We start from the raw sequence: 111,973 nt of genomic DNA on the forward strand, positions 1-111,973 counted from the left end.
AGTGTCCGCGGACAGGAGTTCGCCCGGAGCACTTGATTCCACATGCCTTTCCCGAAAGCACGGGTTCAGCTTCTCCAGGAAGGCGGCTTGCTCAGGGGTGATCTCGATCGCTTGCGCTGCGTTTTGTCGTTCCAGGGCCAACCAGCGCTCGATCTTGGTGCCGAGGCCGTGCTCGTGCAGGATCTTCTGGATCGTGATCGACGACACGCGTGTCCCTTCCAGCGCCAGCCTCGCCTCGTGCCGGTTGCAGCCATAGGCCGGGTGCTCGAGCGCCAAAGCCTTGATCCGCTCCACCACCTCGGGAGGCGTCGTCTGCGGGTGGCTCTTGTGGATCGGCGGCAGGTCCTTCAGGCCCTCGAAGCCCTGGGTCTGAAACCGGCGCTTCCATTCGTAGAAACTGGTCCGGTCCATGTCCCGCTGGCGGCACGCCTCGGCAACGTTGCCGAGTTCCCTTGCCAGCTCCAGAACGCTCAGGCGCTGCTGAGCAAGCTTGGTGGCGGTATCACGCGGCGCAGCTTTCTTTGCTGTCGATGATCGCCCCATGGGTGGTTCCTCCTTCCCGAAAATAGCACGGAAAGAAGGTTAAGTGGGCATTTGCGCAACAGGGGGTGTTTGGTTACAGGGATGCCGCGGCACGACTGGCCTGGTCGTAGTGGCCCGAAAGTGCGCGCAGATTGCGGGCGAGGTCGCGCATCTCGGGACCGGAAATATCGGTAGAGGCCAGGCCGTCCAGAAGGCATTGGCGCCGTATGTCGCGATATGCCTCACAAAGTGCGACCCCCTCGGGGGAGGTGCGATAGAACACTTCCTTGCCGCGCTTCTCCGATGCCAACAACCCGGCCTTGAGAAGCTTGCGCAGGGCATAGTTCACGGTGTGGCTGTCTTCGATATTCAGGAGGAAGCAGATGTCCGACAGGCGCTTGTCGCGTGAACGGTGATTGACATTGTGCAGAATCAGGATGTCGAGCGGGCTGAGATCGGGTTGGCCCGAGGCGGACATGCAGCGCATCATCCAGCGTGAAAAGGCATTGAAGACGATGATCATTCCGAATTCCAGCTCGGACAGTTCCCATCCGTCACCTTCGGCCAGGTGACGGGAGGAGACTATCCGCCGTGCATCTTTCGCGTTTGCCGTCATTTTCCACACCTTTTCAAATACAAAACGTAAGTGTTTTACCAGTGTTATGGCCTTGACGGCCGAGTTTCAACGCTCCTGGTTCTGGTTTTGAGCCCGCCGGGGTGTGCGCAGGGAAATTATACCCCGCGTGAGTAATGGGATGGGGCTCAATATAACAATACGTTGACAATTTGTAAGCGTTATGTATGAAAATGGTCAATACAGCTTTTCACGGGAGGACTGAAATGTTTGTATCGCGTTATCTGGGCGGTCCGATTGCCGCCCTTGTCGGGCTTGCGATTCAGGTTCAGGCAGAGACATGGGATATGCCGACTCCTTACCCGGATGCGACATTCCACACTGTCAACATCCATGAGTTTGCCAAGGATGTGGCTGCCGCCACCGATGGCGGCCTCGAGATCAAGGTTCATTCGGCGGGGTCGTTGTTCAAACATCCCGAGATCAGCAAAGCCGTGCGCAGCGGTCAGGTTCCTGCGGGGGAGTTCTTTCTTTCGCTGCTGGCCAACGACAATGCCGCGTTCGGGATCGATTCGATGCCCTTTCTGGCCACCAATTACGAAGACGCCCAGCGTCTTTGGGCGGCCCAGAAGGGCGTGATCGAGGCGCTTCTGGAAGATCAGGGGGTAATGGCGCTCTACGCGGTGCCCTGGCCGCCGCAGGGTCTTTACACGAATAAGGAAATAACTTCGGTCGACGATCTCGCGGGGCTGAAGTTTCGCACTTACAACGCGACCCTTGAGGAATTCGCGAATCTGGCCGGTGCCGCGCCCACACAGGTCGAAGTGCCGGACATTCCGCAGGCTTTCAGTACCGGGCGCGTCGAGGCGATGATCACCTCACCCTCGACCGGCGTGAACTCCAAGGCATGGGATTTCGTTTCCCACTACACCGATATCCAGGCCTGGATTCCCAAGAATATCGTCGTGGTGAACAAGCGGGCTTTCCAGCGCCTGGACGAGGCAACGCAAGCCGCCATACTTGAGGCCGCCGCCGCCGCCGAAGCGCGCGGCTGGGAAATGAGCCGCGCCGAGACCGCGACCCAGACCGCCGCGTTGAAGGAAAACGGGATCGTCGTTGTGGAGCCGTCCGAAGAACTGATGGCCGGTCTGCGTGCGATCGGTGTGCAAATGCTGGAAACCTGGAAGGCTGAAGCGGGGGACGCCGGCGCAGCCTTGCTGGGCGCTTATCAGCAATAATCCAGATCGTCGGCGCCAGGCGCGACACCGCGCCTGGCATGATTTCGGGGGGCGGACATGCGGCGCAGTCTTGACCATGTTTATCGTGCGGCCGGGGGGCTCGCGGCGATCTTTATCCTGGCCATCGTGATTTTGGTTTTTGCCCAAGTTTGCCTGAACCTCGCGGACAAGATCTCGATCCGGGTCGTGGGCAAGGGGATCGGGCTGACCATTCCGTCCTATTCCGATTTCACCGGGTTTTTCCTGGCGGCGTCTTCGTTTCTCGCCCTTGCCTATACGCTGCGCCAGGGGGGCCACATCCGGGTGACGCTGCTGACAGGTCGCCTGCCGGTCGGACTTCGCCGGATCTTCGATGTGAGCATCGTTCTGCTCGCACTTGTGATGAGCGCCTACGCAACCTGGTACATGATTGAGCTTGTCCGGGAATCCGTCGAATTCGGCGATCGCAGTTCCGGCATGGTGTCCGTGCCGCTGTGGCTGCCTCAGCTTCCTGTCGCTCTGGGTCTGGCCGTTCTGACCCTTGCCCTGGCGGATGACCTGGTCGGACTCCTGCGCGGTCGCGCGGCCTCCTGGGAAGGCAAGGACGAAAGTCTGCTGAGCGAATAGGGGGGTGACATGTCGATCGCTGTACTTTCCATCGTCCTGCTGATCTTGCTGTTTGGTTTTCTTGGCGCGGGCCTTTGGGTGGCCTTCTCGCTTCTGGGGGTCGGAATCGCCGCAATGGCGCTGTTTTCGGATGCGCCGCTGGGGCTGGTCATGGCCACGACGATATGGGGGCACAGCAATTCCTGGGCGCTGGCGGCACTGCCGCTTTTCATCTGGATGGGGGAGATCCTGTTTCGCTCGAAGCTGAGCGAGGACATGTTCGCAGGTCTTTCGCCCTGGATGAACCGCCTGCCGGGCCAGCTTTTGCATGTCAACATCTTCGCGTGCGGGATTTTCGCAGCGGTTTCGGGGTCGTCGGCGGCCACGGCGGCCACGATCGGCAAGATGTCGATCCCCGAATTGTCGCGTCGTGGATATCCCGAAAGGATGGTCATCGGCACGCTGGCCGGCTCCGCTACGCTGGGCCTGCTGATTCCGCCCTCGATCATCCTGATCGTCTATGGCGTGGCCACCGAGCAATCCATCGCAAGGCTGTTCATTGCCGGGATCTTGCCGGGTCTTCTGCTGGTCGCGCTGTTCGTCGGATATGTCGCGATCTGGGCGGCGATGAACCGTCATAAGTTGCCGGTGGAGGATTTCAAGGCCACCTTCAGGGGAAAACTGCACGGGTCGCGCCGGTTGTTGCCCGTGATCCTGCTGATCGGGGGGGTCATCGGTTCGATCTATACGGGCATCGCCTCCCCCACCGATGCCGCCGCGGTGGGCGTGGTCCTTGCGCTGGTGCTGTCATGGGCCTCGGGAACGCTGACACGCAAAACCTTTGTCGACGGGCTGATGGGGGCGACTGTCACCTCCTGCATGATCGCCTTCATCCTTGCCGGGGCCTCGTTCCTGACCGTTGCCATGGGCTTTACCGGCATTCCCCGTATCCTGGCGGAAGCGATCGGTTCCCTGGGTCTTTCGACGGTCACCCTGCTCGCGGCGCTGACGGTTTTCTTTGTGATTTTGGGGTGTTTTCTTGATGGAATTTCCGTCGTGGTTCTGACCGCTTCGGTGATCATGCCAATGGTGTTGCAAGCCGGTATCGACCCGCTTTGGTTCGGTATCTTTCTGGTGATCGTGGTCGAGATGTCACAGATCACACCACCGGTGGGGTTCAACCTTTTCGTGCTGCAATCCCTCACGGGGCGCGATATCCTCACGGTGGCGCGCGCCGCGCTGCCATTCTTTTTCCTGATGATCGTGGCGCTTGTCCTCATCATGGTTTTCCCCGTCATCGTCACTTACTTGCCGGATCGGATGTGACTGAGACAGGGGATCTTCCGGGCCGGTTTCCCGTGGTCAGAAGCGCCGGAGTCGATGGCCTTCTGGTCAGCTTTGCCGACGGGTTGAGCGAACCCGCAAACCGCGCCGCCCTTGCCTTTCGAGGGGCATTGGAGGCCCAGGACTGGGATGGCATGGAGGAAACGTCTTCCTCCCTTGTTTCCGCATATCTGCGGTTCGATCCGCTTCGGGTCAGCCATGAGACGATCTCCGGGCAGGTGCGCGCGCTTCTGGCAGCGCAGGATTGGTATGCCGCCCAATTGCCAGGGCGGCGGCGGTTCTGGCGCATCCCCACGGTTTTCGGCACAGCCCTTGCCCCGCAACTGGCGCAGGCGGCCGCCGCAGCGGGGATGAGCGAAACGCAAGCCATCGCATCTTTGTCCACTGCGCGAGTCCGGGTGCAGACCATCGGTTTCGCCCCCGGTCAGCCCTATCTGGGTGAATTGCCCGCGGCCTGGGATATTCCGCGCCAGAGTCAGTTGACCGAACGCATCCCCGAAGGCGCCTTGGCGGTGGCGATCCGGCAGCTGGTGCTGTTTTCGGTCACAACGCCCACGGGCTGGCAACATGTGGGCCAGACTGCGATCCGGTTGTTTCAGCCCGAAGCGGCGGAGCCGTTCCTGTTGCGGGCGGGGGATGAAGTGCAGTTCGTTCCGATTGGTCCGGAGGCTCTTGAGACCCTGCGCCGCGATCCGCGGGGCGGAGCGACCTGTGAGACGGCAGGATGAGCCGGTCGCTTCTGATCCACCGGGCCGGGCCGGGCCTGACGCTTCAGGACCTGGGGCGCAGCGGGTACCTGGATGTGGGGTTGTCGCGGGGGGGGGCGGCGGACCGGCTGGCGCTTTTTGAGGGCGCGGCCCTGCTCGGGCAGGAGGCGGGAGCCGTGGTCGTCGAGATGGCCGCGATGGGGGGAGAGTTCGAAGCGACGCAGGATATCCGCATTGCCCTGACCGGGGCGCCGATGCGGGCGAAACTGGATGGGGCGCCACTGGTCTGGAATGCGTCCCATCTTTTGCCGGCGGGTGCACGGTTGTCGATCGGTCCGGTTCTGCACGGTTGCTATGGCTATCTGCATGTCGGCGGGGGTATTGAAGGCAACCGCCTGATGGGGGCGCAATCGGCGCATTTGTCGGCGGGGGTAGGCGGTGTGCTGGCGGCGGGCGACAGGCTGGAAATCGGACCCGATGGCGGCACGGAAACCGGCATGACGCTTGACCGGGATGACCGCTTCACCGGGGGGGCCGTGCGCATCGTTGCCAGCTTCCAAACCCATCTTTTTGCCGCCGCAGACCTGGAGCGGTTCTGTTCGGCGCCCCTGCGCCGGGATGCACGGGCCAACCGCATGGGGGTGCGTCTGACCCCCGAGGGGGTCGGGTTCCATGTCGAGGGCGGGCGCAATGTGCTGTCCGAGGTCATAATTCCGGGAGATATTCAGATCACGGGGGATGGCACGCCCTTTGTGCTGATGTCCGAATGCCAAACCACCGGCGGCTATCCAAGGATCGGAACCGTAGTGCCCTGCGATCTGCCCCGGATGGCACAGGCGCCAGCCGGGGCAGAGGTGTGGTTTCGCTTTGTCGGGCAGGATGAGGCGGTTGCCCTTGAACAGGCTGCCGCCGGGGCGCGGGCCGCGCTGCGCCGCCGTCTCCGCCCGCTCATCCGTGACCCGCGCCGGATGGCCGACCTGCTTTCCTTTCAACTGATCAGTGGTGTCGTCTCCGGTGGCGAGCCCGACACCTGAGGAGGAGTTCATGACGCAAACCGTGGATCTTAATGCCGACATGGGGGAAAGCTACGGCGCCTGGACCATGGGCGACGATGCGGCGCTGCTGAATATCGTCACTTCGGCCAATGTCGCGTGTGGCTTTCATGCGGGGGACTGGAACGTTATGGCGGCCACCATGCGTGCGGCGGTGGCCAATGGGGTGGGGATCGGGGCGCATCCGGGTTTCCCTGACCTGCATGGCTTTGGCCGCCAGCGGATGAATATGCCGCTCGCGTCTTTGCAAAACCTCGTACGCTATCAGATCGGTGCGGCACAGGCGATGGCCATGGCGGCGGGCGGCAGAATACGCCACGTGAAACTGCACGGGGCCTTGGCCAACATGGCATCCGAGGACCAGGAACTTGCAACCGCCTGTTATCGGGCCGCCTTGTCGGTTGCGCCGGACATTGTCCTCATGGTTCTGGCGGGCACGGCACAACAGCGTGCGGCGCAGGCCCTTGGTGCGCCCACGGCATGCGAGATCTTCGCGGACCGCGCCTACAACGACGATGCCAGCCTGGTCGATCGAAGCCGACCCGGCGCCGTCATTCACGATCCTGGCCTTGCGGGCCAGCGGGTATCCCGGATGGTTCGTGAGGGTGCGATCATCACCGAAAGCGGGAACCGGGTTCCCACCCGGATCGACACCATCTGCCTGCATGGCGACACACCTGCCGCCGTCCGCATCGCCGCCGAGGTGCGCCGGTGCCTGAAGGCGGACGGGGTTGAACTGGCGCTATTCGGCGGCGAACCGGTTTGAAGGCCTGCGGGTCCCGCGGATGCGCCCTGGCGCGACGCCCGCCGGGGGCAAGCTTCAGACCGAAACCGGGGCAGGGCCGGTTCCGGTCGCGCCAATCCAGGGCGTATCGGCGGCTCCAATGCCGAAGTGGCGGATAAAACGAGTTTTGGCACATGTGGAGCGCGCGCGGTGGGGCCCGGCGCAGATACCCTTAAAGCGTTCGCGCATCAAACCTGGGACGGGGCATGTCTCTGCGACGGCTTTTCCAGCCCGCCGATCTCTTGAATATGCGTCACAACGGCCCCCACGCCCTTGCGTTGCCGCAGGCAGGTGAAGACGAAGGGGCGACCGGAGCGCATCCTTTCGGCATCGCGTTCCATGACTGACAGGTCGGCCCCGACATGCGGGGCCAGATCGCATTTGTTGATCAGAAGAAGGTCGGACCGGGTGATTGCGGGGCCTCCTTTGCGCGGGATTTCTTCGCCGGCGGCCACGTCGATCACGTAGATCGTCATGTCGGCCAGTTCCGGGCTGAACGTGGCCGAGAGGTTGTCTCCGCCGCTTTCGATCAGGACGATTTCCACGTCCGGGTGGCGCGCCTGTATCTCGGCGACCGCGGCCAGATTGATGGAGGCGTCCTCCCGGATGGCGGTATGTGGGCACCCCCCGGTTTCAACGCCAATGATCCGGTCCAGGGAAAGCACCTGCATGCGCATCAGGGCCTCGGCGTCCTCCCTGGTGTAGATGTCATTGGTGATCACCCCGATGGAATGATCCGCGCGCAACGCTTCGCAAAGCGCGGCGGTCAGGGTTGTCTTGCCGGCGCCGACCGGCCCGCCGATGCCGATACGGAGTGGACCGTTGAATTTTGTCATGTGCGGAAGATCCTCGAATGCTGGGTTTCGTGTCTCAGCGCGGCGATATCGGCCAGAAAGGCCGTGCCTGAGAGTGTCTCCAGGTCGCCAGGGGCGGTGGTTTCGGCGACAGTCCGGCAAAGCGGTGCGACATCGCGGATGACCCGCTGGCCTTCGGTTTGGCCAATGGGAATCAGTCGCATGCCAACGGAGGCAAGGGTGCTGGCAAAGGCATGCAGATACATTGATGCGGTTGCGATCTGTGGCAGGCCAAATAAGGACGCGGCGTGGCCCACAGCGACGGGATAGGCCAGATTGCCAAGCCGTTTCCCCCAGACCTGCTCGGTCACCCGGCAAAATGCGGCGCCCTGGAGTTCCGTCTCCAGGAGCCGTTCCCGGCCGGGCGCGAAGGCGCGGCAGGCGGCATCGATCCCCGCGAGGCGCCGAGTATCCCTTGCGCGATAGGCTGCGGCAAGAAACACGGCGTCGGATTTGCCTGTTCCATGAAGCAGGATATCAGAAATCCAGGTACGCAAGGTTGCCGCATCTGCCACATCGCCCGCGTCGATCGCCCATTCCAGCCCATGGGAATAGCTGAAGGCGCCAATGGGGCAGGCCGGGGAAAACCACTGCGCAAGGGTCAGGAGTTCTGTGTCAGTGGTTGTGGCCATGGGTGCGTCCGTAGCCATAGGCACCGCCTTCGGGCAGGAAGGGTTCGAATATCTCCGCAACGGATGCGTCCAGACGTTCCAGCATTTCGCGGATCACATGGTCTTGCTGGATGACGAGCCGGTCGGGGCCAATCTGACACGGGGTGTGCCGGTTGCCGATATGCCAGGCCAGCCGGGTCAGATCCTGACCGGTCACACTGAACAGGGGTTCTTTGGCGGCGGTTATCCCGATATAACGCCCGTCGGTCAGTTCGAAGGCGTCTCCGGGATTGAGCGATACGGTATGTTTCAGATCGACAAGGACCGTCCCGCCATTCACGGTTCGTACGACCTTGCGCCGCAAAAACCTGTCATCATAGGTCAGGACGCAGTGTTCGAAGCCGGTGTGCCAATCGCCTGCGCGCCGGATATTTTGTGCGATATAGTTTGTCATCAGAACAGGAAATACCTTTGCGTCATGGGAAGAGTACCGGCAGGCTGGCAGGTCAGAAGTTCACCGTCGGCCCGCACCTCGTAGGTTTCCGGGTCCACCTCGATCTGCGGCGTCGCATCGTTGAGGACGAGGTCGGATTTACCGATGTCGCGCGTGTTGGCGACGGCCAGTGTCGTCTTGGACAGCCCGAGTTCATGGCCGATCCCGGCCTCTTGCGCGGCCGCGGAAACGAAGGTGACGGCGGAGTGTTCCACCGATCGCCCATAGGCACCGAACATGGGCCGGGAACTGACCGGCTGAGGTGTCGGGATCGAGGCGTTCGGATCCCCCATCTGTGCCATGACGATCGTGCCGCCCAGCAGGACCATATCCGGCTTCACGCCGAAGAAGGCCGGAGTCCACAGGACAAGATCGGCGCGTTTCCCTTCCGTGATGCTGCCGATTTCATGCCCGATTCCGTGGGCGATGGCGGGGTTGATCGTGTATTTCGCAATATAGCGGCGGACGCGGAAATTATCGTTGGAGCCGGTTTCCTCCGGTAACCGCCCGCGCTGTCTTTTCATTTTGTCGGCGGTCTGCCAGGTGCGGATCAGGACTTCGCCAACACGGCCCATCGCCTGGCTGTCGCTCGCGATGATCGAGAATGCTCCCATGTCGTGCAGGATATCCTCGGCGGCGATGGTTTCGCGACGGATGCGGCTTTCGGCAAAGGCCACGTCCTCGGGGATCGACTTGTCGAGGTGATGACAGACCATGAGCATGTCGAGATGTTCCTCGACCGTGTTCACGGTGAAGGGGCGGGTGGGGTTGGTCGAGGACGGCAGCACATTGGAGGCGCCGCAGATCCTGATGATGTCCGGCGCGTGGCCGCCGCCTGCGCCCTCGGTGTGAAAGGCGTGGATGGTCCGCCCTTTCATGGCGGCCATCGTGTTCTCCACGAAGCCGCTTTCGTTCAGCGTGTCGGTATGAATCATCACCTGCACGTCCATGTCATCGGCCACCGACAGGCAGCAGTCGATGGCGGCGGGCGTGGTGCCCCAATCCTCGTGCAGTTTCAGAGCACAGGCCCCGGCCCTGACCTGTTCTTCCAGCGCGGCGGGCAGGCTGGCGTTGCCTTTGCCCGCAAAGGCAAGGTTCATCGGAAAGGCATCCGCCGCCTGCAACATCCGGCCGATATGCCACGGCCCCGGTGTGCAGGTGGTTGCCAGCGTGCCATGGGCCGGGCCGGTGCCGCCCCCCAGCATGGTTGTCAGCCCGGAATGCAGCGCATGCTCGATCTGTTGTGGGCAGATGAAATGAATGTGGCTGTCGAAACCGCCCGCGGTCAGGATACGCCCCTCACCGGCGATCACTTCGGTTCCGGGACCGATCACGATATCCACGCCGGGTTGCGTGTCCGGGTTCCCGGCCTTGCCGATCCTGGCTATGCGTCCGTCTCGCAGCCCGATATCGGCCTTGTAGATTCCGGTATGATCCACGATCAGCCCGTTGGTGATGACAGTGTCCACGGCCCCGTCGGCCCGCGTGGCCTGGGACTGCCCCATGCCGTCGCGGATTACCTTGCCGCCGCCGAACTTGACCTCTTCGCCATAGGTGGTGAGATCGTGTTCGACCTCGATGATCAGATCCGTGTCGGCCAGCCGCACCTTGTCGCCCGTGGTGGGCCCGAACATCGAGGCGTAATCGCCGCGCTTGATTTTGGCCGGCATCACAGATTTCCCATTACGTGCCGATTGAACCCGTAAACCCGCCGCGCTCCGGAGAGAGGGATCAGGGGGACTTCGCGCCGCTGCCCTGGTTCGAAACGGATGGCGGTTCCGGCGGGAATGTCGAGCCGCATCCCCCGCGCCGTGTCGCGGTCGAAGTCGAGGGCGCTGTTGGCCTCGGCAAAATGATAATGGCTGCCCACCTGGACCGGGCGGTCGCCGGTATTGGCGACCATCAGCGTCGTCACCTCCGCCCCCTCGTTGAGCGTGAGGCTGCCCCCGGCCGGGAAAATTTCTCCGGGGATCATTTGCGCACCGCCAATATGACGGCTCCGGCAAGCGCCAGGAACGAGAGCAATATCCAGGTTTCACTGCCATGGGGGTGAAGATGACCCCCATCATGCGCAAGAACCGGTGACGCCAGAATGGAAAACGGCAGAACGTATCGCATTGAAGGTCTCCTTGTCAGCGGATCGGGTTGTGGACGGTGACCAGTTTGGTGCCGTCGGGAAAGGTAGCCTCAACCTGTACTTCGGGGATCATGTCGGGCACCCCGTCCATGCAGTCCTCACGGGTCAGCACGGTGGCGCCGGCTTCCATCATTTCGGCGACCGAACGACCGTCGCGAGCCCCTTCGACCACCGCATCGGTAATCAAGGCGATGGCTTCGGGGTGGTTCAGCTTGACCCCGCGGGCGCGCCGCCTGCGGGCGATCTCGGCGGCCATCGCCACCAGAAGCTTGTCTGTTTCTCTTGGAGTCAGGCGCATCTCATATCATCCATGGTCTGGGGAGGTCGGAGCTGCTCAGGCGTATCAGAAGCGGCACCAGCGCAAGGCGCAGCGCGTGGCTGTCGGGGGCCAGAAGCCGCAGGAACAGCACATCGCTTCGGAGCAGACTGGCGCCCGCGGTTTCGGGCAGGGCCGCACGAATGCGAGGCAATTGCGTCTCGGCATCGGGCGCGCTGTAGAGAAGCGTCGCCATCGCGCCGGCGCCATCGGCGATTGCGGCGCGGGCCAGCCGTGCAGCGATATCGCCTTCGAGCATCATTGCGTCCAGAAACAGAAGGTTTCCGTTGCGCCGCAGCTCGATCCGGTCGCTGAAATTTCCACATGTCAGGCGCTCCCCCATTGCGGCGCGCCCAAAGACAAGCGGTTCTGCCATCACGAGCGTCGCGTCCTCCGCCATCTCGATGCACAGTCGCCGCCTTATGGCGCAGCCCCGGAACAGGATCGTTTCCTGCGGCAGCCAGTTGATCCGTGCGCCATGCTCTATGGCCAGGCGATTGCAAATCCGGCCGGTCTCGCCGGATTTGGCGCGATAGGCGCGTTCGCAAGCTTGCGTGGTCAGGGTGAGGGTCGTGCCTGCCGCGGCACAGGCGTCAAGCGCAAAGCTGTCGCCCCCCGTCACTCCGCCGGCCGTGTTCACGATCATCGCTTGCATTCCGGGGCCCGGAGCCTTCGGGAAAAGACATTTCAGGGAGCCGGACTGGTAGAGCCGGTCCAGAACGCTGCGGCCGCCGCTGTGTTTCGAGGAAAGCACAACCCGGCCCTGCGCACGGGGCTGAACCGGGCAAACAGAAGCAGACAAGGGGTGTGCGGTACGTGTTATGGCGCGGTCCTCGGTGTGTTTCGTGGTGTCACCGTTTTGGCAGGGCCGCCGATCCGCACCAGAGAAAAGCGTGGGCAGCCATGATCGGCACACCGTGCTGCCCGAAAAACGGGCGTTTGCCCGTGCAGATGGTCATTCTTTTGGCGATTTGGCCGAATCCACGACCTGTCCGATGTTTCGCAATGGACCGGATTGCTGCGATGCGGCCCCAATACGGTTGCCTGACCGGCCCTGGAAACTGGCTGAAAGGGTGTGTGACGACCGGAAGAAGTTGTGCTCTGACCCGGCCGCCACACGGTTGCAACACGAAGCTGCAGGGAAGTGGTATGGAATTCGATCGCCTCAGGCAAGGAATTCGCCCTTTCCCGATGAGGATGTACAAATGAAAGTTCTGAATTCCATGTTTGCCGCCACCGTTGCGGCTTCGGCCTTCGCCATGCCGGCCTTCGCCGCCGATTGCCCGATCAGGGTGGGTGTGTTGCATTCGTTGTCGGGCACCATGGCGATTTCCGAAACCACGCTGAAAGACACCCTGCTGATGCTGGTCGAGGAACAGAATGCCAAAGGCGGTGTTCTGGGCTGCGAGCTTGAGGCCGTTGTCGTGGATCCGGCATCGGATTGGCCGCTGTTCGCGGAAAAGGCGCGTGAGCTTCTGACCGTACACGAGGTCGACGTGATCTTCGGCAACTGGACCAGCGTAAGCCGCAAGTCAGTTCTGCCGGTGATCGAGGAGTTGAACGGGCTGCTCTTCTACCCTGTTCAGTACGAGGGGGAGGAATCGTCCCGGAACGTGTTCTATACCGGTGCCGCACCGAACCAGCAGGCGATCCCGGCCACGGATTACTTCCTTGAAGAGCTGGGCGTGGAAAAGTTTGCCCTTCTGGGCACCGATTACGTCTACCCGCGGACCACCAACAACATTTTGCAAGCCTATCTTCAGGACAAGGGCATCGCGGCAGAGGATATCTTCGTCAATTACACGCCTTTCGGACACAGCGACTGGTCCAAGATCGTTGCCGATGTGGTGGCATTGGGCGCGGATGGCAAGAAAGTCGGGGTGATCTCGACCATCAACGGCGATGCGAACATAGGTTTTTACAAGGAACTTGCCGCCGCCGGAATTTCCGCCGACGACATTCCCGTCGTGGCCTTCTCCGTCGGGGAAGAGGAACTTTCGGGGCTCGACACCTCGAATCTCGTCGGCCATCTGGCGGCGTGGAACTATTTCCAGTCGGCCGGGGGCGAGGCGAACGAAGCCTTTATCGCCGCATGGAAGGCCAGAATGGGGGAAGATCGTGTCACCAATGACCCGATGGAGGCCCATTACATTGGTTTCAACATGTGGGTGAATGCGGCCACCGCTGCCGGAAGTACCGATGTGGATGCCGTCCGGGCGGCGATGTACGGGCAGGAGTTTCCGAACCTGACCGGCGGCACCGCGGTCATGCTGCCCAATCACCATCTGTCCAAGCCGGTTCTGATTGGCGAGATCCAGGAGGACGGGCAGTTCGATGTCATCTACCAGACCGCCGAAGTGCCCGGCGACGCCTGGACCGATCACCTGCCGGAATCGGCCGTGCTGAAATCCGACTGGCAGACACTTGGGTGCGGGATGTACAACACCCAGACCCAGACCTGTGTTCAGACGCTGTCAAACTACTGATCGCGCGGCAACAGTGTGAGGTGCCCCGTGCACCTCACCAGTCATGGGAACCGGACATGGTACGCATTTTTCTGGCGGCGCTGGTTGTTGCCGCCCTCTCTTTCGCCGCGCCGGCGCGGGCACAGGACGCGCCCATGCAGGCGGTTTTGCAAGCCCATGCAGAGCTGATCGTGAAGAGTTCGCGCAAGGCGATCGGTCCGGCCATCGACGCGGTCGCCGACAGCGGCCTGGCCCAGACCCAGGATGTACTCCAGACATGGCAAGCCAAGCGGATGTGGCAGCGCAAGGCTGACGGGGTATTCTTTCGCGGCGAAGAGATCGACGCGAAGACCAGCCGCCTGTACGATTTCGATACCGGCGCGGATGTTGGCATCTTTGCCAATTCCGACTTGAAACAGGTCAAGCCGAACAGTGGCGTCCGCGCCATGCTGGGGGCGGCGCTGGTGCGGTTCCAGTTGCGCGATCCCGACCCGAGCCGCCGCGCAGAGGCATTGGCGGCGATCGAACGCGCCCCGTCCCGGCAGGCGCTGGCCCCGTTGCGCGCCGCCATCGGCGATGAGACGGACCCGGCCCTGAAAGCCCGCAAGGTCCGTGCGGAACGGTTGCTCACGATCGCTTTCGATGACGATGACGCGATACGTGTTGCCGCGATCCGCGACATGGGGGGAGATCTTGGTGTCGATTTGCGTGCCACGCTGAATCCGCTTGTGGCAACCGATCTTCGTGTGTTCGCGGGGGGGGACCTGCCCGGCGGACTGAATATCGCCAGGCATGTTGCCCCCGGCGACGAAACGCTTCCGCGGGATACCGCCTATGACATGCTGGTTGCCGCGTCGCTGGCGCCGGCACGAATTACGGCAGAGGAAATCCGGGCCTCGCTGGCGCGCCATATCGACGGCGGCTACGTGGCCGGAGTGCCCGTGGCGCAACTGAACGCCGACGCCGCCCGGCTGCGGGCCTATGACGGACTGGTCGCTCAGGGGCTTGTCCCGGCCCGAGTCAATGACGCCGATATCGACGGGGCGCTGGCATCGCATCGGTTCGCGGAGGTTTTTGCCGAACCCTCCCCCGCCGTGACCGGCGCCGCGCGCGCCGCCCTTGGCCAGATCGAAACCAGGGTCTCTGCAAACCAGATTCTGGACCTGACGCTGGACGCTTTGTCACTGGCCTCGATCTATTTTCTCGCCGCCATCGGACTGGCCATCACTTTCGGTGTGATGGGTGTGATCAACATGGCCCATGGGGAGTTCATCATGATGGGCGCCTATACCGGATTTGTCGTTCAGCAGATGATCCCGAACCATACGGTTTCGATCCTGGTCGCGATTCCGCTGGCTTTCGCGGTGACTTTTGCGGCAGGGGTGGTCATGGAGCGGTTGGTGATACGCTGGCTCTACAACCGCCCGCTGGAAACCCTTCTGGCGACCTTCGGCATTTCCATCGCCCTGCAACAACTGGCAAAAAACATTTTCGGGACGCAGGCCCGGCCACTGACCGCGCCCGCCTGGCTCGACGGGGCATGGGTGCTGAACGATATCGTTTCGATCAGCTATATCAGGATCGCGATCGCCGTTCTGGCACTGATATTCCTGGGGGTCTTCCTGATCGTCATAAAGCGCACCCGCCTGGGTCTGGAAATCCGTGCGGTGACGCAGAACCGGCGCATGGCGGCCAGCATGGGAATCAATCCCGACCGGGTCAACGTGCTGACATTCGGCCTGGGTTCGGGGATCGCGGGTGTCGCGGGTGTTGCCATCGGGCTTTTTGCCAAGGTCACGTCGGAACTCGGCGGCGACTATATCGTGCAAAGCTTCATGACCGTCGTTGTCGGGGGGGTCGGAAATATCTGGGGCACGCTTGCCGGAGCGACCATGATCGGGTTCCTGCAAAAAGGGATCGAATGGTTCAACCCGTCCAACACGCTGGCCGCCCAGACCTACATGATCGCCTTCATCATTCTCTTCATCCAGTTCCGGCCCCGCGGCATTGTCGCGCTCAGGGGCCGTGCCGCAGGGGACTGAACCCATGAGCTTTGCCGCACGAAACCCATCGGTCCTGATCTTTCTGTCCGTTCTGGCGCTGTTCACGTTACTTGTGACGGTCATGTCGGAGGCCATCGGGACGGGTCTGGTTTCGACATCTTTCGTCAAGATATTGGGCAAGACACTGTGTCTGGCGCTGGTTGCGGTCGCGATGGACCTGGTCTGGGGCTATACGGGGATCCTCAGCCTCGGGCATTTCGCCTTTTTCGGACTGGGCGGTTACATGATCGGCATGTGGCTCATGTATGAGCGCACGCACGAGATCGCGGCAGCGGCCTTGGCCGAAGGCCCCATCCCCCCCACCGAGGCCGAGATTACCGCCGCCATCGGCAACCAGATTTTCGGCGTTGTCGGTTCAAGCGACTTTCCCCCCGTCTGGGCCTTTGCCGACAGCCTGACACTACAACTGGCGCTGGTCGTGATGGCGCCGGGGCTGCTGGCGCTGATCTTCGGGTGGCTGGCTTTTCGCAGCCGTGTCACCGGGGTTTACCTGTCGATCCTGACACAGGCGATGACACTGGCCCTGGCGCTGTACCTGTTCCAGAACGACAGCGGTCTGCGGGGCAACAACGGGCTTAGCGGGTTGCAGAACCTTCCTGGCGTCGACGCCCCGCAATCGCATGTCTCGCTTTGGTTTTTCTGGGCCTCCGCGCTGGCGCTGGGGGTGGGATACGTGTTCGCGGCGTGGCTGGTCGGCGGCAAGTTCGGCTCGGTCATGCGCGGCATCCGGGATAACGAGGCGCGCGTGCGTTTCCTTGGGTATTCGGTCGAAAGTTACAAGCTGGTCGTCTTTACCCTGACGGCGATGATCGCCGGCATTGCCGGTGCGCTCTATTATCCGCAGGCGGGCATCATCAACCCGGCCGAGATCGCCCCGATCGCCTCGATCTACCTTGCGGTCTGGGTCGCGATCGGGGGGCGGGGGCGGCTCTACGGCGCGGTCATTGGCGCGGTGTTCGTCAGTCTTGTTTCCAGTTGGTTTACCGGCGGGCAGGCCCCGGATGTACCCCTTGGGTTTTATACCGTCAAATGGGTCGACTGGTGGCTTGTCGTGCTGGGTCTGTCGTTTGTCCTGGTTACACTTTTCGCCCCCAGGGGAATCGGCGGGCTGTTCGACCTGGTCACCGAACGCCAACCCCCCGAGCGTCACGGAGCGAATCTTGGCCCCGATGCGGGCAGCCTGCGTGAAAAGGAGGCCAGTCAATGAGCACCCTGCTGGAAGTCTCGGGTGTGTCTGTCACCTTCGACGGGTTCAAGGCGATCAATAACCTGTCCTTCAGTATTGGCCATGCAGAGCTGCGCGCGATCATCGGACCCAACGGTGCGGGAAAGACCACTTTCATGGACATCGTCACCGGGAAAACCAGGCCCGACGAGGGCCGCATTGTCTGGGGCGGCAAAAGCCGGTCTCTTCTGAACATGTCCGAGGCGCGGATCGCCTGCGAAGGGATCGGCCGCAAGTTTCAGAAACCGACAGTGTTCGAGGACCAGAGCGTGCAGGAAAACCTTCTGATGGCGCTTAAGAAGGACCGTGGGCCGTTGGCGGTTTTGTTTTACCGTCCGCAGGCCGCGGATCTGGAGCGTGTCCGGGCCCTTGCGGAGGAAATCGGCCTTGCGGATCAGTTGTACCGTAAATCCGGAGAGCTCAGCCACGGAGAAAAACAATGGCTGGAAATCGGCATGCTGCTGGCACAGGAGCCACGGCTGTTGCTGGTCGATGAACCGGCGGCCGGGATGACTTCATCGGAGCGTGAGCACACGACCGCCCTTCTGATCGAGGCGGCAAAAACCCGTGCTGTTGTGGTGGTCGAACATGACATGGAATTCATCCGCCGGCTGAATTGTCGTGTGACGGTACTTCATGAGGGGGCGGTCCTGGCGGAAGGGTCCCTGGACCACGTGACCAGGAACCAGGATGTAATCGACGTTTATCTGGGACGGTGAGATGTTGAAGGTAACAGACCTGACCTTGCATTATGGGCATTCGCGGATATTGCACGGGATCTCCATGGAGGCTCGTGCCGGGCGGGTGACCTGTGTCATGGGGACAAACGGTGTCGGAAAGACCAGCCTGATGAAGGCGATTTCGGGGACCCATCCGCGCTCGGGCGGGGGCGTGTCGCTGCAAGGCGAAGACCTTCCCCCGGTGCCCGCGCACCTGCTGGCCCGGCGCGGCATCGCGTATGTGCCCCAGGGGCGTGAGATATTTCCCCTTTTGACCGTGCGCGAAAACCTGGAAACCGCCTTCAGTTGCCTGCCGCGTTCCGAGAGGTTCGTGCCCGACGAAATCTATCGCCTGTTCCCGGTCCTGCGCCAGATGCAGTCCCGCCGGGGGGGCGATTTATCCGGCGGGCAGCAGCAGCAACTGGCCATCGCCCGCGCTCTGATGACCCGGCCGAAACTGCTCTTGCTGGATGAGCCGACGGAGGGTATCCAGCCCAATATCATTCAGCAGATCGGTGAGGTGATCGACCAGCTTCGGGTGCGTGGCGATATGGCGATCATTCTTGTCGAGCAGTTCTTCGAGTTCGCTTATGGCCTGGGCGACGATTTCGTCGTTCTGCGCCGGGGCGAGGTCACGCTGTCCGGGGCAAAAGCCGATGTGGCGAAGGCCGACCTGTTGCGGGGCGTGACGGTTTGAAACCGTGAAGAAAATGCGAAAGGCTGCCGGAAGGCAGCCTTTGATGCCGATGCAGCGGCGGATTCAGGCGTAAGCCGCCTCTTTGCCGAAATGCTTGACCAACATGTAATAGACGACGACACGGTACTTGTTCCGCTCTGACCGGCCATAGGTGTCGATGACCTTGTTGATGGCCTGCATCAATTCGGGTCCGTCGCGCAGGCCGAGCTTCTTGATAAGGAAGTTGTTCTTGACCGTTTCCAGTTCGCTGGGCTGGGTGGCGGCGACGGTGGCGGCGTCGGCGTTGTAGATCGAGGGCCCGCAGCCGATGGTGACCTTGGTCAGTAGTTCCATGTCCGGCTGCATGCCGCACTTGGTTTTCAGATCGCTGGCATATTGCGCGATAAGATCGTCACGTTTTCCCATTCCCCGTCTCCCTTTGGTGATGTCACAACACTGCCCGCCGGTGGCGGGAAAAGTGAAAAACAGGTTAACGGGCTGGCAGGGGCGGGCAAGCAGTTTTTTGTCCGTGCCGGACATGTAAAACCGCCCCGGAGAACCGGGGCGGCGCGCGAAACGCTCAGTAGCGGTAATGTTCCGGCTTGAAGGGGCCTTCGGGCGAAACGCCGATATAGGCGGCCTGTTCCTCGGAAAGGGTGGTCAGCCTGACGCCGATACGGCCCAGGTGCAGGCGTGCAACCTTTTCATCCAGATGCTTGGGCAGGATGTAGACGTCGTTTTCATAGGCATCGCCGCGGGTGAACAGCTCGATCTGGGCCAGAACCTGGTTGGTAAAGCTGGCCGACATCACGAAGCTGGGATGGCCGGTGGCATTGCCAAGGTTCAACAGGCGGCCTTCGGACAGCAGGATGATCCGGGCGCCGCCGGGCATCTCGATCATGTCCACCTGATCCTTGATGTTCGTCCATTTGTGGTTTTTCAGCGCGGCGACCTGAATTTCATTGTCGAAATGGCCAATGTTGCCGACGATGGCCATGTCCTTCATCTCGCGCATATGCTCGATGCGGATCACATCCTTGTTGCCGGTGGTGGTGATGAAGATGTCGGCGCTGTCGATCACGTCTTCCAGCACCACGACCTCAAACCCGTCCATGGCGGCCTGAAGGGCGCAGATCGGATCGACTTCGGTCACCTTCACGCGGGCGCCCGCGCCCCGCAGCGACGCGGCCGATCCCTTACCCACATCGCCGTAGCCGCAGACAACGGCGACCTTGCCCGCCATCATGACATCGGTGGCGCGGCGAATCCCGTCCACCAGGCTCTCCTTGCAGCCGTACTTGTTGTCGAATTTCGACTTGGTGACGCTGTCGTTGACGTTGATCGCAGGGAAGGGCAGCAGGCCTTTTTTCTTCAGTTCGTACAGGCGGTGAACCCCGGTGGTGGTCTCTTCGCTGACACCCTGAATCATGTCGCGCTGCCGGGTAAACCAGCCCGGTGTTTGCGCCATGCGCTTGCGGATCTGCGCAAACAGCGCCTCTTCCTCCTCGCTGGCGGGGGTGGCGATCAGGCTGTCCTCTCCGTTTTCAACGCGAGCGCCCAGCAGGATGTAAAGCGTTGCATCGCCGCCATCGTCGAGGATCATGTTCGCGCCGCCCTCGGGAAACTGGAAGATGCGGTCAGCGTAATCCCAGTATTCCTCCAGCGTTTCGCCCTTGATGGCAAAGACCGGCGTGCCCCCCGCAGCGATCGCGGCAGCGGCGTGATCCTGGGTGGAGAAGATATTGCACGAAGCCCAGCGCACATCCGCCCCCAGATGGACCAGCGTCTCGATCAGAACGGCGGTCTGGATGGTCATGTGCAGACTTCCGGCAATGCGTGCGCCCTTGAGCGGCTTGCTGTCGCCGTATTCCTGGCGCAAGGCCATGAGGCCGGGCATTTCGGTCTCGGCGATGTCCAGTTCCTTGCGACCGAACCCGGCCAGAGAAATATCCTTGACGATGTAATCCTGCGCCATTGCGCATTCTCCTGCTGATTTCGTTGCGGTGGACATAGCATTGCCCGTGCGGCTCGACAATGTGTGCGGGCTGTGGCAACCGGAAACGCAAGGGAGAGTCGCCATGAAACACCCCCGTGCCTGGCAAAGGATGCTTTCGGGCCGCCGGCTGGATCTGCTGGATCCGACGCCCGTGGACATCGAAGTCGAGGATATCGCGCATGGTCTGGCCTTTGTTGCCCGCTGGAACGGTCAGACAGAGGGCGATTACCCGTATTCCGTTGCCGAGCACTCCCTGTTGGTGGAGCAGATCTTTGCCCGGATCGTGCCGCAGGCGCCGGCGAAATGGCGACTGGCGGCGCTGCTGCATGACGCGCCGGAATACGTGATCGGGGACATGATTTCACCGGTGAAAGCGGCGGTGGGGCCGGAGTACGGGGCCCTCGACGCACGTCTGGCCGCAGCGATCCATATCCGGTTCGGGTTGCCCGCCACGGTGCCCGTGCGGATCAAGCGGCAGATCAAGCGGGCCGACCGGGTGTCCGCCCGGCTGGAGGCAACCCAGATTGCCGGGTTCTCCGCGACCGAGGCGAACCGTTTCTTCGGGAAGCCGGACCCGGACCTGTCCGCGGGCCTGTGCCTGCACCTGCGTCCACCCGTCGAGGTGCGCGCGGCCTATACCGCGCGTCACGCAGAATTGCTTTCGCAAATGGGCTGAGATCGCTCCGGGCGGGCGGGCAAGGCCAGGGGGGCCATGGAGTCGGCCCCCGGCGGCAGCGGCCCGGCCAGCGCGGCGGCGCGCGCATGGGTAACGAGGTGTTCCAGAAACGCCTCGGCCACAACGGAAAGATGTTTGCCCCGCGGGTAGGCGACCTGCCATTGGCGCAACAGCGGAAACCCCTTCACGTTCAGCGGTTTCAGCAACCCGAAGCGCCCTTCCAGCGCCAGGGTGTCACGGGACAGAATCGCAAGGCCCAGCCCGCCGATGACCGCCTGCTTGATGGCCTCGTTGCTGCCCAGTTCCATCCGCATCTTCAGGCGCAGCCCCCGTGCGGCAAAGAACCTCTCCGCCGCGAGCCGGGTGCCGGAGCCGGGCTCACGCAGGATGAACGGCTCTTCTGCGATGCGTTGGGGTGAGATTTCGTCCGCCTGTAGCAGCGGGTGGTCATGCCGGGCGAGAATTGCCAGCGGGTTGTCGGCGATGGCGGTGGCAACCACGTCCAGCCCCTCGGGCGGGGTGCCCAGAACGCACAGATCGTCTTCGTTGCCGGTTAGCCGTGCAAGGACGGTTTGCCGGTTGGTAACGGTCAGGGCGACTTCCACTCCCGGATTGGCGGTGCAGAACTCCCCCAGCAGGCGTGGCATGAAATATTGCGCGGTGGAGACGATCGCCAGTTTCAGCCGTCCCTGGCGCAGCCCGCGCAGGTCGTCGAGCTGCATCTGCATCCGTTCCAGCCCATCGAGCGTTTCCTGCGCGGACTCACGCACCACATGCCCGGCTTCGGTCAGGTGAATCCGCTTTCCGATCCGTTCCAGCAGGGCCATGCCCAGCGTTTCCTCCAGCTGTTTGACCTGCGTGAAGGCGGCGGGCTGGGTCATGTTCAATTCCTCCGCCGCGCGGGTGTAGCTGAGATGGCGGGCAACAGCCTGAAAGACCTGAAGCTGACGTAAGCTGATGCGCATACTATAACCTTTCATATATTCTGTTACTAAAAACTATTCATTTTGCCTTATTGCATCAAGGGGCCATAGTTTGCCCGTCCCAAGAAGGGCCAAAACAGCATAACCCCCGGAGGAGGCGACATGGCTGCCAAGAAATACGATGCCGGTGTGAAGGAGTACCGATCCACATACTGGGAACCCGATTACAAGGTAAAGGACAGCGACGTGCTGGCCGTTTTCAAGGTGATCCCCCAGCCAGGGGTCGACAGGGAGGAAGCCGCCGCCGCAGTTGCCGCCGAAAGCTCCACCGGCACCTGGACGACCGTTTGGACCGACCTTCTGACCGAGCTGGATTACTACAAGGGCCGGGCTTACGCGATCGAGGACGTGCCCGGCAATGACGATGCGTTCTATGCGTTCGTCGCCTACCCGATGGATCTGTTCGAGGAAGGGTCCGTCGTGAACCTTTTCACCTCGCTCGTCGGCAACGTGTTCGGCTTCAAGGCGGTGCGGTCGCTGCGTCTGGAGGACGTGCGCTTCCCGTTGTGGTTCGTGACCACCTGCTTTGGTCCTCCGCATGGCATCCAGGTCGAGCGTGACAAGCTGGACAAGTACGGACGTCCGCTGCTGGGTTGCACGATCAAGCCGAAACTTGGCCTGTCGGCCAAGAACTACGGCCGTGCCGTCTACGAGGTTCTGCGGGGCGGTCTCGACTTTTCCAAGGACGACGAGAACGTCAACTCCCAGCCGTTCATGCGCTGGCGTGACCGGTTCCTGTTCTGCCAGGAGGCCATCGAAAAGGCCGAGGCCGAAACCGGAGAGCGCAAGGGCCATTATCTGAACGTCACCGCACCGACCGTCGAGGAGATGTTCAAGCGAGCGGAGTTCGCAAAGGAGATCGGGACCCCGATCATCATGTCGGACTATCTGACGCTGGGCTGGGCGGCGCATAACTCCCTGTCCAAGTGGTGCCGTGACAACGGTCTGCTGCTGCATGTCCACCGGGCCATGCACGCGGTGATGGACCGCAACCCCAACCACGGTATCAACTTCCGCGTCCTGGCCAAGCTTCTGCGCCTGCTGGGCGGCGATCACCTGCACTCGGGCACTGTCGTGGGCAAGCTTGAGGGTGACCGGGAGGCCACGCTGGGCTGGATCGACCTGCTGCGGGATCGCTATGTCAAGGAAGATCGCGATCGCGGTATCTTCTTCGATCAGGACTGGGGGGCGATGCCGGGGGTTTTCCCGGTCGCGTCCGGCGGTATCCACGTTTGGCACATGCCGGCGCTGGTGTCGATCTTCGGCAACGATTCGGTCTTGCAGTTCGGCGGCGGCACGCTGGGCCATCCCTGGGGTAACGCGGCCGGTGCCGCGGCGAACCGGGTTGCGCTGGAGGCCTGCGTGCAGGCCCGCAACGAGGGCCGTAACCTGGAGAAGGAAAGCAAGGAAATTTTGACCAACGCCGCCAAGTCCAGCCCTGAACTGAAGATCGCCATGGAAACATGGAAGGAGATCAAGTTCGAATTCGACACCGTCGACAAGCTGGACACCCAGCACCGCTGAGCCGAGAAAAGGAGACATCAAGATGAGCAACGTTCAGGATTATTCCTCGCGCCTGTCCGACCCGGCCAGCCGGAAGATGGGGACCTTCTCCTACCTGCCGGAAATGGACGCCGATCAGATCCGCAAGCAGGTGGAGTGGATTGTCAAGCATGGCTGGAACCCGGCCATCGAACATACCGAGCCCCAGTTCGCAACTTCGAACTACTGGTACATGTGGAAGCTGCCGATGTTCGGCGAAAGCGATGTGGATGCCATTCTGGCAGAACTGGAGGCCTGCCGTGCGGCCAACCCGGAGAACCACATTCGCCTGATCGGGTACGACAACCATACCCAGAGTCAGGGTGCCAGCATGGTGATCTATCGCGGCAAGACCGTGTAAGCCATTCCGCCGCCCCGAGCGGGGCGGCGGCCTTCCAAAGGGTGAGCGAGATGACCGACGACCTTCAGCAATACCTTGTTCCGCAGGAACCCTATTATCGCGCCGTAGACGATGAAGTATCCCTCTTTGAGGCGGCCTACGCAGCAAAGATGCCTGTCATGCTCAAGGGGCCGACCGGCTGTGGCAAGACACGCTTCGTGGAGTATATGGCGTGGAAGCTGGGAAAACCTCTTGTTACCGTCGCCTGCAACGAAGACATGACTGCGTCGGATCTTGTCGGGCGTTACCTGCTGGATGCGGACGGGACGCGATGGCAGGACGGGCCGCTGACCTTCGCCGCCCGCCACGGTGCGATCTGCTATCTCGACGAGATCGTCGAGGCCCGCCAAGACACCACCGTGGTCATTCACCCGCTCACGGACAACCGCCGCGTGCTGCCGCTTGAGAAGAAGGGCGAATTGCTGCGTGCGCACGAAGACTTCCATCTCGTGATCTCCTACAACCCCGGCTACCAGAGCCTGATGAAGGATCTCAAGCAGTCCACCAAGCAACGTTTCGGCGCGCTGGACTTCAGCTACCCCAAGCATGGCGTGGAGGTAGAGATCGTCGCCCACGAAGCCGGCGTGGACAGTGCGGCCGCCGACAAGCTGGTCTCCATCGCCGAACGGGCCCGCAACCTCAAGGGCCACGGGCTCGATGAAGGCATTTCCACCCGGATGCTGATCCACGCGGGCAGCCTGATGGCGCGTGGGATCGCCGCGCCTGCCGCTTGTGAGATGGCGCTCGTCTCGCCCATCACCGACGACCCGGACATGCGCGATGCGCTGGATGCCGCTGTGGGAACCTATTTTTAAGGGGGCGCGCGATGGCTCAGACCCTTGCCGACCATGCCGACCTGACCGAAGATCTGACCCCGGCCCAGCGAGAGGCGCTGGCCGCCAACTGGGCGGATGCGGTGCGCGCGCTTTCCCCGCGCGGGCTGGACAACTGGATCAAGGGGGCCGTGGCGCTGCATCGCATGGGCCGGGGCGTGGATATCGCGGTGGTCTGGATCGAAACCGTTCCCCAGCTTGCCCGTGATCTTGGCGAAGACATCGTCCCCGATCTTGCGCAAAGCTGCCTTGGTTTTGCCTCCCGTACTTCCGGCGGTGTGATCGAGCGCATCATCGCCACGGCGCCCGTCGCCGCGAAGCGGTTGGGCGATGCGGATCTGTTCCGCTCCTACCTGCAGTTGCTCAACCAGCTTCTGGGCCAGGCCCCGCGCGGCTTGCGCCCGATGCTGGACAAGCTTGAGGATCTGCTCGCGGTTCTGACGCTGGGCGGCCTGCGCCGCTGGGCCAGTTGGGGTGCGCAGGCGCATCGCAGCAATTTTGAGGAGCTTGCCCGTTATTTCGCGCTGGAGAGCGATGAATCCCGTGCCATGGTCCAGAAGGAACGCAAGGGCACCCTGTTCGTCGATATTCATCGACGGATCGGGATGTATCTGCGTGCATTATGGGGGCGCGATTTCCTGATGCGCCCCACCGCGGGCGACTTCGAAACCCGCGAGGGGGCGCGACCCTTCATCGCCGATTTCTTCCTGCATTTGCCGGATGCCTATGACGACTGGAACGGACAGCCGGGGGTGGACCTTTACCGCGCCGCTGCCGCCCATGCCGCCGCCCATGTCATGTCGACCACCGAGCGACAGGATGCCGACCCCCTGAACGCGTTGCAGCAAGCCTGTGTGGGCCTGTTCGAGGATGCCCGCGTCGAGGCATTGGCAATTGCCCGCTTCCCGCGGCTGCGGGATTTGTGGCGCCGGTTTCATACCTCACAGCAGGACGGGATCGGGGCGGTGTTCGATGCCGTCGCCCTGGCCCTGCTGGATCCGGGTGCCCCCTGTGAGGAGCCCCACGCGCGCTGGGCGCGTGACGCTTTCGCCGCAATCGACCTCAACGATCCCGCCGCCATCCGGGCGCTTGGGCTGGAGCTGGCCGAACGTTTGCGGGGCCAGCCGTTCTCCCCCTGGCGCGACGGGCAATCCGCGCCGTATCGCGACGATAATCGATACCTCTGGGAGGTCGAAGAGGCCGACTGGGAAACAGCCGCTTTTCTTCCCGACCAGCAGGTGCGCAAATACGTCTCGGTTTCCGAAATGGTGAACGAGGTCGAGGTGGAAACCGCGGGCGATGACGCCCAGGAAATCTGGGTCTCCGCGACAGAATTTTTCGATGATGACGGTATTTCCTTCAACGAGAAGGAAGGCAAGGAGCCGACCGCCCCGCCCAGGCCTTATGACGAGTTCGACTACCAGATCCAGATGAATCGCCCGGCCTGGGCGACGGTTCTTGAAAAACGGCCCAGGCTGGGGGATCCGGCGAAGGTGGATCAGATCCTTGCCGAGAACCGCAAGCTCATCGCCCGCATGCGGCACCTTCTGGAAGCCATGCAGCCGCAGGGTGTGCAGCGTATCCGCAAGCTGGAAGAGGGGGACGATCTGGACCTGAACGCGGCGCTGGAGGCGCTGACCGACATCCGTATGGGCCGCCAGCCCGATCCGCGGGTGATGCTGCGCACGGTGCGCAAGACGCGCGACATTGCGGTAATGGCGCTGCTGGACTTGTCGGAATCCACCAACGACCCCGCTGCCGGCCAGGACCAGACCGTGCTGGACCTGACCCGGAGCGCGACCGTCCTTTTGGCCGAGGCAATCCATACCGTGGGGGATGCCTTTGCACTGCACGGGTTCTGTTCTGACGGGCGGCACAACGTATTTTACCAGAGATACAAGGATTTCGACCAGAAATGGGATGAGATGCCGAAGGCCCGGCTGGCAGGAATGCAGGGGCAGTTGTCCACCCGCATGGGGGCGGCCATCCGTCACGCGGGGTATCACCTGGGGCAGGTTTCTGCCGCCAAGAAGCTGATGCTGGTCCTCACGGATGGCGCCCCGGCCGATATCGATGTGCGTGACCCGCAATACCTGCGTCAGGATGCCCGCGCCGCGGTGCAGGAGGTCGCCCGCAATGGTGTCATTCCGTTTTGCCTGACCCTGGATCCGCGGGCTGATTCCTACGTGTCGCAGATTTTCGGGCCGCGCAATTACCTGATCCTGGACAATGTCGAGCGCCTGCCGGAGCGTCTGCCCCAGCTTTATACCGGGCTGACACGCTAGGCCGGGCAGGCAGGGGCCAAAGAAAAACGGCGCTTGCCCTTCCAGCCCGCCTGTGCCGGGTTCCCGGGCAGGCGGAAAGCGTGCCTGGGAACCGCGCCTCCGCGACCGCCGTGTGAGGCAGAAGGGGAGATGCCGATCGTGAAATCAAAGGTGCGGCCCGTTCGAGTGCGTGGTGTCTTGCCGGGCGGATTGAGGGCCCGCGCGAAACGTACTTGCAAGGATGGGATCTTGGCGGCCCGGCGCGAGGCCCGCCCGGCGAATCTCATCGGGCCGGGTCCGGCGTGTGAGGCTTTTCATTGGGCGCGACCTTCCGCCACCGGCTGGCTGAGGTGACAGGCAACCGGAAAAGACCGCGCTTTCCGGCATGGCCGCACACCGGGTCCGTCGGGTCACCCGGCACGGTCCCGTTTCGGAGAGACCGACGGCCAGATCCCGTCACGCCGGTGGCCGTCCGGGCCCGGCGCAATCGCGAGATTTTCAGTCAGTGCACGTCAGGCGCGTTGGGACGGCGGACGATGCGTTCGGGTTGGGGCAGGCCGGCCTCTGCCGCGATCTCAAAGCGGGTTTTGCGCGCCCGCTCGGTCGCGGATTTCAACTGCCCGCAGGCGGCCATGATATCTTCACCCCTGGGGGTACGGATCGGGCTGGCGTACCCCGCCTTGTAGACGATGTCGGCAAAAGCCTCGATCCGCTCCCAGCCGGACCGTTTGTAGGGGGCGCCGGGCCATTCGTTGAACGGGATCAGGTTGATCTTGGCCGGAATGCCCGCGATCAGCCTGACAAGGCGGCGCGCGTCTTCGTCGCTGTCGTTGATGTCCTTGAGCATCACGTATTCGAATGTGATCCGTTCGGAGTTGGACAGCTTCGGATAGGCGCGCAGAGCCTCGAACAACTTTTCCAGGTTGTATTTGCGATTGATCGGAACGATCTGATTGCGCAGCGTGTCCGTGGTGGCGTGCAGGGACACCGCCAGCATGCAGCCGATCTCTGTCGCGGTGCGGGCGATTTCGGGCACCACGCCAGAGGTGGACAGCGTGATCCGCCGCCGGCTGAGCGACAGCCCCTCCCCATCCATGGTGATGCGCATCGCGTCGCGCACCGCATCGAAGTTATAGAGCGGTTCTCCCATGCCCATCAGAACGACGTTGGAGACAAGACGGGTTTCGTCCTTGGGATGGCGTCCGGGTTCGGGCCATTCGCCGAGGTCGTCGCGGGCGATCATGATCTGACCGACAATTTCCGCCGCCGTCAGGTTGCGCACCAGGCGCTGGGTCCCGGTGTGGCAGAAGGTGCAGGTCAGCGTGCACCCGACCTGGGACGAAATGCACAGCGTGCCGCGCCCGGTCTCGGGGATGTAGACCACTTCGACTTCATGTCCGCCCTGGATACGGACGAGGTATTTCCGCGTCCCATCGGCGGAGACATTGCGGGACACGACCTCGGGCACCGCAATGGTGAAATGGTCGGCCAGGCGGGCACGGTAATCCTTGGCGAGGTTGGTCATCTCGCCGAAATCGCGTACCCCGCGCTGATAGATCCACTGCCAAAGCTGGCTGACGCGCATACGCACCTGACCGTCCGGTGTGCCGGCGGTTTTCAGGGCCTCGGCCAGTTGCGGGCGCGTCAGTCCGACGAGGTTGATCCTGGATTCCTCGGGCAGCTTGCGCGGAATTGTCACCGCCTCGGGCATGATCGGTGGGGTCGCGGTCATTTCGCGCATCTCCATCGGGGTAAGTGCACCCCAGTACAGGATTCGGCGCGGGAAATAAACACCCCGCCGGTCAGCCGCCGCAGCGCCGGGCGGCTTCGTTGACCGCGGCGGTGAACCCCATCAGGGAAAACGTGTCCTTCGTTGTCGTCCCGCGTGAGGATACGCCGGTCGCGACCGCTTCCGCCCCGCCTTTCATCGCGGTCATGATCGCCGCCTGGTCGGCTTCCGAGGCCGGCCAGGCCCACTCCCCCTCGGTGAAGAAGTCATAGCTTTTGTCGCCGATCTGCATCTTTACCGTCGAGCCGGAGGCAAACGGGTAGCCGCCGGTAAACGAAATCTCCCCCTTGACGCTTTGCCCCGGCCGGTAGGACACGAATAAAAGGATATCGCCCCGCCGAACCTCGACGACCTTGCCGTTGCGGGAGTTCACGGTTTTCTTGGGGGCAGAAACCCCCCAGCATTCGGTCGGGTTGTCTTCGACGAAGACGCTCCAGTCCGAGTTGGCGGCGACGCGGTTCGACGAATCCTGCGCCTGCGCCGCGAAAGCCGTCAGCGCCATCAGGGCGCCGGTCAGCCCGTATCTTATCCGCTGTGAAGTGCTCACTCGCTGCCTCCGGTATATTGCCTGCCTAACGGATGAAATCCTGCCCGAAGATTTCGTTTTCCATGGCGAACCTATCTCGAAAAGGCCAAACATTTAAAGACCCGTTGGCAGAAAATCGCGCAGGCGTGAGAAAGTCCGGAAGGGTCACGGACGGCGAACCTGGAGAATGCTGCGGGGCCGTGCGTCATCCGTGCGCTGGGCAGCGTCGCGGTGAGGAGGAATTTCTTGCCAAACCTGGGCGGGCACATTCCAGGGCGGAACCGTCGCCCGACCCGGCCCTGAGGTGACGGGGCCGTGTGCTCCCGGAGGCGCCGAAAAGCTAATTAATGGTCTTGGCGCCGAAAACCTCTGCGGGGCTGACGGCATATTCGTCAATCGCGGCCTGTGCGGCAGGCGTCATATACGGGTTTTCCAGGTAGATCAGGTTGATCGCATCCAGGTTGATACCACGAAACGCGTTCTTCGATTCCGGGTGGGTGCGCAGCAACTCGGCATGGGAGCCGTCCTCGAAGGCGCGCAACAGGCCTTCTTTCAAGGCATCATGAAGATCCTGATTGTTGCGATCGACCATCAGGAAATGTTCTCCGGGCCAGATCAGCATGACATTCGGCAGCGGTGCGACACCGAGTTCTTCTTCGCGCCCGTTGAACATCCCCAGGGTTCCGATGGCGGAATATGGCATCAGATCCGCCCGTCCGGATGCGAGCATGTCGGGCATGTTCGCGAAATCTCCCTCCACCACGGAGATGCTGTGTTTTTGGAAGCCAGGTATCGTGCTCCACTTGGGGCCCTGAAGCACACTGAATTGTGCCAGGTCCTCGGCCGTCCTGATCTGGGCGAAGCGATCGATTTCATCCTTTTTCGCCCAGATCAGCCAGTATTGAAACATCCCCCTGAGCAACGGGACATGCACAACCAGCGTTTCGATTTCGCGGTTGGGGCGCGGAGCCCCCCACATGACGTTTCCCTCATCGCCGTAGATGGTGAGGTTCATGGCCGTTCGGTCGGGCGCGGTCGGCAGCGTACTGAGATCCAGATCGAACGGCCGCCCGCTTTTCTGCAACGCCAGTTCAAGGATGGACCACTGGATGAACCCCTTGGGTTCAACGCTGCGCTCCGCCAGAAAACGAACTTTCAAAACATCTTGCGCGGCCTGGGGTTCTTCGGCGATTGCGGGCGACATTCCCGCCATCAAGGCCTGACAGACGATCAGCGAAGACAAAATTCGTCGCGTTGCCCCGTGCAAGCCGTGCGGGTGCCGCGGCTTCAGGGGGGGAAGAGCACGGCTTGTCCCGTCCGGACCGGTTTGCCCGGAGCGGATGGCCCGTGTGAGGGGATATTGGCTTTGGCCACATGTCCGGCAGACGCCATCGGCCGATGTTGTCAGGAGATCACGGGCCATCGCACACCTCATTCAACTGGGTCAGAACTTCGACGAGCCGTTGTCGGCTGAATGGTTTTTGCAATAGTATCGTATTTTGGTCGAACCGGCCAGTTTCTCCGAGTATCCCCTCAGAGTAGCCGGACATGAAAACGGTTTTCAGCCCCGGCCAGAGTTGCGAAAGCACCTCTTTGACATCCGGCCCGTTCATGCTGTCAGTTAAAATCACATCGAGAATGGCGATGTCGACGGGCGTATTATTTTGCGCATACGCGATGGCGTCCTGCCCACTCGTGAACGTGATGACGGTGGCCTGCATCGTCTCGAGGTGATCTTTGACCACCTCCAGCACATCGGGATGATCTTCCACGACAAGAATACGCTTGCCCGACAGGTTCTCCCTGCCCGCAGCAATATGGGGATGTGCCATACCGGGTATCTGCCCGTCCGCCTCCTGCTCTGAGCGCGGCAGGTACAGTTCCACCCTGGTCCCGACATTCTCCTGGCTGTGTATTTTGACGTGCCCCCCGGATTGCTTGGCGAAACCATAAACCATGGAAAGGCCAAGCCCGGAGCCCTCCCCCTCTGGCTTGGTTGTGAAATAAGGCTCGAAGGCATGTGACATGACGGTTTCGCTCATACCTTCGCCGGTATCGCTGACGCGGAAGCACACATAGTCGCCGGGTTCCAGAGTGTCTTCCGTGGCGCAATATTCCGCGTCGAGCCGGGCATTGAAGCATTCGATGAGGATTTTTCCCCCCTTGGGTGTGGCATGACTGGCATTGATCGTCAGATTCAAAAGCGCCGCCTCAAGCTGTCGCTTATCCGCCAGGCAGGGCCAGACATCAGGATCGGCGGCAAAGTTGAACTCATGCTGCTCACCCAGAACCGGGCGCGAAAACTTGTGCAATTCCTGCAGGAAATCACCCGCCAGGATTATCGAAGGGGCCAAGGGTTGTTTGCGTGAGAAAACAAGAAGTTGTGCGGCAAGATCCGCCCCCCGGATCACTGTGCTTCGGGCACGTTCCAGCGCTTTGCGCTCCGCCTGCGTCAGCCGTTCGGGGCGGACCAGTTCCAGATTTCCAAGGATGATCGCAAGGATGTTGTTATAGTCATGCGCGACGCCGCCGACCAGTTGCCCAACGACCGACAGCCGTTCGGACTGTCGCAGCTTTTCGTCAAGTTTCAGGGCCTTGCTATTGGCTTCTTCCAGTTCTTGCAGATGCTTGCGACTCGCCGCAAGGATGCTGTTGGCCGACAGTGCGACCATCGTGACTTCGTTTTCGGCTTTCCCGATCGAACCGGGCAGGTCGAACGGCTCTGGCTGACGGGGGTCGACGCGGTTGAGTTTTTCGGCCAGCCAGCTCAAAGGCCGGGACAAGGTCACGTAAAACAGATTGAGCAAAATGAGAGTCAGAATCAGATTTTTCAAAAGACCGGAAAGCATCGACCGTACGGAACGGCTGTAAAAGTCGCTCAGGAGCGTGTTCTGGTTCACCATGACCTCGAGCGTTCCGACATTCAGCCGGGTCGACTGATTTGTCAGATCGATGCTGTAGTTCCGAAACGGTTTTGAGAAGAGAGGGGTCAGGCGGTCCAGAAGCGAGGGCTCAAAAGCACGGCGGACTTCCGCGAGAACGGCCCCCCGTTCATCGGAAATCCTGACTTGAAACATGAAATCGTAAATCATCAGAGACTTTATGGCTTCGGCTGCAAGGTCCGAATCCAGTTGAAAGGCCGCCTCTGCCGCGCCGGAGGAGGAAATCTGCAAAATGCTCTGAATAAACGTTTCGTCGCGTTTCGTTTGGGTCCTGTAATCCTGAACGATCTGGATGCAGCCGGTAACCAAACCCAAGGCGGCTGCAATCATCAACCCGTAAGCCGCCAGGGTAACTGCGATTCCCGATCTGACTTTGCGTCTCCTTTGAGTCATATCCTCAACCTGAGCGGAGTGCATTCATTAGACGGCGGCGGCGAAACAAGCGGCTGAGCAGCGGGTCGTGATCGGTATTGGTCGCCGTTTCGCGGGGAAGGAAAAGGAACCTTCATGGGTTTTCAGAGCGGAGTTCATCCGGGTTGCAATATCCTCTTATACTTTTTTTTAACTGATGGTTACAGGCTTTCAGGCCGCCCGTGGGCAATGCAAGTCTTTTATGCCTCTGCGGGCGTTGCGGGGATTGCGGGCGCCGGTCGCTTTCAGGTCGTTACAATGCGGATTCCGGCGGCCAGGTCGTTACGCTTCCAAGGGCCTTCGTGGGGCCGAAGCCGGGGCATTCGTGCAAGGTTTTCGTGGCGTGACGGGTCGTAAGCGCATGCGCCAAGACCGGCCCGCCCGGATTTCGGCCTGAAGGAAGGGGCCTGCGCGAACTGCTAAAGATTGCCGCAACCGGTATTGGAACTGCATTATTTTCGCTTTGATCGCAGGCTTTTGGGCCTGCGCCGTTGCGACCGTGCCGTGTCCGGGCATTGACGCAGGCAACCCCGCCCCGTACCCAAAGATTGCAACCAGTCGAGGAGGCCGCCCATGCGACCCGCCAACGAAGCCTTGCTTGTCGTCGATATCCAGAACGATTTCTGCCCGGGCGGCGCGCTTGCCGTTCCTGAAGGCGATACCATCATCACGCGCGTCAATGCCCTGATGGAAGAGTTCCCCCATCGCGTTCTGACCCAGGACTGGCACCCGGCGGATCATTCCTCTTTCGCGTCGAACCATGCGGGCGCGGCGCCCTTCAGTGTCGCGGACATGGCTTATGGGGCGCAGGTTCTCTGGCCTGACCACTGTGTGCAGGGGACCGCGGGCGCGGATTTCCACCCGGCGCTGGATGTCGCCAAGGCCGATTTCGTCGTGCGCAAAGGGGCCAACCCCGCAGTCGACAGCTATTCGGCCTTTTTCGAGAACGATCACGAAACCGAAACCGAGTTGGACGCCTGGCTGCGGGGCCGCGGCATCGATCACGTGACCATCGCCGGGCTGGCCTTCGATTTCTGCGTGCAATGGTCGGCGTTGGACGCGGTGCGGCTGGGCTATGCGGTGACGGTGCTGGAAGGGGCCTGCCGGGCGATCGACCTGCATGGGTCGGCAGAGGATGCACGCACCGCGATGCTGGATGCCAACGTGGTGCTGGAGCCCTGAAGATGGCGGATATCGCCACCCGCGTTTATAATCATAAGTGGAAGATCGACCCTATCGTCCGGTCGATGCTGGACACGGATTTTTACAAATTGCTGATGTGCCAGTCGGTTTTTCGCAACAAGCCCGACACGCAGGTCAGGTTTTCGCTGATCAACCGCAGCACGGATATCCGCCTTGCCGATCTGATCGATGAGGGCGAGCTGCGTGAGCAACTCGATCACATTCGCACCCTGCGTCTGACGCGGGGTGAAAGCACCTGGCTGCGTGGCAACACCTTTTACGGCAAGCGCCAGATGTTCCGCCCGGATTTCATGGCGTGGCTGGAGGATCTGCAACTGCCGCCGTATTTTCTCGAGAAACGCGAGGGTCAGTACATGCTGACCTTCGAGGGGGCCTGGCCCGAAGTGATGATGTGGGAGATCCCCGCGCTGGCGGTGCTGATGGAGTTGCGCTCCCGCGCGGTGCTGGCCGATATGGGAAAATTCGAACTTCAGGTTCTATATGCCCGTGCCATGACCAAGCTTTGGGAAAAGGTCGAACGTCTGCGCCGCCTCGACCGCTTGCGTCTGGCGGATTTCGGCACCCGCCGCCGCCATTCTTTTCTGTGGCAGGACTGGTGCGTACAGGCGATGATCGAAGGGCTGGGCCGAAAGTTCGTCGGCACCTCGAACTGCCTGATCGCCATGCGCCGGGATATCGAGGCGATCGGCACCAACGCCCATGAACTGCCGATGGTTTATGCCGCACTTGCCGACAGCGACGAGGGGTTGCGCCGCTCCCCCTACAAGGTCCTCGCCGACTGGCATGAGGAGCATGACGGGAACCTGCGCATCATCCTGCCCGATACCTATGGCACCAAGGGGTTTCTGGAGGGCGCCCCGGACTGGCTGGCGGGCTGGACCGGTATTCGCATCGATTCCGGCGACCCGGCGGAGGGGGCGGAAACCGCGATCGCATGGTGGAAGGCCCGTGGCGAGGACCCTCACGAGAAGATGATCATCTTTTCCGACGGGCTGGACGAGGACAAGATCATTGAGTTGCAGACCCGATTTGGCGACCGTGCCAAAGTCAGTTTTGGCTGGGGGACCCTGTTGACGAACGATTTTCGTGGTCTGGTTCCGGGCGATGCGCTTTCGCCCTTCAGCCTTGTGTGCAAGGCGGTTTCGGCCAATGGTCGCCCGACCGTTAAGCTGAGCGACAACCCCAACAAGGCCATGGGGCCCGCCGATGCCGTGGCCCGTTACAAGCGGGTATTCGGTGTGGGGGAACAGGTGGCGCGGGAGGTGATCGTTTGATCGCGACCGGCGGCCCGTATGACGATACCCGCCATTGCATGCGAACCCGCCGGCAAGCGGGGCAAAACCTTTGGCAGTTGTCGGATATGCGGGTGGGAAATGCCTGTCGGCTGCGGGCCGGACCCTGGTGCGGTCGGGCCGCAGACGGGGTTTGGGCGGGGCGCGGGGGCGGGGGTGTTTTGCGCCTTTGGGTTCGGTTCGCTCCCATGGCTTGGGGGCGGCGCGTTGCCGGGCACGGTGCATTCCGTCTCATTGCGGTTCTGCGGCGACGGGGGTAGGCTGAGGGAATATCCGCTTCTGTCGGCAACAGGGAAAGGGCCCGACGTGTTTCAACTCCTCGCTCTGTACCTTGCGTTTTCGCTCCTGCTTCTGTTCGGCGCCGCAGAGCTTGAGCGCCGCGCCATCGTCGCCCGCAGGCTCGGGCCGAACGGGCGGGCGATGCTGCTGGCTCTGGTGATTTCGGTGGTGGCGTCGCTGGTGGTGGTGGCGGTCTCCGCTTTCGTGGAGGATTGGGTTTACATGCTCCACGCCCTTGGCGCGTCCATTGCCTATCACGGGTTCATGGGGGTGTCTCTCGTGCATGGCCTCCAGGAGGTTTCCGCCCGCGTTGCGGCCCAGCGCACAGCCTGATCCGATTACAGGATTGGGCCGACCGTCGCGACGGCATTGTTCCAGATACACACGTAGAAAGGCCATTGCGCCACCTCTTGCGATGAAACCGCTTCGGATTGCGCGATATAGCTGGCCTGGCGGGTGCGGATCTCGTCCGTCAGCGTTTCGTCCTGAAACAGGATGTTGTTTTCGTAGTTGAGTTCGAAGCTGCGCAGATCGAGGTTCGAAGATCCGATCAGAGCCACCCGACCGTCGATGGTCAGGGTCTTGGCGTGCAGCAGCCCGCCGGTGAATTCATGTATGACGCAGCCTGCCTCCAGCAGCCGACGATAGTAGCTGCGGCTGGCGGCGGCAACGATCCAGCTGTCATTCTTCTTGGGGAAGACGAGACCGACCCGCACGCCGCGGTGGGCGGCGGCGATCAGCGCGTCCAGCACCGTGGCGTCGGGAACGAAATAGGGCGTGGTCAGGATCATTTCTTGCCGGGCGCTGGCGATGAGCGTGGTGAAAAGCTGCGGCGTGGCGCTGCGCCGTTCGGTCGGGCCGTCGCCCACGACCTGCGCCGGGAATCCGCCTTCGACCGGTTGCGCCTTGAGCTCGATTCCGTCAAGGATTTCCCCCCGTGCCTGCATCCAGTCGCTGGCGAACAGCAACTGGTTCTGCGCCACGACCGGCCCCTCGAACCGCATCATGATGTCGACCCACGGCGCGTATCTGGGCTTGATGTGGAATTCCGGGTCGGCCGAGTTCTGACTGCCGCAATAGGTGATGTGCCCGTCGATAACGGTAATCTTGCGATGGTTGCGCAAGTCGATGCGGCTGGTCAGCATCGTCAGGAACGGGTTGTCCAGCGGAAAGGCCACGGCAAGGTCCACGCCGGCGACCTTCATGTCCTTCCACAGGCGTGAGCGGATCAACCCGCGCGATCCGAGTCCGTCGGCAATCGCCCGGCAGGTCACACCGCGTTGTGCCGCACGGGTCAGGGCACGGGCGACTTCGGTTCCCGTCTGATCCTCCAGCCAGATATAATAAAGCACATGTACGTGCGTTTGCGCGGCGTCGATATCGGCAACCAGCCGGGTGGCAAACGCTGCCGCATCCTCCAGCAGTTCCGCCCGGTTGCCGCCCATGGGGTAAAACCCGTTGATGCTGCCGCCATAAAGGAAGGCGGGGCGGTAGAGCGGGTCAATCAGGGTATTCACGTCTTCGCACCGCCCCATATAGGGGGCGGCGTGGGCGCGGATCATGGCAAAGATTTCGTCATGCCGTTTGCGCGCCTTTTGGCCCAGATCGATCTCCCCGAACAGGAAGTAGATCAGAACCCCGAAATAGGGCGCCAGGTTGATCACGACAAACCATGCGAGCCGTGCCGGGGGCGAGAGGTCGTCGCGCAGCAGGATGCGCATGGTAAAGCCGAACACCAGGGCGCCATGCACGATGGCGAGCGCCAGATAGATCACTGCGTGTCCTTTTTTGGCGGTACGATATCGATCACGATCGGCAAGTGATCGGATGCAATCGCCGCCATGTCGGATTTATGCACATGCGCCCCCATGTGGCTAATGTCACCAACAAGAATGAACTTGTCCAGTTGCGCAATTGGCGCAGAACTGTGAAAACTGTCCCCTGGGGAAATGACCCGGCCAAGCGTGTTCAGCAGGCCGGGCCTGGGGTTCCAGTGATTGAAATCTCCGGCGATGACTGCGGGTCGGCCGGACCGGGTGACGAGCCGGTAGAGCCGCGACACCTGGCGTTCCCGGATGCGGCGGTTCAGGGCCAGGTGGACGCCCACGATCTCCAGCGGCGGGGTCTCGAGGCGTACCAGAACCGCGCCGCGGGGTTCCAGGCTGGGCAACATCAGCCGACGGGTGGACGCGACCGGAATCTGATGGCGCACCAGAACCACGTTTCCATGCCAGCCGTGGCTGGTGCCCCCGCGTGTGAGACGGGCGAGCTTCAGGCCCAGATCCTCTGCGAGCCGGTCGAGATACAGGACCCCCTCACGCGCGCCGAAGCGTTTGTCAGCCTCCTGCAGCACCACGACATCGGCGTTGATTTCGCTCAGGACGTTCTGAATGCGGTTCGGGTCGCGGCGCCAGTCCAGCCCGACGGCCTTGCGGATGTTGTAGCTTGCAATCCTGATGGCTTTTCCCTTTGCCTGCTGCGCCCGAAGTGTGGCTCGGGGCGTTTTGCGGTTTCATGTCTCGACCCGGAGGTCTTCTAATACACGCAATGTCCATGACCAAGCGGAGGCGCACAGTATGCCGGAACCGGGCGGTCATTGTCATGTCCTGTGCACGGGGTCCCCAAGGCTAGAGTTTTCGAAGAGTGGCGGCCAGCCAAAGCGCGGTCTGGTTGGCAAACCCCTTGCGGTGCAATCCGCTTCCGTGCAGCAGGGCCAGCCTCTTCATCAGGTCTGCATCGCGATTTTCGGTCAACCGCTCCAGCATTTTGAGGGCTTCGGGTGTCAGCAAATCCGCATGGGAGTGAAGAGTGGCGAGATTCTGGCCGATCCAGTCACGGTAGGTGCCGTCCAGCATGCTGCGGAGGCGTCTGATTCTCGGGCCGATCCCGCTGCTGGCGCCCATCTCGTTTCCGTGATGCTGCCGGTAAAGAAGGCGTGGTGTGGGGTCGAACAGGACCATGCCGCCCGTCCCGGAGACAAGCTGATAGAGCCACCAGTCATGCACCGAGGGGACCGGCATGCCGGGCAGGGCACGCCGCACCAGGTCCATGGCGGCCCTGTTCAGGACCATTGTGTTCCCGCCCGCGAAGTTTTGCAGGAGTGCATGGGCAAAGTTCAATGGTGCTGGCATCGGGCGCGAGAGGATTTTGCGCCCGGTCTTCGGATTCCACTCCCAGCTGCGCGTCCCCAGAAGTGCCGGACGCCGGCTGTAGGGGGCCAGGATCGCCACGGCGCTTTCCAGCTTGTCGGGGAGCCAGATGTCATCCTGATCCGAAAGGGCAATGTAATCGGCGTGGGCCTCGGGATGGGCGAGAAGCGAAAGGAAATTCGCCGTCAGCCCGCGCTGCGGTCCGTCCACGAGTTTCCATTGAATGGCGCTTTGATCCGCGCGTGCGAACTGGCGGAACCGCTCTGCGGTTCCGTCGCCCGGTGAATCGTCGGATGCGAGAACGACAGCCGGGCGCAGGGTCTGGGCGCAATAGCTTTCGAGTTGGGGCTGAAGATGTCGGGCCCCGTTGAAAAGGGCCAGGAGCACGGCGACGCGGGGAGGGGCGGTAAGCGAGTCGCTTCCCATGGAAACACCTTGGATCCGAGGCACTGGTGCCGGCACCTTACGGCGTCACGGCGCCGCGTGACAGCCGGTTTTCGGGAAAGGGGCGGATATCTCGTGACCAGGGGATGGGGCGGCGCCCGGCAGGAACCTGAAAAGGCATTATTAGATTGAAAATGGCGTTCGCGTATTCAGTCCTCGTGCGGCCTTCGATACTGTGTCGGAGTGACAGCCCGGATAACAAACAGAGCGAAAAATTTACATGGCCAGCAAACGACGGTGTATACTCCATGTCGGGACGATGAAAACGGCGACGACGACAGTTCAGTCCTGGCTTTCGCAGAATGCGGATCTTCTCAAGGACAGCGGCTGGATCTACCCGGGGTGGCCCTGCCGGGATGCTGAGCGGCTTGCGGACATGGTCGCCGAAAACCCGGAGGCCAACCTTGTCATCTCGGACGAAGGATATTGGCATTTCGCGGGGACAGCGCGTCTTGATCTGGATGCGATCCTTCGGGTTCTTCAGGGCTTCGATATCACCCTTGTCGTTTATTTCCGGCGCCCGGATGCGTTTCTGGAAGCCTGGTTCAAGCAAGGGATCAAAAAGGGAACCGGCGCGCAGTCGGTTCGGGACTTTCTCGACAATCCGGCAGTTCGCAGGGTCGTTCTGCCCAGGCTGGGGTATTTCGAAACCCGGTTCGGGCGGAGAAACATCATTGTCGCACCGTTCGAGAAGACACAACTTCGTGCAGGGAGCATCATCACGGATTTCCTGATGCGCACGGGAATTCCCGCCGTCGCTCCGGAGGAGGTGGCGGAGCGGGAGAATGTCTCCCCCTCGGCTGACAGAATGCTCATGGCGGGGTTGATGAGATCGGTTTTCCGCCTCAGTCAAAAGAACATCGATGCCTTGCTGGGCTGCGCCCCGGCGGCGGTTGCGGGGCAGCCGGATACGACGATATTCACCGTCGACGAGATTGAAGAGATCATGGTTCGCTACCGTCCGGATTTCGAAACAGTCCAGAAGCACTACGGGACAGGTGTTGCGCCGGCTTTCTTCGAAAGCTGGACCGAAGCGATACGCCCGGTTCATGTCACGCCGCTGCGGGCGGCCTACGACCTCTACATTGAGAACATGAAGCGGGATGTGGCGTGACCCGCTGGGCTCATTGGATCAGGGAGGTTTGTCTTGGTCGTCTTTTCGGCGCAGGATGCGGGGCGGAAAGCGCGGCGTTTACCCTTGCTTAACACAATGCCAGCCGTTAGCAGTTGCCCGAAAGTTGTTTCAGAAATTTGCAGGAGGCTGGGTGCATGACCGGCAAACCATCCCTTGTTCCGCTGGCCATTCCCAACCTTCTTGGACGCGAAGCCGACTACCTGCAGGCTTGCATTTCCTCGACCTTCGTGTCCTCCGTCGGGCCTTTTGTCACCCGCTTTGAGGACAGCCTGGCAAGACTGAGCGGCGCGGAGGCGACAACCGTCGTCTGTAGCGGCACCGTTGCCTTGCAGATGGCCCTGACCGGGCTTGGAATCGGGGCGGGGGATCTGGTCATGATACCGTCCCTGACATTCATTGCCACGGCCAATGCCGTCAGCCACGCGGGGGCGGCACCCTGGCTGGTGGATTGCGATGCGGCCGGCTGGACAATGGACCTTGATCGGTGCCGCCATCTTATCGAAACGGAAACCGAGCCGGCCCCCGGCGGGCGCCGCCACCGCACGAGCGGGCAGGTCCTGAAGGCCCTGATGCCGGTGATGATCATGGGGGCGACACTGGATTTTGCCGCCACCGTCGCGCTGGCACGGGAATACGGCCTGAAGGTGGTCGTCGATGCCGCTGCCGCGATCGGCGCGGCAGGACCGGACGATACCCCGCTGGCCGCGACCGGGGTGGACGCGGTTTGCTATTCCTTCAACGGAAACAAGACCGTCACATGCGGCGGCGGCGGTGCGATCGCCGGGAACAAGGGGCTGATCGACCGCATCCGGCATCTTTGCTCCACCGCGCGGGTGGGACGGGATTACGATCACGATGAGATCGGTTACAACTTCCGTATGACCAATGTTCAGGCGGCCCTGGGGGTTGCCCAACTGGAGCGGCTGGACGACTTCCTGGCTGCCAAGCTGCGAATTCGCAATGCCTACGCAGATTTTGCCGGGGGGTACCAAAGCCTGCATCCCTTCCCGGAGCCGCCGACGGGGCGCAGCGTCCACTGGTTTTCCGGGTTCTGGTACAGCGGACCGGACGCGACCTTGCCGTCGCGCTTTCGTGAGCACATGCAATCCGCCGCGATCGATTTGCGGCCGTTCTGGAAACCGATCCATCTTCAGGCCCCCTATCGCACTGCACTGGCTTCGCCGATGCCGGTTGTCGACGATCTGTGGACGCGTATTTTTCCGCTTCCATGCTCGACCCATCTCACGGATGGGGATCTCGATCGGGTTCTGACGGCCGCCAGAGAGTTCTGGAACGTTCATGACTGAAGCGCGGCGTCATATTGCGGTAGTTACGGTCGGCCGGTCGGATTTCTCGATCCTGCGGCCATTATGCGAGGCCCTGCATGACGCCCCCGATTTCGGTCTGACCCTGTGGGTGGGCGGGGCGCATTTCGACCCGGCCGGGGGCATGACGGTTGCGGATATAGACGCCAGCGGCCTGCCGGTCGGGGGGCGCGTCATTGCCGGATCGTTTGACCACGTGCCGCGTGGCACGACCCGCAACATGGGCGAGCAACTCCATGGGTTTGGGGAGGTCGCCGCGCAAGCCATCGTCGATGGCCGGCGGCCTGACCTGGTCCTGGTTCTGGGCGATCGGTTCGAAGCCTGTGCGGCGGGTATGGCAATGGTCCCCTTCGGGTTGCCCGTCGGTCATATCTCGGGTGGGTCGATCACGGAGGGGGCGATAGACGACATGTTTCGCCATGCCCTGACCAAGCTTGCGGCGGTTCACTTCTGCGATGTGCCGGAATTTGCCCGCCGCATTCACCAGATGGGCGAGGAGCCCTGGCGGATATTTACCACCGGGGCGCTCGGCCTTGATGGAATTCGCCGGCAGCCGCCCAAGCCTCTGGACGAGATGTCGGAGCACTTCGGCATGCCCGGATTGCAGCGTGGATACGTCCTGTCGACGCTGCACCCTGAAACCATGGCCCCCGAAGTGACGCCGGTCATGGCACAGGGCATGGTTGCCGCTTTGGCGGAAAGCGGGATGCAGGTCGTCTACACCTATCCCAATGCCGACCCAGGCGCTGACGATATCATCGCCGCGATCGAGCGCTCCGTTGCCAGCCATCCCGGACAGTTCGCGGTTCGCAATTTCGGGTCCGGCTGGTTCTATTCGGCCATGGCGCATGCGGGTATGGTGGTTGGCAACTCGTCCAGCGGGATCTACGAGGCCGCCAGCTTCGGCTTGCCGGTTGTCGATATCGGGGACCGGCAGCGCGGGCGGCTTCGCGGTGAAAACGTCATTCACGCCCGGCCCGACCGTGACGGCATCCGCGCCGCGATGGCGCAGGCCACCGCGCTGGCGCCGACGCTGGACCCTGAAAACAACATCTATGGCGACGGGCGTGCGTATCTTCGTGTGCTCGCGGTGCTGCGCGCGCTTGACTGGGGCAAGCTTTCGCAGCCCAAGCGTTTTTCGTGGTTTGATGAAAATTACAGTGGAGCTAGGGTGTCACTGCGATGAGACTCCAAAGCTATACCGGTGATGCCCTGGCCGCCGCGACCGCGCGGGCGAACAGCACCGTGCGCGAAGCGATGCGTATCATGAGCAATGCCGGTCTGCGGTCTTTGCCGGTCACCGACGATTGCGGAATGTTGGTCGGTCTGGCCGCGGATGGCGACATTCGCCGGCATCTGTCCGGGGACGGAAACCTCGAAGACCCCATTTCCGTCGCCTGCAACCGCCGGCCGAAAACACTCGACCACGCGCTCGACCCTGTCGCATTGCGATCCTACATGGCGAAGCAAGGCGTCGAAAGCTTGCCGCAGGTCGAGGAGGGCCGCCTTGTTGCTCTGCACGTTCTCTGGATTGTGGCGGATGCCGGTGCGACGACTGCCGTGATCATGGCCGGAGGGCTTGGAACGCGCCTTGCGCCCTTGACGGAACATTGCCCCAAGCCCCTGTTGCGCGTGGGCGACAGGCCGATGCTGACCCATATAATCGAGCACCTGCGCGACCAGGGCGTGCAGCGTTTCGTGCTTTCGGTGAATTACCTCAGCGGTATGATCATCGATCATTACGGGGATGGGCAATCCCTTGGTGTCGGCATAGATTATGTCCATGAAACGATGCGCATGGGGACAGGAGGCGCGCTGGGGCTGATTGCGCCGGATTTGTTGTCGGATCCTTTTCTCGTGCTCAACGGCGATCTTCTGAACGACCTGGACGTGGAGACCCTTTGCCAGACCCACCGCAGCCGGGGTTGGGATGCCACCATGGTCGTGCGCCAGCATCACTACACCATTCCTTACGGTGTGGTACACAGCGGCCCGGAGGGGAATTTCATTTCCGCCGAGGAAAAGCCGACATTCGACTACCAGATCAATGCCGGTATGTACTTGTTGTCAAAGTCCGTGCTTCCGGTGGTGCCGAAGATGAAATTCTACGATCTCCCGACGCTGTTTTCCGATCTGTCCGCCCATGGCCTCAAGGGGGGAACACATGTTCATCCCGGCCGCTGGATCGACATCGGCAACATCGCGGATTACGAACGCGCACAAACCATTTTCGAAAGAATGCCCTCATGACCGACCTGTCTTCCGCTCTGCGCCTGAATGCGCTGGATTGCCGCATCGTCGGCCGTGCAGAAAGCCTTTTTGCGGATGATCTGCGTGCCGAGGCCGCGGCACTCGAAGAACAGATCCGGGGCAGCCGTATCCTGGTGATCGGGGGGGCCGGGTCGATCGGGTCGCAGACACTCAAGACGATCCTGCGCTTTGCCCCGAAAACCGTACATGTCATCGATCATAACGAGAACGGTCTGGCGGAACTTGTCCGCGATCTGCGCTCCTCGCCCGAGCCGGTCCTGGCCGAGAACCTGCTTACCCTGCCTTTCGATTATGCGGGGGCTCCCTTCCGCCTGTGGTTCGCCGCGCAGGAGGATTACGATTATGTTCTCAACTTTGCCGCGCTCAAGCATGTCCGGTCCGAGAAGGACCCGTATTCCATTCTCGCGATGCTGGATACCAACGTGCTCAAACTGGTGGGGTTGTCGCAACTGCTTGCCGACCGGGGGGGGCTGAAGCGCCTGTTTTGCGTTTCGACCGACAAGGCGGCGAACCCGTCATCGATGATGGGGGCAACCAAGCGCCTGATGGAGCATGCGCTGTTCTCGCCGGCTATCGGCTGGCGTCAGGGGCTGGCCATCACCTCGGCCCGGTTTGCGAACGTGGCGCTGTCGAACGGGTCGCTTCTTCAAAGCTGGCAGCATCGGCTGGCCGCACGCCAGCCGATGGCCTGTCCCGAAGGGTGCCGCCGCTTCTTCGTGGCGCTGCCGGAATCCGGGCATCTATGCACGCTGGCGGGCCTGGGGGGGGAGGATGGCAACATCCACGTTCCGGCTCTGAACCCCGACGATCATTTGCAGCTTCTCGAGGATGTAGCGGTGTGGTTTCTCGAAGAGCACGGGCTGGTGCCCTTTTTTACCCGAGATGAGGACGAGGCGCTGAGCAATGTCGATGCCCTGGCCGCGCAGGGAAAATGGCCGGTCCTTCTGACCCCTCTCGACACGGCCGGAGAGAAACCCTACGAGGAGTTCGTGGCGAAGAACGAAACCTTGATGGAAACGAGGTTTTCCAAACTTCATCGCGTTCCGTATCTTGCGCCGGGCGATCCGGAGGCCTTTCCCACATTCCTTGCCCGGCTTCGGGAAATCGGCGGCGGGTCCGGGGCGCAGCGTCTGACGGTGGATCATCTGAAATCCCTGATTGCAGAGGTCGAGGAGGATTTCGCCCACAGCCATGTCGTCAGCACCAAGTCTCTGGATCAGAGGATGTAAGCCATGACCTGTTTCATTATCGCCGAGATCGGTGTGAACCATAACGGATCGATGGACATGGCCCGCGAACTGATCGATGTGGCGGCAGAGGCGGGCGCGGATGCTGTCAAGTTCCAGACGTTCTTCGCCGATGAACTGGTCACGCCGAATGCCCGCAAGGCCGAGTATCAGGTTGCGAATACCGGCGACAGCGGCAGCCAGTACGCAATGCTCAAGGCGCTGGAACTGACCGAGGCACAATTCGCCGGACTGGCGGATCATTGTAAGGCGACCGGGGTCGAGTTTCTGTCCACGCCGTTTAGCGAGGCGGCATCGGATCTGCTGGCGCGCGTGGGTGTGCGTGCGTTCAAGATCAGTTCGGGCGACCTGACCCACCTGCCGATGCTGGCGCACATCGCCGCGAAGGGGTTGCCGATTCTTCTGTCGACCGGCATGGGGAACATGAGCGAGGTGGAAGCGGCGCTGGATACGATTGCGGCACACGGTGCCCCGGAGGTTTCGCTGCTGCATTGTGTGTCGAATTACCCGGCAGACGCCGCGGATTGCAATCTTGCCGCGATGGACACGCTCGCGCGCGCGTTCGGTGTTCCGGTGGGCTGGTCCGACCACACCGAGGGGGCAGAGATTTCTTTTGCAGCCGTTGCGCGTGGCGCCAGGCTGATTGAAAAGCACATCACGCTGGACAAGACCTTGCCGGGGCCGGACCATCTCGCCTCGATGGAAGCTGTGGAATTTGGCGCGTTTGTCCAAGGAATCCGTACGATCGAGGCGGCAATCGGAGATGGCCACAAACGTCCGACTGCGGCCGAACTTAAAACCGCCGAAGTTGCGCGCCGGTCGATTGTCGTCGTGCGGGATCTGCCGGAAGGCCATGTTCTGCGTGCCGAAGATCTTCGTGTCATGCGCCCGGGAACCGGGTTGAAACCCGCCTTGCTCGGTATGGTGACGGGGCTGCCGCTGGCCTGCGATATCGCCGCCTTCACCCCCTTGACCGAGGCGCATCTTCATGGGTGACCGCGTACGCCCTGTCGCGGTTCTCGGGGCGGGCGGCCATGCCCGTGTGGTGGCCGAGGCCCTGGTGTTGTCCGGGCGGCGGCTTGCAGGTTACGTTGCGCCGGTCGCAGAGGGCCGGACCCATCCTCTGCTGGGTTCATGGCTGGGGACGGACGATATCATTTCGGACCTTGTCGGTGCCGGGCATGATCTGGCGCTGGGGTTGGGTTTTGTCGACAGCGCGGGCGCGAAACTGCGGTCCGCCATCCTGGCGGCGCTTGACCCGGCGCGGCTTTCGGTTGTTTGCCATCCGGCCGCATCGGTTTCAGCCTTTGCGCATCTTGCGCCGGGGACCGTGGTATGTGCCGGGGCCGTGGTGTCGGTCGGCGCGGCTTTGGACGAGGGAGTTTTGATCAACAGCGGGGCGGTCGTTGATCATGATTGCCAGGTGGGGGCCAATACCCATGTTGCCATAGGGGCGCATCTGGCGGGGTCTGTGCATGTGGGCCGCGACGTTCTGGTCGGCGCGGGGGCTGTCGTTCGGCAGGGAATCCGTATCGGAGACAGCGCGGTGATCGGTGCGGGAAGCGTGGTCATACGGGATGTGCCTGCCGGCGTGACGGTTTGCGGAATTCCGGCGCGTGTGCCGAAATCCGGGGTCTGAGGCGATGGGGCGCAAGTTTCTCATTGTCGGGCTTGGGTCGATCGGACGGCGGCACATGTCGAATCTCGCGGCGGCATATCCCGAGGCGTCGTTTACAGTCTTGCGCCACCGGCCCTCTTCCGATCGTCTATGCGATCGGCTTGGTGCACATATCGTTACCGACCGGGAAGAAGCGATTGCCGGGGATCATGATCTTGCTGTGATTTCCTCACCCTCGGCCAACCATATCGACGTTTTGCCGGGCCTGATCGCCCGGGGAACGAATCTTTTGGTCGAAAAGCCGATCGTGACCAATACCCATGACTGCGACCTGATCCTCGACCTTCTCGACAGCGCGCCGCCTGCGGTGCGCGTGTCGGGGTTCAATTTCCGTTACCTGCCATCCTTGCAACTGATCCGCGACATGATCCGGGAAGGTGCGCTGGGGACCGTGGTGCGGGCGGCCTTTGCCGCGGGGCAATGGCTGGGGGACTGGCGCAAGGGGACCGATTACCGGGCGTCCTACTCTGCCGATGCCGCTCGCGGGGGAGGGGTTGAGCTGGATCTTGTCCATGAGATCGACGTGGCCCGGTGGTTCTTTGGCGACCTGGATCTGCGGTTCGCGCAGGCGGGGCGGCTGTCGGCGCTGGGGCTGAAGTCGAACGATGTGTCGGTAATGGTGATGTCCCCCCCTCGGCAGGCAGGGCCGATCGTCCAGGTCACGCTGGATTATGTGGCCCGCCAGCGGCTGCGCCATTACGAGATCGTCGGGGACAAGGCCGCCATCCTGTGGGATATTGGCGGCAAGGTCGAACTGGTGACACCCCAGGGCCGGCAAGTTCTGGCCGAACAGCCCGGCGGCTTCGATGTGGGCCAGACCTATATCGACATGATTTCCCATATCGGGGCCGCGTGCGAAACCGGCGGGTGGCCGGCACCGCTGCAGAACCTTCAGGACGGGATTGCCAGTACGCGGCTGGCGCTTGCCGCGCGTGAGGCCGGCACACCGCAGGGCACAGGAGAAGGAACCGAAAGCCCATGACCACGATTTGTACGATTTGTGCCCGAGGCGGCTCTGTTGGGGTCCCGCGCAAGAACATCCGCCCATTGATGGGCAAGCCCTTGATCGTTCATACAATAGAACAAGCCCTCTCCTGTGGGTCGATTGACGATGTATATGTCTCGACCGACGACACGGAGATTGCCGGGATTGCCCGTTCTGCCGGTGCGAAAGTCCCCTGTTTGCGCCCCGCGGAGCTGGCGACATCGAAGGCGGCCAAGATCCCGGTGATCGTGCATCTGGTGGAAAAGGTCGAAAGTCTTGGTGTATCTGTCACGCGGATCATCGATCTGGACCCGACCTCGCCGTTGCGGCTGGTCGAAGACATCGAGAATGCCGCGGCGCTGCTGGATGATCGGACCGATTGCGTCATCACTGCCTATCCATCCGACAAGAACCCCTATTTCAACATGGTCGAAACGAAGCCTGACGGGAATATCCGGCTGGTCAAGGCGTTGCCGGAAGGCGTCACGTCCCGGCAGGTGGCCCCGAAAGTGTTTTCGATGAACGCGTCGATTTATGTCTGGCACCGGGCGTCCCTGTCGAAGGGGCTGTGGGAGGGCCGGACGCGTCTGTACGAGATGCCGCGTGAGCGGTCGATCGATATCGACAGCGAAATCGATTTCCGGTTGGTCGAAATGTTCATGCAAGACCGGTTGGCGCAGAAGGAGCAGAAGAAATGACCGTTTCAGGAACTGCCGTTCTGACCGGAGGCGGGGGAATTCTGGGCAGGGCAATGGTGGAACGGCTGAGTGCCGATGGCTGGGAAGTTGCAGTGGTCGACCGCAACGAAGACCTTGCCCACAGCGCCGCTGCGAAGGGACAAGGCCCGGGCCGCGCTGTGGCCTACGGTTGCGACATCACCGACCGGGCCGCGCTGCGCGATTTGCACGCGCGGATTCGCGACGATCTGGGGCCGGTGGACGCATTGCTGTGCAATGCCGCGGCAAAGAGCGACAATTTCTTTGCCCCCTTCGAGTCTTTCCCCCTGGAGGATTGGAACGAGGTGATGGGCGTGAACCTGACTGCCCCGATGCTGTGCGCGCAGGAGTTCGGGGCACCGATGGCGCAGCGGGGGAAGGGGGCGATCGTCAACACCCTGTCGATCTATGGCATCGTCGCCCCCGATCAGCGCATCTACGAAGGGTCGCTTTACGAAGGGCGCGCGATAAACACGCCTGCGATCTACTCCGCCTCGAAGGCGGGCCTTTGGGGGCTGACGAAATATCTGGCCAGCTACTGGGGCGCGCAGGGTGTGCGGGTGAACGCGGTCACGCCGGGCGGTATTTTCAGTGGGCAAAACGATACGTTCGTTGGCAAATACAGTGCGCGGACGATGATGGGTCGTATGGGGGAACCCCATGAAATTGCGGATGCGGTTGCCTTTCTCGTTTCCGACCGCGCCAGCTATGTCACCGGCCAGAACCTCATCGTTGACGGAGGGTTGAGCGCATGGTAGCTGCCTGATGCCGGTCACACTGATTTTCATTGAAAAAGGGATTTCCCATGAGCGATGCCAGCAACATCGAACAATCGATCCGTGCCCTGTTCGCCGAAGTATATGGCACGCAGAATGCTGGCGCACCGGCGCCCGAACTCAAGGATGAGACAGTGCTCCTGGAGACCGGGCTGGATTCTCTTGGCTTTGCCATCCTGGTGACCCGTCTGGAAGAAGAACTGGACTATGACCCCTTCAGCCTGTCGACCGAGGCGTATTATCCCCGCACCTTCCGCGAATTTGTGGATTTCTACGTCGCGAACCAACCTGCCTGAACGAAGAGGCCGCCATGACCCTGCTTGATCACATCGGCGGCATGCGCCCCGACAATGTGGCGCTGGTCGGGGGGTGGGGACGTCAAGACTATGGAGATCTGGCCGCGCGGGCCGGGGCGCTGCGCGAGCGGCTTTCCCCGACCGGGTTGCGGGTTTTTCTGAATCTTTCCGATCTTTCGGAGGCGCTTGTCGCATTGGCGGCGCTGGATGGTATTGTCGATGCGGTTGTTCTGTCGTCGCCATCGCTTGATGAGGCTACGCTTTGTACGCTTGCGGGCGTGTCCGCGGATGCAATTATCACGGATCGCACGGATTTGCATGGAAGCGATTTGCCGGTTTTGCGCGATCCGGCGGAGCTTGCGGGGCTGCGGTCTGCGCCGGAGACATGCTCAACCCGTTGGATCATGACCACCTCCGGAACCACCGGGCGCCCCAAGCTCGTTGAACACTCCCTGGAGAGCTTGTCCCGTACCACCCGCAAAGACCGGGCCCGCGGAACCGGGCAGGTTTGGGGGCTGCTTTACGATTACACCCGTTTTGCCGGGCTTCAGGTTGTGCTGCAAAGCCTTCTTTCGGGGGCGAGGCTGGTCGTGCCGGAAGCCGATAGCCCGCTTGATGACCGTTTGGCGTTGCTTTCTGCCGAGGGGTGCACCCATCTGAGCGCGACGCCAACGCTGTGGCGCAAGATCCTGATGTCGCGGGCTGTCGACGGTCTGGCGCTGCGGCAGGTGACGCTGGGGGGGGAAATTGCCGATGATGCGGTGCTTCGGGCCCTTGCCCGATCGTTTCCCGAGGCACGTATCAGCCATATCTTCGCATCGACCGAGGCAGGCGTGGGGTTTTCCGTTACCGATGGAAAGGCCGGTTTTCCCGAGAGCTACCTGACCGACCCGCCGCAGGGGATCAGCCTGAAGGTCGAGGACGGGCGGCTTTTCGTCCACAATGACCGCGTCGGACCGGCTTATGTCGGCGGCGGTGACATTGCCTGTGACGGGTGGGTCGACACCGGCGACCTGGTGGCGCGCCGGGGCGGCCGGATCGTATTTCTGGGGCGCGGAAGCGGCGTGATCAATGTTGGCGGCGACAAGGTTGTCCCTGAGGAGGTCGAGACCGTTCTCCTGACGCATCCTGAGGTTCACATGGCGCGCGTCTATGCGAAGACGAACCCGATCATGGGGGCACTCGTCGCTGCCGATGTGCACCCCGAACCGGGCAGCGACCCAACACAACTGCGCGCGTCTTTGCGGGATTGGTGTGCAGCCCGGCTGGACCGGCACAAGGTCCCCGCGGTCTTTCGCATGGTCGATCAGTTCCGCACCAATGCCGCTGGAAAGATCGAAAGGTCCAACTGAATGCGAAATATCCTTGTCACAGGGGCCACCCGTGGCCTTGGCCTTGCCATCACCGGGCGCCTTCTGAAAGAGCCGGACACCCACCTTGTCTGCCTTGGCCGCACCCCGTCGCCGGAGTTCGAGGCCCTGGTTGCCGCCAATGAGGCGCGTGTTTTTTTTCGACGGCATGACCTGTCGGACCTCGATGGGATTCCCGCGCTGGTAAGGGGGATCACGCGTGAGGTTGGTCCGCTCTACGGGCTGGTCAACAATGCCGCGCTGGGGGCGGACGGGGTGCTTGCGACACAGCACGCTTCGGAGATTGCCAGGGCGATCCGCGTGAATCTGGAAGCCCCGATCCTGATGTCCAAATATGCCTGCCGCTCGATGTTGACCCAGGGTACGGGGCGGATCATCAACATTTCGTCGATCATCGCCCGAACAGGATATAACGGGCTGGCCGTTTACGGGGCAACGAAAGCCGGGATCGAAGGGTTCACCCGGTCGCTCTCACGGGAACTGGGCCGGGCGGGAATAACCGTGAACTGTGTGGCGCCGGGCTATATGGAAACGGACATGACAGCGGGCCTGCAGGGGGAAAAACTGAACTCGATCCGGCGTCGCGCACCTTTGGGCCTTCCCCGCCCTGCCGATGTGGTTGGGGCGGTGGCCTATCTGATGTCCGACGAAGCCGCGATGGTCACCGGGTCCGTGGTGACGGTCGACGGCGGCAGCACGGCGTAACGCGATGGGTCGGATTCGCACACGCCTGGCTGAAGAACACGACCGGGATTCGCTGATCGCGTTCGTCCGCGATTATTGGTCTGCGCGTCATGTTTTCGTGGATCAGCCAGAGGTTTTCGACTGGCAATATGCCCAGCGCGACGGTCGTATCAACATGATTCTTGCTGAAGAGGTCGAGGATTCCGGCACGGCAAGGGTTCTGGGGGTTCTGGGCTTCATCCCTATGGGCCGGTTCGACCCGGCGTTGGGGGATGATGATCTTTTGCTGGCCTTGTGGAAGGTTCGTGACGACATTGCCCCGCCGGGTTTGGGATTGCGTCTTCTGAAGTCCGTCCAATCCTTGCTGAAACCGCGTCTGATCGGGGCGATCGGCATCTCGGACATGGTTGGCCCAATCTATCGGGCGCTGGGCTACACGCTGGACAAACTGCACCACGCCGCACTGTTCGATCCGGAGCTTGCCACTTTCCGAATTGCGCAGGGTGTGCCCGGAGCGCGCCCGGCATTCGGTCCGGCGGGGGGGTATCGCTTACGCCCGTTCCTCCCGGCGGACGCAGGGGCCATAGCCACCTTGGCGGGCGCGCAGATCCCGGCCAAATCGACGGATTATATCCGGGAAAGATATATCGACCATCCTTGGTATGACTATACGCTTCGGGTCGTCGAGCGGGGGAATATCCCTGAGGCCCTTGTCGTCTGGCGTGCGGTCGATGCGGAAGGCGCGCGACTGTTGCGCATTGTGGACATGATCGGAGCACCGGACTGGTTGGCGTGTGCCGGCCCCTTGCTGACCCGCGAACTCCGCGCTGTTGGAGCGGAATATATCGACCTGATGCAAACCGGGGTTGATAAGGACATTCTGGATCGGGGTGGGTGGATGTCGCCCGACGATTACGATGGGTTGATCCTGCCGAATTATTTTGCGCCTTTTGAGGCCCGAAATACCCAAATTGCCTTGTCCTGGAAGATGTTTGGCGATTCAGGGGACAAACCCTTGCGTCTTTTCCGCGCCGATTCCGATCAGGATCGCCCGAACCAGCCGATGCAATACCGCAGCGTGTAAAATCCCTGCCGATGGGCGGGCCAGACGGCCCGTACTGTCAGGTGGCCCCGGTTTCGGGCGCATGGAACCGGTCTGAACACGGTATGCGGGGGCGGACCGTCCGGGCGCGCCATGGCGATTCGGCGCCTTGCCTCGGAAGGCGCCGTGCCCCCCCTGCATCCACACGCGCAACGCTGCGCGGCGCGTTGAGCGGAGGGGGCCGCATTTGCTTCCTCTCGTGTCCGGACAGATGAAAACGGGAGAGGCTCACCTCCGTTGCCGAAGGTGAAGCAGGACCGAAGGCACGGGTCCTTTTTCAGGGTCCCATTCTAGACCGAGAAGGTTGGGTAGGGCGGATCCAGGAAAAGATGCGAGGGGACTTCCAGGGGACCTCTCAGAGACGGTTCGCGGGCGATGTCTCTCACGAACTGGCACAGTCGCTCCGCGGGGCCTTCCACAAATTGCGGCTCGGCGGCCAGAAACGCAGCCTGCGCCTCCTCATTTGCCGCGGGGTCTGACAATCGTTTGCGGATTTCTTCGCAAAGTTCCGTCTGGGAACGAACCAACGGCGCATGGATCAACTCATGCTGGGCCAGGGGGTAATCTACATCGCCATATGTCACGCATATGACCGGGCGACCGGCAATGGCGGCGTCTACAGCGGCTGTGCTGTAGCCCGTAAGAACCACGTCTGAGGCTTCGATGAGAAGATCGGGCGAAGAGGTGAACATGTGAACATTCTTTTCCGCGCCGATTTGACGGGCGATACTCATGTATTGCTCGCGCCGGGTTTCGGTTTCTTCGGGATGGGGCTTGAGAAGCACGGTTGCGCCAAGTTCCTGTGCCGAAAGGAGGATCATCCTCCAGACATTGGAGACATGGCCCCACTCCGACGGCTGGCTGAAGAAACTGATCACACCGGAGCGCAGGGGAAAGACTTCGCCGTCCGCGGCCAGTTCGGCGCGTGCGTCTGCGGCCGGGCGGATCTGGCGCATGATGATACGCGGCGTGCCGATGACGCGGGTGCGGTCCCGGGAAATGCCAAAGCCGTTTTCCGCATCGGTTCGGAACTGTTCGGAAATGACACCGTAATAGTCGCTGGAGACCTTCGCGTACCGGCTGTAGTTGGCGTTCAGCGCATGTGCTTCCACGGAAAGTGTCGGCACCTTGTATCGGCGCGCTGTGGACGCGATCTGGAGTGTGGAGGGGGACCGGCAGGTCGTCAGGACGATGACATCGGGCAGACCGCGTTCCCGTGCCATGCGATCGAACCACTCATCCAGAACCAACCCATACAGAATCTGCGACTGGATCAGATTCTTGGAGATGTATTCGAGCCCACTCGCGATCAGATGCGCGATCGTGTCGTTTAGCCTGCGGCGCAGGCAGTATTGTGCCAACTGGCCGGACATCCACCGTTTGAAAGCCGTTTTCTCAAGGATGTACTGCGTGCGCAGAAGGTGGAACGGAAGTTCGTTGGCCGGGGCTCCGGTGTTTTCGATTTCCTTGTGAATATGCTCACCCCCCCCTCCCGAGACGACGATCCCGGTGGGAAATTCTTCCTGCAGGGCCGCCGCGTAGCCGGCCGTTGCAGAGATGTAAGCGGGGTTCGCTGTCGTTGCGACCAAGACGGATGGCAGTTTCGGAACCCGCCCGACCGCCCGGTCGGGCAGGGGGCTTGCCATCACGGCTGCATTTCGCCGGAGTTGATCCGGTATATCCAGTTCTTTTGGCAGCCAGGCCATGGCCTGCTGTCGAATTCGCGGCCCGTTCAGGATCGTCGTCAGGAAGTTATGGAAATCCAGCCGCTTGGAGATCGAGTGATCCAGGGACATGAATTCCACCCGCGGATCTGATGTCAGGCCCTTCACCCCGGCCAGTGTCATCACGAATTCCGACGCGGCAGAGACGCCAGTGAAGGCCACGACGATGTGATCGAAATCCGGATCCTTCAAAAGCTCTTCGGTGGCTCTGAGACGCAGCATCCGGAAGAAAAGGTGATCCGCAATCGCCAGTTCGATGCTCGACATGTCCCCTTCCGGGACGAGGTCGGGAATGCGGGAAATCATTTGTGCGATGTCTTGTGCCGCGTTCCGGACCTGGACATTGATGTCGATGTAGTTCTGGCAGAACCGGGTGATGCGGGTCCGGATATGTTCAACCATGATTTCCCCGACACCGGGGTAGTCCCGGTACGGCGCGAATTCGGCCTTGCCAAAGGTGTCTTTCAATCCGATCAGCGTGACACACTCTGCCCCACGCAGCAGAGGAAGGAAGGCCGCAGGGTCGGACAAGGTATTCGCGATGACGAGGCGATGACGTTTGGGCTGACGCAGGCCGTTGCGTTTCAGGCCGCGCAGAACGGGCTCGACATGTCTGGACCTGTCGGCGGGGCGTTGTCCATAGCTGTCGATGATCTGTGAAAAGGGATCGCCAATGATATCGGGTATGCGCGCGCGCGCCTGATCCAGGGCGGCGTTGTCTGCGGTCATCGCGGTCGCCACAAGGAAGGCCGCCGCATAATCTCCCCGTGTTTTCATGCGCGTGTCTATTTCGGGCCAGAGGGCGGTCCGTTCCTTCGCCAGGATTCGCGCCATGGCTGATGCAGAAAGCGGATGCTGGGCCATGTTGATCAGGATCAGAGGGTTGTCATCCATCCGCAATCCGGTTTCGACAAAGTTCTCCATCTGCTCCGGAAGCGTTTCGGCGAGTTGCTCAATCCGGGCTTTCACCGCCGCCCAGCCCTGTTTTTTTGCCGGGCCTTTCCAAAGCACCTTGTGCGAGGCTTCGATGCCGGCAAGGCGTTCCGCCGAGGCCATGCGCATACGAAGCTGACGGGCCTTGAGCGCCCGTACATTGCGCACCACGCCCGGCCCCAGCCGTCGCTTGAGCGCCTCGCGCCGCTGAATCGGGTTCATTTGCAGAAATCGTTGGCCCTTAAGTCTGAGCCGTTTCAGGAATCCAAACATCTTCACTTCCATTAAGGCTGGCCGGGTGCCGGCGGCACAATTCGGCGTCTTCTATTATTTTTCATTTTTGCCCGTATCAGGGGCAGGACAACGGGTTCGGTTTTCAGCGGGGAAAATCGTTGGTATCGAAACGCGGCAACAATAACGGGTCGTTTCGGGATAAATCGGCGGTTGCAACTTCCGTTGTCAGACCCAGCGTGCATTTCCGGCTGCGCAGGACGTCCAGAAGCTCTTCGTTCCAGCCGCCGAACGGATAACACATGACCCAGTGATCCTCGATCGGGGCACCGATTTCACGCAGGAAATCCAGCGAGGTATCGATTTCCGTCTCCTGCACCGCGCGTGGAATCCGGTTGAGCCAATAGTGAGACGCACCATGGGAGCCGAATGCCATCCCGCAGGACTGCATCAGCCGTGCCTGTTGTGTGCTGATATAAAGCTCGCTTGCGAAAGCCGGTTCATCAGCGGTCACGAATTGTGCGAACAAGTCCTGTGCTACCCGGTTGCGCATGTCTTCGGGCAGAACTGTTTGCAACATGCGCTTGATATAGATCGTTTCGGCATCGTCGAACCGGTTGGGGTGTGCCCAGTCTGCCCGGTAGGCCGCGACCGGCTGCAACCCCAGTGCGGGGTCGGCCGCTTCGATCGCGGCATCGATTCGTTCCGAAACCTGCGCGGGGTTTTCAAGGGTTGCGGCAAGAATGAAATGAACCCGGTTCACGTCCAGCAAAACGCCGTCGCGGATCGGGGCGACAGGCGGATAAAAACACCCCTGCAAGCCGCGTTCATACAGTTCCGGAAAGACAAGGTTGTAATGCTCGGCATATCCGTCGTCGAATGTCAGCAGCGCCGCGTCCGGGGGCAATGCGTGACCCTCGCGTACCGCAGCCACCACATCTTCGACCCGTACGATCCGGTAATGCGATTGCAGGTAATCCAGTTGTCGCCGGAACCCGGCGAAATCGAGGCCGCGAATGCCGGGATAACGTGTGCGGGCAAAGTCACGAACGTAATGATACATGACTATGGTCAAGCTGCTTTGCATTTTCAGCCCCCTGGCTCCGACTCGCGTTCGGACACTAGGCGCGATGGGGCGGTATGTCCATCGTCGGAGACCACCCTGGAACGTCGGGCCAGAAGGCGTTCGCTGGCCTTTATCATGCTGTCGTAGCGACGGTTGCTGAAGCCGAAGATGCTGGAGGTGAGGTCGCCGCGATGTCCGGCCAGAAACGGCAATGTCGTCACCACGCGCAGACCGGGCATCGTGCCCAGCCAGGCGTCGATGCTGTTCGTCCCGATCCCGCCGCGGTCCGGTGCCCAATCCGCAAGACGCTCCAGCGCCCGGCGGTTGTAGATGTTGAAGACCATCCCGATTGTCTGGTCCAGGTGTACGAAGGTATGGCCCTCCCGAAGGACGGCGCGCGGGGTTTTCCGGATTCCGGCCAGATTGGTGACCAGCCCGGAAAATATGTCCCAGTCGGTCTGACGCAGGTAGGCGCGGACGGCGCGAAGGGTCTCCGCGTAGTCCGGGGCAAGCGCCACATCGTCTTCGCAAACGGTGAGCGGGACAACCCCTTGGGCAAGCGCCGCGCGGGCCATGGTCGCATAGCTGAAAGCCGCCCCGTGCCAGCCGGGAGAGAGACGGATACCGTCGAAGAGGGTGAACGATGTCCCGTGGCGATCCGTAAAGGCGCGCCGCCGCGCCGGTGTTTCCGGAAGGCTGAGGCACAGGGCCCTCTGGGGGGAAAGATTGCGTAACGCGGGAAATACCTCCGGGGTCAATCCCTTTGCGCAGATGCCTCCGGCCGCGACCAGCCAGCGGGTCAGCCCCGCTGCCAGCATGTCGTGCGATTCGCCTGATTCGCCGGGCGATGGCAGAACGAAGACCTGGCCTGGCGGGACGCCGGCACCGACCAGGGCGTCGAATCCGGCGCCGGGGGTCAGGATGGCGGTGGCGTCTTGCGCTGCCCGACGTGCGAGCGATGGCGCAAGGGTCCCGGCAATCTCGGGGGATGTCAGCAAAAGGCTGCCGCTTGTCGGGGGGGGCAGGTGGCTGGACGCGGAGATGACGTAAAGGTCGTGTGCCGCCGGGGTTTGACCTTCGCCATGCAAGACACCCAGAGCCGCCAGCGCCTGTTTTACATCTTGCAGGGCATCGCCGCTTGTCCCCCGGACCCGGATCGGCGTCTGCACGGGAGCCAGAGCGACCGCACCCCGACGGGATCGGCGATACCGCATGCGGGCCCAGACCCCGGCCATGCCTTCGCGCCGCAACGCGCGCCATGCCCGCGCCGTTTTCAAGAGAGACCTTCTGTCAGAGCCGTTTCGAGACGTGCATCCCAGCCGCTCAGATCCCCGCGCGCGAAGGCCTCGGGGGTGACCAGTTGCAGGCTCCGGCATGCGAAAAGCGGGCCGTGACGGTCCAGCGCCGAGCTGCAAAGAGAAACCGCCAGTGCAAAGCGTTCATCCGACAAACAGGGCCAGGCCTCGATCGGGAAAAAGGCCGGCACCCCGTTCTGACCGTCGATCCGGGCATGTTCCTGTGGGTGGCGCTTGATGAGCACGCGATACCCGCGCCTGCGCAGGATCTGGGCCATCCGTTCGTAAAGAACTTCCTTCTCCCGGGGAGAACACAGGCCCGGCCGGTCGATCGGCTGGGTCAGGATCACGGCTGTCGCGCCGATGCGGGATATCGGCGACCCGGACCAAAAGACACGGGCCAGATCGTGGCGGGTGCGCTCAGGCAAGGTTTGAATCAGTCCGGTCATGTCCAGCCGGCTGGCCTTGGCCGCAAGCGCGGGGGGAAGGCTTTGGGGCGCGGCGACCTCGATCCGGTCAACCCAGGGTTCCTCCCCCATGAAATGATACCGCGGAGATCGCCCCCAAAGCCCCCGCAGAAGGGCCTTGCCAAAACTGATCGGAAGGGAGTGGTAGGTGCCCAGCCCCTCTTCGCGCAAGATGATGCGCTGACAGCGGTGGCGCAGCGTCTTGGGGAGGAAATGGCCCGTGGTAAAGATATACGCGTCCCGGTAGGCCGGACGAAGCCATGCCGGAGGGTGGGCCGCCGGACCTGCGAACCAGGCCCCTGGGCGTGGGGCCCAGTTCCGCCGCAAGATTGCCGGCAGCCCCCCCGGCAGGGATGCGAATTCTTCCGCGGCCTCGCAGTCGCGACGTATCAGGATCGGGGTTTGCGGCATCAGCGCGTGCAAACGCGCGATGACCTGCTCGGGGATCGGGGCGTAATCGGCCAGATAAACGATTTCAGCCGGGTAGGGGGAGGAAAGGATCGAGATCAGCGTATAGAAAAGAGGTCGCGAACTGGGCACGACGTAAAGATCGGGAAGGGGCTCGGCCATCTGTTCATGCCTTTCCTCCGAGTCCGTTCGGATGCCCGGACCGGAGACTTCCTGCATGACGTATACGGGCCGTCCTGTCGGCTGCATCGGGTCTTTCGTGGTCGCAATGGTCTTCGGCAGACTCTTAACGTCTGCTCCCGGTCGATCAAGCTCCCTTGGCAAGGTTTTCCGAAAGAACGTCCCGACAGGTGGGATTGCGCGGTCGCTCCGGGCTGGTGCAGCGGGGGGCGCTCCACGGTCTCCCCGCCCGCCGCTCTTTACGGGTCGCGGGGCATCGCCGCGAAATCCTGTGCGATTCAGGGCAGGGGGAATCTTGTGATGGACGGCTTGCGCCCGGATTGACCGGCCCCCGGAGGTGGCGCCGGCCGGGAGAGGCAGCCCTGTCTGCCCGCCCCCCGGGCGGTCGGATGGGTCCGGAGGGGCGCATGGGAAGTGCGTCGGGAACGATCCGCGATATGGCCGACCCGGCTTTTTTGCCGTTTGGAACGGTCTGCTCCTGTCGGCTCTAGGGGGGCGACCCGGCGCGGGCCATGGCGCGAAGCTCCGCGCGGATGATCTTTCCCGTTGTGGTCAGGGGCATCGTGCCGATGAATCGCACGATGCGCGGATATTCATGGGCGGCAAGCCGCGTCCGGACCCGGTCGGCGATGTCCGTGGCCAGCGCATCAGAGGGTTCGGCCCCTTCCACCAGTTGGATGTAAGCCGCAACAACTTCGCCACGCAGCGGGTCGGGCACGCCGATGACGCCGGCCAGGTGCACGGCGGGATGGGTCATCAGGCAATCCTCGACCTCTCCGGGGCCGATGCGGTAACCGCCCGAAGAGATCACGTCGTCGTCGCGCCCGATGAAACGAATCTTGCCGTTCCGCATCACCCCCCGGTCGCCGGTCAGCAGCCAGCGCCCGCCCGGGCCGGTGGCGAACTTGGCTTCCGTTGCCTCCGGTGCGTTCCAGTAGCGCAGGAACATCACCGGGTCGGGTGCGTGCACGGCGATGACGCCCTCGGTGCCATCCGGGCAGGGGCGGGCGGCATGGTCCAGGACGCGCACGTCATGGCCCGGAACCGGCGCCCCCATCACGCCGGGTGTGGCGGGTTCCTGAACGCCGCAGGCGCTGACGATCATGTTGCATTCGGTCTGGCCGTAAAATTCGTTGATCTCGACACCAAAAACCCGCCGCCCCCACTCCAGCAGTTCCGCGCCCAGGGGCTCTCCGCCCGAGGCGACAGAGCGCAGGCACAGGCCATCGGCCAGATGCTCCGGCGCGCGGCGCATCATCTTCAGGGCCGTGGGCGGCAGGAAGGTATTGCGGATGCGTTTTTCCCGCAGCAGGCCGAAGGCGGCTTCTGCGGTGAACTTGGAAAACCGGCGCGCCACAACCGGAACCCCATGATGAAGCGCGGGCATCAGAACATCGAGAAGCCCGCCGATCCAGGCCCAGTCCGCCGGGGTCCAGATCAGGTCGCCGGGCTGGGGAAGAAAGTCGTGGCTGATCTCGACGCCGGGCAGGTGCCCCAGCAATACCCGGTGCGCATGCAGGGCGCCCTTGGGGTTGCCGGTAGTGCCGGAGGTATAGATCAGCAACGCCGGATCGTCCGCTGCGGTGTCGGCGGGGGTGAACGCCTCATCCGCTTCCGCCAGTGCGGCCCGATAACTTTCGGGGCCGTCGTCGTCCAGTATCAGCACATGGGCCAGCGCGGGCAGCCGGTCGCGCAACGCGGAGAGTTTTTCCGCGCCCGCCCGGTCGGCGATCACGGTCCGGGTGCCGCTGTCATGTAGCCGGTGGAGCAGGGCATCGGGGCCGAACAGTGCGAAAAGCGGCAGGCTGATCGCTCCGAGTTTATGCACCGCGATATGGGCTATGGCGACCTCGGCCCGCTGAGGCATCAGAACCGCGACACGGTCCCCCGACGCCACGCCGCGGGTAACAAGCGCGTTTGCCAGGCGGTTGGATTGCGCGCGCAGCCGGGCATAGGTGAATGTCCGTTCGCCCCCCTGGTCGTCGATGTCGAGAATTGCCGTGCGGTCCGGGTGTTTCGCGGCCCACCGGTCACAGATATCGACACCGATGTTGAACCGCGCCGGGATCTCCCACCTGAAGTCGCCGGGACGGGTCCTTCCTTTTCCTGTTGAAAGCATGCTTCCCCTCCCCGGAAGTATGCCAGACCTGAATTGAACGATCGTTCAGGATGTGAACATGCCTCCTCCGTCCTGTCAACAAAGGTAAGCCTGCCGATCCCGCCCCGGCTGTCCCTGGGCGAAAGACCGGGCCGCCCATCCGGGGCCGCCCGCCCGCTCCCGCATCGCCGTAAGGAACGGCGGATGACCCCGGCGGGTCGGCGGTGTGCACCGTGCCGGGCCTGTGGGACACAGGCAGGATCACGAACGCCCTTGTCCCTTGCCGCGCAAAAATGATGAAAAAAGATGGGCCGGGGGTTACGGTTTCTTGCAGTACACCGCGGCATGCGCCATAAGAAGGGCGCTTTTGAAGGATCTGGACAGGAAGGCAAATCGCATGGTTCAACTGCGACTCCCCAAGGACTCTGTCGTCAAGCTGGGCAAGACATGGCCGGCCCCCGAGGGGGCAACCAACCTGAGAAAATTCCAGATCTACCGCTGGGACCCGGATGCGGGCGAAAACCCGCGGGTCGATACCTATTTCGTCGATCTCGACACCTGCGGTCCGATGGTTCTGGACGCGCTGATCAAGATCAAGAATGAAATCGACCCCGGGCTGACCTTCCGGCGCTCCTGCCGGGAAGGGATCTGCGGGTCCTGCGCGATGAATATCGACGGGGTGAACACGCTGGCCTGCACACGAGGCATGGATGAGATCAACGGAACGGTGAAAATCTATCCGCTTCCGCACATGCCGGTGGTCAAGGATCTCGTGCCCGACCTGACGCATTTCTATGCCCAGCACGCTTCGATCATGCCCTGGCTGGAAACCAAGACCAGTACCCCGGTCAAGGAATGGCTTCAGTCGATCGAAGACCGCAAGAAGCTCGACGGCCTGTATGAGTGTGTGATGTGCGCCTGCTGCTCGACTTCGTGCCCGTCTTACTGGTGGAACGGGGACAAATACCTGGGCCCCGCCGCGCTGCTGCATGCCTATCGCTGGATCATCGACTCGCGGGATGAAGCCACGGGTGAGCGCCTGGATCAGCTTGAAGATCCGTTCAAGCTCTATCGTTGCCACACGATCATGAACTGTACCAAGACCTGCCCGAAAAATCTTAACCCCGCCAAGGCCATCGCCCAGATCAAGGGCATGATGGTGGACCGGGTAATCTGACCTGAAAACCGGGGCGGGCGGGGGCAACCGTTTCGGGCATGGCGCGGTTGGATGGCCGCCCGCCTGTGTGGGCACGACATCTGTCGTGCCCGGGCGGTCGTATCCCGAGGTGCCCAACGCGCCGGTGGTTTGATCCCCGCCCTGAAAGAATGCGCCAGCGCGCGGTTCCGGCGTGCTGGATTGGCTGTACCTGCCGTGCCTGGGGGTTAGCCGTTCGGGTCTTCGACCTTGTTGCGCATTACCTTGATCTCGCCCCGCGCCTTCTTTGCTTTCAGCCGCCGTTCCACTGAACCTTTTGTCGGGCGTGTCGGGCGCCGTTTCCCGGGGGTGATCAGGGCTTTGCGAATCAGCTCCGCAAGGCGTTCGCGGGCAATCTCCCGGTTGCGGGCCTGGCTGCGGGTTTCGTCCACCTGGATCAGGATCGCGCCCTCTTTCGTCCACCGCCGACCGGCCAGGCGCTTCAACCGCGCCTTTACCGGAGCGGGCAGATTCGGGCTTCGGGCGGCCTCAAAGCGCAGGTCCACCGCAGAGGAAACCTTGTTCACGTTTTGCCCGCCGGGTCCCGACGCACGGGAAAAGACCTCGGTCAGTTCCCAGTCGGAAAGGGTGATCTCGTCGGTGATGCGCATGGGGCAAGATAACGCTATGGCGGAAAACAAGAAAGGGTCGCCACGGGCGACCCTTCCGAGATCAGGGAGATGGGCCGGTTAGAGCAAGAGGCCCAATCGGGGGTGTTCTGACTTTGGGATTGCCCTCAGGCCACGGCCCCCCCGACTGTTCCAACACCTGTCTCCAACATCACTCTGGACACTGGACCACCTCCTTTCTGTGACTGCCGATGGTTAAAGCGTGCCACAGATTTAGTGGAAGTCAAAAGATTTTACGCAATCTGTGCCGTCATTCGCCTGACAATCAGGCGAAAAGGAATCAGTGCGGCCAAAGCGAGGGCAAGTTTGACACACCAGTCCGCCACCGCCAGCGATGCCCATAGCGGGACAACCGGGCCGACGCCCAGAAGCGGCAGGGCCTCATTGGCCCATCCGACATCGTTGGCGGGTTCCAGGACCGTGAGAGATGCGGAAAACGCGACGGTGAAGAAAAGCGCCGTATCCACGGAAGACCCGATCAGCGTGGAGACCACCGGCGCCCGCCACCAGCGCCCTTCGCGCAGGCGGTCGAAAATGACGATGTCCAGCACCTGAGCGGTCAGGAAGGCGGTGCCGGAGGCCAGCGCGATGCGCAGGGTCACCAGCGGGCCGAACTCACCGGAAATCTGGGTGCCAACGAAGGAGCAGATCACCCCGGTGACAAAACCCGCGAATACCACCTTTCGGGCCGTTCGGGGGCCGTACACCCTGTTCATGACATCGGTCACCAGAAAGGCGAGCGGATAGGTAAAGGCCCCCCATGTCAGCCACTGGCCGAACAGGAACTGGACGAGGATATTGGAGGCCACCACGATAGCGGCCATGGCAAGAATGCCGGGAAGAACTGCGCGGTGCATGGTTGTGCCCGTTTTGACAAGGTTGCGGCGACTTGGTCCGCCCGTGCGGACGCGTCTTGTTAGCGCCCTGCGGGCTTTGCCGCAAGGGGTCAGTCGCGCCGGGGCGGTTGCCAGCGTTCGATATAGTCCACCGCCTCGCGCGCGGTTTCGACGAATTTGAAAAGCTCCAGGTCTTCGGGGGCGATGGTTCCTGCCTCGACCAGCGCGTCCCAGTTCACCAGTTTGCGCCAGAAGCTTTCCCCAAACAACAGGAAGGGTACCGGGTCCATCCGCCCGGTCTGGATCAGGGTCAGACTTTCGAACATCTCGTCCAGCGTGCCGAAGCCGCCGGGGAACACCGCGATTGCGGCGGCCCGCAGCAGAAAGTGCATCTTGCGGATGCCGAAGTAATGGAAGTTGAAGCTCAACTCCGGCGTGACATAGCGGTTCGGGGCCTGTTCATGCGGCAGCAGGATGTTCAGCCCGATGGAAACGCCCCCGGCATCCGCCGCGCCGCGGTTGCCGGCCTCCATCACGCCGGGGCCGCCGCCGGTGACGATCACGTTGTGGCGGCCTTGTGCGTCGCCATTGCGCAGGGTCATCAGGCGGGCGAACTCGCGCGCCTCGTCGTAATAGCGGCTGAGATCCGCCAGCGTTTCGGACCGGGCGGCACGTTTTTGATCCGGTGCCGGAATGCGTGCGCCGCCAAACAGGACGACGGTGCTCTCCACTCCGTATTCCGACATGATCAATTCGGGCTTGAGCAGTTCCAGGTGCAGGCGCAGCGGGCGCAGCTCGTCGCGGAGCAGGAAATCCGTATCGTTGAACGCCAGCCGGTACGCCGGGGCGCGCGTCTGCGGTGTATCGGGGATCACCCGGCTGCGCTGAATGTCCTGCTGGGCATTGCGGAACGGGCGTTTGGTCGACTCGGTCATGGGATTGCCTGCATTGCGCCGTTTGGAAGGAGCGTCTATAGCCTTGAAGGCCGAGACGCCAGACATCTTTGCCGGAGGAGCCCATGACCACCCAACTCGAATCTGCCATCGAAACCGCGTGGGATGCGCGCGATCAAATCACCCCCGCGACCGGCGGGGAAACCCGCGAGGCGATCGAGGAAACGCTCAACGCGCTGGACCGCGGGGTGCTGCGGGTCGCCGAACGGCGTGAGAATGGCGACTGGCACGTGAACCAGTGGGCCAAAAAGGCTGTGCTGCTGGGTTTTCGCCTGAAGGACATGGAGTTGCATGACGGTGGCCCCCAGGGCGGGGGCTGGTGGGATAAGGTCGACAGCAAGTTCAAGGGCTGGGGTGAACAGGAATGGAAAGCCGCCGGGTTTCGCGCGGTGCCCGGCTGCGTTGTCCGCAGGTCGGCCTATATCGCGCCCGGCGCGGTGGTGATGCCCAGCTTTGTCAACCTTGGGGCCTATGTCGACGAAGCGACGATGGTGGACACCTGGGTGACCGTCGGCTCCTGTGCGCAGATCGGCAAGAACGTGCATCTTTCGGGTGGCGTCGGCATTGGCGGGGTCCTCGAACCCATGCAGGCCGGTCCCACCATCATCGAGGACAACTGCTTCATCGGGGCACGGTCCGAGGTTGTGGAAGGCGTGATCGTGCGAGAGGGTTCGGTGCTGGGCATGGGCGTCTATATCGGCCAGTCCACCAAGATCGTGGATCGCGAAAGCGGTGAGGTCATGTATGGCGAGGTGCCGCCCTACTCGGTGGTGGTGTCCGGTTCGGTCCCGTCAAAAGGGGGCGTGAACCTCTACTGTGCAGTGATCGTGAAGCGGGTGGACGCAAGGACCCGCTCCAAGACCGGCATCAACGAGTTGCTGCGTGACTGACAAGCCCTCCAAAAAGCAGCAGGTCTTTACGCTGGTGGTCGAAGTCGGGCGCAAGGCCGGGGACGGTTTGCCCGACAAGGCTTCCGGCGCGGGGCTGATCTGCTTTGCCTCCGGCGTGGATGAGGCCGAGGCGGTCCGCGAAACCGTGGCGGTGCTGAAACAGGCCGGGCTGGCCCCGCTGGATGTCACCGGCCACGGGACTGCCGGGGACCGCCGCGCCCAGGGCCATGAGATCGGCGCGGAAGAGGTCGCGCTGATGGACCGGGCCCTGGCGGAGAACGCGGTGATCGTGGCGCAGATGGACCCGTTCTTCGACTGATCCGCCGCGTTGCGTCCGGCTGTGGCGCGGTTTATCGCTGGTGCGACCGATAAAGGAGCCCGAAATGCCTGTCACCGACCCCGTCGCCCTGACCGCCGAGTTGATCCGCTGCCGCTCCGTCACGCCGACGGAGGGGGGCGCGCTGATGCTGTTGGAGGGGCACCTGACAGAAGCCGGCTTCACATGTCACCGGGTGGACCGGGGCGGTGTCAGCAATCTCTTCGCGCGTTGGGGCGCAAAGGGGCATGGGCGAACCTTCGGCTTCAACGGCCACACGGATGTGGTGCCCGTGGGGGATACCGCCGGATGGACGGTGGATCCGTTCGGCGGGGAAATTCGTGACGGTCTGCTTTGGGGGCGCGGCGCGACCGACATGAAATCAGGCGTGGCGGCCTTTGTTGCCGCGGCGATCGATTTCGTCACCGAAACCCCGCCCGACGGCGCGCTTGTGCTGGCCATCACCGGCGATGAGGAAGGCGATGCCGTGGATGGCACGGTGGCGCTGCTGGACTGGATGGCCACCGAGGGAGAGTATATGGCGCTGTGCGTGGTGGGCGAACCCACCAGCCGTGAGACCCTGGGCGACGTGATGAAGATCGGGCGGCGCGGGTCGATCACGGCATATTTCGCCGCGCAGGGTGTGCAGGGGCATGCCGCCTACCCGGAGCGCGCCAAGAATCCGCTGCCGGCCATGGCCCGGCTGGTGACGCGTCTTTCAGGGGCACGGTTGGATGAGGGCACCGCGCATTTCGACCCTTCCACACTTGCCGTGACCACGGTGGATACCGGGAACGCGGCGGCGAATGTGATCCCCGGCGTTTGCCATGCCACGGTGAACATCCGCTTCAACGAAACCCACAGCCCCGACTCCCTGACCGACTGGCTGCGTGCCGAGATGGAAACCGTGGCCGGAGAAACCGGCATTTCCTTTGCGCTGGAAACCAGGGTGTCGGGGGACAGCTTCCTGACACCGCCGGGGGATCTGTCCGCGCTGGTCGCCCGTGCGGTTGAGGCCGAAACCGGCCGGCGGCCCGAAATGTCCACCTCCGGCGGCACGTCGGATGCGCGGTTCGTCAAGGATTTTTGCCCGGTCGTGGAGTTTGGCCTGGTCGGCAAAACGATGCATCAGGTCGATGAACGGATTGAGGTTGCGCAGATCGAAACCCTCAAGCAGATTTATGCCCGGATGCTGGCCGACTATTTCGCCAACTCGTGACGCGATAGAGGCTGACGCCGCGCAAGGCGCATGGTAGGGCAGGGACATGAGCCGCATCCCCTCCAAACCCGAGATTCTCAACTGGATCGCCGACAATCCCGGCCTGACCACCAAGCGTGATATTGCCAAGGCCTTTGGAATCAAGGGATCTGACCGTATCGACCTCAAGCGCCTGCTGCGGGAACTGGAGGACGAAGGCCACCTGCAAAAACGACGCAAGACCTACCGTGATCCGGAAAAGCTGCCGCCGGTCACGGTGCTGCAAATATTGCCGCCCGACGACGCGGGTGAGATGTTCGCGCGCCCGCTGGAATGGCACGGTGAGGGGCCGGAGCCGCGCGTCCTGTTCATTCCGCGCAAGGCCGAGCCGGCACTGGCCGGCGGCGACCGCATCCTTGCCCGTCTGGCGGAGGTGCGTGATGAGGATTACCAGTATGAGGCCCGCCTGATCCGCCGCATCGGCACCAACCCGGTGCGGATACTGGGAGTGTTCCGCAAATCTTCCGAAGGCGGTCGCATTGTCCCCGTGGACAAGGGGGCAGACAAGGAGTGGGCGGTCGCCCCCGGTGCGACGCTGGACGCAAAGGACGGTGAGTTGGTCGAGGCCGAGCAGGTCGGCCCGCGCGCCCGCATGGGGCTTCCCAGGGCCCGCGTGGTGGACCGCTTGGGCGACCCGACCGCGCCCAGGGCCGTCAGCCTGATTGCCATTCACCAGCATGGCATTCCCGATCATTTTCCCGACGCCGTGATGGCGGAGGCGGATCGCTGCAAGCCTGCGGGGCTTGGCGGGCGGGAAGATCTGCGCCACCTGCCTTTCATCACCATCGACCCGGCCGATGCCCGCGACCTTGACGATGCCGTTCTGGCCCTGCCCGACGGTGATCCGAAGAACGAGGGGGGGTATATCGTCTGGGTCGCGATTGCCGATGTGGCCCACTATGTCACCCCCGACAGCGCGATGGATCGGGAGGCCCGCAAGCGCGGCAATTCCACCTATTTTCCCGACCGGGTGGTGCCGATGCTGCCGGATCGGCTGTCGAGCGACCTGTGCTCCCTGAATGAGGGTGTGCCGCGTGCCTGCATGGCTGTGTGCATGAAGCTGGACGCCGCCGGGCACAAGATATCGCACCGCTTCGCCCGCGGGCTGATGCAATCCGTCGGCCGGTTGGCCTATCACGAGGTGCAGGAGGCCATGGACGGTATGCCGGGCGAGGCAGCCGCGCCTTTGCTTGATGATACGATACGCCCGCTTTACGCTGCCTATGCCGCCGCGCGGAAGGCCCGTGCAGCCCGTCAGCCGCTGGACCTGGACCTGCCCGAGCGGCGGGTCGAACTGTCCGGGGACGGGCGGGTGAAATCGGTCAATTTCAAGGACCGTTACGATGCCCATCGCCTGATCGAGGAATTCATGATCCTCGCCAATGTTTCGGCGGCCGAGGAGCTTATCCGTCTGCGCAGCCCGCTGTTGTTCCGGGTGCACGAAGAACCCAACCCCGATAAGCTGGAGGCCCTGCGCGAGGTGGCGCAGGCGTCCGGTTTCACGCTGGCCAAGGGGCGGGTGCTGAAGACCGGCCACCTGAACCGCCTGCTGGAGCAGGCTGCGGGCACCGAGTTTTCCGAGCTTGTCAACCTGTCCACGCTGCGCGCGATGACGCAGGCGTATTACAGCCCGGAGAATTTCAGCCATTTCGGGCTGGCGCTGAAGGCGTATGCGCATTTCACTTCCCCCATCCGACGCTACGCCGACCTGATCGTCCACCGGGCGCTGATCGCCGCCCATGGCTGGGGCGAAGACGGGCTGTCCCCTGCCGAAACCGACGCGCTTGAGGAAACGGCCCAGCACATTTCCGAGACCGAGCGTCGTTCGATGATGGCGGAACGGGACACGACGGACCGTTATCTTGCCGCGTATCTCTCCGATCGGGTGGGAAACGAGTTCTCCGGCCGTGTGTCCGGGATCGCGCGGTTTGGCCTTTTCGTGAAGCTGGATGACACCGGGGCCGATGGGCTGGTGCCGATGCGGGATCTGGGAAATGAGTATTTTCACCACGACCCAGAGGCACAGACCCTGATGGGTGCCGACAGCGGTATCGAGATCGGCCTCGGCCAGCCGGTGACGGTGCGCCTGTCCGAGGCTGTCCCCATCACCGGGGGGGTGTTGCTGGAATTGCTGGAACTGGATGGCAAGCCGTTGCCCAAGGGGCGCAGCACGGGGGGTAAGCCGGTACGCCGCAAGGTTGTGCGGGCAAGGAAGAAGACAGCCAGGACACGACGAAAGCTGGCCCGCACCCGGCGCTGAGGCTCACGTTTTGGCGAGACTTCGCGCGGGGTCGTGCGCGGCGCTTTGAGAAACCGCGCGCCGGATGTACACTTGCCCAAAACCAGAACGGTGCGAGCAGGTGAAATCATGAAAACTTTGACACAGGCAGTCGGCCTTGTCGCGACGCTGACGGTGGGGGTGGCATGGGGTGCGCCCGAAATCTCGCCGCGGCCCGAGACGCGGCCCGCACTGATGGAGGCCGCGCAGATCTCCACATCCAGCCACGGCTTTCAGAACTGGATTGCGGGGTTCCGGGGGCGCGCGATGGCGCAGGGTATTTCCTCCCGTGTCTTCGATTACGCCTTTCAGGGCGTACGCTATGACGCCGAGATCATCCGCAAGGACCGGAACCAGTCGGAGTTTACCAAAACCATCTGGGAATATCTCGACAGCGCGGCGTCGGATGCACGCGTACGTAACGGGCAAGCGGCGCTGCGCAAGCACGCCCGCCTGCTGAACCAGATCGAGGCCCGCTATGGCGTGGACAAGGAGGTTGTCGTCGCGATTTGGGGGCTGGAAAGCGCTTATGGGGAGTATCGTGGCTCCACCCCGCTGATCGGGGCGCTGGCGACGCTGGCTTATGACGGGCGGCGTGGGAAATTCTTCGAACAGCAGCTGGTCGCCGCGCTCAAGATCATCCAGGCCGGGGATGTCAGCCCCCGTGAGATGACGGGCTCCTGGGCCGGGGCGATGGGGCACACCCAGTTTATCCCGACCTCCTACCTTGCCTATGCGGTGGATTTTACCGGCGACGGCAAGCGGGATATCTGGTCGGACAACCCTGCCGATGCCCTGGCCTCGACGGCGGCGTACCTGTCGCGGTTCGGCTGGCGCAAAGGGCAGCCCTGGGGGGTTGAGGTCGTGCTACCGCGCGGGTTCGATTTCAGGATGGCCAACCGCAGCACCCGCCGCAGCCCGGCCCAGTGGGCGGCGATGGGGGTGCGTGGGACGAACGGGCGCCCTGTGCCTGATTACGGGAAAGCCTCGATCCTGCTGCCAGGGGGGGCGCGGGGTGCGGCCTTCATGATTTTCGACAATTTCAAGGTGATCGAACGCTACAATGCCGCCGATGCCTACGTGATCGGGGTCGGGCACCTGTCGGACCGGCTGAAGGGCAAGGGGCCAATCCAGGCCAAGTGGCCGCGCGGCGACCGGGCGCTGAAATTCGCCGAGCGTAAAGAGTTGCAGCAGCGCCTGACCCGCGCCGGTTTCAACACCGGCGGGGTCGACGGCAAGATCGGCCCGAACACGATCGCGGCCATCCGCGCCTATCAGCGCGCCGCCGGCTTGGTTCCCGACGGCTATGCCAGCCTCGATCTGCTCAAGCGATTGCGTTAAAACGTCTGGTCGTAATCGCCGACCTGGGGCTCGGTGCGGATTACCCCATCGAGTTCCGTGAAAATGGCGCGCAATTCCCCGCTGCTGGTGCTGCTTTCGCAGACCACCACGAGGTTGGGGGTATTGGAACTGGCACGCACCAGACCCCAGCTTCCGTTGTCGAGGATTACCCGCGCGCCGTTGACGGTCACGACCTCGCGGATGGGACGGCCACCGAGCGTTTCCCCGGCCTCGAATTTGCGGACCAGCTTTTCCACGATCCGTGCGAGAACGTCGTATTTCTCGGTGTCGGCACAGTAAGGCGACATGGTCGGGGAGGCGTAGGTCGTGGGCAGCGCGCGGCGCAGATCGCTCATGGATTTGCCGGGGTTGCGGTCCATCAGTTTGCAGATTTCGACAGCCACCCGCAGGCCGCAGTCATAGCCGCGTCCGATGGGGGCCGCCAGGAAGTAGTGGCCCGATTTTTCGAACCCGGCCAGCGCGCCGATTTCTTTTACCCTGCGCTTCATATGGCTGTGGCCGGTTTTCCAGTAATCGGCGTGGGCGCCGTTGGCCTGCAATTCGGGGTCCGAGGCGAAAAGCCCGGTGGATTTCACATCCGCCACGAAAGTCGAGTTCGGGTAAAGGCGTGACAGGTCACGGGCCAGAATCACGCCCACCTTGTCAGCAAAGATTTCTTCGCCCTCGTCATCGACAACGCCGCAGCGATCCCCGTCGCCGTCGAAGCCCAGCGCAAGGTCCGCGCCGGTGGCTTTCACCGTTGCGGCCATATCGTGCAGCATCTCCATGGCTTCGGGGTTGGGGTTGTAGTTGGGGAAGGTGTAATCGAGCGTGTTGTGGCTTTCGATTGTTTCCACGCCCAGGCGTGTGAACAGCTCCGGTGCGAAGGCAGACGCCGTTCCGTTCCCGGTGGCACACACCACTTTCAGCGGGCGGGTCATGCGGAAATCGCCCACGAGGTCGTCCAGATATGCCTCCCTCACACCGTCGACAAACTCGTAGCCGCCGCCGGGATGCGGCTCCGCGCTGCCGGACAAGACAATATCGCGCAGTTCGGCCATCTCGTCGGGGCCGTGGGTCAGCGGGCGGTCAAAGCCCATCTTGACCCCGGTCCAGCCGTTGGGATTGTGGCTGGCGGTGACCATCGCCACCGCGGGGACGTCAAGATGGAACTGCGCGAAATAGGCCATGGGCGACAATGCCGGCCCGATGTCCCTGACCTGGATGCCGGCCTGCATCAGGCCCAGAACCAGTGCGTGCTTGATTGCCAGCGAGTAGTCCCGATAGTCGTTCCCGACGGCGATGACAGGGGCGATGCCCCGTTTGCGCATCTGTGTGCCCAGCCCCATCCCCAGCGCCTGCATGCCGGGCAGGTTGATTTCCTCCGGGTATTTCCAGCGCGCGTCATATTCGCGAAACCCGGTTGGGGCGATCATCGGGTCACGCAGGAATTCCCACGTATTCGGCGTAACGGTGAAATGGGGGCTGGTCATTTGGAAACCCGTTCATGAAAGCGTTGCTTCTTGGTTACGGGCTTTGTCCGGCCGGATCAACACGCGGGTTTCGGACCCCGCCCCGGACGGGGCGGGGTGAGGCGCTTAATCGTGGTTGCGCCAGTAATCGCGGCTGATTGCAAAGACCGTGCCGCTGAGCAGCACCAGCGCGATCAGGTTCGGAATTGCCATCAGGGCGTTCATGATATCGGCGACGATCCAGATCAGGCCAAGGTTGCCGACCGCGCCAACCACCAGCCCCGCCACCCAAAGCAGGCGAAAGGGCAGGATGATGCCTGGGCCGAAGATGAACTCCGCCGCGCGTTCGCCGTAATAGGACCAGCCCAGAACGGTGGTGAAGGCGAAGATGATCAGTCCGAGGCTGACGATCCATTCGCCGCCCGGCAGGCCCTGTCCGAAGGCCAGCGCCGAAAGCTGGGCCCCGGTTTCCCCGCTTGTCCACGCGCCGGTGGTGATGATGACCAGCGCGGTCATGGTACACACCAGAATCGTGTCGATGAACGTGCCCAGCATGGCAACGTGGCCCTGGCGCACCGGATCGTTGGTTTGCGCCGCGGCATGGGCGATGGGCGCGCTGCCCAGCCCGGCCTCGTTCGAAAAGATGCCGCGCGCCACCCCGAACCGAATCGCCGCCATGACCGCTGCGCCGGCAAAGCCGCCGGTGGCTGCCGTCCCGGTGAAGGCATCGGTCACGATCATTTGCACCGCCGCCGGAACGTCCCCGATATTGGCACCCAGGATGATGAGGCCGCCGGCGATGTAAAGCACCGCCATCAGCGGAACAAGGTGCTCGGCCACGGCGCCGATGCGTTTCACGCCGCCGATGATGACGACGAAGGTCAGGGTTGCCAAAACCCCGCCGGTTATCCAGGGCGACACGCCGAAGGTGCCCTCTACCGCGTGCGCGACCGAGTTCGCCTGAACGGTATTGCCGATACCAAAGGCGGCGACGGTGGCAAAAAGGGCGAAGAGCCAGCCCATCCATGCCCAGCGCGGGCCGAGCCCGTTGCGGATATAATACATCGGTCCGCCGACCCAGCGCCCGCGGCCATCCTTTTCACGGTAGCGCACGGCCAGAACGGCTTCGGCATATTTGGTGGCCATGCCGACAAGCGCGGTCAGCCACATCCAGAACACCGCCCCCGGCCCGCCAAGAAAGATGGCGGTGGCCACCCCGGCGATATTGCCGGTGCCGATTGTGGCCGACAGCGCCGTGGTCAGCGCCTGGAACGGGGTGATCTCGCCTTCGTGGCCTTCCATGGCCTTGCGGCCCTGGAACATCATCCGGAAACCATAGCCCAGCTTGCGCTGAGGCAGAAAACCCAACCCGAAGGTCAGGTAAAGCCCGCTGCCCAGAAGCAGAACGAGAACCGGAGGCCCCCAGACGAATGAGCTGATCTGATTGAGAATTTCGGTCATGATCCCTCGTGGTTTGCATCGTTTTCAAGTACGGTCCCCGCCTGCGCGGTCTACTGCAATCGGCAACGAAATTTAACGTCTTGCGGGTGTCTGCAAGCGCAACAATCCATTAAGGTTGTATTCGTGGGCGTCAATGCGGCTTTTGGGGGCCCGAACCGCCAGAGGATTTTCACGTCACGTCATGTCCGTTTGGGGAGCAGAAGAGCCGGATTTTTCGACATACCGGAACCATAGCCTTGACACCCGGGGATTTGCTATAAGCATGGCGCGAGACCCCACTTCTCCTGTTCGGGTGGATCTCCTCCCTGCATCCCCTGATCATGGGGTCTCCGGCCGCCCGTGACTCCTCTCGCGGGCGGCCGATCTGCAAACGGTCGCGCCAGGCGGATCCGGGCCGATCCTGCGGGTCGGCCCGGAGTATCAAGAAGAAGACCTTCGGTCAGAACTGGAAATTCACGCCCAGGTTCAGAGAAAAGTAATCGGGCGTTGCGTAGGTGGCGTGATCGTTGGGGCCTGTCAGTTTTTCCTTGCCGTAATTGCTGTATTGCAATTCACCGCGTACGGACCAGCGTTCGCTCATTGCGCGCTCCATCCCGACGCCGAGCACATAACCCGTGCGGTCGAAGTCATCGTCAATTCCGATGTCTCCACCGGCATCGGTCCCCTTGACGCTGTAATCGAAGCTGCCGCGTGACAGACCGGCGAAACCGTAAAGCAGAGTGTCGTCCCGCACCATCTGGCCCACGCTGCCGCGCAGGGTGATGGCCGTGTTCAGGGAGGATTCGGATTTCACACCCTTGTCGGTGGTCGAGTCCTCGACATTCCCGAAACTCACGCCCAACTCGCCGCCATAGACGAGATTGTAGTTGCGCCAGCGGTAGCCCAGATGCAGATCTCCCAGCACGCCGCCCAGCTCCAGCTTGCCGGCGTTGTATTTCGGGACCGGATCGCGCAAACCGACACGGTCATCCCCGCCAAACGCAAAACCCAGGGATGCCCCTGCATACACACCTTCAAAAATCGTAAAAGCAATCGGCGCAGCACTAATAATTTCAGGTTCTTCCACGTTGGGGGCCAGACCGCCTGCGAACACGGGTGCCCCTGCGACAACGGCGGTGCAGCACAATGCAGCACACACCGAAGGCATCTTCGGGTGGATCATGTAATTTCTCCTCGTAATTCAACCCATTGAAAGACTAGCTTAACACGGGTGTCCGGGTAATTTCCGGAACACAAGAGCGACAAAATGTCATGTCGCGTCAATGCCGCAGAAAACCCCTTGCGCCTGCTTCATAGCCCCAGCCTGTCGCGCAGCCCGTAATACCATGACCCAAGAACCGAATAAGGCACCCGTAGCGCCCGCCCGCCGGGGAAGGGCAGCCAGGGCAGGCCCGCGAACACGTCAAAGCGGGTCAGGTCCCCGTCGATGGCCTCGGCCAGGATACGGCCGAAGGTATGGCTGCCGGTAACGCCGTGGCCGCTGTAGCCGTGGGCGAAGTAGGTGCTTGTGCCAAGCCGCCCCATCTGGGGGACCCGGCTGTAGGACAGCGCGAAGTTGCCGCTCCAGGCGTGGTCGATTTTCACGTCTGCGAGTTGGGGAAATACCTTCAGCATGTTCGGGCGCAGTTTGGCGGTGATGTTCTGCGGGTCGGTTCCCCCATAGACCGTGCCGCCACCGAACAGGAGCCGCCTGTCCGCCGACAGGCGATAATAGTCGAGGATATAGCGAATGTCTTCCACGCAGGCATCGCCGGGCAGCAGCGCACGGGCCCGGTCTTCGCCCAGCGGTTCTGTCGCCATGACCTGGGTGGAGACAGGCATGACCCGTGGCGCCAGCGCGGGCACGACATGGCCCAGATAGGCGTTGCCGCACAACACCAGCGTCTTGCACCGCAGCGTGCCGCGGGCGGTGTGTACCATCGGTATCCCGGTGTCGGCCTTCAGCACGGGGGACATCTCGTAAATCCGCCCGCCGAGGGATTCGACCGCGTCGGCCTCCCCCAGCGCGAGGTTCAGCGGGTGCATGTGGCCCCCCTTTTCGTCGAGCATTCCGCCAGCGTAGACCCCGGATCCGACATGGGCGCGGATCTCTTCCTGTGTCAGCAGATGCTGGCTGGTAATTCCGTGACTGCGCCACAGCGCGTGGCGCTCCCGCAGGTCCCGCATCTGGGCTCGGGTGCAGGCGGCGAAGATGTTGTTGGGTTTCAGGTCACAGCGGATATCGTAACGGGCGACCTTTTCGCGGATGATGTCCCCGCCTTCCATCACCAGCCCGGCGATGAAACGCAAGGTTTCCGCGCCATAGCGCCGCCCGATCGTTTTCAGGGATGCGTTCAGCCCGTTCACGATCTGCCCGCCATTGCGTCCGGACGCGCCCCAGCCAATGCGCGCGCCCTCCACCACGGCCACGTCGTATCCCCGCTCTGCCAGGTGCAGCGCGGTGGAGAGGCCTGAATACCCCGCCCCGACAACGCAGATATCGGCGCTTTGCGCGCCTTCCAGTCCCGGGCGCAGACGTCTGGTGTTGGCGGTGGCTGCATAGTAACTGGGCGCATGGGCGCCGGTTCCGGCATAGGCGGACATGGGGACTCCTTCACAAACGGTCGCGCAGGGAAAACCAGATCATTCCCAGCACCAGAAGCGGATGGCGCAGGGCCGGGCCGCCGGGGAAGCGCAGGGTGGGAACACTGGCCATCAGGTCGAACCGCTCCGCCTGTCCGGCGATGGCTTCGGCGGCGATCTGCCCGGCCAGCGTCGCCAATGCCAGGCCGTGCCCGGAATAGCCCGACAAGCTGAGCATATTGCCCGAAAGCCGTGTGAAATACGGCATACGGTTCAGCGTGATGCCCAGTGTGCCGCCCCACGCGTAATCCAGCCGGACATCGGCCAGTTGCGGAAACACCTGCGCCAGCGGCCTGCGGACCTTGGCTGCGATGTCGCGGGGGAAGCGGTAGCCATAGCTTTCCGTGCCGCCGAAAAGCAGCCGGTGGTCGTCGGAAAACCGGAAGTAGTTGATGACGAACTTGCTGTCGGCCACCGCGGTATTGTCGCGGATGATTTCCGCCTGCCGCGCGCCCAGAGGTTCTGTGGCGACGATATAGTTGTTGATCGGCATGACATGGTGTGCGACGCGCGGTTCCAGTTTGCCCAGATAGCCGTTGCAGGCCAGGACAACGTGGCTGGCGGTGATCCTGGCGGTGTCGGTGACGATCCGGGCCGGGGCGCCCTTCTCGATATGGAGCACGCGGCTGCCCTCATGAATGCGCACCCCTGCGGCTTTGGCCAGCCGGGCCAGGCCCAGCGCGAACTCCAGCGGGTCCAGATGCCCCGCGCCCATGTCCAGAGTCCCACCATGGTAAAGCGGTGAGGCCACCCGCGCGCGGATTTCCCGCCGGTCGAGGAAGCGGATCTTGTCATACCCGTAATCCGTGGCCAGCTTTTCAGCATAGGCGCGGCTGTGGCGGGCATGGCGCGGCTTGTGATCGGCATGGATCACGCCGGGGTGAAACGTGGTGCGCACTTCTTTCCGACCGGCGAGATCGCGGACAAGTGCGACGGCGTCGTTGGCCAGACGCCACAGGGCGCGGGCGTGCTCTTGCCCCAGTATCTTCTCCAGCTCCTCCTGGTCCAGGCGCTGGCCCTGTCCGGCCTGTCCGCCATTTCGCCCCGAGGCTCCGAAGCCGACCCGCTGCGCTTCCACCAGCAGTACGTCGTAGCCGCGTCCGGCAAGGTGCAGGGCCGCCGACAGGCCGGTATAGCCGCCGCCCACCACGCAGACGTCACAGTGCAGCGCCCCCTGTGCGGCGGGAAAGGGCGGCAGCGGCGTGGCCCGCGCGGCGTAATAGGACGGCGGGTAGTGGCCGGGTGTGTCGTTCGCAGTCAGGATGTCCATCGATATCTCGGGAGGGAAGGCCGTAAGATTTCTGATCATATTTTGGGTGGGATGTCTGAATTATGACAGGGGCTCCTGCGTTTCGCCGAGGGTCCGCGCAACCAGCGTGTAGCCCTGGTCGATATCGTCCAGGAGGGCGCGCGCGGCGGCGGCGGGATCGCGCCGGCGCAGCGCCGCAAGCACGGCCCGGTGCTGGTCGGGCAGGCTGGCGGTGCCCACCTGCCCGCAAACCACGCGCAGGGATGGGCCCATTCGCACCCAAAGGGACAGTGCCGTATGGTGCAGGACATCCGCGCCTGCCACAGCATAGAGGCCGAAGTGAAAACGGTAATTGGCCTCAAGGTAGCCGCCCGCGTCCCCGGCGGCGATGGCAATATTTACTTCATTGTCCTTTTCTTCAATGAAATGAATTTCTTTGTCGGTCATGTGCGGCGTGGCGAGCCGGGCCAGTTCGGGTTCCAGGTGGCGGCGAAGGAAGTGGATCTGCGCCAGCTTTTCCGATGTCGTCCGGGGAACGCAAACGCGCCGGTTGCCCAGCGCCTCCAGCGCGCCTTCGGCGGTCAGGCGGCGGATCGTCTCACGCACCGGGGTCGCGCCTGCGCCGGTCACCGCGCACAGCCCCTGAATCGTCACCGCCTGGCCGGGCGGCAGCGCCCCGAACAGGATCATCCCGCGGACCTTTCGATAGATCGCCTCATGCTCGGGGGTTTTCATCTCTGGGCTTGGCATGGGCCACCGATGCGCTAACGTGAATTCTTGACGAGGGCGGGGGGCTGATTCTGCATCCGCAGGGCCACCGCTTGCCCGAAGATGAATATGATCATATTCTGCATCGCGCAAGGGAGGTCGGAATGAAGACAAGAATCATGCTTTCTGCCGTGCTGGCCATGGCTGCCGGAACCGCCGGGGCCGAGGAGGTGCGCGTTTTCAACTGGTCGGACTATATCGACGAGAGCCTGCTGGAAAAGTTCGAAGCCGAGACCGGGGTCGATCTGATCTATGACGTATTCGACAGCAACGAAGTGCTGGAGACGAAACTGCTGGCGGGCGGTTCGGGCTATGACGTGGTGGTGCCGTCGGCGTCGTTCATGGAACGCCAGATCGCGGCGGGGGCGTTTCAGGCGCTCGATTTCTCGCAATTGTCAAATGCCGGGAATCTTTGGGATATGGTCAAGCAGCGGGTCGAAATTTACGATCCCGGCAACCAGTACGCCGTGAACTACATGTGGGGCACCACGGGGATCGGTGTGAACGTGGGCATGGTCCGCGAGGTTCTGGGCGAAGACGCGCCCATCGACAGCTGGGAGCTGGTCTTCGACCCTGCCAACATGGAAAAGCTGGCCGGTTGCGGTGTGCACATGCTGGACGCCCCGACCGAGATGATCCCTGCCGCGCTGGCCTATCTGGGCGAGAACCCGGATGCGCAGGATACCGATACCATCGAGAAGGCCGAGCCGGTTCTTGCCGCCATCCGGCCCTATATTGCCAAGTTCCACAGCTCCGAATACATCAACGCGCTGGCCAACGGGGATATTTGTGTGGCGATCGGCTGGTCGGGAGACGTGCTTCAGGCCCGGGACCGCGCGGCCGAGGCCGACAATGGAGTGGAGATTGCCTTCCATGCGCCCAAGGAGGGGGCGCAGATGTGGTTCGACATGATGGCCATTCCGATCGATGCGCCCAACCCGGACGGGGCGCACAAGTTCCTGAATTTCATCATGGAGGCCGAGAACATGGCCGCCGCGTCTAACTATGTTTATTACGCCAACGGCAACAAGGCCGCACAGGCCTTTCTTGAGCCCGACGTGATCGGCGATCCGGCGATCTACCCGACCGACGAAGTGCTGGACAAACTCTTCACCGTCCGGGCGTGGGAGCCGAAGGTACAGCGCAGCGCCACGCGGATGTGGACACGCATCAAGTCCGGTACGTGATAGTGGCGGCGCCCGCTCCTGGGCGCCGCGCTTTTCGTTTGGGTAATCCGTATGACTTCATCCCTTGACGATACGGCCTTCGCGCCTTGGAAAAAAGCTGATGCCGTCCCCCTGATCCGCTTTGAGGGCGTCACGAAACGGTACGGCGACTTCACCGCGATCGACAATATCGACCTGAACATCTACGAACGTGAGTTCTTCGCGCTTCTCGGTCCGTCGGGCTGTGGCAAGACCACGCTGATGCGCATGCTGGCGGGGTTCGAAGACGCGTCCGAGGGGGCGATTACCATCGCCGGGCAGAACATGAAGGGGGTGCCGCCCAACCGGCGGGCGGTGAACATGATGTTCCAGTCCTACGCGTTGTTTCCGCACCTGACGGTATATGACAACATCGCTTTCGGGTTGAAACGCTCCGACATGCCGAAATCCGAGATCGCCGGCCGGGTGGAGGAGATGCTGCGTCTTGTCCAGCTTGGCAAGTTCGCCCGGCGCAAGCCGCATCAGATTTCGGGCGGCCAGCGCCAGCGCGTGGCGCTGGCGCGGGCGCTGGCGAAAGGGCCGAAGCTCTTGCTGCTGGACGAGCCTCTTGGGGCGCTGGACAAGAAGTTGCGCCAGCAGACCCAGTTCGAACTGATGGATATTCAGGAGAAGACCGGGACAACCTTCGTGATCGTGACCCACGACCAGGAAGAGGCGATGACCGTTGCCAGCCGCATCGCGGTAATGGACCATGGCCGGCTGGTGCAGGTGGATACGCCCGACCGCATCTACGAAGCACCGAACTCGGTTTACGTTGCCGATTTCGTGGGAGATATAGACATCATCCGCGGACATGTCGCGGCGGTCGACGGCGATATCGCGGAAATCGTCTGGGCCGAGGGAAAGCCCCCTCTGCGGGGTACCGCCGCACCGGGGCTGTCCGCAGGCGGGCCCGGCGCGCTGGCGATACGCCCCGAGAAGATCACCATTTCCAAGGATGACCCCGGCGCGGTGCACAACAAGGTGCGCGGCAAGGTCGAAGACATCGCCTATCTGGGCAGCATGTCCACTTATGTGGTGCTTTTGCCGGACGGGGTGCGGCTGAAATGCCAGATGGCCAATGTGCGGCGCATTTCCCGCCGGGGTATCGCCTGGGAAGACGATGTATGGCTGTCCTGGACCGATACCGCCGGTATCGTCCTGCCGGAGTAGGAGGCGCAGATGCTGGCCCGCCGCGTTCTGATCGGGGTTCCCTATCTCTGGTTGCTGGTCCTGTTCCTGGTGCCGTTCGGAATTGTCCTGAAAATCGCGCTGTCCGATTATGCGCTGTCGATCCCGCCCTACACCCCGACGATGGATTTTTCCCAGGGGTGGTCAGGTGTGAAACGGTTCTTCGCGGCGCTTGATCTCGAGAATTTCTGGTTCCTCTCCGAAGACGATCTTTATTGGAAGGCCTACCTGTCCAGCCTGCGGATTGCACTGATCTCGACCTTTCTGACCCTTCTGGCCGGGTTTCCCATTGCCTATGCCATGGCCCGCGCCCCGCAGGAGTGGCGCCCGGCGCTGATGATGCTGGTCATCCTGCCGTTCTGGACAAGCTTCCTGATCCGCGTTTACGCGTGGATGGGCATCCTGTCGAACGAAGGCTTTCTGAACCAGGCCCTGATGGGGCTGGGGGTGATCGGGACTCCTTTGACACTGCTCAACACCGATATCGCGGTCTATATCGGCATCGTCTATACCTACCTGCCGTTCATGATCCTGCCGGTCTACGCGACGCTGGAGAGAATGGACGAAAGCCTTCTGGAGGCGGCCGAGGATCTGGGATGTTCGCGGCTGTCGGCCTTCTGGTCCGTGACCTTTCCGCTTGCCCGTCCCGGCATGGTGGCGGGGTGCTTTCTGGTGTTTATCCCCGCGTTGGGGGAGTTTGTGATCCCCTCGCTTCTGGGAGGGTCCGGAACGCTGATGATCGGCAAGGTGCTGTGGGAGGAGTTCTTTGCCAACCGCGACTGGCCGGTGGCCTCGGCGGTGGCCATCGTGTTGCTTTTGCTTCTGATCGTGCCGATCATCCTTTTCCAGCGCAATGAGCAGAAACAGCGGGAGGCCAACCGATGAAACGGCTGAGCTGGTTCAACATCGTCGCGCTGACGCTGGGCTTTGCGTTCCTTTATATCCCGATGCTGATCCTGATCGTCTACAGCTTCAACGCGTCGAAACTGGTGACGGTCTGGGCAGGGTTTTCCACCCGCTGGTACGGTGAATTGCTGCGCAATGAGGCCTTCCTGGATGCCGCCTGGGTGACGCTGAGGGTGGGAGTGTTCTCCTCCACCATTGCGACGGTTCTGGGGACGATGGCGGCTTTCGTGATGGTGCGGGCGGGGCGGTTTTACGGGCGAACCCTGTTTTCAGGCATGATCTATGCCCCGCTGGTGATGCCCGAAGTCATCACCGGCCTGTCTTTGCTGCTGCTGTTTATTGCCGTGGGGCTGGAGCGTGGCGTGATCACCATCGTGCTGGCCCATGCGACGTTTTCCATGTGTTACGTGTCTGTCGTGGTGTCCTCGCGGCTGGCGACCTTCGACGAGTCGCTGGAGCAGGCGGCGCTGGATCTGGGGTGCACGCCGTGGGATGCCTTCAAAAGCGTGACCCTGCCCATCATTGCCCCGGCCGTCATCGCCGGGTGGCTTCTGGCCTTCACGCTGTCGCTGGACGATCTGGTGATCGCCTCGTTTACGGCGGGACCGTCCGCGACGACCCTGCCGATCAAGATATTTTCTTCCGTGCGGCTTGGGGTCAGCCCGGAAATCAACGCGCTGTCCACGATCATTATCGGGATCGTGACGGTTGGGGTGATCTCGGCGTCGCTGATTTCGAAGCGTGCAATTGTGCGGCAAAGACAGGATGAACAGGCGGCAGTGGGCTGAAGGTATGTGCCGGCTTTCAGGTTATGCTCCAAAATAGCTTCAATTTTTGTTTGTTTTGCAATGTTTTGCCGAAACTCGGCTAAAAGTGGTAAGGTCGATCTTTTTTCCCCAGAGGGCTGTTGACCTCTCGTCGCAAGCGTGAAAGTTGAAAGGCCGTGACGCGGAGAGACGACGTGAGAACGCACACGCATAGCCTACGTTACCGACTGCGCTGGGTGTGCGCCGATACCGGCCCGCCTGACGCGCAGGGAAGCGGTTTGTTTTAAGACTCCATATCTGACGGACCTCGGTGTGCGGTTTCCCCTTCCACCGGAAGGGATGGTTTTCGTCCCGTTTTAGCGGTGTTTACGCCCCCACAACCCCAAGCCCTTAAGTTCGACACCGCCACGCGGCGGAATCCGCGCCACGCGGCGGAACCGTTGTCAAAACCGGATTGAAAGACATGGCAGACATTCCCCACGATACGCTTGAAAACGCGACAGGACCTCACATCGTCGACGGTACGTCCGGTTCGGACAGCATTCATGCCGGCTATGGGTCTGACCCCGAACGTGACCGGATCGACAATCAGGACGCCCCCGATGGGTCGGACGATGACGTCGTACAGGCCAATGGCGGCGACGATACCGTCGAGTCCGGACCGGGCGATGACACCGTCTTCGGCAGCGGCGGGGATGACCGTATCTTTTCCGGTGAGGGCGATGACGTCGTCTACGGCGATCGGGGTGTTTACACGGCCCAAGGCATTCTGGACTGGTCGGATGTCACGACCGACAGGTATGGCGACGCCAGCACGACCGTATCGGCCGGGGGAACGGATGTCGCGGTGACCATCGAAGGTCCGTCGGGGGGGCGTGTCGAGTGGAACGAGCACGCGGCGGGCAGCTATTACATTCCCAGTCAGACCCTGTCCCGCGCGACCCATACAACGACGATCAGTTTCGATACCGCGGTTCAGGATGCGACGTTCACGCTTTTCGATGTCGATGCCGGCGTGATCGGCGATTTTGACGATGGGGAGTGGGACGATGTTGAGGGGGCTTGGAAAGACAAGGTCACCATCATCGCGCTTGACCAGTACGGGAACCGGCTGCCGGTCGAGTTCACGGGGCTGGACATCGGGCACAGGGTTTCGGGCAACAGCGTTCAGGGGGGATGGAGAACGGGGGATGTGACCGTCCGGGTTCTGGGGGAAGTCACGTCCATTCAGGTGATTCTGGAAGACGGGGATGGCTATGTCCGGGTCGACGATGATGAGGTCGTCTTTTACGATGCGCACGGGGAGGTCGGCATCGGCGATGTGTCTTTTGGCGTCACTGCCCCGCCTCCGCCCGGAAACGACTATATCGATGCAGGGGCGGGGAATGACAGCATCGTTTCCGACGGGGGCAACGATACGATCTATGCCGGTACGGGCAATGACACGGTCGTGGCCGATCCCGGAGATCACCTCATCTACGCCGGTACGGGTAAAGACGTCATCATCGAGGGCGACGGCAACAGCGAGATTCACGGCGGTGATGACGAAGACAGCATAACCGCCGGCGGCGGGAGCGACACCGTCTTCGCCGGATCGCAGGCCGACACTGTTTTCGGAGGTACGGGCGATGATTTCCTCTTTGGCCAGGGGCAGGAAGACAAACTTTACGGCCAGGATGGAAATGACTTTCTCGATGGCGGCGCGGGCGTGGATACCCTTCTTGGCGGGGAGGGGCACGACACGATCTATGGCGGCAACCGCTGGGACCTGCTGCGGGGGGGGGACGGCAATGACAGCCTCGTCGGGGACCAGTACGGTGTCCTGACCTCGGGGGGTGCAACGCGGGTCGGCGGCACGGCGCAAAGTACTCTGGACGTGACCGCCTATGCCTCCGATGTCGCCTGGTCGGCGGGGGCGGCGACATCCCCGGTGAAGATTTCCAACGCGTATGGAACGCCGGTCGATCTTTATCACATCAATCCCGATGGCACGCTTGTTCTGGTTGCCTCGGGGTTGCCGGCTGGCGGTAATGTCGTGGATGTCGTCCGGGGCGCCAATTATGTCGTGGTGGACCCGGAAACCGGTGCGCTGGTACAGACTTTCCTTGATCCGCTGGATAACGGAATCGACGCAAGCGGTGGCCAGACGAAGACGCTTTATGTCTTTCCGGACAGCAACGATACCCTGCTTGGTGAGGGCGGGGACGACACGTTGCGCGGCATGGGCGGCAATGACAGCCTGTCCGGTGGGGCGGGCGATGACCTTCTGGATGGCGGAGCCGGCGATGACGTTCTGCGCGGCGATGAAGGGAGGGACACCCTTTACGGCGGTGACGGGAACGACCGGCTGTTCGGGCTTGCCGACAATGATACGCTTTCGGGCGACGCCGGAAACGACAGTTTGTATGGCGGTACCGGGGCGGATCTTTTGTTCGGCGGTGCCGGCGACGATGTGCTCTACGGCGAGGCCGGGGACGATACGCTGGAAGGCGGCGCGGGGGCTGACATTCTCGATGGCGGGGATGGTTCCGATACGCTTGACGGGGGTGCGGGCAATGATCTTCTGGTGGTCGGATCCGGCGACCGCGCCGAGGGGGGCGGCGACCGGGATACTTTCTCACTCGACACCGGTCAGACCGGGGCGGGAGACACGTTCTTCATTGATGGCGGCTCCGGCAGTAGCGCCCCGGACGATGCTGACGACTATGACAAGATTGACCTGAATGGTCTGAAAAAGGTCGCCGGATCCTACAGCGGGAAGATGGATTCGGACGGCAATTCCTGGACGGGAACGATTCGGGTCACCGACGGCACCGATACATGGACCGTCGATTTCAAGGAGATCGAGGCCCCCATCTGCTTTACCCGCGGTACGCTGATCGAAACCGAAGGCGGCCCGGTTCCTGTCGAGAACCTGCGCCAGGGGGACCGCGTTCTGACCAAGGACCACGGTGCGCGCCCGCTGCGCTGGATTGGTGGAACACGGCTTGGCGCGCGCGAACTTGCCGCCCAGGAAAACCTGCGCCCGATCCGCATCCGTGCCGGGGCGCTGGGTGTGGGGCGGCCGTCACGGGATCTTCTGGTGTCGCCCCAGCATCGGGTGCTGGTGAATTCCCGTATCGTCGGCCGTATGTTCGAGGTGGAGGAGGTGCTTGTCGCGGCCAAGCACCTGTTGTCCGTCGACGGGGTCGAGCCTGCCGGCGGCGCGCACGGGGCGGAGTATTTCCATCTGCTTTTCGACCGGCATGAGATCGTCTTTGCCAACGGGGCCGAGGCGGAATCCCTTTACACCGGGCCGCAGGCGCTGAAGTCGCTTTCCCCCGCAGCGCGGCAGGAGATATTCACCCTGTTCCCCGAGTTGGCGACGCTGGACCATGACCGCCTGCCCGATCCGGCGCGCCTGTTTGTCACTGGCCGCCAGGGGCGCAAACTGGCGGAGCGCCATGCGAAGAACCGGTCTCAACCGTTGCAGGCCTAGATGCGTTGGGTTGGCAGTTGTCCTGTTCCCTGCCAACATCGCGCTCCGAACAGGGGAATGCCATGAGAACCCGAGTCGCGACGGCCTTTGCCGTCCTGCCCGAGACCGCCGGTGCAAAAGCGCCCGAAGGCGCATCTTACGACCGGCCCCGCCATGTCGGCTGCGGGGGAGGGCGCGGCCCCGGCGTATCCGCGGGGGCGGAAAACTCCACCGGCCCGGTCCGGTGTGTCCCCAGACGCAGGTACAAGGCTGCTGCCTCCGGCGCGGCGCGCGGGCGCAGCGTCCCCCCCGTGGTTGCGGGTGGGGACATTCAGGGTAAGATCGGGCAGGGCAAGATGGGGGTCGATCCGATGCAGGCCGGAATCGGCTCCCGTCCGGGTGTGGGGGACGTATGATGCGAATCCGTCCGGCCACGCAAGCAGACGACGATGCGATCTGGGAGATCCTGCGCCCCGTATTCCGCGCCGGGGAGACCTACTGCCTGCCCCGTGACATTTCCCGCGCGGATGCTTTGGCGTATTGGTCCGGGGGGCATGAGGCGTTCGTGGCCGTGACGGGAGAGGTGCTGGGGACCTATTTCCTGTGTGCCAATCAGAAGGGCGGCGGCGCGCATGTGTGCAATTGCGGGTTTGCGACCGCCCCGGCAGCACAGGGGCAGGGCGTAGCGCGGGCGATGCTGGATCACGCGCTGGACACCGCCCGCGCGCGGGGGTATCGCGCGATGCAGTTCAATTTTGTCGTGTCCAGCAATACCCGGGCTCTGGAGCTTTGGGAGCGGGCCGGGTTCCGGAGTGTGGGGCGCCTGCCTGGCGCGTTTGATCACCCGCGCTTTGGGTTCGTGGACGCGCTGATCCTGTTCAAAACGTTGACACCCCACCCCTGACGGAGCTTCAGATGGCCAAAGATACTCCCGTTCTTGCTGTTCTTATCGACGCCGATAACATCCCTGCCCGCCATGCCGAGGCGATTCTCAAGGAAGTCACCGCGTTTGGGGAGCCTGCCCTGCGCCGCGTCTATGGCGACTGGTCGTCGGACCGGCTGAAACCCTGGGGAGAAAAAGTGCTTTCGCTGGGTCTTGTCGCGCATCAGGAAACCGCGAATACCCGTGGAAAGAATGCCAGCGATATCGGGCTTGTGATCGATGCGATGGATATCCTTCATTCCGGCCGTTTCGACGGGTTCGTTCTGGTTTCATCGGACAGCGACTTTACCCGCCTGGCCAGCCGTATTCGCGAACAGGGGCTGGATGTGATCGGTATCGGTGAGGCGAAGACACCGCTTAGCCTGCGCAATGTGTGCAACCGATTTGTCCTGATCGAGAATATCGTGGACGATCCCGTTCCCCATAAAGGCGCCCCCGTCAGCGGCAAGCGCCCGCCCATGGAGGTGAGCGAGATGATCCTGCGCGCGATGGACAAGATCAATCAGGAAGAGGACGAATGGTACACGCTGGGCCAGATCGGCCAGTACATCACCGCCGACATGCCCGATTTTGACACCCGCACCTACGGCAAACGCAAGCTGTCCGAACTTGTAAAGGAGTTGAAGCGATTCGAGACGCGGCGCGTGGGCAACCAGCTGCAGCTGCGGCGGTTGGATTAGACGCGGCGTTTGGCCCGGTGGTCCCGATATCGGGGCCGGGGCAAAACGGGGTTGATCCACCCTTGTTCAGCGATATTTTAGAATAGTTCCAAATATAGGAGTTCCCATGATTCCGGGAGTCAGCCAGCGCCGCCGCTTTTCAGATCTCAGCGAACAGGAAATCCTTGCATTGGCGATTTCGTCCGAAGAGGACGACGCCCGCATTTACCGCATCTACGCCGAACAGCTCCGGGCCGATTACCCGGACTCCGCCAAGGTGTTCGAGGATATGGCGGCAGAGGAAGACACCCATCGCCGCCGCCTGATCGAAATGCATCAACAGCGGTTTGGCGATGTCATCCCGCTGATCCGGCGGGAGCATGTCTCCGGCTATTACGCGCGCCGCCCTGTCTGGCTGATACAGAACCTGGGGATCGAGCGTATCCGCGAAGAAGCCGAGATGATGGAGCGCGATGCCCACAATTTCTACACCAGGGCCGCCCAGCGTACGCAAGATGCCACCACGCGCAAGCTGCTGGGAGATCTTGCCGCCGCCGAGGCCGGCCATACCGCCGCCGCCGACAAGCTGGTGGGCGAACATGTCGATGAAGACAGCCGGGAGCAGGAGGCCCGCACCGCCCATCGCCAGTTCGTACTGACCTGGGTTCAACCGGGACTGGCGGGGTTGATGGACGGCTCGGTTTCCACGCTCGCGCCGATCTTCGCCACGGCCTTTGCCACGCAGGATACCTGGACGACATTCCTTGTCGGGCTTGCTGCCTCGGTTGGGGCGGGGATTTCCATGGGTTTCACCGAGGCGGCCTCTGATGACGGCGAAATTTCGGGCCGCGGTTCCCCCATCAAGCGCGGCATCGCCTCGGGCGTAATGACCGCCATCGGCGGGCTTGGGCACGCGCTGCCCTATCTTATTCCCCATTTCTGGACCGCGACGATCATCGCCATGATCGTGGTCTTCGTGGAACTTTGGGCCATCGCGTGGATTCAGAAGAAATACATGGATACCCCTTTCCTGCGGGCCGCGTTTCAGGTGGTTCTGGGGGGCGCGCTGGTCTTTGCGGCGGGGGTGCTGATCGGGTCGGGGTAAGCCGTTCCCATGCGGCGCGCCCCGTGCTAGGGGGCTTTCATGCTGTCCGTTTTTCTGGAAACCCTGCCGTTTTTTGCGCTGATCGCCCTTGGCTACTGGGCGGGCCGGACGCGTTTCTTCACGCCTGAGGCCACGGCCTACCTGACGCGGTTCGTTTTCTACTTTGCGCTGTCGGCAATGTTGTTTCGCTTCTCGGCGAACCTGACCCTGGCAGAGGTCTTCGACGGGCGCTTCGTGCTGGCCTATCTTGCAGCGACGGGGGCGGTCTACCTGCTGGCGACAGGGGTCGCACTGCTTCGCCGCCGCGGCATCGATGAGGCCGCGGTCGAGGCCCAGTGCGCCGTCATCGGCAATGTCGGCTTTCTTGGCGTCCCGATGCTGGTGCTTTTGCTGGGAGAGGATGCGATCGGCCCGGTGATGCTGATGCTGGCGGTCGACCTGATCGTTTTCGGCAGCCTGATCGTGATTCTCATCACCGGGGCCCGCGATGGACGGATGTCTCCGGCGATCCTGCGGACGGTGGGGGCCGGGCTTTTGAAAAACCCGATGATCGTGTCGATCTCGCTGGGGCTTGCGTGGTCGGGGCTGCGCCTGCCGATGCCCCAGCCCCTGAACGATTTCGTCACCATTCTGGGGGCTGCGGCGACACCGGGCGCGCTGTTTGCCATTGGGGCGTCTCTGGCCACCAAGTCGGCTGAACGCATCGAGGTGGCCGCGTGGCTGGCCTTTGCAAAGCTTGTCCTGCATCCGGCGGCGGTGGCGCTCACGGCACTGGTCCTGATCCCGGTAGAGCCATACGCCGCCGGGGTGATGATTGCCGCTGCGGCCCTGCCGGTGGCGGGGAATGTGTTTATTCTCGCCCAGCATTACGGGGTTGCCCCGCAACGTGTTTCGACGGCGATTTTTCTTTCCACCTCGCTGTCGATCCTTACCATTTCCACAGTGATCGCGCTGGTCGGTATGCGCTGAGCTTGCCCGGCGGGGCGCGACGGGTTACGCCGGGCGCACCGGGTCTTGCAGCTGGAGGTTGATCGGATGGAAACCGTGTCTGAAAACAAGTGCTTTGGCGGCGTTCAGGGGGTGTATCGTCACCGCTCTGATCTGTGCAAATGCGATATGACCTTTGGTGTCTTCCTCCCTGAGAGAGCCCGCCACGCCCCGGTGCCGGTGCTGTGGTATCTTTCGGGTCTGACCTGCACCCACGAAAACGCCATGACAAAGGCCGGGGCGCAGCAATGGGCCGCCGAACGGGGTCTTGCGCTGGTCTTTCCCGACACTTCCCCGCGGGGGGAGGGCGTCGCCGACGACGAGGCTTACAACCTTGGACAGGGCGCAGGATTTTATGTGAACGCAACCCAAAATCCCTGGGCCGAAAACTACCAGATGTGGGGGTATCTGGCCGAGGAACTGCCGCGCCTTCTGGTCGACACCTTCCAGATCGATGAGGAGCGCCAGGCCATTTGCGGTCATTCCATGGGGGGGCATGGGGCGCTGACACTGGCGATGGCCTGTCCGGGACGATTCGCCTCCGTTTCGGCACTTGCGCCGATTGCCAACCCCAGCCAGTCGGACTGGGCCAAAAAGGCCATCCATGCCTATCTGGGAGAGGATGGAGACTATTGGGCACGCCATGATGCCACGCTGGCTTTGCGCACAGCGGGGTTCGACGGGCCGATCCTTGTCGATCAGGGGACAGACGACCCTTTCATCGAGGCGCTGATGCCCCAGTCTCTTGCTACCGCGATGGCCGAAACCCGCCATCCCGGCGCGTTCCGTCTGCAAAAGGGTTATGACCACAGCTACTTCTTCGTTTCCACCTTCATGGAAGACCATGTCGCCTTTCACGCCGAAGCGCTCTGCGGATGAAGGCCGTTGTCTTTGACATCGGTCGCGTGTTGATTGACTGGCAGCCCGTCCGGTTTTACCGGGCGCGGCTGGGTGCCGCCCGGCAGGCGGCGCTGTTCGATGCGGTGGATCTGGAGGGGATGAACGCGGCCCTGGATCTTGGCGCACCGTTTCGGGAGACCGTCTGCGCGCTGGCGGACAAACACCCGGCATATTCCGAGGAGATTCGCCTCTGGCATGATTCGTGGCTTCAGATGGCGTCTCCCGCCATTCCGGGGACGGCGACCCTGTTGCGGGCATTGAAGGCGCGCAGCGTGCCGGTTTTTGCGCTGTCGAATTTCGGGCTCGGCCCGTTCGATCTCGCCCGCGCCGCGTATCCGGTGCTGAAGGAATTCGACCGCACCTACCTGTCCGGCGCATTGCGGCTGGCAAAGCCGGACCCGGCGATTTATGCGGCGGTCGAGGAAGATTGCGGCCTGCCGCCCGAGGCCTTGCTTTTTACGGATGACCGCCCGGAAAATATTGCCGCCGCCCGGGCGCGAGGGTGGCAAACGCATCTGTTTGCCGGTGCACCGGATCTGGCCGCGCGGCTGATGGCGGAGGGCCTGTTACCCCATGAGGGCCCCCATGCCGCCTGATCTGATCCCCGCCAGTGCGGGCTCCCTGCTGGATTGGCCCGGCCTGATCGGCGCGCTGGAGGCGGGGCACCGTCTGCCGCGTGCCGAGATTGGCGACAGTTTTTTATATCGCGGGGAGGACACGCTGTTGAACCGGGCGGCGTGGATCGACGGGCTGGGCGCGCTGGTCAAGACGGCCACGATTTTTCCCGGCAACGCGCAGGCGGGCAAACCGGCGGTGAATGGCGGCGTAAGCCTTTATTCCGACGCCGATGGCGGGCTGGAGGCGATCATCGATTTCCATCTTGTCACGCGCTGGAAAACCGCGGGCGACAGCCTTCTGGGTGCGGCGAAGCTGGCCCGGCCGGACAGCCGCGACATCCTGATCGTGGGGGCGGGGGCTGTGGCCGGGGCGTTGCGGGCTGCCTATGGCAGCCTGTTTCCGCGGGCGGAGTTCGCGGTCTGGAACCGCTCGCCCGAGGGGGCGGCGCGGTTCGCCCGGACCCATGGCGCAACGGTTGCCGATGACCTTGAAACCGCCGTGCGGGGTGCGGACATCGTCACCTGCGCGACGCTCAGCACGACACCTGTCCTGCGGGGGGCCTGGTTGCAGCCAGGCCAGCATGTGGATCTGATCGGGGCCTTTCGCCCCGATATGCGTGAGGCCGACGATGCTGCGCTGACCCGTGCGGCGCTGTTCGTGGACAGCCGGGCGACCACGCTTGACCATATCGGGGAGATGAAGATTCCGCTGGCAGAGGGAACCATCACGCGCGCCGACATCGTGGCCGATTTCTACGACCTGCCATCGGGAGGATTTGCCCGGCCGTCGGAGGATGCGATCACCTTGTTCAAGAACGGCGGCGGTGCGCATCTGGACCTGATGACGGCCCGGTATATTCTGAACGCATGGCGGGGCGCGGGCTAAGCACTTTCCTTTCCCGGGTTCGCGGCCTAGATAGCCGCCCATGACGCTTCGCGATGTTTACCAGTCTCGTGTCGAGGCGGGGGATCTTTATGCCGATCCCGCGCAGGTGGCGGCTCTTTCGGCGCTGGAACGTATCCGGCTGGCTCTGGAAAGCCCGTCATCGGCGCCCAGGCGCGGCCTGTTCCGCAAGGCAAAGACGCCTGACAGGGTGCGCGGGCTTTATCTGTGGGGCGGCGTCGGGCGCGGAAAATCCATGCTGATGGATCTGTTCTTCGATACCGTGCAGGTAACGGGCAAGCGCCGGGTGCATTTCCACGCGTTCATGCAGGACGTTCATTCCGGGCTGCACGCGGCCCGGAAAAGCGGCAAGGATGATGCCCTTGCCCCTGTTGCCACCGATATTGCCACGGACCTGCGGCTTTTGTGTTTCGATGAGATGCAGATCACCGACATTACCGACGCGATGATCGTGGGGCGGTTGTTTCAGTTGCTGTTCGAAGCCGGGGTGACGGTGGTCACAACCTCGAATCGCGTGCCTGACGATCTGTACAAGAACGGGTTGCAGCGCGAACGGTTCCTGCCTTTCATCGCGCTCCTGAAAGAATGGCTGGAGGTTCAGCACCTGGCCTCTGCCACAGATTACCGGCAGAATCGGCTGTCGGGGGCGGATGTGTATTTCACCCCGGCGGACAGGCTGGCGCGCGCTGCGATCGACGAGATCTGGCGCGATTTCGCGGGGGAGGGGCGCGCGCCGCTGATCCTGAAGGTCAAGGGTCGCGCGGTGGAGTTGCCGTTCTTTTGCAACGGGGTTGCGCGGGCGACGTTCTGGGATCTGTGTGCCCAGCCGCTTGGCCCGGCCGATTACCTGGCCATCGCCAAGGCCGTGCGGGTGTTGATCCTTGAGGAGATTCCCCGCCTCTCCAGCGAGAATTTCAATGAAGCGCGCCGCTTCGTTACGCTGATCGATGCGCTCTACGAGGCCCGCGTGCGCCTGATCGTTTCGGCGGCCGCTGAGCCGGAGATGCTTTATATGGAAGGCGAGGGCGCGTTCGAGTTTGAGCGCACCGCCAGCCGCCTGCGCGAGATGCAGGGCGCGGACTGGGCCGCAGAGACCTAGCCGTTTTCCCGCAATACCTGCCCGGCGAGGTAGAGCGACCCGCAGATCAGGATGCGCGCGCCCGGATTGTCTTTCGCGATTCGCCGGACAGCCGTGAGAAGGTCGGGCGCGGTCGTGGCGGGCAACCCGACATCGCGGGCGGCCTCGGCGGTGGCGCTGGCGGGCAAGGTTGCGGCCTCGCCGGGGATCGACACAGCGGTCAGGCTGTGGGCCTGCCCGGCCAGCGGGCGCATGTAACCTCTTACATCCTTGGTGTTCAACATCCCGCAAACAAGGTGCAGCGGTCGCGGCGGCAGGCGTGTCAGGGCCTCGGCAAGTGCGGCCCCGGCGGCGGGGTTGTGCCCGCCGTCCAGCCAGACCTCTGCCCCGGAGTCCGTCAGCGGACCGTGGCGCAGCCGTTGCAGGCGCGCGGGCCAGTCGGCCTTCGTCATTGCGGCCTCTGCCGCAGGCTCGTCAAAACCGAGACGACGCAAGGCGGCAATCGCCGTGCCCGCGTTGAAGACCTGGTGCGCCCCGATCAGGCGTGGCAGTGGCAGGTCCAGCAGGCCGTGTTCGTCCTGATAGATCAATCGCCCGCGGTCTTCCCCGACATGCCAGTGCTGACCGAAGGTCATCAGCGGGGCGTCAAGCCGGGCGGCGCGGGCTTCGATCACGTCCAGTGCCGGGTCAGCCTGCGGGGCGACGATGCAGGGCACGCCGCGTTTCAGAATGCCGGCCTTTTCGGCGGCAATTTCGGCCAGCGTGGTGCCAAGATAATGCTGGTGGTCGATGGAGACCGGGGTAATCACCGTCAGCGCGGGACGGTCGACCACATTGGTGGCATCCAGCCGCCCGCCCAGCCCGACCTCAAGCAGGGTGTAATCCGCGGGGTTGCGCGAAAAGGCAAGCAGGGCTGCGGCGGTGGTGATTTCGAAATAGGTGATGGGTGTGGCGCCGTTGGCACGGGAGCAGTCCTCCAGAACGGCGCTCAGCGCCTCCTCCGCGATCAGCCCGTCCGTCAGCCGGATGCGTTCGTGAAATCGTGCCAGATGTGGCGAAGTATAGGCTTGGACACGCTGGCCCGCGGCTTCCAGCCCGGCGCGAATCATCGCCAGGGTCGATCCCTTGCCGTTGGTCCCGGCGATATGCACCACCGGGGCCAGCCGGGTTTGCGGATTGTCCAGCGCAGTCAGAAGCCGGCATACCCGGTCCAGGGTCAGGTCGATGACCTTGGGATGCAATTCCATCATTCGCGCCAGCAGCGCGTCGCTTGGGGCGGTCACGAATCGTCGCTTCCCTCGACAGGCGCCTGGCTGTCGGGACGTACGGGGGGCTGGTCGCGGCTGACGGGCTGGTCGCTTTCGTCGTCCTGCATCCCGCCCGAGGACATCTTTGCCGGGGGCGGCAGGTCGCCCCGCACGGCGGGGGGCAATCCCATCAGCAGGCGGGTGATGGTGATCAGTTCCTCGCGCATCTTCGTGCGCGGGGTGACGCGGTCCAGCATGCCGTGATCCAGAAGGTACTCGGCGCGCTGGAAGCCTTCGGGCAGTTTTTCGCGGATGGTCTGTTCGATCACGCGCGGGCCTGCAAAACAGATCAGCGCGCCGGGCTCGGAAATATGCACGTCGCCCAGCATCGCGTATGAGGCCGTGACCCCGCCGGTGGTCGGGTGCGTGAGAACCACGATATAGGGCAGGCCGGCTTCCTTGAGCATCTGTACCGCGACGGTGGAGCGTGGCATCTGCATCAGGCTGAGAATGCCTTCCTGCATCCGTGCCCCCCCGGCGGCAGAGAACAGGATCAGCGGACGCCTGAGCTTTACAGCGCGCTGGGCGGCGGCGATGATGGCGTTGCCCACATACATCCCCATCGAGCCGCCCATGAAGCTGAAATCCTGTGCCGCGCAGATGACGGGGGTGCGGCCGATCTCCCCTTCGGCGACCAGCATCGCCTCTTTCTCGCCGGTCTTGCGCTGGGCGGATCTCATCCGTTCGGGGTAACGTTTCTGATCGCGAAAACTCAGCGGGTCCGGGGTGGGTCTGGGCACCTCGACCTCGGTGAACATGCCGTTGTCAAAAAGCGTCAGGAAGCGGTCGCGCGGGGTGATCCCCATGTGGTAGCCGCAATTGGTACAGACGTTGAGGTTGTCGCTCAGTTCCCGGTGGAACAGCATCGTTCCGCAGTCGTCGCATTTGGTCCACAGGTTGTCAGGCATTTCGCGGCGCGAGAACAACGAGTTGATCTTGGGCCGGACATAGTTGTTGATCCAGTTCATGGGGTGGGCGCCCTCCGCTCGGTCTGCGCCGTGAAATAAGCCGGGCGGGTCTGAATTGCAATCACCTGCGCAGGATCAAAGCACCGCGCGCAGAATGCGCCAGACCACCACGAGCACGATCAGGTCAAAGACGAACACATAGGGGGCGATGGCGGTGTCCGAGATGTCAAAGGGGGTCACGAAAAGCGACAGCCCGGTGATCGACCCCTTGAGAGAAATAATCATAAGGGCATTGAAATTATTTACGAAATGCCAGCCCATTGCCGCGCCGAGGTTGCCCGTGCGCTCGGTCAGATTTGCCGCCGACAGGGCGAAGAGAAAGGTCGAAACAAGGATCAAAGGCAGATTGGAGCCCGCATCGGGGTTGAAGTGCAGCGCGGTGAAGAAAAGCGCGGGGAGTCCCATCCAGACAATCCGTGCGGCAAACCGCGCCGCCAGTTGCTGTTGCAGGTACCCGCGGAACAGAAGTTCTTCTGATGTTGTCTGGATAAACAACAGCGCTACCGCCACCGGCAACAGCCGCAGCCACTGCGCCGGGGCGAGGTTGGTCTCGGGGGGGAGCAGGGCAATCGCCGCGCCGGTCAGCAGGCCATAGATCGGGACCAGAACCAGCAGCGTGCGGAAAAACCCGCGCAGGGTGTCGCGCAAAGCGCCGAACAGGCTGCCCGGCTCACGGTAATGCAGGGCGGGCGTGGCGATCAGTACCCCCAGCCCCATGCCGAGGAAACTGGCCAGCAAGAACAGCACGTGCCCCGGCGTTTCCAGGGTGGTCAGCCCCTGCATCCAGCCGAAATATCCCAGCGGCCCAAGCACCGGGTAGGCCCCTACCAGCATGATGGAAAAGCCGCCAAGGTAGATGAGGAGTATCACCCCAAGCCCGGTCAACAGGCGCCAGGGTTCGGCGTAAAGCCGGGCCGGGGCGATGTAGGTATCGAATTCGGGACTGGGCATTGAAGACCTGCCTGAGATTTTGCACACGCTATCCATTTGCACGCCGGGGGGCAACTTACATCCGCAAGACGGCCCGGCATGTCAGCCAGCCGACCCCGATCATGGCAAGGCCGATCCGGATCAGGGACAACAGGCCAGCATCGTCCGTTGTTAACGGGTATGTAGACAAGGCCAGCCCCGATGCCGGGTCGGGCAATGAGACGAACAGGATCGCCAGAACGTCGTTCGCGAAATGCACCCCCACCGCCGCGCCCGGGGGCCGGTTCGTGCTGCCAGGTCCGCCGCGGCCAGCCCGAAGGCCCCCGCCCAAAGCACCATTGCCGGGGCATTTTCCCCCGCATCTTCCGGGACGTAATGGCCTATCGCGAACAAAGCCGAGGGCACTGGAAGCCAGATCAGGGGCGCGCGTACCCGTGCGGTCAGCTGCTGTTGCAGGCAGCTGCGGAAGAACAGCTTTTCCGACCCGGTCTGGATCGGGATGGCGGGCAAGGCCAGCGGCAGCACGCGCAACCACATTTCCGTGTCCAGATTGGGCTGCAAACCGGCCCGGAAGGCACAAGAACGCCCACCAAGAGGCAAAGGACCGACAGCCCTTTGAAAACGCGCGGGAAATCGGTTGCCGCCTGCGGCAGCGGCCCGGTCAGGCCGGAAACCCGCGCCCGTTCAGAACCCGTGCGGCCAGCACCGTGCCGACCGCCAGACCGGCAAAGGACAGCAGCAAAAGAAGGGTGTCTCGACTGATCAGGGCTTGGGTAAAGACGTTGTCGAAGGCCGAGGCCGCCGCGCGTTCCCCATCATTCCGGGGATCAGGCTGAAGGCGCCATGGATCGGCCCCAGACAGACCAGCCCGATGAGGGCGATTCCCGCACCGATGCGCCAGATCCGGGGATGGCGCGCGCAGGCGCGCAAAGCGTGTCATGGGCGGCATACGGCATCAGGCGGGTCCTTTCGGGGCAAAGGGCGGGGGCGGTGTGGGCGGGGTTCAAACGCTTGTCTTTGCCGGGCGGGGCGGCTATTGAGCCGCCAAGCGAGAAGGATTCCAAAATATGACGCTCCTGCCGTTTCGCACGCCGCGTCTGCCCCGCACGCGTCTGTTGCCCGCCCTTGTGGCGGTGCTGTCCGTCGGGGGGTGCCTGGAAGGCGGGGCGGGGGGCAAAGCGCCGACGCGGGCCGTCGTGGGCACCACCGGTATTTCCATCGCCGGACCGCAGGGGTATTGCATCGACCGCAAGTCGCGCCGTGTCAAGCCGGAGGCACAGGTTTACATGCTGGCCGGATGTGAGGCGTTGGGCGGGACCGGCTCCCCGCCTCCGGGGCAGGCCGCGCTTCTGATGGCCGCGGTTTCGCCACGGCCGCTGACCGGGGTGGTGCTCAAGGATCCATCGTCGGCGTTTTCGCGGTTTTTCCGCTCCGAGGCCGGGCGCGGCGCGGTCTCCTGGGACGGGCGGGCCGGGAGTGTCCGCATTCTGGGCATGACCCATCAGGACGGGATGCACATTCTGCACCTGCGCCATGACGGGCCGCTGCCCTATGACGACATCGGGACGGAAAGCTGGCGCGGGGTTATGGTGTTGAACGGTCACATGGTAACCTTGCAGGTGGTGCCTTTCGCGGACAAGCCGCTGTCGAAGGCCGATGGGGCCGCTTTGCTGCAACGCTTTGCCCGTGCCGTTCGGGCCGCCAGCACATGAGGCAGATGGGGGAAAACGCGCCTGATCCGTTTACAAGACGCCGGGCAGTTGCTTCTATGGCTCTGGCCGGAAGAATTTGAACCCGGTGTTTTGGAAGGCTCATGGTTAAATCGGTTCTGGACAGTTTTCTGCACAAACTTCAGATGCGGCGCTGGCGCAAGGCGGGTGACAGCGTGACGGTCCTGTCCCTTCCCGTCCTGCATGAGTTGCGCCGCCTCGCCGCGACGGAACGGCAGCGGATAGACCGTTTCACGGGGCTTGCCGCCGCCCGGCTGGATGCGGCCCAGCGCCCGGCCTCGGTGCCGCAGGCGCCGGCGGGCAGCGACTGGGTGCATCGTCCCGACCTTTGGTCCGGCCCGGTCTGGCCGCAGGGTGTTGTCAACCCTGCGGACCGCTTTCACCTTGGCAGGGATGCAAAGCTTTTTCACGATGCCAAAACCTTTGATCTCTGCCTGCGGCAAGTGCCCGGTCTTGCGCGTGCGCCGTATGGGCTGGTGCTGGAGGTGTTCGGTTTTGACGGCAGCTTCCTGTCGCTGGTGGTCGACTGCCCGCCCGAGTCCGTACAGGGACTCAAGCGCCGTCATATCGTGCAGGTGGATGCCCGTGTTGAGGCCGAAGCGCCGCAGGCGGGGTTTATGCGTCTCAACATCCTGCATGGCCCCAACGTGGAGCAGATCACCCGTGACCTGCCGGAAGGCCCCGACATGACGGTCGAATTCGACCTCGCCTACCATGAATTGAACGAGAAACGGATTGATTCCATGTGGCTTGACGTGATCCTTGATCGCCCGCGCATGAACCGCGTGATCCTTGCCGACCTTGTCCTCAGCCGTCGTCCGAGGGCTGAGTTCTGATGGCCGTGGTGGAAACTTCCCGCCTCGAGATGGGCCAGTGGGTCGTACTGCTGACCGGCAAAACCGCCCCTGTGCTGGATGTGCTGCATAACGGAAAGATCCTGGCAACTCCCAAGGCGGATCCCGCCGGTGAGAACCGCTGGCGCATGGCGCTCGTGATTCCGTCGGAAGTGCTGTCCGACGGAGTCCAGACGCTGATCCTGCGCGATTGCGCGCGGGGCGATACGCTGGCGCGCCTGGCAATACGGGCGGGCGAACCGCTGGAGCAGGATGTGCTGGCCGACCTGGATTTGTTGCGGGCGGAGTTGGAAATGCTCAAGGCGGCTTTCCGCCGCCATCTGCGCGAGGACTGAAACGCCGTCGCGTCACCCGGCACCCGCTGACGCGGCGTTGCGCGTGACAAGGGGCGCGGGCCTGCGCACCTTCGCGACGGGAGGACCGCCATGACCGAGTATCCGCATCTTCTGGCCCCGCTGGACCTGGGCTTCGTCACGTTGAAAAACCGGGTGTTGATGGGGTCCATGCACACCGGGCTCGAAGAGCGCGGCGATTGGGACGCCGTGGCAGCGTTTTACGCCGAACGCGCCCGGGGAGGGGTCGGTTTGATCGTGACGGGCGGTATCGCGCCCAATCCCGAAGGCGGCGTGTTTCCCGGCGCTGCGGGGTTATACACCCCCGGCGACATCGCCAACCACCGCCGCGTGACCGACCGTGTTCATGCCGAAGGCGGACGCATCGCGATGCAGATTCTGCATGCCGGGCGCTATGCCTACGGCCCGGACTGCGTTGCGCCCAGCGCGATCAAGTCGCCCATCTCTCCCTTCAAGCCGCGCGAACTGGATGAGGCGGGGATCGAGAAACAGGTCTGCGACATCGTGACCGCTGCGGTCCGCGCCCGCGAGGCCGGATATGACGGGGTCGAGGTGATGGGCTCCGAGGGATATTTCCTCAACCAGTTTCTTGTGCGCCACACCAACCGGCGGGAGGATCGCTGGGGCGGGTCCTATGAGAACCGCATGCGCCTGCCGCTGGAGGTCGTGCGCCGGGTGCGTGCGGCCGTGGGGCAGGATTTCATCCTGATCTATCGTCTTTCGATGCTGGATCTGGTGCCCGGGGGGTCTACCTTCGAGGAAGTGATCGAACTGGCCCGGCGCGTCGAGCAGGCGGGCGCGACGCTCCTGAACACCGGCATCGGCTGGCACGAGGCACGGGTACCCACGATCGCCACTTCCGTGCCCCGTGCGGGCTTTGTGTGGGTGACGCAAAAACTGATGGGCAAGGTGGGGATTCCGGTCATCACCTCCAACCGGATCAACATGCCCGATGTGGCCGAGCAGGCGCTGGCCGGGGGATGTGCGGACATGGTTTCCATGGCGCGTCCGTTCCTGGCGGATCCGGACTTCGTGGCCAAGGCGGCTTCGGGCCGCGCCGCGGAAATCGCCCCGTGCATCGCCTGCAACCAGGCCTGTCTGGATCATACCTTCAGTGGAAAGGTATCTTCGTGTCTTGTGAACCCGCGTGCGGGGCATGAAACCGCGTTGCGCTACGCTCCGGTCGAAACGCCCCGGCGTATTGCCGTGGTGGGGGCGGGGCCGGCGGGGCTCTCGGCGGCGCTGGTCGCGGCGGAGCGGGGGCATGAGGTGACGCTTTTCGACAAGTCGGGGCGATTGGGCGGGCAGCTCAACATGGCCAGCCGGATTCCGGGGAAAGAAGAGTTTCGCGGCCTGATTGCGTGGTACGAAACCATGGTGGCGCGGGCTGGCATCGATCTGCGGCTGGGGCAGTCCGCCACACCCGAGACGCTGGAGGGCTATGATTCGGTTATCGTTGCCACCGGGGTGGTGCCACGCGATCCGGGGATCGAAGGACAGAATTTGCCCCATGTGAAAAGCTATATCGATGTACTGGCCGGAGATGCCGAAGTCGGGGCGCGCGTGGCCATCGTGGGGGCGGGTGGTATCGGGTTCGACATGGCGGAGTTTCTGGTCACCGCAGACAGCCCCACCCTTCATCCGAAGGAGTGGCGCACGGAGTGGGGCGTGGCCGATCCTGCACAGCACCGTGGCGGTCTGGCCCCGGAAGGGCCGCGGCGCGCGCCGCCCCAACGTCATGTCACCCTGTTGCAGCGCAAGGCGGAAAAACCCGGTAAACGGCTGGGCAGGACGACGGGCTGGATTCACCGCGCGACGTTGAAAATGAAAGGCGTGGCAATGGTTTCCGGCGTCGACTACCATCGGATCACGGAAAGCGGCATCGAAATTTCCGAAGGCGGAGAACCGCGCCTTCTGCCTGCCGACACGGTCGTTCTGTGCGCCGGCCAGGAACCGGAGCGCAGCCTTGCCGGGATGTTGCAGGCGCGCGGCGTATCCTGCCATGTGATCGGCGGGGCGGATGTTGCGGCGGAACTGGACGCCAAGCGGGCGATCGATCAGGGCGCGCGGCTTGCGGCGGAGCTGTGACTTTAACCTTACCGCAACCCGGCGCGGGTAAACCGGGTCTGCAACAGCTTTGAAGACATGGCCGCGCTTATCTGTTAAGCAGGGCGTAATCTACGAAGATGAAGCTTTTCGGTGCACTCTACTGGGTCGAGGTCATCACGACCTCGACCCTTCTGTTTCTGGAACGTCCGTCCTCGGTTTTGTTGCTGGCGACCGGGGCGAGGTAGCCGACGCCGTCGGCCTCGATCCGGGCGGCGGGCAGGTCAAAGCGGCTCAGCAGCCACGTCCGCACGGCCTGTGCCCGGGCCCGCGAAAGAGCGATGTTGCCTCGCAACCCGCCCACCGCATCGGTGTGCCCTACCAGCGCAATCCGCGCTTCGGGGTGGGCGATCATGTATTCGCCCAGTGCGCGCAGGCTGGCGAAATCCTCCCCTTCCAGCCCCGAGGCCCCGGTGACGAAGCGCACATCCTCCAGCACCGTGTGTCCGCTACGGTCAAGGCGGTCGGCCAGACTGCCCGAGGGGGCGAAGGTTTCCGTTTCCAGGGGGATGGCCTCGTTGTCCGCAGCAATGCGGGTCATGTGGATGAAGCCTCGCGTCGAGGCACGGCTGATCAGCAGGCTGACATAGTCCGGCTTTTCCGTGCCGCTGCGCCGGGCGGACAGAAACCGGAAATCGCCCAGATCCACGTGCATGTCGGGTTCGGGGGTCACATCCAGACCGTAGCGGAAATCGAACCCCCCGCAGGCATCGGTGTCGCATTCGAAAATGACCAGGTATTCCCCGGCGACAAGCTGGGACCGCAGGGCGGCCATGACCGGTTGTGTCGCCATCTGGCCCTGAACATGCCAGACCTTGCGCGTTACCGTGCCCTCGGCATGCAAGGTGGGCAGCTTGCCCGCTTGCCACGCCCCCACGGCGAGGGCATGGCTTGTCGCGGGGGATGTCGTGTCGACAACCGGTTCCGCCCCCGGCGGCAGGTTGAGGGAGAGAGCCAGCGCCGGCGCCGGCAGCACGGTCAGCAACGCGGTTTTCATCGTGCCTTGCCGTGGTATTCGGGGTTTGGTTCCATCCCCGTGGCGGAGGCGATACGGTTCGTCATGTTGAAGAACCCGGTAATGGCGGCAATGTCCCAGATGTCGCGGTCGGAAAACCCGGCGGCGCGCAGGACATCGCGGTGGTGGTCCTCGGTGCGATGGCTGTGCTCGGTCAGGTGGGCGGCGAAATCCAGCATCTTACGCTGGCGCGGCGTCAACGCCGCAGCGCGGTAATTCATCACCATCTGTTCGCCCAGGACCGGGTTGCCGGACAACTCCCGCACCGCTGCGCCGTGGGCCACCTGACAATACCAGCACCGGTTGATCGAGGAGACGACCACAGCGATCATCTCACGCTCCAGCTTGGTCAGCCCGCTTTCAGCCAGCATCAGGTCGTTATACATTGCGGTAAAGGCGTTCAGCTTCGAAACATCGAAGGCATAGGCCCGCAGCACATTGGGTATCAGCCCCAGTTTCTCCGCACATAGCGCAAAATAGGCGCGGGTGTCGTCGGGCAGGGGGGCGGGCGGCAGGTCAAGCCGGGTCGGGCTGTCTGTCATCGGGGTCTCCCAGGCTGCGGAAATGGTACTGTTCCACAGCCGCCAGCCCGAGGGAAGCGAACAGCGCCCGTGCCGGGGCGTTTTCTTTTTCGACCAGCACCGCGAAGGTCTTCGCGCCCGCCGCACGCGCCCAGAAGGCGGCGGCGCGCAGCATGTTCCGGGCCGCGCCGCCCATGCGCCGGTCCGGGGCGATATACAGCGCGTGACAAAACGCGGTTCCGCCTGCCACGGCGACGAAGGCCGCGCCGGCGGCGCGGTCGCGGTGGCGGCTCAGGACAGAGGTTTTCGGCTCCGTCACCCGCGCCATGATGGCCTGCCGCGCGGGGCCGATGCCCCCTTCCGCCCAGATCTCACGGGTTATGGCCAGCGGCTCCCATGTCGTGAAAGCGGTGACGAGAGGTGGGGGGGTGGTGGCAACGGTTCCGATCGGCGCCGCCAGGATCAGCGAGGGTTGACTGCACACATAACCCCGCGTTTCCAGCGTCTGGTCGAGTGCCCCGTCGCTCTCCCCCCGAATCAGGAAAAGCGGCCCTTGCGCCGCCATGGCCGCCTCCGCCCGTTTCACCGCCGCGATGTCGAACGGGCCGTCTGCGGTGGCGGCATTGGCCCGCCTGCCCGCGCCGGGCGCGGATCGCAACGTAAAGGGGCCGCAGCGCGTCCGGGGTGCGGGCCATGTGCGCTCCTGCGCGTGGAACAGGGTCATGTGCGCACTCCGAACAGGGCGCAAAGCTGCCCCATTGCAGCGTCAACCCTCCCTGAATCGCCTCCCCGGATGACGACATTCGTTCCGAATGCACCGTTTTGCTGAAAGGGATAGGAGCCGATCGACAGTTCGGGAAAACGCGCCGCAAGATCGCCCAGCGCGGTGGCCACGTCGCCTTCGGGGCGATCCACCCGCAGGGTCTGCGACAAGAGCGGCGCCCCCCCCGTTATCGCCGGCAGGACCGATGCGACCATCGCCTGAAAGACCGACGGCACCCCGGCCATCACGTGAACGTTGCCCAGGGTGAAGCCGGGCGCGGCGGAGATCGGGTTGTCGATCAGGGTTGCACCCTCCGGGATGCGGGCCATGCGCAGGCGCGCTTCGTTCAGCGTCCGCCCCGTGCGGGCGCAGTGATCCGCCATCAGGGCGCGGGCATCCTCACGCACGTCGATGGGCAGGGCGAAAGCCGCCGCCACCGCATCGGCGGTAATGTCGTCATGGGTGGGGCCGATCCCGCCGGAGGTGAACACCGTGTCGTGCCCGTCCCGTAAAGCGTTCAGCGCCGTGACGATGCGGTCGTGGATATCGGGCACGATCCGCACTTCGGCCAGCCGGATACCGTGCTTTGTAAGTTCCCCGGCGAGGAAATGCATGTTGGCGTCGCGCGTGCGTCCGGAGAGGATTTCATCCCCGATCACCAGCATGGCGGCGGTTGGATTGGCCATGTCGCACCTCCTTGTGAACCCGATGGGAAGGGTATAGGGGGCGGGGCATGCGCTTTCCAACCCCTCTTGTGCCTGCGCGCCTGATCCGGCGTTACAATCGATTTCTGGCGGACGCGGCGCTGGAGGACGGCACCGTGGTGACCGCCCACTGTCCCAACCCCGGTGCGATGCTGGGGCTCAAGACGCCGGGCCTGCGCATCTGGCTGGAACCCAACGACGACCCGCACCGCAAGCTGCGTTATGGCTGGCGGTTGGCGGAACTGCCGGACGGCCACTGGGCGGGGGTGGATGCCAGCCTGCCCAACCGCGTGGTGGGTGAGGCCCTGCGCGCGGGCCGGGTGGGGCCTCTTGCGGCCTATTCCGGTATTCGGTCCGAGGTGAAATACCGGGCCCGCAGCCGGGTCGATTTCCTGCTCAGCGAACCGGGTCTGCCCGACGCTTATGTAGAAGTGAAGAACGTCCACCTGTGCCGTGACGGCGACTGGGCCGAGTTTCCCGACAGCGTTACCGCCCGCGGGGCGAAACACATGGCCGATCTGGCGGCAATGGCGCGCTCCGGGCACCGGGCGGTGGTTCTCTATCTCGTGCAGCGCACCGATTGCACCCGCTTCCGGCTTGCCGCGGATCTTGACCCCACCTATGCCCGTGCGGCCCGCGCCGCGCTGGAGGCAGGGGTCGAGGTCCTGTGTCATGCCGCCCGGATCACGTCTCAGGAAGTCACGCTCGCGCAGCCGCTGAACGTGAACCTTTCGCCACCGGCATAGGGGTTGCTCTGGTCTTTCCGGGACAAGGGGCCTATCTGTGACGCAAAGACAAATGGAGAGCGCATTGGACGATCGTACGCGCGTCCGCCGGACGAAGGACAATATCATCCTCTACACCCCCGAAGATTTCGCGGGGATGCACAAGGCCGGGAAACTGGCCGCGGAGATTCTCGACGCGATGGCGCCCCTGATATTTCCGGGCCAGACGACAGGGGAACTGGACCGCGTCATCACCCGGATGGTCGAAGACGCGGGCGCGGTTTCGGCCACGATCGGCTACAAGGGCTATCAGCATGCCAGCTGTATCAGCGTGAATCATGTGGTGTGCCATGGCATTCCCGGTTCGAAGACGCTCAAGGACGGCGATATCCTGAATATCGATGTGACCGTAATCGTCGATGGCTGGTACGGGGACACTTCACGCATGTATGTGGCCGGGAAGCTCAGCCGCAAGGCGGAGCGGCTGATCGAGGTGACCCACGATTCCCTGATGAAGGGGATCGCGGCCGTCCGCCCCGGCAACACCTTCGGCGATATCGGCCATGCCATCCAGTCCTTCGTGGAACCCCACCGGATGAGTGTCGTGCGCGATTTCTGCGGTCACGGGCTGGGACGGGTGTTCCACGCGCCGCCGAACGTTCTGCATTATGGCCGTCCGGGCACCGGCCCGGTTCTGGAGGAAGGCATGTTCTTCACCATTGAGCCGATGGTCAATCTCGGCCGGCCGGAAACCAAGATCCTGTCCGATGACTGGACGGCAGTGACCCGCGACAAATCCCTTTCGGCACAGTTCGAACACTCGATCGGCGTGACCGCCGACGGATGTGAGATTTTCACACTCTCACCCGCCGGGAAGTTCCACCCCACATGGGGCTGAGCCGCCTGACGCCCGCGCAATGGCTGGTTGCCATTCTCGCGGTGGTGGCCATCGTGCTTTCCGTCTGGAGGCTTGAGGCCGACCGCGCCGGGCTGGTGATCGGGCCTCTGCCCGGCCCCACCCCCGCCACGGTCTATCGTCCCGCAAACGGTGTTCCCGCGCCGGTGGTCATCATTTCCCACGGCTTTGCAGGGTCGCGGCAGTTGATGGAGAGCTTTTCCCTGACGCTGGCGCGGGCGGGATACGCGGCGGTGGCCTTCGATTACGAGGGCCATGGCCGGAACCGGATGCCGATGTCGGGCGACCTGGACCGGATCGAGGGCACGACGCAGTTGCTCAAGGCCGAAACCCGCAGGGTGACGGACGCGGCGCTGGCCCAGCCCTGGGCGGAGGGGCGGGTGGCGATTCTGGGGCATTCCATGGCTTCCGATATCGTGATCCGTCAGGCGCTGGCCGATCCGCGGATCGAGGCCACGGTGGCCGTGTCGATGTTCAGCGAAGCCGTCACCCCCGACAGCCCCCGCAACCTGCTGATCGTGGCGGGCGCATGGGAAAGCTTTCTCGCGCGGGAGGCCCTGCGGGTTCTTCGGCTTTCCGACCCCGAAGCCGATATGGGGCAGACGATCGGTGACCCCGCCCAGGGCACCGGGCGGCGTGCGGTTCTGGCCCCGAACGTGGAGCATGTCGGCGTGCTCTACGCCCCCACGACGATGCGGGAAACCCGCGCCTGGCTTGACGCCGCCTTCGGGCGCGAAAGCGCCGGGCCTGTCGCGGATCGCGGCGGTTGGATCGCTCTGCTGCTGGTGGGGATCGTTGCGCTGGCCTGGCCGCTGGCCCGGCTGGGCGGCAAGTCCCGCGCGGCGCGCCCCGCGACCTTGTCTCGCGGACGGTTCCTGTGCGTGGCGCTGGTCCCCGCCGTGGCGGTGCCGCTGATGCTCTGGCCGTTTGACACACGGTTCCTGCCGGTTCTGGTGGCGGATTATCTTGCGCTGCATTTTGCCCTTTATGGTGCGCTGGCGCTGGGCCTTCTGGTCTGGTGGGGGGAGGTTCGCCGACCCGGCCGCGACGAGGCGTTGCGGATTCTCGGGCTTGCGGGGCTGGTGGCGTTTTTCGGTATCGGCGTGTTCGGCATGGCGATGGACCGCTATGTCAGTTCCTTCTTTCCCACGCCCGAGCGACTGGTTCTCATCGCGGCGATGGCGGCCGGTGCCGTGCCGTTCATGCTGTCGGATTCGCTGATGGTGGAGGGGGGGCGCGCACCGCTGTGGCGCGGCGTGCTGGCGCGGGGGGCGTTTCTGGGCTCTCTCGGGCTGGCGGTGGCGCTGGATTTCGAGCGGCTGTTTTTCCTGCTCATCATCTTGCCGGTGGTTTTGGTGTTCTTCCTGCTGTTCGGCACGGTCGGGGGCTGGGTCGGCCGGGCCAGCGGGCGGCCTGCCGCGGTGGGGCTTGGGCTTGGGCTTTTCCTGGCCTGGGCCCTTGGGGTGACTTTTCCGCTTTTCCAGGCGACTTGAGGTTTGCCGCCACCGCGCCGCTGCGCTAAGTGCGAAGAGGACCATCGCAAAGGAGATGACCATGCTTCGCCTTGCCCTTGGTGCGTTATTCGCGCTGACCGCCTCCGCGGCCGCCGCGCAGGAGGTGACTCTGCGCTTTCAGCATTTCGTTTCGCCCCTGGCGCCGGCGGCAAAATATTTCATGCAGCCCTGGGCCGAAAAGGTCGAGGCCGAGTCCGGCGGGCGGCTGAAGATCGAACTGTATCCCCTGATGCAACTGGGCGGCAAACCTACCAGCCAGTATGACCTGATCCGGGACGGTGCGATCGATGGCGGCTGGGTCATCCCCGGTTATCAGCCCGGTCGTTTCCCCGAGGCCGAGGCGATGGAGTTGCCCTTCCTCACCCCAAAGCGCGCCGAGGAGGCAAGCCATGCGGCCTGGCTTTACACCCAACGCCACCTCCTGGATGACTTCGCCGATGTAAAGCTGATCGCGGTGCACATGCATGGCCCCGGCATCGTACATAAAAAGGGCCCAGCCCTGGAAACGGCGGACGATTTCGAGGGGCTGAAACTGCGCGGCCCTTCCCGCCCGGCGACGCTTCTTTTGAAGCGGCTGGGGGCTGTACCTGTCGGTATGCCGGTGCCCGCCTTTCCCGAGGCGCTGGCCAAGGGGGTTGTCGATGGGGGTGTCATCACCTGGGAAATGGCCCCGGCGCTGAAACTCGACGATCTTTCGGATAGTCACACAGATGTGGCAGGGGCGGAGTCCCTTTACAATCTCTATTTCATCTGGGCGATGAACCGGGCCAGATATGAAAGCCTGCCCGAAGATCTGCGTGCGGTGATTGACGCCAATTCCGGGCTGGAAACCTCGCTCATGGCCGGGCGGGCCTATGATCGGGGCGATACCGAGGGGCGCGCCGCGATGGGGGCCGCGGGAAACGCGCTTGCCACGCTGGATGCGGCACAGACCGCGCGTATCCGCGCGCTTGGGGATGAGGTCATCGCCGAGTGGGTGGAAGACATGACCGCCCGTGGTCTGGAAGGTTCGGCGCTGGTCGAAGATGCCCGCCGCGCCGTGGAAGCTGCCCGCGCCGACTAACCCAGCAACCGCATGGAAGCGATCCCGGCGTCTGACATGTCCAGGAGCCGGGCGAGGTAATGCTCCCGCGCGGCGAAGGCCCGCTTCCCATCGCCGGTGAAGGCATCTTCCATCGCGTCGATCAGGCGGTTCAGGCGTCTTTGATGCAGGCCGAGCGCGGTTTGCACGGGATCCGCCAGAACCCCGGCGAAGGCGGTAACAACCGCGCCCAGAATCACCAGCGCCGCCAGCGCCCCCCCGATCATCGGCGGAGAGGCCGCCGCCGGGAACAGCCCGTACCACATCGACCCGGCCAGCCCGCCAAGGGGAAACGCGGCAATCGCGGCCTGCTGGGCCAGCCCCGCCGCCACCCTGGGTGCGAGCGATACCATTCCCGGTGTGAAGCTGTGCAGCGCCAGCGCCCCCGTGCCCATGGTGCCCAGCGCGGTCGTCATCTCGGCCACGGCAGAGCGGGTTCCGGTGTAATCCGACAGGGCGCGGCGCAGGGGGCTGCCGGGCTGCTCGAACAAGGCGGCCAGCGCGGGTTCGGCGCGCAGGGCTTTGGCCAGCGCGTTGTGGTCATGACCGGGGGCCGGCAGGTCCAGAAGGCCGGTCAGGATGGCGTGTTCCGTCGCCTTTGTCACCTGCGTCGGCAGCAGGATACGGCGGGTGGACAGCCACGTGCCCAGCCGCCGTGCCCCCAGCCGCCGTGCCAGCGCCCCACCCAACCGGCAGGAGATCAGCACCGGCGACAGCGCGAGGTTGACGGGGGCCTTCGCCACATCCCACCCCAGCGCGTGGCGGTGCAGGCGCAGGCTGCCGCGCAGGCCGAAGGTTTCCTGCACGAAACCGGGCAGGCGTGCGCGGCAGGCGGCGAAATAGGCGTGGGCGGCGCGTTTCAGGGCTGCGTCTGTTTCAGGGGGCAGGTGGGGCATCGGCATCCTCGGTTTCCCTTCAGATGGGCGCCCGTGGTTCAGGGCGCAAGATCGCCTGCCCGCAAGATGGAAACGCGTGTGTCGCCGTAGCGGCGCTGATCCAGCAGGTTCAGCCCCGGCGAGGGCAGGATTTCGCCCCCTTCTTCCCAGACGATCAGGCCTCCGGCTGTCAGCCATCCGCCCGCCTGTGCTGCGGCCAGCGCCCGTTCCCCCAGCCCCTTTCCGTAAGGCGGGTCAAGGAAGACCAGATCGAACGGGGCGCCCCGCGCGTTGCCCAGGCGGGTGGCATCGCGGCGATGAAGCTTCGTCATACCCTCGGCCCGGCATCTGGAGATGTTCTCCCGGATCAGGGCGCGTCCCTTGGCACCGTCCTCGACGAACGTCACATGGGCCGCACCGCGGGACAGGGCCTCCAGCCCCAGTGCGCCGGTGCCGGCAAAGAGGTCCAGCACCCGCGCGTTCGCCACCGGATTGCCGTAGCCGCCGTTGAGCAGCAGGTTGAACAGGCTTTCCCGCACCCGGTCGGTGGTCGGGCGCAGATGTACGCCCGCATCCCCCGCCCCGACCGAGGCCAGCCGCAGGCCCCGGTGCCGTCCGGCGATGATTCTCACGGCAAGAGCGCCCTGAGGTCGCTGTCCGGGTCGGCCAGGCTTTCGGGTTTGGGGGAAATTTCGTTCTCGATCAGCCGCTTGCCGATCATGTAGGCGCGCGGATCGTTCATCGCGTCTACGGCCAGCAGGGTCTCCCCCTGAAAATACCAGTGGCTGAGGCTGCCGTCGCGTGCGCCGGGGCGCATGATGACGTGGTCATAGCCGCGGTTCAGCCCGGCGATTTGCAACTTGACGTCGTATTGGTCGGACCAGAACCAGGGCTGCGGCCGATAGGGCTTGTCGGCGCCCAGCATGTTTGCGGCGACCGCTTCGGCCTGGTCGATGGCGTTTTGTACGCTTTCCAGCCGCAGCCGCGTGCCACGACAGGGCTGCGCGGCGCAGTCGCCCGCAGCCCAGATGCCGGGCAGGCTGGTCTGGCCGAATTCGTCAACCACGATGCCGCCGTCACAGGCCAGCCCGGCGGTCTCGGCCAGGTCGGTGGCGGGAGCGATGCCGATTCCGGCAATGACGAAATCGACCTCCAGCGTCGTACCGTCGGTCAGGTCCGCGTGGCGCACGCGATCGTCGCCGGTCAGACGCACCAGAGCGGTGCTTTCCCGCAGGTCCACGCCGTGCCCCCGGTGCAGGGCCGCGAACCAGGCCGAGGTTTCCGGCGCGGCGACCCGTTGCAGGATACGGTCCGCCGCCTCGATGAGCGTGACATGAAGACCCTTGCTGGCGGCGACGGCGGCGGCTTCCAGGCCGATATAGCCGCCCCCCACGATCAACACCCGCGCACCTTTGCGAAATTCCGGGGCCATGGTGTCCACGTCCGCAAGGCTGCGCACGACATGGACGCCCGGCAGGTCGCCGCCAAGAGCGGCGGGAAGGCGGCGCGCCGGCGCGCCGGTGGTCAGGGCAAGCTGGTCATAGGACAGCACCTCTTCCCCCAGGGTGACGGTTTTCGCGGTCGGGTCGATTCCGTCCACGCGCTGGCCCAGTCGCAGGGCGATGGCGTTTTCGGCATAGAATTCCTCCGGTCGCAGGAACAGCCGCTCCAGTGGCAATTCACCCAGAAGGTATTTCTTGGACAGCGGCGGACGCTGATAGGGGGGCACGGGTTCCGCGCCGATCAGGGTGATGTCTCCGGGGAATTCCAGAGCGCGCAACCTGGCGGCCAGAGCCGCGCCAGCCTGCCCCGCGCCGGTGATGACGATATGGGCCATGGGAACTTTCGCTTTGTCAGATGCGTTTGAAACCCTATCTGCTGGGGGAAACCAATGGCAATGTGTAAGGAGACCGCGCCATGACGATTTCCATCGGAGACCGCCTGCCCGAAGCCAAGTTCACCCGCATGGGCGCCGACGGGCCCGAGCAGGTGACGCTGGAAAGCCTGACAAAAGGACGCAAGGTCGTGATTTTCGCGGTGCCCGGCGCGTTTACGCCAACCTGCCACTCGGCGCATGTCCCCAGCTTTATTCGGGCGTTGCCCGGCTTGCGTGATAAAGGTGTGGACGAGGTCGTCTGCATCGCGGTGAACGATCCGTTCGTGTTGCAGGCGTGGTCGGAGGCAACCGGGGCGGGGGCGGCGGGGATCGCCATGCTTTCCGATGCCGAGGGCACTTTTACCAAGGCCATCGGCATGGATTTCGAGGCCTTGCCCGTGGGGCTTGTCAGCCGTTCGAAACGCTATGCGCTGGTGGCCGAGGACGGCGTTGTGACGGTGCTGAACGAGGAGCCCAGCCCCGGTGAGTGCGAAATCTCCGCCGGTCAGACCCTTCTGGCCGCCCTTTAAGCCAGAGCATCCATCCGGCGGGCCAGCTCTGCGTCTTTCAGGGTCAGTCCGCCGGCATCATGGGTCGTCAGCGTGACATGGACGGTCCTGTAGACATTCGTCCATTCCGGGTGGTGATTCATTTTTTCGGCCGCCAG

At 63.1% G+C, this 111,973-nt stretch carries 110 protein-coding genes (1 of these 110 cut by a window edge); 62 read left to right on the forward strand and 48 right to left on the reverse strand.

From position 1 onward, the window contains the following. Together C8N32_RS04345 and C8N32_RS04350 are read right to left on the reverse strand one after the other, a co-directional pair. Positions 1-543: helix-turn-helix domain-containing protein (locus C8N32_RS04345; RefSeq protein WP_146159681.1), on the reverse strand; the 543-nt coding region annotated here is incomplete at its 3' end. Between the two features lie 73 nt (positions 544-616). Next, the gene (locus C8N32_RS04350; protein WP_107891260.1) at positions 617-1,138 is read right to left on the reverse strand and encodes a winged helix DNA-binding protein; all 522 of its coding nucleotides are present in this window, start codon (positions 1,136-1,138) and stop codon (positions 617-619) included. Between the two features lie 224 nt (positions 1,139-1,362). Here C8N32_RS04350 and C8N32_RS04355 point away from each other — a divergent pair, with 224 nt between their 5' ends. The 6 genes from C8N32_RS04355 to C8N32_RS04380 are packed head-to-tail and all read left to right on the forward strand — an operon-like array spanning position 1,363 to position 6,788. After that, on the forward strand, positions 1,363-2,334 hold the full coding sequence (locus C8N32_RS04355) for a TRAP transporter substrate-binding protein (RefSeq protein WP_107891261.1): 972 nt from the start codon (positions 1,363-1,365) through the stop codon (positions 2,332-2,334). 57 nt (positions 2,335-2,391) lie between these two features. Further along, entirely contained in the window at positions 2,392-2,940 is a 549-nt protein-coding gene (locus C8N32_RS04360) for a TRAP transporter small permease (RefSeq protein WP_107891262.1), read from the forward strand. Between the two features lie 9 nt (positions 2,941-2,949). Continuing rightward, complete coding sequence (locus tag C8N32_RS04365) at positions 2,950-4,245, forward strand: TRAP transporter large permease (RefSeq protein WP_107891263.1); 1,296 nt, start codon at positions 2,950-2,952, stop codon at positions 4,243-4,245. Then, positions 4,242-4,991, forward strand: coding sequence for a 5-oxoprolinase subunit B family protein (locus tag C8N32_RS04370; RefSeq protein WP_107891264.1), 750 nt, complete (start codon positions 4,242-4,244; stop codon positions 4,989-4,991). The genes C8N32_RS04365 and C8N32_RS04370 overlap by 4 nt, the downstream gene beginning before the upstream one ends. After that, a complete protein-coding gene (locus C8N32_RS04375) occupies positions 4,988-6,004 on the forward strand; it encodes a 5-oxoprolinase subunit C family protein (protein ID WP_107891265.1) in 1,017 nt (338 codons plus the stop codon). Before C8N32_RS04370 ends, C8N32_RS04375 begins: the two co-directional genes overlap by 4 nt. A 10-nt stretch (positions 6,005-6,014) precedes the next feature. Further along, entirely contained in the window at positions 6,015-6,788 is a 774-nt protein-coding gene (locus C8N32_RS04380) for a LamB/YcsF family protein (RefSeq protein ID WP_107891266.1), read from the forward strand. Between the two features lie 206 nt (positions 6,789-6,994). Here C8N32_RS04380 and ureG read toward each other — a convergent pair whose 3' ends face one another. The 8 genes from ureG to C8N32_RS04420 are packed head-to-tail and all read right to left on the reverse strand — an operon-like array spanning position 6,995 to position 12,019. Then, positions 6,995-7,642 carry an urease accessory protein UreG gene (gene ureG / locus C8N32_RS04385; protein ID WP_107891267.1) on the reverse strand — a complete coding sequence of 216 codons (648 nt, stop codon included), beginning with the start codon at positions 7,640-7,642 and terminating at the stop codon, positions 6,995-6,997. Then, a complete protein-coding gene (locus tag C8N32_RS04390; RefSeq protein ID WP_242509527.1) occupies positions 7,639-8,292 on the reverse strand; it encodes an urease accessory protein UreF in 654 nt (217 codons plus the stop codon). The genes ureG and C8N32_RS04390 overlap by 4 nt, the downstream gene beginning before the upstream one ends. Next, on the reverse strand, positions 8,276-8,725 hold the full coding sequence (locus C8N32_RS04395) for an urease accessory protein UreE (RefSeq protein WP_107891269.1): 450 nt from the start codon (positions 8,723-8,725) through the stop codon (positions 8,276-8,278). The genes C8N32_RS04390 and C8N32_RS04395 overlap by 17 nt, the downstream gene beginning before the upstream one ends. Then, complete coding sequence (gene ureC / locus C8N32_RS04400) at positions 8,725-10,434, reverse strand: urease subunit alpha (protein ID WP_107891270.1); 1,710 nt, start codon at positions 10,432-10,434, stop codon at positions 8,725-8,727. The genes C8N32_RS04395 and ureC overlap by 1 nt, the downstream gene beginning before the upstream one ends. Further along, complete coding sequence (locus C8N32_RS04405) at positions 10,434-10,739, reverse strand: urease subunit beta (protein ID WP_107891271.1); 306 nt, start codon at positions 10,737-10,739, stop codon at positions 10,434-10,436. Before C8N32_RS04405 ends, ureC begins: the two co-directional genes overlap by 1 nt. After that, positions 10,736-10,882, reverse strand: coding sequence for a peptidase M23 (locus tag C8N32_RS04410; protein ID WP_107891272.1), 147 nt, complete (start codon positions 10,880-10,882; stop codon positions 10,736-10,738). Before C8N32_RS04410 ends, C8N32_RS04405 begins: the two co-directional genes overlap by 4 nt. Positions 10,883-10,896: 14 nt before the next feature. Further along, a complete protein-coding gene (locus C8N32_RS04415) occupies positions 10,897-11,199 on the reverse strand; it encodes an urease subunit gamma (protein WP_107891273.1) in 303 nt (100 codons plus the stop codon). A 1-nt stretch (position 11,200) separates the two neighbouring features. After that, entirely contained in the window at positions 11,201-12,019 is an 819-nt protein-coding gene (locus tag C8N32_RS04420; protein WP_207186970.1) for an urease accessory protein UreD, read from the reverse strand. A gap of 403 nt (positions 12,020-12,422) precedes the next feature. On the opposite strand from C8N32_RS04420, the gene urtA reads away from it, so the two are divergent. The 5 genes from urtA to urtE are packed head-to-tail and all read left to right on the forward strand — an operon-like array spanning position 12,423 to position 18,386. Next, positions 12,423-13,703 (forward strand): urea ABC transporter substrate-binding protein, encoded by a 1,281-nt coding sequence (urtA, locus tag C8N32_RS04425; protein ID WP_107891275.1) that lies wholly within the window; start codon positions 12,423-12,425, stop codon positions 13,701-13,703. 56 nt (positions 13,704-13,759) lie between these two features. After that, positions 13,760-15,724: an urea ABC transporter permease subunit UrtB gene (urtB, locus tag C8N32_RS04430; RefSeq protein WP_107891276.1), complete on the forward strand. Its 1,965-nt coding sequence runs from the start codon at positions 13,760-13,762 to the stop codon at positions 15,722-15,724. Positions 15,725-15,728: 4 nt separating this feature from the next. Continuing rightward, positions 15,729-16,952, forward strand: coding sequence for an urea ABC transporter permease subunit UrtC (gene urtC / locus C8N32_RS04435; protein WP_107891277.1), 1,224 nt, complete (start codon positions 15,729-15,731; stop codon positions 16,950-16,952). Continuing rightward, a complete protein-coding gene (urtD, locus tag C8N32_RS04440; protein WP_107891278.1) occupies positions 16,949-17,689 on the forward strand; it encodes an urea ABC transporter ATP-binding protein UrtD in 741 nt (246 codons plus the stop codon). Before urtC ends, urtD begins: the two co-directional genes overlap by 4 nt. A 1-nt stretch (position 17,690) precedes the next feature. Beyond that, positions 17,691-18,386 (forward strand): urea ABC transporter ATP-binding subunit UrtE, encoded by a 696-nt coding sequence (urtE, locus tag C8N32_RS04445; RefSeq protein ID WP_107891279.1) that lies wholly within the window; start codon positions 17,691-17,693, stop codon positions 18,384-18,386. A gap of 63 nt (positions 18,387-18,449) precedes the next feature. On the opposite strand, the gene C8N32_RS04450 is transcribed toward urtE, so the two are convergent. Both C8N32_RS04450 and ahcY read right to left on the reverse strand, forming a co-directional pair. Continuing rightward, positions 18,450-18,791 (reverse strand): DUF2853 family protein, encoded by a 342-nt coding sequence (locus C8N32_RS04450; protein ID WP_107891280.1) that lies wholly within the window; start codon positions 18,789-18,791, stop codon positions 18,450-18,452. A 154-nt stretch (positions 18,792-18,945) separates the two neighbouring features. Next, positions 18,946-20,340: an adenosylhomocysteinase gene (ahcY, locus tag C8N32_RS04455; RefSeq protein ID WP_107891281.1), complete on the reverse strand. Its 1,395-nt coding sequence runs from the start codon at positions 20,338-20,340 to the stop codon at positions 18,946-18,948. Positions 20,341-20,443: 103 nt separating this feature from the next. On the opposite strand from ahcY, the gene C8N32_RS04460 reads away from it, so the two are divergent. Further along, entirely contained in the window at positions 20,444-21,037 is a 594-nt protein-coding gene (locus tag C8N32_RS04460; protein ID WP_107891282.1) for an HD domain-containing protein, read from the forward strand. Here C8N32_RS04460 and C8N32_RS04465 read toward each other — a convergent pair. Then, entirely contained in the window at positions 21,007-22,002 is a 996-nt protein-coding gene (locus C8N32_RS04465) for a LysR family transcriptional regulator (protein ID WP_107891283.1), read from the reverse strand. The genes C8N32_RS04460 and C8N32_RS04465 overlap by 31 nt on opposite strands. Before the next feature lie 120 nt (positions 22,003-22,122). Here C8N32_RS04465 and C8N32_RS04470 point away from each other — a divergent pair, with 120 nt between their 5' ends. Genes C8N32_RS04470 through C8N32_RS04485 form a run of 4 tightly spaced genes read left to right on the forward strand, consistent with a single transcriptional unit; the run spans position 22,123 to position 27,080 of the window. Then, positions 22,123-23,544, forward strand: coding sequence for a form I ribulose bisphosphate carboxylase large subunit (locus tag C8N32_RS04470; RefSeq protein ID WP_107891284.1), 1,422 nt, complete (start codon positions 22,123-22,125; stop codon positions 23,542-23,544). A gap of 22 nt (positions 23,545-23,566) precedes the next feature. Further along, a complete protein-coding gene (locus tag C8N32_RS04475; protein ID WP_107891285.1) occupies positions 23,567-23,923 on the forward strand; it encodes a ribulose bisphosphate carboxylase small subunit in 357 nt (118 codons plus the stop codon). A gap of 50 nt (positions 23,924-23,973) precedes the next feature. Beyond that, entirely contained in the window at positions 23,974-24,777 is an 804-nt protein-coding gene (locus C8N32_RS04480) for a CbbQ/NirQ/NorQ/GpvN family protein (RefSeq protein WP_107891286.1), read from the forward strand. 11 nt (positions 24,778-24,788) lie between these two features. After that, positions 24,789-27,080: a nitric oxide reductase activation protein NorD gene (locus tag C8N32_RS04485; protein WP_107891287.1), complete on the forward strand. Its 2,292-nt coding sequence runs from the start codon at positions 24,789-24,791 to the stop codon at positions 27,078-27,080. 481 nt (positions 27,081-27,561) lie between these two features. On the opposite strand, the gene rlmN is transcribed toward C8N32_RS04485, so the two are convergent. The 4 genes from rlmN to C8N32_RS04510 form a co-directional block, all read right to left on the reverse strand. Beyond that, positions 27,562-28,791, reverse strand: a complete 1,230-nt coding sequence (rlmN, locus tag C8N32_RS04495) for a dual-specificity RNA methyltransferase RlmN (protein WP_107891439.1) — start codon at positions 28,789-28,791, stop codon at positions 27,562-27,564. A gap of 70 nt (positions 28,792-28,861) precedes the next feature. Then, on the reverse strand, positions 28,862-29,350 hold the full coding sequence (locus C8N32_RS04500) for an invasion associated locus B family protein (protein WP_107891289.1): 489 nt from the start codon (positions 29,348-29,350) through the stop codon (positions 28,862-28,864). 364 nt (positions 29,351-29,714) lie between these two features. Further along, complete coding sequence (locus tag C8N32_RS04505; RefSeq protein ID WP_146159682.1) at positions 29,715-30,578, reverse strand: hypothetical protein; 864 nt, start codon at positions 30,576-30,578, stop codon at positions 29,715-29,717. A 208-nt stretch (positions 30,579-30,786) separates the two neighbouring features. After that, positions 30,787-32,631: an ATP-binding protein gene (locus C8N32_RS04510; RefSeq protein WP_170106730.1), complete on the reverse strand. Its 1,845-nt coding sequence runs from the start codon at positions 32,629-32,631 to the stop codon at positions 30,787-30,789. Positions 32,632-33,300: 669 nt separating this feature from the next. Between C8N32_RS04510 and pncA the strand changes: the two genes are divergently transcribed. From pncA to C8N32_RS04525, 3 genes are all read left to right on the forward strand, one after another. Continuing rightward, entirely contained in the window at positions 33,301-33,909 is a 609-nt protein-coding gene (gene pncA / locus C8N32_RS04515) for a bifunctional nicotinamidase/pyrazinamidase (protein ID WP_107891292.1), read from the forward strand. A gap of 2 nt (positions 33,910-33,911) precedes the next feature. Next, positions 33,912-35,204, forward strand: coding sequence for a nicotinate phosphoribosyltransferase (gene pncB / locus C8N32_RS04520; RefSeq protein ID WP_107891293.1), 1,293 nt, complete (start codon positions 33,912-33,914; stop codon positions 35,202-35,204). Between the two features lie 324 nt (positions 35,205-35,528). Continuing rightward, positions 35,529-35,834, forward strand: a complete 306-nt coding sequence (locus tag C8N32_RS04525) for a hypothetical protein (RefSeq protein WP_107891440.1) — start codon at positions 35,529-35,531, stop codon at positions 35,832-35,834. A gap of 5 nt (positions 35,835-35,839) precedes the next feature. Here C8N32_RS04525 and cls read toward each other — a convergent pair whose 3' ends face one another. From cls to C8N32_RS04540, 3 genes are all read right to left on the reverse strand, one after another. After that, complete coding sequence (gene cls, locus C8N32_RS04530) at positions 35,840-37,276, reverse strand: cardiolipin synthase (protein ID WP_244905894.1); 1,437 nt, start codon at positions 37,274-37,276, stop codon at positions 35,840-35,842. Continuing rightward, entirely contained in the window at positions 37,273-37,959 is a 687-nt protein-coding gene (locus C8N32_RS04535) for an endonuclease/exonuclease/phosphatase family protein (protein WP_107891294.1), read from the reverse strand. The genes cls and C8N32_RS04535 overlap by 4 nt, the downstream gene beginning before the upstream one ends. 169 nt (positions 37,960-38,128) lie before the next feature. Next, a complete protein-coding gene (locus C8N32_RS04540; RefSeq protein ID WP_107891295.1) occupies positions 38,129-39,076 on the reverse strand; it encodes a glycosyltransferase in 948 nt (315 codons plus the stop codon). A gap of 277 nt (positions 39,077-39,353) precedes the next feature. On the opposite strand from C8N32_RS04540, the gene C8N32_RS04545 reads away from it, so the two are divergent. The 14 genes from C8N32_RS04545 (at position 39,354) to C8N32_RS04610 (ending at position 52,661) form a co-directional block, all read left to right on the forward strand. After that, a complete protein-coding gene (locus C8N32_RS04545) occupies positions 39,354-40,208 on the forward strand; it encodes a hypothetical protein (protein ID WP_107891296.1) in 855 nt (284 codons plus the stop codon). Positions 40,209-40,363: 155 nt separating this feature from the next. After that, positions 40,364-41,536, forward strand: coding sequence for an aminotransferase class I/II-fold pyridoxal phosphate-dependent enzyme (locus C8N32_RS04550; protein WP_107891297.1), 1,173 nt, complete (start codon positions 40,364-40,366; stop codon positions 41,534-41,536). Then, entirely contained in the window at positions 41,529-42,740 is a 1,212-nt protein-coding gene (neuC, locus tag C8N32_RS04555) for a UDP-N-acetylglucosamine 2-epimerase (RefSeq protein ID WP_107891298.1), read from the forward strand. The genes C8N32_RS04550 and neuC overlap by 8 nt, the downstream gene beginning before the upstream one ends. Next, the gene (locus tag C8N32_RS04560; protein WP_107891299.1) at positions 42,737-43,804 is read left to right on the forward strand and encodes a nucleotidyltransferase family protein; all 1,068 of its coding nucleotides are present in this window, start codon (positions 42,737-42,739) and stop codon (positions 43,802-43,804) included. The genes neuC and C8N32_RS04560 overlap by 4 nt, the downstream gene beginning before the upstream one ends. Further along, positions 43,801-45,054: a polysaccharide biosynthesis protein gene (locus C8N32_RS04565; protein ID WP_107891300.1), complete on the forward strand. Its 1,254-nt coding sequence runs from the start codon at positions 43,801-43,803 to the stop codon at positions 45,052-45,054. Before C8N32_RS04560 ends, C8N32_RS04565 begins: the two co-directional genes overlap by 4 nt. Before the next feature lie 3 nt (positions 45,055-45,057). Beyond that, complete coding sequence (gene neuB, locus C8N32_RS04570; protein WP_107891301.1) at positions 45,058-46,068, forward strand: N-acetylneuraminate synthase; 1,011 nt, start codon at positions 45,058-45,060, stop codon at positions 46,066-46,068. Beyond that, complete coding sequence (locus C8N32_RS04575; RefSeq protein ID WP_107891302.1) at positions 46,061-46,711, forward strand: NeuD/PglB/VioB family sugar acetyltransferase; 651 nt, start codon at positions 46,061-46,063, stop codon at positions 46,709-46,711. The genes neuB and C8N32_RS04575 overlap by 8 nt, the downstream gene beginning before the upstream one ends. 4 nt (positions 46,712-46,715) lie before the next feature. Continuing rightward, positions 46,716-47,732 carry a Gfo/Idh/MocA family protein gene (locus C8N32_RS04580; RefSeq protein ID WP_107891303.1) on the forward strand — a complete coding sequence of 339 codons (1,017 nt, stop codon included), beginning with the start codon at positions 46,716-46,718 and terminating at the stop codon, positions 47,730-47,732. After that, positions 47,729-48,433, forward strand: coding sequence for an acylneuraminate cytidylyltransferase family protein (locus tag C8N32_RS04585; RefSeq protein ID WP_107891304.1), 705 nt, complete (start codon positions 47,729-47,731; stop codon positions 48,431-48,433). Before C8N32_RS04580 ends, C8N32_RS04585 begins: the two co-directional genes overlap by 4 nt. Continuing rightward, positions 48,430-49,209, forward strand: a complete 780-nt coding sequence (locus C8N32_RS04590; RefSeq protein ID WP_107891305.1) for an SDR family oxidoreductase — start codon at positions 48,430-48,432, stop codon at positions 49,207-49,209. Before C8N32_RS04585 ends, C8N32_RS04590 begins: the two co-directional genes overlap by 4 nt. A gap of 47 nt (positions 49,210-49,256) precedes the next feature. Next, a complete protein-coding gene (locus C8N32_RS04595) occupies positions 49,257-49,523 on the forward strand; it encodes an acyl carrier protein (RefSeq protein WP_107891306.1) in 267 nt (88 codons plus the stop codon). A gap of 14 nt (positions 49,524-49,537) precedes the next feature. Then, positions 49,538-50,875 (forward strand): class I adenylate-forming enzyme family protein, encoded by a 1,338-nt coding sequence (locus tag C8N32_RS04600; RefSeq protein WP_107891307.1) that lies wholly within the window; start codon positions 49,538-49,540, stop codon positions 50,873-50,875. After that, complete coding sequence (locus tag C8N32_RS04605; RefSeq protein ID WP_107891308.1) at positions 50,876-51,598, forward strand: SDR family NAD(P)-dependent oxidoreductase; 723 nt, start codon at positions 50,876-50,878, stop codon at positions 51,596-51,598. It abuts the gene before it with no gap. Between the two features lie 4 nt (positions 51,599-51,602). Beyond that, complete coding sequence (locus C8N32_RS04610; protein ID WP_107891309.1) at positions 51,603-52,661, forward strand: hypothetical protein; 1,059 nt, start codon at positions 51,603-51,605, stop codon at positions 52,659-52,661. A 308-nt stretch (positions 52,662-52,969) separates the two neighbouring features. Here the strand turns inward: C8N32_RS04610 and C8N32_RS04615 are convergent, their stop codons facing one another. From C8N32_RS04615 to C8N32_RS04630, 5 genes are all read right to left on the reverse strand, one after another. Then, positions 52,970-55,558, reverse strand: coding sequence for a glycosyltransferase family protein (locus tag C8N32_RS04615; protein WP_146159684.1), 2,589 nt, complete (start codon positions 55,556-55,558; stop codon positions 52,970-52,972). A gap of 154 nt (positions 55,559-55,712) precedes the next feature. Beyond that, the gene (locus C8N32_RS14925) at positions 55,713-56,654 is read right to left on the reverse strand and encodes a polysaccharide deacetylase family protein (protein WP_170106731.1); all 942 of its coding nucleotides are present in this window, start codon (positions 56,652-56,654) and stop codon (positions 55,713-55,715) included. 2 nt (positions 56,655-56,656) lie between these two features. Beyond that, positions 56,657-57,910 (reverse strand): hypothetical protein, encoded by a 1,254-nt coding sequence (locus C8N32_RS14930; RefSeq protein WP_170106732.1) that lies wholly within the window; start codon positions 57,908-57,910, stop codon positions 56,657-56,659. Continuing rightward, positions 57,907-58,965: a polysialyltransferase family glycosyltransferase gene (locus C8N32_RS04625; protein WP_107891311.1), complete on the reverse strand. Its 1,059-nt coding sequence runs from the start codon at positions 58,963-58,965 to the stop codon at positions 57,907-57,909. Before C8N32_RS04625 ends, C8N32_RS14930 begins: the two co-directional genes overlap by 4 nt. A 505-nt stretch (positions 58,966-59,470) precedes the next feature. Next, complete coding sequence (locus tag C8N32_RS04630; RefSeq protein WP_107891312.1) at positions 59,471-61,102, reverse strand: AMP-binding protein; 1,632 nt, start codon at positions 61,100-61,102, stop codon at positions 59,471-59,473. 376 nt (positions 61,103-61,478) lie between these two features. On the opposite strand from C8N32_RS04630, the gene C8N32_RS04635 reads away from it, so the two are divergent. Next, the gene (locus C8N32_RS04635) at positions 61,479-62,258 is read left to right on the forward strand and encodes a succinate dehydrogenase iron-sulfur subunit (RefSeq protein WP_107891443.1); all 780 of its coding nucleotides are present in this window, start codon (positions 61,479-61,481) and stop codon (positions 62,256-62,258) included. A 206-nt stretch (positions 62,259-62,464) separates the two neighbouring features. Here C8N32_RS04635 and arfB read toward each other — a convergent pair whose 3' ends face one another. The 3 genes from arfB to C8N32_RS04650 form a co-directional block, all read right to left on the reverse strand. Next, positions 62,465-62,887 carry an alternative ribosome rescue aminoacyl-tRNA hydrolase ArfB gene (gene arfB / locus C8N32_RS04640; protein WP_107891313.1) on the reverse strand — a complete coding sequence of 141 codons (423 nt, stop codon included), beginning with the start codon at positions 62,885-62,887 and terminating at the stop codon, positions 62,465-62,467. A 251-nt stretch (positions 62,888-63,138) separates the two neighbouring features. Beyond that, positions 63,139-63,762 carry a queuosine precursor transporter gene (locus C8N32_RS04645; RefSeq protein WP_107891314.1) on the reverse strand — a complete coding sequence of 208 codons (624 nt, stop codon included), beginning with the start codon at positions 63,760-63,762 and terminating at the stop codon, positions 63,139-63,141. Between the two features lie 89 nt (positions 63,763-63,851). After that, complete coding sequence (locus tag C8N32_RS04650; RefSeq protein WP_107891315.1) at positions 63,852-64,676, reverse strand: LOG family protein; 825 nt, start codon at positions 64,674-64,676, stop codon at positions 63,852-63,854. Between the two features lie 83 nt (positions 64,677-64,759). Here C8N32_RS04650 and dapD point away from each other — a divergent pair, with 83 nt between their 5' ends. The 5 genes from dapD to C8N32_RS04675 all read left to right on the forward strand — a co-directional run bounded on the left by dapD (position 64,760) and on the right by C8N32_RS04675 (position 70,777). After that, on the forward strand, positions 64,760-65,584 hold the full coding sequence (dapD, locus tag C8N32_RS04655) for a 2,3,4,5-tetrahydropyridine-2,6-dicarboxylate N-succinyltransferase (protein WP_107891316.1): 825 nt from the start codon (positions 64,760-64,762) through the stop codon (positions 65,582-65,584). Continuing rightward, a complete protein-coding gene (locus C8N32_RS04660; RefSeq protein ID WP_107891317.1) occupies positions 65,577-65,903 on the forward strand; it encodes a hypothetical protein in 327 nt (108 codons plus the stop codon). The genes dapD and C8N32_RS04660 overlap by 8 nt, the downstream gene beginning before the upstream one ends. A 64-nt stretch (positions 65,904-65,967) precedes the next feature. After that, positions 65,968-67,119: a succinyl-diaminopimelate desuccinylase gene (gene dapE / locus C8N32_RS04665; protein WP_107891318.1), complete on the forward strand. Its 1,152-nt coding sequence runs from the start codon at positions 65,968-65,970 to the stop codon at positions 67,117-67,119. Positions 67,120-67,165: 46 nt separating this feature from the next. Continuing rightward, positions 67,166-69,418: a ribonuclease R gene (gene rnr / locus C8N32_RS04670; RefSeq protein WP_107891319.1), complete on the forward strand. Its 2,253-nt coding sequence runs from the start codon at positions 67,166-67,168 to the stop codon at positions 69,416-69,418. A gap of 108 nt (positions 69,419-69,526) precedes the next feature. Then, positions 69,527-70,777: a lytic murein transglycosylase gene (locus C8N32_RS04675; protein ID WP_107891320.1), complete on the forward strand. Its 1,251-nt coding sequence runs from the start codon at positions 69,527-69,529 to the stop codon at positions 70,775-70,777. Here the strand turns inward: C8N32_RS04675 and C8N32_RS04680 are convergent. From C8N32_RS04680 to C8N32_RS04705, 6 genes are all read right to left on the reverse strand, one after another. Further along, entirely contained in the window at positions 70,774-72,270 is a 1,497-nt protein-coding gene (locus C8N32_RS04680) for a phosphomannomutase/phosphoglucomutase (RefSeq protein WP_107891321.1), read from the reverse strand. The two genes, C8N32_RS04675 and C8N32_RS04680, sit on opposite strands and share 4 nt — an antisense overlap. Before the next feature lie 105 nt (positions 72,271-72,375). Further along, positions 72,376-73,710: an alanine/glycine:cation symporter family protein gene (locus C8N32_RS04685; protein ID WP_107891322.1), complete on the reverse strand. Its 1,335-nt coding sequence runs from the start codon at positions 73,708-73,710 to the stop codon at positions 72,376-72,378. 439 nt (positions 73,711-74,149) lie between these two features. Continuing rightward, positions 74,150-74,872: an outer membrane protein gene (locus C8N32_RS04690; RefSeq protein WP_107891323.1), complete on the reverse strand. Its 723-nt coding sequence runs from the start codon at positions 74,870-74,872 to the stop codon at positions 74,150-74,152. A gap of 128 nt (positions 74,873-75,000) precedes the next feature. Beyond that, positions 75,001-76,293 (reverse strand): NAD(P)/FAD-dependent oxidoreductase, encoded by a 1,293-nt coding sequence (locus tag C8N32_RS04695; RefSeq protein WP_107891324.1) that lies wholly within the window; start codon positions 76,291-76,293, stop codon positions 75,001-75,003. Between the two features lie 10 nt (positions 76,294-76,303). After that, positions 76,304-77,602 carry an NAD(P)/FAD-dependent oxidoreductase gene (locus C8N32_RS04700; protein WP_107891444.1) on the reverse strand — a complete coding sequence of 433 codons (1,299 nt, stop codon included), beginning with the start codon at positions 77,600-77,602 and terminating at the stop codon, positions 76,304-76,306. A gap of 60 nt (positions 77,603-77,662) precedes the next feature. Beyond that, positions 77,663-78,316 (reverse strand): GntR family transcriptional regulator, encoded by a 654-nt coding sequence (locus tag C8N32_RS04705; protein ID WP_242509436.1) that lies wholly within the window; start codon positions 78,314-78,316, stop codon positions 77,663-77,665. Positions 78,317-78,453: 137 nt separating this feature from the next. On the opposite strand from C8N32_RS04705, the gene C8N32_RS04710 reads away from it, so the two are divergent. From C8N32_RS04710 to zapE, 14 genes are all read left to right on the forward strand, one after another. Continuing rightward, positions 78,454-79,536, forward strand: a complete 1,083-nt coding sequence (locus C8N32_RS04710; RefSeq protein WP_107891326.1) for a polyamine ABC transporter substrate-binding protein — start codon at positions 78,454-78,456, stop codon at positions 79,534-79,536. Positions 79,537-79,587: 51 nt separating this feature from the next. Continuing rightward, positions 79,588-80,727, forward strand: a complete 1,140-nt coding sequence (locus tag C8N32_RS04715; RefSeq protein ID WP_107891327.1) for an ABC transporter ATP-binding protein — start codon at positions 79,588-79,590, stop codon at positions 80,725-80,727. A gap of 12 nt (positions 80,728-80,739) precedes the next feature. Beyond that, positions 80,740-81,630: an ABC transporter permease subunit gene (locus C8N32_RS04720; protein WP_107891445.1), complete on the forward strand. Its 891-nt coding sequence runs from the start codon at positions 80,740-80,742 to the stop codon at positions 81,628-81,630. Then, positions 81,627-82,439, forward strand: coding sequence for an ABC transporter permease subunit (locus tag C8N32_RS04725; RefSeq protein ID WP_107891328.1), 813 nt, complete (start codon positions 81,627-81,629; stop codon positions 82,437-82,439). The genes C8N32_RS04720 and C8N32_RS04725 overlap by 4 nt, the downstream gene beginning before the upstream one ends. A 442-nt stretch (positions 82,440-82,881) precedes the next feature. Then, a complete protein-coding gene (locus C8N32_RS04730) occupies positions 82,882-85,896 on the forward strand; it encodes a Hint domain-containing protein (RefSeq protein ID WP_107891329.1) in 3,015 nt (1,004 codons plus the stop codon). A 62-nt stretch (positions 85,897-85,958) separates the two neighbouring features. Next, complete coding sequence (locus C8N32_RS04735; RefSeq protein WP_107891330.1) at positions 85,959-86,291, forward strand: hypothetical protein; 333 nt, start codon at positions 85,959-85,961, stop codon at positions 86,289-86,291. Beyond that, positions 86,291-86,779: a GNAT family N-acetyltransferase gene (locus C8N32_RS04740; RefSeq protein ID WP_107891446.1), complete on the forward strand. Its 489-nt coding sequence runs from the start codon at positions 86,291-86,293 to the stop codon at positions 86,777-86,779. The genes C8N32_RS04735 and C8N32_RS04740 overlap by 1 nt, the downstream gene beginning before the upstream one ends. Before the next feature lie 11 nt (positions 86,780-86,790). Beyond that, complete coding sequence (locus C8N32_RS04745) at positions 86,791-87,498, forward strand: NYN domain-containing protein (RefSeq protein ID WP_107891331.1); 708 nt, start codon at positions 86,791-86,793, stop codon at positions 87,496-87,498. Between the two features lie 106 nt (positions 87,499-87,604). Continuing rightward, entirely contained in the window at positions 87,605-88,582 is a 978-nt protein-coding gene (gene mbfA / locus C8N32_RS04750; protein ID WP_107891332.1) for an iron exporter MbfA, read from the forward strand. A gap of 39 nt (positions 88,583-88,621) precedes the next feature. Further along, positions 88,622-89,551, forward strand: coding sequence for an AEC family transporter (locus C8N32_RS04755; RefSeq protein WP_107891333.1), 930 nt, complete (start codon positions 88,622-88,624; stop codon positions 89,549-89,551). 66 nt (positions 89,552-89,617) lie between these two features. Further along, the gene (gene fghA, locus C8N32_RS04760; RefSeq protein WP_107891334.1) at positions 89,618-90,448 is read left to right on the forward strand and encodes an S-formylglutathione hydrolase; all 831 of its coding nucleotides are present in this window, start codon (positions 89,618-89,620) and stop codon (positions 90,446-90,448) included. Continuing rightward, a complete protein-coding gene (locus tag C8N32_RS04765; RefSeq protein ID WP_107891335.1) occupies positions 90,439-91,065 on the forward strand; it encodes an HAD family hydrolase in 627 nt (208 codons plus the stop codon). The genes fghA and C8N32_RS04765 overlap by 10 nt, the downstream gene beginning before the upstream one ends. Then, a complete protein-coding gene (locus tag C8N32_RS04770; protein ID WP_107891336.1) occupies positions 91,055-91,972 on the forward strand; it encodes an ornithine cyclodeaminase family protein in 918 nt (305 codons plus the stop codon). Before C8N32_RS04765 ends, C8N32_RS04770 begins: the two co-directional genes overlap by 11 nt. A gap of 40 nt (positions 91,973-92,012) precedes the next feature. Further along, the gene (zapE, locus tag C8N32_RS04775; RefSeq protein WP_107891337.1) at positions 92,013-93,089 is read left to right on the forward strand and encodes a cell division protein ZapE; all 1,077 of its coding nucleotides are present in this window, start codon (positions 92,013-92,015) and stop codon (positions 93,087-93,089) included. Here the strand turns inward: zapE and C8N32_RS04780 are convergent. From C8N32_RS04780 to C8N32_RS04800, 6 genes are all read right to left on the reverse strand, one after another. After that, positions 93,086-94,351, reverse strand: coding sequence for a bifunctional folylpolyglutamate synthase/dihydrofolate synthase (locus C8N32_RS04780; RefSeq protein ID WP_107891338.1), 1,266 nt, complete (start codon positions 94,349-94,351; stop codon positions 93,086-93,088). The genes zapE and C8N32_RS04780 overlap by 4 nt on opposite strands. Further along, a complete protein-coding gene (gene accD, locus C8N32_RS04785; protein ID WP_107891339.1) occupies positions 94,348-95,343 on the reverse strand; it encodes an acetyl-CoA carboxylase, carboxyltransferase subunit beta in 996 nt (331 codons plus the stop codon). The genes C8N32_RS04780 and accD overlap by 4 nt, the downstream gene beginning before the upstream one ends. 75 nt (positions 95,344-95,418) lie before the next feature. Beyond that, positions 95,419-96,294 (reverse strand): CPBP family intramembrane glutamic endopeptidase, encoded by an 876-nt coding sequence (locus tag C8N32_RS04790; RefSeq protein WP_170106733.1) that lies wholly within the window; start codon positions 96,292-96,294, stop codon positions 95,419-95,421. Between the two features lie 55 nt (positions 96,295-96,349). After that, the gene (locus C8N32_RS15275; RefSeq protein WP_244905899.1) at positions 96,350-96,532 is read right to left on the reverse strand and encodes a hypothetical protein; all 183 of its coding nucleotides are present in this window, start codon (positions 96,530-96,532) and stop codon (positions 96,350-96,352) included. Next, positions 96,445-96,810, reverse strand: a complete 366-nt coding sequence (locus tag C8N32_RS04795; RefSeq protein ID WP_242509437.1) for a CPBP family intramembrane glutamic endopeptidase — start codon at positions 96,808-96,810, stop codon at positions 96,445-96,447. The genes C8N32_RS15275 and C8N32_RS04795 overlap by 88 nt, the downstream gene beginning before the upstream one ends. Positions 96,811-96,934: 124 nt before the next feature. After that, the gene (locus tag C8N32_RS04800) at positions 96,935-97,213 is read right to left on the reverse strand and encodes a hypothetical protein (protein WP_107891341.1); all 279 of its coding nucleotides are present in this window, start codon (positions 97,211-97,213) and stop codon (positions 96,935-96,937) included. Positions 97,214-97,340: 127 nt separating this feature from the next. Here C8N32_RS04800 and C8N32_RS04805 point away from each other — a divergent pair, with 127 nt between their 5' ends. The 4 genes from C8N32_RS04805 to C8N32_RS04820 all read left to right on the forward strand — a co-directional run bounded on the left by C8N32_RS04805 (position 97,341) and on the right by C8N32_RS04820 (position 101,298). Next, entirely contained in the window at positions 97,341-97,985 is a 645-nt protein-coding gene (locus C8N32_RS04805) for a hypothetical protein (protein ID WP_107891342.1), read from the forward strand. 101 nt (positions 97,986-98,086) lie between these two features. Further along, positions 98,087-98,839, forward strand: a complete 753-nt coding sequence (locus tag C8N32_RS04810; RefSeq protein ID WP_107891343.1) for a DUF6478 family protein — start codon at positions 98,087-98,089, stop codon at positions 98,837-98,839. Further along, positions 98,839-99,192: a hypothetical protein gene (locus C8N32_RS04815; RefSeq protein WP_107891344.1), complete on the forward strand. Its 354-nt coding sequence runs from the start codon at positions 98,839-98,841 to the stop codon at positions 99,190-99,192. Before C8N32_RS04810 ends, C8N32_RS04815 begins: the two co-directional genes overlap by 1 nt. A gap of 90 nt (positions 99,193-99,282) precedes the next feature. Then, the gene (locus tag C8N32_RS04820; RefSeq protein ID WP_107891345.1) at positions 99,283-101,298 is read left to right on the forward strand and encodes an NADPH-dependent 2,4-dienoyl-CoA reductase; all 2,016 of its coding nucleotides are present in this window, start codon (positions 99,283-99,285) and stop codon (positions 101,296-101,298) included. Between the two features lie 118 nt (positions 101,299-101,416). Here the strand turns inward: C8N32_RS04820 and C8N32_RS04825 are convergent, their stop codons facing one another. From C8N32_RS04825 to C8N32_RS04840, 4 genes are read right to left on the reverse strand one after another with little or no spacing between them, the layout of a single operon-like run. Further along, positions 101,417-102,313: an OmpA family protein gene (locus C8N32_RS04825; protein ID WP_107891346.1), complete on the reverse strand. Its 897-nt coding sequence runs from the start codon at positions 102,311-102,313 to the stop codon at positions 101,417-101,419. Continuing rightward, the gene (locus C8N32_RS04830; RefSeq protein WP_107891347.1) at positions 102,310-102,873 is read right to left on the reverse strand and encodes a peroxidase-related enzyme; all 564 of its coding nucleotides are present in this window, start codon (positions 102,871-102,873) and stop codon (positions 102,310-102,312) included. Before C8N32_RS04830 ends, C8N32_RS04825 begins: the two co-directional genes overlap by 4 nt. After that, on the reverse strand, positions 102,848-103,576 hold the full coding sequence (locus tag C8N32_RS04835) for a GNAT family N-acetyltransferase (protein WP_107891348.1): 729 nt from the start codon (positions 103,574-103,576) through the stop codon (positions 102,848-102,850). The genes C8N32_RS04830 and C8N32_RS04835 overlap by 26 nt, the downstream gene beginning before the upstream one ends. After that, on the reverse strand, positions 103,573-104,301 hold the full coding sequence (locus C8N32_RS04840) for a competence/damage-inducible protein A (protein WP_107891349.1): 729 nt from the start codon (positions 104,299-104,301) through the stop codon (positions 103,573-103,575). Before C8N32_RS04840 ends, C8N32_RS04835 begins: the two co-directional genes overlap by 4 nt. Positions 104,302-104,348: 47 nt before the next feature. On the opposite strand from C8N32_RS04840, the gene sfsA reads away from it, so the two are divergent. The 4 genes from sfsA to C8N32_RS04860 all read left to right on the forward strand — a co-directional run bounded on the left by sfsA (position 104,349) and on the right by C8N32_RS04860 (position 108,537). Then, positions 104,349-105,065: a DNA/RNA nuclease SfsA gene (gene sfsA / locus C8N32_RS04845; protein WP_107891350.1), complete on the forward strand. Its 717-nt coding sequence runs from the start codon at positions 104,349-104,351 to the stop codon at positions 105,063-105,065. Between the two features lie 52 nt (positions 105,066-105,117). Then, the gene (map, locus tag C8N32_RS04850) at positions 105,118-105,942 is read left to right on the forward strand and encodes a type I methionyl aminopeptidase (protein WP_107891351.1); all 825 of its coding nucleotides are present in this window, start codon (positions 105,118-105,120) and stop codon (positions 105,940-105,942) included. Then, positions 105,933-107,453, forward strand: a complete 1,521-nt coding sequence (locus tag C8N32_RS04855) for an alpha/beta hydrolase (RefSeq protein WP_107891352.1) — start codon at positions 105,933-105,935, stop codon at positions 107,451-107,453. The genes map and C8N32_RS04855 overlap by 10 nt, the downstream gene beginning before the upstream one ends. Positions 107,454-107,514: 61 nt before the next feature. Then, positions 107,515-108,537 carry a TRAP transporter substrate-binding protein gene (locus tag C8N32_RS04860; protein ID WP_338110839.1) on the forward strand — a complete coding sequence of 341 codons (1,023 nt, stop codon included), beginning with the start codon at positions 107,515-107,517 and terminating at the stop codon, positions 108,535-108,537. Here the strand turns inward: C8N32_RS04860 and C8N32_RS04865 are convergent. Genes C8N32_RS04865 through C8N32_RS04875 form a run of 3 tightly spaced genes read right to left on the reverse strand, consistent with a single transcriptional unit; the run spans position 108,534 to position 111,267 of the window. Further along, a complete protein-coding gene (locus C8N32_RS04865; protein ID WP_242509603.1) occupies positions 108,534-109,457 on the reverse strand; it encodes a DUF6635 family protein in 924 nt (307 codons plus the stop codon). The genes C8N32_RS04860 and C8N32_RS04865 overlap by 4 nt on opposite strands. A gap of 32 nt (positions 109,458-109,489) precedes the next feature. After that, positions 109,490-110,062, reverse strand: a complete 573-nt coding sequence (gene rsmD / locus C8N32_RS04870) for a 16S rRNA (guanine(966)-N(2))-methyltransferase RsmD (protein WP_107891354.1) — start codon at positions 110,060-110,062, stop codon at positions 109,490-109,492. After that, positions 110,059-111,267 (reverse strand): NAD(P)/FAD-dependent oxidoreductase, encoded by a 1,209-nt coding sequence (locus C8N32_RS04875; protein WP_107891355.1) that lies wholly within the window; start codon positions 111,265-111,267, stop codon positions 110,059-110,061. Before C8N32_RS04875 ends, rsmD begins: the two co-directional genes overlap by 4 nt. 80 nt (positions 111,268-111,347) lie before the next feature. Here C8N32_RS04875 and C8N32_RS04880 point away from each other — a divergent pair, with 80 nt between their 5' ends. Next, entirely contained in the window at positions 111,348-111,836 is a 489-nt protein-coding gene (locus tag C8N32_RS04880) for a peroxiredoxin (protein WP_107891356.1), read from the forward strand. Here the strand turns inward: C8N32_RS04880 and C8N32_RS04885 are convergent. Further along, on the reverse strand, positions 111,833-111,973 hold the final stretch of the coding sequence (locus tag C8N32_RS04885) for a 4a-hydroxytetrahydrobiopterin dehydratase (RefSeq protein WP_107891357.1). 147 nt of this gene lie beyond the right edge of the window; only the last 141 of its 288 coding nucleotides appear in the window; its start codon lies off the right edge, out of view — the gene reads right to left on this strand; the stop codon is at positions 111,833-111,835. The genes C8N32_RS04880 and C8N32_RS04885 overlap by 4 nt on opposite strands.

It is taken from the genome of Rhodovulum imhoffii (genome assembly GCF_003046545.1).
GTDB lineage: Bacteria > Pseudomonadota > Alphaproteobacteria > Rhodobacterales > Rhodobacteraceae > Rhodovulum > Rhodovulum imhoffii.

Bases quoted from the DNA above. Each gene is read 5' to 3' on its own strand.
- C8N32_RS04715 (WP_107891327.1), top strand. From the start codon at position 79,588: ATGACTTCATCCCTTGACGATACGGCCTTCGCGCCTTGGAAAAAAGCT.
- C8N32_RS04875 (WP_107891355.1), bottom strand. From the start codon at position 111,267: ATGGCCCATATCGTCATCACCGGCGCGGGGCAGGCTGGCGCGGCTCTG.
- C8N32_RS04755 (WP_107891333.1), top strand. From the start codon at position 88,622: ATGCTGTCCGTTTTTCTGGAAACCCTGCCGTTTTTTGCGCTGATCGCC.
- C8N32_RS04550 (WP_107891297.1), top strand. From the start codon at position 40,364: ATGACCGGCAAACCATCCCTTGTTCCGCTGGCCATTCCCAACCTTCTT.
- C8N32_RS04855 (WP_107891352.1), top strand. From the start codon at position 105,933: ATGGGGCTGAGCCGCCTGACGCCCGCGCAATGGCTGGTTGCCATTCTC.
- C8N32_RS04610 (WP_107891309.1), top strand. From the start codon at position 51,603: ATGGGTCGGATTCGCACACGCCTGGCTGAAGAACACGACCGGGATTCG.
- C8N32_RS04380 (WP_107891266.1), top strand. From the start codon at position 6,015: ATGACGCAAACCGTGGATCTTAATGCCGACATGGGGGAAAGCTACGGC.
- C8N32_RS04800 (WP_107891341.1), bottom strand. From the start codon at position 97,213: ATGACACGCTTTGCGCGCCTGCGCGCGCCATCCCCGGATCTGGCGCAT.
- C8N32_RS04355 (WP_107891261.1), top strand. From the start codon at position 1,363: ATGTTTGTATCGCGTTATCTGGGCGGTCCGATTGCCGCCCTTGTCGGG.
- C8N32_RS04485 (WP_107891287.1), top strand. From the start codon at position 24,789: ATGGCTCAGACCCTTGCCGACCATGCCGACCTGACCGAAGATCTGACC.
- C8N32_RS04705 (WP_242509436.1), bottom strand. From the start codon at position 78,316: ATGAAAACCCCCGAGCATGAGGCGATCTATCGAAAGGTCCGCGGGATG.
- C8N32_RS04695 (WP_107891324.1), bottom strand. From the start codon at position 76,293: ATGTCCGCCTATGCCGGAACCGGCGCCCATGCGCCCAGTTACTATGCA.
- neuB (WP_107891301.1), top strand. From the start codon at position 45,058: ATGACCTGTTTCATTATCGCCGAGATCGGTGTGAACCATAACGGATCG.
- arfB (WP_107891313.1), bottom strand. From the start codon at position 62,887: ATGCGCATCACCGACGAGATCACCCTTTCCGACTGGGAACTGACCGAG.
- neuC (WP_107891298.1), top strand. From the start codon at position 41,529: ATGACTGAAGCGCGGCGTCATATTGCGGTAGTTACGGTCGGCCGGTCG.
- C8N32_RS04825 (WP_107891346.1), bottom strand. From the start codon at position 102,313: ATGAAAACCGCGTTGCTGACCGTGCTGCCGGCGCCGGCGCTGGCTCTC.
- C8N32_RS04635 (WP_107891443.1), top strand. From the start codon at position 61,479: ATGGTTCAACTGCGACTCCCCAAGGACTCTGTCGTCAAGCTGGGCAAG.
- C8N32_RS04565 (WP_107891300.1), top strand. From the start codon at position 43,801: ATGACCGACCTGTCTTCCGCTCTGCGCCTGAATGCGCTGGATTGCCGC.
- C8N32_RS04580 (WP_107891303.1), top strand. From the start codon at position 46,716: ATGGGGCGCAAGTTTCTCATTGTCGGGCTTGGGTCGATCGGACGGCGG.
- C8N32_RS04835 (WP_107891348.1), bottom strand. From the start codon at position 103,576: ATGACCCTGTTCCACGCGCAGGAGCGCACATGGCCCGCACCCCGGACG.
- C8N32_RS04545 (WP_107891296.1), top strand. From the start codon at position 39,354: ATGAAAACGGCGACGACGACAGTTCAGTCCTGGCTTTCGCAGAATGCG.
- mbfA (WP_107891332.1), top strand. From the start codon at position 87,605: ATGATTCCGGGAGTCAGCCAGCGCCGCCGCTTTTCAGATCTCAGCGAA.
- ahcY (WP_107891281.1), bottom strand. From the start codon at position 20,340: ATGGCGCAGGATTACATCGTCAAGGATATTTCTCTGGCCGGGTTCGGT.
- urtC (WP_107891277.1), top strand. From the start codon at position 15,729: ATGAGCTTTGCCGCACGAAACCCATCGGTCCTGATCTTTCTGTCCGTT.
- C8N32_RS04630 (WP_107891312.1), bottom strand. From the start codon at position 61,102: ATGCTTTCAACAGGAAAAGGAAGGACCCGTCCCGGCGACTTCAGGTGG.
- map (WP_107891351.1), top strand. From the start codon at position 105,118: ATGGAGAGCGCATTGGACGATCGTACGCGCGTCCGCCGGACGAAGGAC.
- C8N32_RS04710 (WP_107891326.1), top strand. From the start codon at position 78,454: ATGAAGACAAGAATCATGCTTTCTGCCGTGCTGGCCATGGCTGCCGGA.
- C8N32_RS04735 (WP_107891330.1), top strand. From the start codon at position 85,959: ATGAGAACCCGAGTCGCGACGGCCTTTGCCGTCCTGCCCGAGACCGCC.
- C8N32_RS04585 (WP_107891304.1), top strand. From the start codon at position 47,729: ATGACCACGATTTGTACGATTTGTGCCCGAGGCGGCTCTGTTGGGGTC.
- C8N32_RS04805 (WP_107891342.1), top strand. From the start codon at position 97,341: ATGACGCTCCTGCCGTTTCGCACGCCGCGTCTGCCCCGCACGCGTCTG.
- C8N32_RS04795 (WP_242509437.1), bottom strand. From the start codon at position 96,810: ATGTGGTTGCGCGTGCTGCCGCTGGCCTTGCCCGCCATCCCGATCCAG.
- C8N32_RS04465 (WP_107891283.1), bottom strand. From the start codon at position 22,002: ATGCGCATCAGCTTACGTCAGCTTCAGGTCTTTCAGGCTGTTGCCCGC.
- zapE (WP_107891337.1), top strand. From the start codon at position 92,013: ATGACGCTTCGCGATGTTTACCAGTCTCGTGTCGAGGCGGGGGATCTT.
- C8N32_RS04650 (WP_107891315.1), bottom strand. From the start codon at position 64,676: ATGACCGAGTCGACCAAACGCCCGTTCCGCAATGCCCAGCAGGACATT.
- sfsA (WP_107891350.1), top strand. From the start codon at position 104,349: ATGCGCTTTCCAACCCCTCTTGTGCCTGCGCGCCTGATCCGGCGTTAC.
- C8N32_RS04360 (WP_107891262.1), top strand. From the start codon at position 2,392: ATGCGGCGCAGTCTTGACCATGTTTATCGTGCGGCCGGGGGGCTCGCG.
- C8N32_RS04560 (WP_107891299.1), top strand. From the start codon at position 42,737: ATGAGACTCCAAAGCTATACCGGTGATGCCCTGGCCGCCGCGACCGCG.
- C8N32_RS04865 (WP_242509603.1), bottom strand. From the start codon at position 109,457: ATGCCGATGCCCCACCTGCCCCCTGAAACAGACGCAGCCCTGAAACGC.
- C8N32_RS04475 (WP_107891285.1), top strand. From the start codon at position 23,567: ATGAGCAACGTTCAGGATTATTCCTCGCGCCTGTCCGACCCGGCCAGC.
- C8N32_RS04725 (WP_107891328.1), top strand. From the start codon at position 81,627: ATGAAACGGCTGAGCTGGTTCAACATCGTCGCGCTGACGCTGGGCTTT.
- C8N32_RS04590 (WP_107891305.1), top strand. From the start codon at position 48,430: ATGACCGTTTCAGGAACTGCCGTTCTGACCGGAGGCGGGGGAATTCTG.
- C8N32_RS04390 (WP_242509527.1), bottom strand. From the start codon at position 8,292: ATGGCCACAACCACTGACACAGAACTCCTGACCCTTGCGCAGTGGTTT.
- C8N32_RS04860 (WP_338110839.1), top strand. From the start codon at position 107,515: ATGCTTCGCCTTGCCCTTGGTGCGTTATTCGCGCTGACCGCCTCCGCG.
- urtE (WP_107891279.1), top strand. From the start codon at position 17,691: ATGTTGAAGGTAACAGACCTGACCTTGCATTATGGGCATTCGCGGATA.
- C8N32_RS04685 (WP_107891322.1), bottom strand. From the start codon at position 73,710: ATGACCGAAATTCTCAATCAGATCAGCTCATTCGTCTGGGGGCCTCCG.
- C8N32_RS04810 (WP_107891343.1), top strand. From the start codon at position 98,087: ATGGTTAAATCGGTTCTGGACAGTTTTCTGCACAAACTTCAGATGCGG.
- C8N32_RS04415 (WP_107891273.1), bottom strand. From the start codon at position 11,199: ATGCGCCTGACTCCAAGAGAAACAGACAAGCTTCTGGTGGCGATGGCC.
- C8N32_RS04820 (WP_107891345.1), top strand. From the start codon at position 99,283: ATGACCGAGTATCCGCATCTTCTGGCCCCGCTGGACCTGGGCTTCGTC.
- dapE (WP_107891318.1), top strand. From the start codon at position 65,968: ATGCCTGTCACCGACCCCGTCGCCCTGACCGCCGAGTTGATCCGCTGC.
- C8N32_RS04595 (WP_107891306.1), top strand. From the start codon at position 49,257: ATGAGCGATGCCAGCAACATCGAACAATCGATCCGTGCCCTGTTCGCC.
- C8N32_RS04615 (WP_146159684.1), bottom strand. From the start codon at position 55,558: ATGAACCCGATTCAGCGGCGCGAGGCGCTCAAGCGACGGCTGGGGCCG.
- C8N32_RS04575 (WP_107891302.1), top strand. From the start codon at position 46,061: ATGGGTGACCGCGTACGCCCTGTCGCGGTTCTCGGGGCGGGCGGCCAT.
- C8N32_RS04470 (WP_107891284.1), top strand. From the start codon at position 22,123: ATGGCTGCCAAGAAATACGATGCCGGTGTGAAGGAGTACCGATCCACA.
- C8N32_RS04375 (WP_107891265.1), top strand. From the start codon at position 4,988: ATGAGCCGGTCGCTTCTGATCCACCGGGCCGGGCCGGGCCTGACGCTT.
- ureG (WP_107891267.1), bottom strand. From the start codon at position 7,642: ATGACAAAATTCAACGGTCCACTCCGTATCGGCATCGGCGGGCCGGTC.
- C8N32_RS04700 (WP_107891444.1), bottom strand. From the start codon at position 77,602: ATGGACATCCTGACTGCGAACGACACACCCGGCCACTACCCGCCGTCC.
- C8N32_RS04675 (WP_107891320.1), top strand. From the start codon at position 69,527: ATGAAAACTTTGACACAGGCAGTCGGCCTTGTCGCGACGCTGACGGTG.
- C8N32_RS04625 (WP_107891311.1), bottom strand. From the start codon at position 58,965: ATGGCCGAGCCCCTTCCCGATCTTTACGTCGTGCCCAGTTCGCGACCT.
- C8N32_RS04880 (WP_107891356.1), top strand. From the start codon at position 111,348: ATGACGATTTCCATCGGAGACCGCCTGCCCGAAGCCAAGTTCACCCGC.
- dapD (WP_107891316.1), top strand. From the start codon at position 64,760: ATGACCACCCAACTCGAATCTGCCATCGAAACCGCGTGGGATGCGCGC.
- C8N32_RS04790 (WP_170106733.1), bottom strand. From the start codon at position 96,294: ATGCCCAGTCCCGAATTCGATACCTACATCGCCCCGGCCCGGCTTTAC.
- C8N32_RS04365 (WP_107891263.1), top strand. From the start codon at position 2,950: ATGTCGATCGCTGTACTTTCCATCGTCCTGCTGATCTTGCTGTTTGGT.
- C8N32_RS04395 (WP_107891269.1), bottom strand. From the start codon at position 8,725: ATGACAAACTATATCGCACAAAATATCCGGCGCGCAGGCGATTGGCAC.
- C8N32_RS04460 (WP_107891282.1), top strand. From the start codon at position 20,444: ATGAAACACCCCCGTGCCTGGCAAAGGATGCTTTCGGGCCGCCGGCTG.
- C8N32_RS04350 (WP_107891260.1), bottom strand. From the start codon at position 1,138: ATGACGGCAAACGCGAAAGATGCACGGCGGATAGTCTCCTCCCGTCAC.
- C8N32_RS04405 (WP_107891271.1), bottom strand. From the start codon at position 10,739: ATGATCCCCGGAGAAATTTTCCCGGCCGGGGGCAGCCTCACGCTCAAC.
- C8N32_RS04840 (WP_107891349.1), bottom strand. From the start codon at position 104,301: ATGGCCAATCCAACCGCCGCCATGCTGGTGATCGGGGATGAAATCCTC.
- fghA (WP_107891334.1), top strand. From the start codon at position 89,618: ATGGAAACCGTGTCTGAAAACAAGTGCTTTGGCGGCGTTCAGGGGGTG.
- C8N32_RS04500 (WP_107891289.1), bottom strand. From the start codon at position 29,350: ATGGCGCTGACGGCTTTCGCGGCGCAGGCGCAGGATTCGTCGAACCGC.
- urtA (WP_107891275.1), top strand. From the start codon at position 12,423: ATGAAAGTTCTGAATTCCATGTTTGCCGCCACCGTTGCGGCTTCGGCC.
- pncB (WP_107891293.1), top strand. From the start codon at position 33,912: ATGGCGGATATCGCCACCCGCGTTTATAATCATAAGTGGAAGATCGAC.
- urtD (WP_107891278.1), top strand. From the start codon at position 16,949: ATGAGCACCCTGCTGGAAGTCTCGGGTGTGTCTGTCACCTTCGACGGG.
- C8N32_RS04480 (WP_107891286.1), top strand. From the start codon at position 23,974: ATGACCGACGACCTTCAGCAATACCTTGTTCCGCAGGAACCCTATTAT.
- C8N32_RS04680 (WP_107891321.1), bottom strand. From the start codon at position 72,270: ATGACCAGCCCCCATTTCACCGTTACGCCGAATACGTGGGAATTCCTG.
- C8N32_RS04505 (WP_146159682.1), bottom strand. From the start codon at position 30,578: ATGTCGCCCGCAATCGCCGAAGAACCCCAGGCCGCGCAAGATGTTTTG.
- ureC (WP_107891270.1), bottom strand. From the start codon at position 10,434: ATGCCGGCCAAAATCAAGCGCGGCGATTACGCCTCGATGTTCGGGCCC.
- C8N32_RS04645 (WP_107891314.1), bottom strand. From the start codon at position 63,762: ATGCACCGCGCAGTTCTTCCCGGCATTCTTGCCATGGCCGCTATCGTG.
- C8N32_RS04740 (WP_107891446.1), top strand. From the start codon at position 86,291: ATGCGAATCCGTCCGGCCACGCAAGCAGACGACGATGCGATCTGGGAG.
- rlmN (WP_107891439.1), bottom strand. From the start codon at position 28,791: ATGACCGCGACCCCACCGATCATGCCCGAGGCGGTGACAATTCCGCGC.
- C8N32_RS04830 (WP_107891347.1), bottom strand. From the start codon at position 102,873: ATGACAGACAGCCCGACCCGGCTTGACCTGCCGCCCGCCCCCCTGCCC.
- C8N32_RS04605 (WP_107891308.1), top strand. From the start codon at position 50,876: ATGCGAAATATCCTTGTCACAGGGGCCACCCGTGGCCTTGGCCTTGCC.
- C8N32_RS04690 (WP_107891323.1), bottom strand. From the start codon at position 74,872: ATGATCCACCCGAAGATGCCTTCGGTGTGTGCTGCATTGTGCTGCACC.
- C8N32_RS04730 (WP_107891329.1), top strand. From the start codon at position 82,882: ATGGCAGACATTCCCCACGATACGCTTGAAAACGCGACAGGACCTCAC.
- C8N32_RS14925 (WP_170106731.1), bottom strand. From the start codon at position 56,654: ATGCAAAGCAGCTTGACCATAGTCATGTATCATTACGTTCGTGACTTT.
- C8N32_RS04410 (WP_107891272.1), bottom strand. From the start codon at position 10,882: ATGCGATACGTTCTGCCGTTTTCCATTCTGGCGTCACCGGTTCTTGCG.
- C8N32_RS04815 (WP_107891344.1), top strand. From the start codon at position 98,839: ATGGCCGTGGTGGAAACTTCCCGCCTCGAGATGGGCCAGTGGGTCGTA.
- C8N32_RS04600 (WP_107891307.1), top strand. From the start codon at position 49,538: ATGACCCTGCTTGATCACATCGGCGGCATGCGCCCCGACAATGTGGCG.
- rnr (WP_107891319.1), top strand. From the start codon at position 67,166: ATGAGCCGCATCCCCTCCAAACCCGAGATTCTCAACTGGATCGCCGAC.
- urtB (WP_107891276.1), top strand. From the start codon at position 13,760: ATGGTACGCATTTTTCTGGCGGCGCTGGTTGTTGCCGCCCTCTCTTTC.
- C8N32_RS04770 (WP_107891336.1), top strand. From the start codon at position 91,055: ATGCCGCCTGATCTGATCCCCGCCAGTGCGGGCTCCCTGCTGGATTGG.
- accD (WP_107891339.1), bottom strand. From the start codon at position 95,343: ATGAACTGGATCAACAACTATGTCCGGCCCAAGATCAACTCGTTGTTC.
- C8N32_RS04540 (WP_107891295.1), bottom strand. From the start codon at position 39,076: ATGGGAAGCGACTCGCTTACCGCCCCTCCCCGCGTCGCCGTGCTCCTG.
- pncA (WP_107891292.1), top strand. From the start codon at position 33,301: ATGCGACCCGCCAACGAAGCCTTGCTTGTCGTCGATATCCAGAACGAT.
- C8N32_RS04450 (WP_107891280.1), bottom strand. From the start codon at position 18,791: ATGGGAAAACGTGACGATCTTATCGCGCAATATGCCAGCGATCTGAAA.
- C8N32_RS04745 (WP_107891331.1), top strand. From the start codon at position 86,791: ATGGCCAAAGATACTCCCGTTCTTGCTGTTCTTATCGACGCCGATAAC.